General features: G+C 40.0%; 103 protein-coding genes and 1 other annotated feature. Of the genes, 29 read left to right on the forward strand and 74 right to left on the reverse strand.

Going from position 1 to position 102,066, the window contains the following annotated elements; genetic code table 11:
- Positions 1–435 precede the first annotated feature (435 nt).
- The 8 genes from FC32_RS00720 to FC32_RS00755 form a co-directional block, all read right to left on the reverse strand.
- The gene (locus tag FC32_RS00720; protein WP_025087059.1) at positions 436–816 is read right to left on the reverse strand and encodes a DUF956 family protein; all 381 of its coding nucleotides are present in this window, start codon (positions 814–816) and stop codon (positions 436–438) included.
- A 133-nt stretch (positions 817–949) separates the two neighbouring features.
- The gene (locus FC32_RS00725) at positions 950–1,867 is read right to left on the reverse strand and encodes a PTS system mannose/fructose/sorbose family transporter subunit IID (protein ID WP_025087058.1); all 918 of its coding nucleotides are present in this window, start codon (positions 1,865–1,867) and stop codon (positions 950–952) included.
- Positions 1,868–1,881: 14 nt separating this feature from the next.
- A complete protein-coding gene (locus FC32_RS00730) occupies positions 1,882–2,691 on the reverse strand; it encodes a PTS mannose/fructose/sorbose transporter subunit IIC (RefSeq protein WP_025087057.1) in 810 nt (269 codons plus the stop codon).
- A 40-nt stretch (positions 2,692–2,731) separates the two neighbouring features.
- On the reverse strand, positions 2,732–3,724 hold the full coding sequence (locus FC32_RS00735) for a mannose/fructose/sorbose PTS transporter subunit IIA (RefSeq protein WP_025087056.1): 993 nt from the start codon (positions 3,722–3,724) through the stop codon (positions 2,732–2,734).
- Positions 3,725–3,770: 46 nt separating this feature from the next.
- Positions 3,771–4,277: a PTS sugar transporter subunit IIB gene (locus FC32_RS00740; RefSeq protein WP_025087055.1), complete on the reverse strand. Its 507-nt coding sequence runs from the start codon at positions 4,275–4,277 to the stop codon at positions 3,771–3,773.
- Positions 4,268–4,684 carry a PTS sugar transporter subunit IIA gene (locus tag FC32_RS00745; RefSeq protein WP_025087054.1) on the reverse strand — a complete coding sequence of 139 codons (417 nt, stop codon included), beginning with the start codon at positions 4,682–4,684 and terminating at the stop codon, positions 4,268–4,270. The genes FC32_RS00740 and FC32_RS00745 overlap by 10 nt, the downstream gene beginning before the upstream one ends.
- Before the next feature lie 156 nt (positions 4,685–4,840).
- Positions 4,841–7,606 carry a sigma-54-dependent transcriptional regulator gene (locus FC32_RS00750; protein WP_056957203.1) on the reverse strand — a complete coding sequence of 922 codons (2,766 nt, stop codon included), beginning with the start codon at positions 7,604–7,606 and terminating at the stop codon, positions 4,841–4,843.
- A gap of 123 nt (positions 7,607–7,729) precedes the next feature.
- The gene (locus FC32_RS00755; RefSeq protein ID WP_025087053.1) at positions 7,730–8,161 is read right to left on the reverse strand and encodes an Hsp20/alpha crystallin family protein; all 432 of its coding nucleotides are present in this window, start codon (positions 8,159–8,161) and stop codon (positions 7,730–7,732) included.
- Between the two features lie 157 nt (positions 8,162–8,318).
- On the opposite strand from FC32_RS00755, the gene FC32_RS00760 reads away from it, so the two are divergent.
- Positions 8,319–8,918: a nitroreductase family protein gene (locus FC32_RS00760; protein WP_025087052.1), complete on the forward strand. Its 600-nt coding sequence runs from the start codon at positions 8,319–8,321 to the stop codon at positions 8,916–8,918.
- 70 nt (positions 8,919–8,988) lie between these two features.
- Here the strand turns inward: FC32_RS00760 and rbsU are convergent, their stop codons facing one another.
- The 7 genes from rbsU to FC32_RS00795 form a co-directional block, all read right to left on the reverse strand.
- Complete coding sequence (gene rbsU, locus FC32_RS00765) at positions 8,989–9,876, reverse strand: ribose/proton symporter RbsU (RefSeq protein WP_056957189.1); 888 nt, start codon at positions 9,874–9,876, stop codon at positions 8,989–8,991.
- A gap of 21 nt (positions 9,877–9,897) precedes the next feature.
- Positions 9,898–10,293, reverse strand: a complete 396-nt coding sequence (rbsD, locus tag FC32_RS00770; RefSeq protein ID WP_025087051.1) for a D-ribose pyranase — start codon at positions 10,291–10,293, stop codon at positions 9,898–9,900.
- An 11-nt stretch (positions 10,294–10,304) separates the two neighbouring features.
- Complete coding sequence (gene rbsK, locus FC32_RS00775; protein ID WP_025087050.1) at positions 10,305–11,210, reverse strand: ribokinase; 906 nt, start codon at positions 11,208–11,210, stop codon at positions 10,305–10,307.
- An 817-nt stretch (positions 11,211–12,027) separates the two neighbouring features.
- Complete coding sequence (locus FC32_RS00780) at positions 12,028–13,101, reverse strand: ABC transporter substrate-binding protein (protein WP_025087049.1); 1,074 nt, start codon at positions 13,099–13,101, stop codon at positions 12,028–12,030.
- The gene (locus tag FC32_RS00785; protein WP_025087048.1) at positions 13,098–13,928 is read right to left on the reverse strand and encodes an ABC transporter permease; all 831 of its coding nucleotides are present in this window, start codon (positions 13,926–13,928) and stop codon (positions 13,098–13,100) included. The genes FC32_RS00780 and FC32_RS00785 overlap by 4 nt, the downstream gene beginning before the upstream one ends.
- The gene (locus FC32_RS00790; RefSeq protein ID WP_025087047.1) at positions 13,929–14,735 is read right to left on the reverse strand and encodes an ABC transporter permease; all 807 of its coding nucleotides are present in this window, start codon (positions 14,733–14,735) and stop codon (positions 13,929–13,931) included.
- A gap of 9 nt (positions 14,736–14,744) precedes the next feature.
- Positions 14,745–15,833: an ABC transporter ATP-binding protein gene (locus tag FC32_RS00795; RefSeq protein ID WP_025087046.1), complete on the reverse strand. Its 1,089-nt coding sequence runs from the start codon at positions 15,831–15,833 to the stop codon at positions 14,745–14,747.
- 156 nt (positions 15,834–15,989) lie between these two features.
- Between FC32_RS00795 and FC32_RS00800 the strand changes: the two genes are divergently transcribed.
- Positions 15,990–16,679 (forward strand): YoaK family protein, encoded by a 690-nt coding sequence (locus FC32_RS00800; RefSeq protein WP_025087045.1) that lies wholly within the window; start codon positions 15,990–15,992, stop codon positions 16,677–16,679.
- A gap of 48 nt (positions 16,680–16,727) precedes the next feature.
- On the opposite strand, the gene FC32_RS00805 is transcribed toward FC32_RS00800, so the two are convergent.
- The 3 genes from FC32_RS00805 to FC32_RS00815 form a co-directional block, all read right to left on the reverse strand.
- On the reverse strand, positions 16,728–17,291 hold the full coding sequence (locus tag FC32_RS00805; protein ID WP_025087044.1) for a peroxiredoxin: 564 nt from the start codon (positions 17,289–17,291) through the stop codon (positions 16,728–16,730).
- Between the two features lie 126 nt (positions 17,292–17,417).
- Positions 17,418–18,305 (reverse strand): hypothetical protein, encoded by an 888-nt coding sequence (locus tag FC32_RS00810; RefSeq protein ID WP_025087043.1) that lies wholly within the window; start codon positions 18,303–18,305, stop codon positions 17,418–17,420.
- Between the two features lie 127 nt (positions 18,306–18,432).
- Entirely contained in the window at positions 18,433–19,008 is a 576-nt protein-coding gene (locus FC32_RS00815; protein ID WP_025087042.1) for a DJ-1 family glyoxalase III, read from the reverse strand.
- A 111-nt stretch (positions 19,009–19,119) separates the two neighbouring features.
- Here FC32_RS00815 and FC32_RS00820 point away from each other — a divergent pair, with 111 nt between their 5' ends.
- From FC32_RS00820 to FC32_RS00830, 3 genes are all read left to right on the forward strand, one after another.
- Positions 19,120–20,700: a cation:proton antiporter gene (locus tag FC32_RS00820; RefSeq protein ID WP_056957190.1), complete on the forward strand. Its 1,581-nt coding sequence runs from the start codon at positions 19,120–19,122 to the stop codon at positions 20,698–20,700.
- Between the two features lie 112 nt (positions 20,701–20,812).
- Entirely contained in the window at positions 20,813–21,499 is a 687-nt protein-coding gene (locus FC32_RS00825) for an FMN-dependent NADH-azoreductase (protein WP_025087041.1), read from the forward strand.
- Between the two features lie 18 nt (positions 21,500–21,517).
- Positions 21,518–22,015, forward strand: coding sequence for a MarR family winged helix-turn-helix transcriptional regulator (locus FC32_RS00830; RefSeq protein ID WP_025087040.1), 498 nt, complete (start codon positions 21,518–21,520; stop codon positions 22,013–22,015).
- A gap of 31 nt (positions 22,016–22,046) precedes the next feature.
- On the opposite strand, the gene FC32_RS00835 is transcribed toward FC32_RS00830, so the two are convergent.
- The 3 genes from FC32_RS00835 to FC32_RS00845 form a co-directional block, all read right to left on the reverse strand.
- Positions 22,047–22,661 carry a LysE/ArgO family amino acid transporter gene (locus FC32_RS00835; RefSeq protein ID WP_025087039.1) on the reverse strand — a complete coding sequence of 205 codons (615 nt, stop codon included), beginning with the start codon at positions 22,659–22,661 and terminating at the stop codon, positions 22,047–22,049.
- A 194-nt stretch (positions 22,662–22,855) separates the two neighbouring features.
- A complete protein-coding gene (pgmB, locus tag FC32_RS00840) occupies positions 22,856–23,521 on the reverse strand; it encodes a beta-phosphoglucomutase (protein ID WP_025087038.1) in 666 nt (221 codons plus the stop codon).
- Between the two features lie 13 nt (positions 23,522–23,534).
- On the reverse strand, positions 23,535–25,793 hold the full coding sequence (locus FC32_RS00845) for a glycoside hydrolase family 65 protein (protein ID WP_025087037.1): 2,259 nt from the start codon (positions 25,791–25,793) through the stop codon (positions 23,535–23,537).
- A gap of 204 nt (positions 25,794–25,997) precedes the next feature.
- Between FC32_RS00845 and FC32_RS00850 the strand changes: the two genes are divergently transcribed.
- Positions 25,998–26,600 (forward strand): MarR family winged helix-turn-helix transcriptional regulator, encoded by a 603-nt coding sequence (locus FC32_RS00850; protein ID WP_025087036.1) that lies wholly within the window; start codon positions 25,998–26,000, stop codon positions 26,598–26,600.
- Positions 26,601–26,603: 3 nt separating this feature from the next.
- The gene (locus tag FC32_RS00855) at positions 26,604–28,379 is read left to right on the forward strand and encodes an ABC transporter ATP-binding protein (protein ID WP_056957191.1); all 1,776 of its coding nucleotides are present in this window, start codon (positions 26,604–26,606) and stop codon (positions 28,377–28,379) included.
- Between the two features lie 261 nt (positions 28,380–28,640).
- On the opposite strand, the gene FC32_RS00860 is transcribed toward FC32_RS00855, so the two are convergent.
- Complete coding sequence (locus FC32_RS00860) at positions 28,641–28,946, reverse strand: bacteriocin immunity family protein (protein WP_025087035.1); 306 nt, start codon at positions 28,944–28,946, stop codon at positions 28,641–28,643.
- A 31-nt stretch (positions 28,947–28,977) separates the two neighbouring features.
- Complete coding sequence (locus FC32_RS00865; RefSeq protein WP_025087034.1) at positions 28,978–29,994, reverse strand: LacI family DNA-binding transcriptional regulator; 1,017 nt, start codon at positions 29,992–29,994, stop codon at positions 28,978–28,980.
- 104 nt (positions 29,995–30,098) lie between these two features.
- Between FC32_RS00865 and FC32_RS00870 the strand changes: the two genes are divergently transcribed.
- On the forward strand, positions 30,099–30,542 hold the full coding sequence (locus FC32_RS00870) for an ASCH domain-containing protein (RefSeq protein WP_056957192.1): 444 nt from the start codon (positions 30,099–30,101) through the stop codon (positions 30,540–30,542).
- Positions 30,543–30,580: 38 nt separating this feature from the next.
- Here FC32_RS00870 and FC32_RS00875 read toward each other — a convergent pair whose 3' ends face one another.
- Positions 30,581–32,437 carry a heavy metal translocating P-type ATPase gene (locus FC32_RS00875; protein WP_056957193.1) on the reverse strand — a complete coding sequence of 619 codons (1,857 nt, stop codon included), beginning with the start codon at positions 32,435–32,437 and terminating at the stop codon, positions 30,581–30,583.
- A 201-nt stretch (positions 32,438–32,638) separates the two neighbouring features.
- On the opposite strand from FC32_RS00875, the gene brnQ (FC32_RS00880) reads away from it, so the two are divergent.
- Positions 32,639–33,991, forward strand: coding sequence for a branched-chain amino acid transport system II carrier protein (gene brnQ, locus FC32_RS00880; protein WP_025087033.1), 1,353 nt, complete (start codon positions 32,639–32,641; stop codon positions 33,989–33,991).
- 42 nt (positions 33,992–34,033) lie between these two features.
- On the opposite strand, the gene FC32_RS00885 is transcribed toward brnQ (FC32_RS00880), so the two are convergent.
- The 4 genes from FC32_RS00885 to FC32_RS00900 all read right to left on the reverse strand — a co-directional run bounded on the left by FC32_RS00885 (position 34,034) and on the right by FC32_RS00900 (position 40,100).
- Complete coding sequence (locus FC32_RS00885; protein WP_025087032.1) at positions 34,034–35,560, reverse strand: ABC transporter permease/substrate-binding protein; 1,527 nt, start codon at positions 35,558–35,560, stop codon at positions 34,034–34,036.
- Positions 35,560–36,486, reverse strand: a complete 927-nt coding sequence (locus FC32_RS00890) for an ATP-binding cassette domain-containing protein (RefSeq protein WP_025087031.1) — start codon at positions 36,484–36,486, stop codon at positions 35,560–35,562. Before FC32_RS00890 ends, FC32_RS00885 begins: the two co-directional genes overlap by 1 nt.
- 100 nt (positions 36,487–36,586) lie before the next feature.
- Positions 36,587–38,362: an ABC transporter ATP-binding protein gene (locus tag FC32_RS00895; RefSeq protein WP_056957194.1), complete on the reverse strand. Its 1,776-nt coding sequence runs from the start codon at positions 38,360–38,362 to the stop codon at positions 36,587–36,589.
- The gene (locus tag FC32_RS00900; protein ID WP_025087030.1) at positions 38,355–40,100 is read right to left on the reverse strand and encodes an ABC transporter ATP-binding protein; all 1,746 of its coding nucleotides are present in this window, start codon (positions 40,098–40,100) and stop codon (positions 38,355–38,357) included. The genes FC32_RS00895 and FC32_RS00900 overlap by 8 nt, the downstream gene beginning before the upstream one ends.
- 159 nt (positions 40,101–40,259) lie before the next feature.
- Between FC32_RS00900 and FC32_RS00905 the strand changes: the two genes are divergently transcribed.
- Complete coding sequence (locus tag FC32_RS00905) at positions 40,260–40,568, forward strand: ArsR/SmtB family transcription factor (protein ID WP_025087029.1); 309 nt, start codon at positions 40,260–40,262, stop codon at positions 40,566–40,568.
- A gap of 31 nt (positions 40,569–40,599) precedes the next feature.
- On the opposite strand, the gene FC32_RS00910 is transcribed toward FC32_RS00905, so the two are convergent.
- The 3 genes from FC32_RS00910 to FC32_RS00920 form a co-directional block, all read right to left on the reverse strand.
- Positions 40,600–41,091 (reverse strand): antibiotic biosynthesis monooxygenase, encoded by a 492-nt coding sequence (locus tag FC32_RS00910; protein ID WP_025087028.1) that lies wholly within the window; start codon positions 41,089–41,091, stop codon positions 40,600–40,602.
- 81 nt (positions 41,092–41,172) lie between these two features.
- A complete protein-coding gene (locus FC32_RS00915) occupies positions 41,173–41,814 on the reverse strand; it encodes a DUF421 domain-containing protein (RefSeq protein WP_056957195.1) in 642 nt (213 codons plus the stop codon).
- 3 nt (positions 41,815–41,817) lie between these two features.
- Positions 41,818–42,267, reverse strand: a complete 450-nt coding sequence (locus FC32_RS00920) for a DUF3290 domain-containing protein (RefSeq protein WP_025087027.1) — start codon at positions 42,265–42,267, stop codon at positions 41,818–41,820.
- A gap of 272 nt (positions 42,268–42,539) precedes the next feature.
- Here FC32_RS00920 and FC32_RS00925 point away from each other — a divergent pair, with 272 nt between their 5' ends.
- Positions 42,540–42,644, forward strand: a complete 105-nt coding sequence (locus FC32_RS00925) for a putative holin-like toxin (protein WP_025087026.1) — start codon at positions 42,540–42,542, stop codon at positions 42,642–42,644.
- A gap of 264 nt (positions 42,645–42,908) precedes the next feature.
- Here FC32_RS00925 and FC32_RS00930 read toward each other — a convergent pair whose 3' ends face one another.
- The 11 genes from FC32_RS00930 to FC32_RS00980 all read right to left on the reverse strand — a co-directional run bounded on the left by FC32_RS00930 (position 42,909) and on the right by FC32_RS00980 (position 48,527).
- Entirely contained in the window at positions 42,909–43,334 is a 426-nt protein-coding gene (locus FC32_RS00930; protein WP_025087025.1) for a MerR family transcriptional regulator, read from the reverse strand.
- A 1-nt stretch (position 43,335) separates the two neighbouring features.
- Positions 43,336–43,620, reverse strand: a complete 285-nt coding sequence (locus FC32_RS00935) for a MerR family transcriptional regulator (protein WP_025087024.1) — start codon at positions 43,618–43,620, stop codon at positions 43,336–43,338.
- Positions 43,621–43,816: 196 nt separating this feature from the next.
- A complete protein-coding gene (locus FC32_RS00940; RefSeq protein ID WP_025087023.1) occupies positions 43,817–44,077 on the reverse strand; it encodes a PspC domain-containing protein in 261 nt (86 codons plus the stop codon).
- Positions 44,078–44,101: 24 nt separating this feature from the next.
- Positions 44,102–45,073: a DUF4097 family beta strand repeat-containing protein gene (locus FC32_RS00945; protein ID WP_025087022.1), complete on the reverse strand. Its 972-nt coding sequence runs from the start codon at positions 45,071–45,073 to the stop codon at positions 44,102–44,104.
- Entirely contained in the window at positions 45,057–45,698 is a 642-nt protein-coding gene (locus FC32_RS00950) for a DUF1700 domain-containing protein (protein ID WP_025087021.1), read from the reverse strand. Before FC32_RS00950 ends, FC32_RS00945 begins: the two co-directional genes overlap by 17 nt.
- On the reverse strand, positions 45,691–46,044 hold the full coding sequence (locus tag FC32_RS00955; protein WP_025087020.1) for a PadR family transcriptional regulator: 354 nt from the start codon (positions 46,042–46,044) through the stop codon (positions 45,691–45,693). Before FC32_RS00955 ends, FC32_RS00950 begins: the two co-directional genes overlap by 8 nt.
- Positions 46,045–46,414: 370 nt before the next feature.
- Positions 46,415–46,858 (reverse strand): DUF3021 domain-containing protein, encoded by a 444-nt coding sequence (locus tag FC32_RS00960; protein WP_025087019.1) that lies wholly within the window; start codon positions 46,856–46,858, stop codon positions 46,415–46,417.
- 16 nt (positions 46,859–46,874) lie between these two features.
- On the reverse strand, positions 46,875–47,285 hold the full coding sequence (locus tag FC32_RS00965) for a LytTR family DNA-binding domain-containing protein (RefSeq protein ID WP_051533643.1): 411 nt from the start codon (positions 47,283–47,285) through the stop codon (positions 46,875–46,877).
- A gap of 146 nt (positions 47,286–47,431) precedes the next feature.
- Positions 47,432–47,710, reverse strand: a complete 279-nt coding sequence (locus FC32_RS00970) for a hypothetical protein (protein ID WP_155891445.1) — start codon at positions 47,708–47,710, stop codon at positions 47,432–47,434.
- Positions 47,707–48,090 (reverse strand): SMU1112c/YaeR family gloxylase I-like metalloprotein, encoded by a 384-nt coding sequence (gene gloA2, locus FC32_RS00975; RefSeq protein WP_025087017.1) that lies wholly within the window; start codon positions 48,088–48,090, stop codon positions 47,707–47,709. Before gloA2 ends, FC32_RS00970 begins: the two co-directional genes overlap by 4 nt.
- A complete protein-coding gene (locus FC32_RS00980) occupies positions 48,087–48,527 on the reverse strand; it encodes a MerR family transcriptional regulator (protein WP_025087016.1) in 441 nt (146 codons plus the stop codon). The genes gloA2 and FC32_RS00980 overlap by 4 nt, the downstream gene beginning before the upstream one ends.
- A 154-nt stretch (positions 48,528–48,681) precedes the next feature.
- Here FC32_RS00980 and FC32_RS00985 point away from each other — a divergent pair, with 154 nt between their 5' ends.
- The 3 genes from FC32_RS00985 to FC32_RS00995 all read left to right on the forward strand — a co-directional run bounded on the left by FC32_RS00985 (position 48,682) and on the right by FC32_RS00995 (position 51,227).
- A complete protein-coding gene (locus FC32_RS00985; protein WP_056957196.1) occupies positions 48,682–50,160 on the forward strand; it encodes an MDR family MFS transporter in 1,479 nt (492 codons plus the stop codon).
- Positions 50,160–50,873 carry a DUF4811 domain-containing protein gene (locus FC32_RS00990; protein WP_025087015.1) on the forward strand — a complete coding sequence of 238 codons (714 nt, stop codon included), beginning with the start codon at positions 50,160–50,162 and terminating at the stop codon, positions 50,871–50,873. Before FC32_RS00985 ends, FC32_RS00990 begins: the two co-directional genes overlap by 1 nt.
- 108 nt (positions 50,874–50,981) lie before the next feature.
- Positions 50,982–51,227, forward strand: a complete 246-nt coding sequence (locus FC32_RS00995; protein WP_056957197.1) for a hypothetical protein — start codon at positions 50,982–50,984, stop codon at positions 51,225–51,227.
- A gap of 62 nt (positions 51,228–51,289) precedes the next feature.
- On the opposite strand, the gene FC32_RS01000 is transcribed toward FC32_RS00995, so the two are convergent.
- From FC32_RS01000 to jag, 3 genes are all read right to left on the reverse strand, one after another.
- On the reverse strand, positions 51,290–51,619 hold the full coding sequence (locus FC32_RS01000; protein WP_025087014.1) for a hypothetical protein: 330 nt from the start codon (positions 51,617–51,619) through the stop codon (positions 51,290–51,292).
- A 135-nt stretch (positions 51,620–51,754) separates the two neighbouring features.
- Entirely contained in the window at positions 51,755–52,225 is a 471-nt protein-coding gene (locus FC32_RS01005) for a MarR family winged helix-turn-helix transcriptional regulator (RefSeq protein ID WP_025087013.1), read from the reverse strand.
- 16 nt (positions 52,226–52,241) lie between these two features.
- Positions 52,242–52,946: an RNA-binding cell elongation regulator Jag/EloR gene (jag, locus tag FC32_RS01010; protein ID WP_025087012.1), complete on the reverse strand. Its 705-nt coding sequence runs from the start codon at positions 52,944–52,946 to the stop codon at positions 52,242–52,244.
- 239 nt (positions 52,947–53,185) lie between these two features.
- Here jag and FC32_RS01015 point away from each other — a divergent pair, with 239 nt between their 5' ends.
- The 3 genes from FC32_RS01015 (at position 53,186) to FC32_RS01025 (ending at position 56,577) form a co-directional block, all read left to right on the forward strand.
- Positions 53,186–54,037 (forward strand): aldo/keto reductase, encoded by an 852-nt coding sequence (locus tag FC32_RS01015; protein WP_025087011.1) that lies wholly within the window; start codon positions 53,186–53,188, stop codon positions 54,035–54,037.
- A 15-nt stretch (positions 54,038–54,052) separates the two neighbouring features.
- Positions 54,053–55,969, forward strand: coding sequence for a M13 family metallopeptidase (locus FC32_RS01020; RefSeq protein ID WP_056957198.1), 1,917 nt, complete (start codon positions 54,053–54,055; stop codon positions 55,967–55,969).
- A gap of 134 nt (positions 55,970–56,103) precedes the next feature.
- Positions 56,104–56,577, forward strand: coding sequence for a hypothetical protein (locus FC32_RS01025; protein ID WP_025087010.1), 474 nt, complete (start codon positions 56,104–56,106; stop codon positions 56,575–56,577).
- 17 nt (positions 56,578–56,594) lie between these two features.
- Here the strand turns inward: FC32_RS01025 and FC32_RS01030 are convergent, their stop codons facing one another.
- From FC32_RS01030 to FC32_RS01040, 3 genes are all read right to left on the reverse strand, one after another.
- Entirely contained in the window at positions 56,595–58,163 is a 1,569-nt protein-coding gene (locus FC32_RS01030; RefSeq protein ID WP_025087009.1) for a cation:proton antiporter, read from the reverse strand.
- 78 nt (positions 58,164–58,241) lie between these two features.
- Positions 58,242–58,715 (reverse strand): ECF transporter S component, encoded by a 474-nt coding sequence (locus tag FC32_RS01035; protein WP_025087008.1) that lies wholly within the window; start codon positions 58,713–58,715, stop codon positions 58,242–58,244.
- On the reverse strand, positions 58,715–59,560 hold the full coding sequence (locus FC32_RS01040) for a PfkB family carbohydrate kinase (RefSeq protein WP_235722488.1): 846 nt from the start codon (positions 59,558–59,560) through the stop codon (positions 58,715–58,717). The genes FC32_RS01035 and FC32_RS01040 overlap by 1 nt, the downstream gene beginning before the upstream one ends.
- Before the next feature lie 217 nt (positions 59,561–59,777).
- Between FC32_RS01040 and FC32_RS01045 the strand changes: the two genes are divergently transcribed.
- The gene (locus FC32_RS01045; protein ID WP_056957199.1) at positions 59,778–60,563 is read left to right on the forward strand and encodes a (S)-acetoin forming diacetyl reductase; all 786 of its coding nucleotides are present in this window, start codon (positions 59,778–59,780) and stop codon (positions 60,561–60,563) included.
- A 94-nt stretch (positions 60,564–60,657) separates the two neighbouring features.
- Here FC32_RS01045 and FC32_RS01050 read toward each other — a convergent pair whose 3' ends face one another.
- The 6 genes from FC32_RS01050 to FC32_RS01075 form a co-directional block, all read right to left on the reverse strand.
- The gene (locus tag FC32_RS01050) at positions 60,658–62,382 is read right to left on the reverse strand and encodes an ABC transporter substrate-binding protein (protein ID WP_025087004.1); all 1,725 of its coding nucleotides are present in this window, start codon (positions 62,380–62,382) and stop codon (positions 60,658–60,660) included.
- A 15-nt stretch (positions 62,383–62,397) separates the two neighbouring features.
- Positions 62,398–63,150, reverse strand: coding sequence for a peroxide stress protein YaaA (gene yaaA / locus FC32_RS01055; protein WP_025087003.1), 753 nt, complete (start codon positions 63,148–63,150; stop codon positions 62,398–62,400).
- A gap of 158 nt (positions 63,151–63,308) precedes the next feature.
- A complete protein-coding gene (locus tag FC32_RS01060) occupies positions 63,309–64,193 on the reverse strand; it encodes an ABC transporter permease (RefSeq protein ID WP_025087002.1) in 885 nt (294 codons plus the stop codon).
- A gap of 13 nt (positions 64,194–64,206) precedes the next feature.
- The gene (gene opp4B, locus FC32_RS01065) at positions 64,207–65,166 is read right to left on the reverse strand and encodes an oligopeptide ABC transporter permease (protein ID WP_025087001.1); all 960 of its coding nucleotides are present in this window, start codon (positions 65,164–65,166) and stop codon (positions 64,207–64,209) included.
- Between the two features lie 132 nt (positions 65,167–65,298).
- A complete protein-coding gene (locus tag FC32_RS01070; RefSeq protein ID WP_056957200.1) occupies positions 65,299–66,234 on the reverse strand; it encodes an ATP-binding cassette domain-containing protein in 936 nt (311 codons plus the stop codon).
- Between the two features lie 22 nt (positions 66,235–66,256).
- A complete protein-coding gene (locus FC32_RS01075; protein WP_035459705.1) occupies positions 66,257–67,237 on the reverse strand; it encodes an ABC transporter ATP-binding protein in 981 nt (326 codons plus the stop codon).
- Between the two features lie 326 nt (positions 67,238–67,563).
- Positions 67,564–67,824 (forward strand) — a binding site (T-box leader).
- A 107-nt stretch (positions 67,825–67,931) separates the two neighbouring features.
- Here FC32_RS01075 and brnQ (FC32_RS01080) point away from each other — a divergent pair.
- Positions 67,932–69,305 carry a branched-chain amino acid transport system II carrier protein gene (gene brnQ / locus FC32_RS01080; protein WP_025086999.1) on the forward strand — a complete coding sequence of 458 codons (1,374 nt, stop codon included), beginning with the start codon at positions 67,932–67,934 and terminating at the stop codon, positions 69,303–69,305.
- A 74-nt stretch (positions 69,306–69,379) separates the two neighbouring features.
- Here brnQ (FC32_RS01080) and FC32_RS01085 read toward each other — a convergent pair whose 3' ends face one another.
- Positions 69,380–69,841, reverse strand: a complete 462-nt coding sequence (locus FC32_RS01085; RefSeq protein ID WP_025086998.1) for a DUF441 domain-containing protein — start codon at positions 69,839–69,841, stop codon at positions 69,380–69,382.
- 153 nt (positions 69,842–69,994) lie between these two features.
- Between FC32_RS01085 and FC32_RS01090 the strand changes: the two genes are divergently transcribed.
- Together FC32_RS01090 and FC32_RS01095 are read left to right on the forward strand one after the other, a co-directional pair.
- Positions 69,995–70,408, forward strand: a complete 414-nt coding sequence (locus tag FC32_RS01090; protein WP_025086997.1) for a MarR family winged helix-turn-helix transcriptional regulator — start codon at positions 69,995–69,997, stop codon at positions 70,406–70,408.
- A 2-nt stretch (positions 70,409–70,410) separates the two neighbouring features.
- On the forward strand, positions 70,411–71,799 hold the full coding sequence (locus tag FC32_RS01095; RefSeq protein ID WP_025086996.1) for a DHA2 family efflux MFS transporter permease subunit: 1,389 nt from the start codon (positions 70,411–70,413) through the stop codon (positions 71,797–71,799).
- 46 nt (positions 71,800–71,845) lie between these two features.
- Here the strand turns inward: FC32_RS01095 and mnmG are convergent, their stop codons facing one another.
- The 6 genes from mnmG to FC32_RS01125 form a co-directional block, all read right to left on the reverse strand.
- Positions 71,846–73,756 carry a tRNA uridine-5-carboxymethylaminomethyl(34) synthesis enzyme MnmG gene (mnmG, locus tag FC32_RS01100; protein WP_056957201.1) on the reverse strand — a complete coding sequence of 637 codons (1,911 nt, stop codon included), beginning with the start codon at positions 73,754–73,756 and terminating at the stop codon, positions 71,846–71,848.
- A gap of 11 nt (positions 73,757–73,767) precedes the next feature.
- Positions 73,768–75,159 carry a tRNA uridine-5-carboxymethylaminomethyl(34) synthesis GTPase MnmE gene (mnmE, locus tag FC32_RS01105; protein WP_025086995.1) on the reverse strand — a complete coding sequence of 464 codons (1,392 nt, stop codon included), beginning with the start codon at positions 75,157–75,159 and terminating at the stop codon, positions 73,768–73,770.
- A 187-nt stretch (positions 75,160–75,346) separates the two neighbouring features.
- A complete protein-coding gene (gene add / locus FC32_RS01110; protein WP_025086994.1) occupies positions 75,347–76,360 on the reverse strand; it encodes an adenosine deaminase in 1,014 nt (337 codons plus the stop codon).
- Between the two features lie 119 nt (positions 76,361–76,479).
- The gene (locus FC32_RS01115) at positions 76,480–76,908 is read right to left on the reverse strand and encodes a helix-turn-helix domain-containing protein (protein ID WP_025086993.1); all 429 of its coding nucleotides are present in this window, start codon (positions 76,906–76,908) and stop codon (positions 76,480–76,482) included.
- Between the two features lie 72 nt (positions 76,909–76,980).
- Positions 76,981–77,541, reverse strand: a complete 561-nt coding sequence (locus FC32_RS01120; protein WP_025086992.1) for a histidine phosphatase family protein — start codon at positions 77,539–77,541, stop codon at positions 76,981–76,983.
- A gap of 169 nt (positions 77,542–77,710) precedes the next feature.
- A complete protein-coding gene (locus FC32_RS01125) occupies positions 77,711–79,495 on the reverse strand; it encodes a DUF2207 domain-containing protein (RefSeq protein WP_235804333.1) in 1,785 nt (594 codons plus the stop codon).
- A gap of 271 nt (positions 79,496–79,766) precedes the next feature.
- Here FC32_RS01125 and FC32_RS01130 point away from each other — a divergent pair, with 271 nt between their 5' ends.
- From FC32_RS01130 to FC32_RS01150, 5 genes are all read left to right on the forward strand, one after another.
- Entirely contained in the window at positions 79,767–80,933 is a 1,167-nt protein-coding gene (locus tag FC32_RS01130; protein ID WP_025086991.1) for an acyltransferase, read from the forward strand.
- Positions 80,930–82,453 (forward strand): AMP-binding protein, encoded by a 1,524-nt coding sequence (locus tag FC32_RS01135; RefSeq protein ID WP_025086990.1) that lies wholly within the window; start codon positions 80,930–80,932, stop codon positions 82,451–82,453. Before FC32_RS01130 ends, FC32_RS01135 begins: the two co-directional genes overlap by 4 nt.
- 6 nt (positions 82,454–82,459) lie before the next feature.
- Positions 82,460–83,431: an aliphatic sulfonate ABC transporter substrate-binding protein gene (locus FC32_RS01140; protein WP_025086989.1), complete on the forward strand. Its 972-nt coding sequence runs from the start codon at positions 82,460–82,462 to the stop codon at positions 83,429–83,431.
- Between the two features lie 20 nt (positions 83,432–83,451).
- Positions 83,452–84,219 carry an ABC transporter permease subunit gene (locus FC32_RS01145; RefSeq protein WP_025086988.1) on the forward strand — a complete coding sequence of 256 codons (768 nt, stop codon included), beginning with the start codon at positions 83,452–83,454 and terminating at the stop codon, positions 84,217–84,219.
- A gap of 70 nt (positions 84,220–84,289) precedes the next feature.
- Positions 84,290–85,006, forward strand: coding sequence for an ABC transporter ATP-binding protein (locus FC32_RS01150; protein ID WP_025086987.1), 717 nt, complete (start codon positions 84,290–84,292; stop codon positions 85,004–85,006).
- Between the two features lie 357 nt (positions 85,007–85,363).
- Here the strand turns inward: FC32_RS01150 and FC32_RS01155 are convergent, their stop codons facing one another.
- Positions 85,364–86,140: a LytR/AlgR family response regulator transcription factor gene (locus FC32_RS01155; RefSeq protein ID WP_025086986.1), complete on the reverse strand. Its 777-nt coding sequence runs from the start codon at positions 86,138–86,140 to the stop codon at positions 85,364–85,366.
- Positions 86,141–86,730: 590 nt separating this feature from the next.
- On the opposite strand from FC32_RS01155, the gene FC32_RS01160 reads away from it, so the two are divergent.
- Both FC32_RS01160 and FC32_RS01165 read left to right on the forward strand, forming a co-directional pair.
- Complete coding sequence (locus FC32_RS01160) at positions 86,731–86,931, forward strand: DUF1659 domain-containing protein (protein WP_025086985.1); 201 nt, start codon at positions 86,731–86,733, stop codon at positions 86,929–86,931.
- A gap of 19 nt (positions 86,932–86,950) precedes the next feature.
- Positions 86,951–87,187, forward strand: a complete 237-nt coding sequence (locus tag FC32_RS01165; protein WP_025086984.1) for a DUF2922 domain-containing protein — start codon at positions 86,951–86,953, stop codon at positions 87,185–87,187.
- 54 nt (positions 87,188–87,241) lie between these two features.
- Here FC32_RS01165 and FC32_RS10490 read toward each other — a convergent pair whose 3' ends face one another.
- Together FC32_RS10490 and FC32_RS01170 are read right to left on the reverse strand one after the other, a co-directional pair.
- Positions 87,242–87,388 (reverse strand): hypothetical protein, encoded by a 147-nt coding sequence (locus FC32_RS10490; RefSeq protein WP_155891443.1) that lies wholly within the window; start codon positions 87,386–87,388, stop codon positions 87,242–87,244.
- 119 nt (positions 87,389–87,507) lie between these two features.
- On the reverse strand, positions 87,508–88,593 hold the full coding sequence (locus tag FC32_RS01170) for a DHHA1 domain-containing protein (protein WP_025086983.1): 1,086 nt from the start codon (positions 88,591–88,593) through the stop codon (positions 87,508–87,510).
- Positions 88,594–88,719: 126 nt separating this feature from the next.
- Here FC32_RS01170 and FC32_RS01175 point away from each other — a divergent pair, with 126 nt between their 5' ends.
- The gene (locus tag FC32_RS01175) at positions 88,720–89,388 is read left to right on the forward strand and encodes a histidine phosphatase family protein (RefSeq protein WP_025086982.1); all 669 of its coding nucleotides are present in this window, start codon (positions 88,720–88,722) and stop codon (positions 89,386–89,388) included.
- Between the two features lie 43 nt (positions 89,389–89,431).
- Here FC32_RS01175 and FC32_RS01180 read toward each other — a convergent pair whose 3' ends face one another.
- The 10 genes from FC32_RS01180 to FC32_RS01220 form a co-directional block, all read right to left on the reverse strand.
- Positions 89,432–90,712 carry an NCS2 family permease gene (locus FC32_RS01180; protein ID WP_025086981.1) on the reverse strand — a complete coding sequence of 427 codons (1,281 nt, stop codon included), beginning with the start codon at positions 90,710–90,712 and terminating at the stop codon, positions 89,432–89,434.
- Positions 90,713–90,820: 108 nt separating this feature from the next.
- Positions 90,821–90,991 (reverse strand): hypothetical protein, encoded by a 171-nt coding sequence (locus FC32_RS10495; RefSeq protein ID WP_155891442.1) that lies wholly within the window; start codon positions 90,989–90,991, stop codon positions 90,821–90,823.
- A gap of 1 nt (position 90,992) precedes the next feature.
- The gene (gene gtfB / locus FC32_RS01185; RefSeq protein ID WP_025086980.1) at positions 90,993–92,315 is read right to left on the reverse strand and encodes an accessory Sec system glycosylation chaperone GtfB; all 1,323 of its coding nucleotides are present in this window, start codon (positions 92,313–92,315) and stop codon (positions 90,993–90,995) included.
- Positions 92,308–93,822 (reverse strand): accessory Sec system glycosyltransferase GtfA, encoded by a 1,515-nt coding sequence (gtfA, locus tag FC32_RS01190; RefSeq protein ID WP_025086979.1) that lies wholly within the window; start codon positions 93,820–93,822, stop codon positions 92,308–92,310. The genes gtfB and gtfA overlap by 8 nt, the downstream gene beginning before the upstream one ends.
- A 26-nt stretch (positions 93,823–93,848) precedes the next feature.
- On the reverse strand, positions 93,849–96,212 hold the full coding sequence (gene secA2, locus FC32_RS01195; protein WP_056957202.1) for an accessory Sec system translocase SecA2: 2,364 nt from the start codon (positions 96,210–96,212) through the stop codon (positions 93,849–93,851).
- Entirely contained in the window at positions 96,213–97,121 is a 909-nt protein-coding gene (asp3, locus tag FC32_RS01200; protein WP_025086978.1) for an accessory Sec system protein Asp3, read from the reverse strand.
- Complete coding sequence (gene asp2, locus FC32_RS01205) at positions 97,108–98,616, reverse strand: accessory Sec system protein Asp2 (RefSeq protein WP_025086977.1); 1,509 nt, start codon at positions 98,614–98,616, stop codon at positions 97,108–97,110. Before asp2 ends, asp3 begins: the two co-directional genes overlap by 14 nt.
- A gap of 8 nt (positions 98,617–98,624) precedes the next feature.
- Positions 98,625–100,169 carry an accessory Sec system protein Asp1 gene (gene asp1, locus FC32_RS01210; RefSeq protein WP_025086976.1) on the reverse strand — a complete coding sequence of 515 codons (1,545 nt, stop codon included), beginning with the start codon at positions 100,167–100,169 and terminating at the stop codon, positions 98,625–98,627.
- A 15-nt stretch (positions 100,170–100,184) separates the two neighbouring features.
- Positions 100,185–101,408, reverse strand: coding sequence for an accessory Sec system protein translocase subunit SecY2 (gene secY2 / locus FC32_RS01215; RefSeq protein ID WP_025086975.1), 1,224 nt, complete (start codon positions 101,406–101,408; stop codon positions 100,185–100,187).
- 175 nt (positions 101,409–101,583) lie between these two features.
- A partial coding sequence (locus FC32_RS01220) for a Rib/alpha-like domain-containing protein (RefSeq protein ID WP_156398993.1) occupies positions 101,584–102,066 on the reverse strand: 483 nt, incomplete at its 5' end.

Below are 102,066 nucleotides of genomic sequence, written 5' to 3' on the forward strand. Positions count from 1 at the left end.
AAGAGACCCTGCACATTTGCTTATCGAAACTTTGTTCAGTTTTCAAAGATCTACTTCGTTTGATAAGCTGTTACTTATCAAACCCAACCACTATATTGTAGCAATTTTAACTTTATCTGTCAAGAACTTTTTTGAAAATATTTTGAATAAAAATTCAAAGCCTTTCATCAAGTGACGACTTAATTAGTATATCAATTTAACAAATTAATGTCAACAGATAAAATTTATTTTTTGATTACTCAAACAAATTTACTAACTTGCTCAAGCAACGATATTAACTATACAGGTATTTAAAAGAAGAGTCAACAGTTATTTTAAATTTTTTTCGATTTTTTTGATATCCGAATTTTTATAATTCAAATGAAAGAATATACGTTTATTTTACCGAACAAAAAAGGTGATCTAGTAATTTAGATCACCTAATACCATAAGTTACTATTTATCCTTCTTTTTGAATAATCGTTTTAAGTTACGTCGCATTACTTGGAAAAAAGTCAACGAACGCACCATATGTTTAGGATCAACATATTTTTGCATAACACTCAAAAGCTTTTTTGAATCTTTAGCCGCAAAGGAGAAAGTACCATCTTTCTTAGTTTGAATTGCAAAACGTGGAATCCATCTGCCTTTAAACATCACAGATGCGATCACATACTCAACTTCATCCCACGGAATCTGAATATACTTATTAACATCTCTTTCATTAAAAAATTCAAAGCCCTTGTCTCCGATCATGATCTTGCCATAATCGGTCAGTCCCATATAAGATGTACCTTCCATTACAAGGTCGACTTTTGTATTAATTGATTGAACCATATCATTCCCTCGATCTTTACAATGTATTATCTATATTATATAGATAAATTCAGTTAGTTTGAACTAACAAATACTAGCCTATAAAAAAATGACCTAGTTTCACTTCCATGAAACAAGGCCATTTTCTTGCTTATTAAAGTAAGCCAACAACGTGTCCCAAAATACCAACGATAAAGATCGCAACGATAATGATAATTGGGGAAACTTTCTTCTTCAAGAGCCACATACATAAGAATGTAAGCAAGAGAGCTGCTAAACCTGGGATCAAGGAGTTCAAGTTATCTTGTAACGTTGTAACTTTTTCTGATGTTAAGGACAAGCCCTTATCATTGTAGTCGATCAACGCTTGTTTGATACCTTCAGCACCCTTAGGTAACTTATCCCATTCAATATAGGCACCTTCTTGGAGTTTAACGGTCGAAACCTTTGGCACGAAATTGATCGTTACCCATCGTTCGATCAAACCACCTAACACGAACATACCCATGATCGAAGCTAAACTTGTAACATATTGCAACATACCACCAGACATATCGTCTGTGATCTTAGAACCTGCGCTGTAGCCAAATTCTTGGGTGTACCACATGAATGCCCAACGGATCAAATTCCAAGCAACAAAGAAGATAATTGGTCCTAAGATATTACCACCCATTGCAAGGGAAGCACCTAAAGCACCTAACATTGGACGAAGAGTAAACCAAAAGACTGGGTCACCAACACCAGCTAAAGGTCCCATCATCCCGACCTTCACACCTTGGATCGCTGCGTCATCCACTTTTGTACCGTTAGCACGGTCTTCTTCTAAAGCAAGTGTTACCCCTAAAATAGGAGAAGCAACGTATGGGTGTGTGTTAAAGAATTCCAAGTGGCGCTTTAAAGCAGCCGCACGATCTTCTTTTGTTTTGTATAATTTCTTGATAGCTGGGATCATCGAGAAGCACCAACCACCATTTTGCATACGTTCGTAGTTCCATGAACCTTGAAGGAAAGTCGAACGCCATGCAACAGCTAAACGATCTTTTTTACTTAATTTAATTCTGCTTTCAGCCATTGTTTCTTTCCTCCTTATTCGTAATCATTTAAAATGTCGCCAAGTGGGTCACCTGTGTTGCTTGATCCACCGTTACCACCGCCGTTACCAGCGTTTTTCTTAAGTTCAAGGTAGATAAGACCAAAGGATACACCTAAAGCACCTAAAGCGATCAATGTTAAATCAGAAACTGCGGCAAGAACAAAACCGATAGCGAAGAATGGCCATACTTCACGAGTAGCCATCATGTTGATAACCATTGCATAACCAACGGCAACAACCATCCCACCACCGATAGTCATACCATCATTTAACCATGCTGGCATGGATTCCAAGAAACCACGCACTGCAGATGAAGGGATAACTAATAAAGCTGCTGCTGGGAGTGCAATACGTAAACCTTGCATGATGATCCCAACGATTTGCCAAAATTCGATCTTACGGAAGTTACCTTCTTCAGCAGCCGCATCCATGAAGTGCACGATCGGCACAGCAAGTGTACGAGCAAGCATTGTTAAGAACAAACCAGCCACAGCCAATGGGATTGCAACCGCAATGGCTGTACCTACACCTTTAACACCTTGGCCACCTTGGACCAAAATAATAGCAGATGCAACTGCGGCTAAAGCAGCATCAGGCGCAACTGCGGCCCCGATGTTAGCCCAACCTAAAGCGATCATTTGCAATGAACCGCCTAAAATAATTCCGGCTTCTAAGTTACCGGTCACTAAACCGATCAAAGTACATGCTACCAAAGGTTGATGGAATTGGAATTCATCCAAGATCCCACCCATACCTGCGAGAAAGGCAACAAGAACTACTAAAATCATTGATATAGCAGACATGTTATAATCCTCCTAATTCTATTTCTGTTTCAAAAATTCACTACATATTTAATTCTTGACGAGCTTTGTTAAGAATTGAATCCATATTTTCTGGTGAATCACTTGGAACTTTACGGACATCAAATTTAACGCCGTCTTTTTCCAATTTTTCGAATGTTTCGACATCGTCTTTATCCAAAGATAATACTTTGTTGACCGCAACTTTGCCAACAGAGTGTGCCATCGACCCAACATTTAATGTCTTGATGTCAACGCCACCTTCGATCGCCTTCAAAGCATCTTGTGGTGTTTCAAATAAGACCAAGGCCTTAGTATCGCCGAAACGAGGATCCTTTGCTACTTCAATCATTTTTTCGATCGGCACAACGTTTGCATGTACTCCAGGAGGAGCAGCCTCAATGATCATGTTCTTACGCAATTTATCATGCGCAACGTTATCTGAAACAACAATAATGCGGTCTGGGTTTGTTGATTTTGTCCAAGACGTAGCAACTTGCCCGTGTAATAAACGAGAATCGATCCGTGCCAAGACATATTTGATCTTGCCATCCCCTAAAACTGTGCCTGGAGGAATTGCTCCAGTAGGTTGAGCCTTAGCTTGTTTATCAGCTGCAGCTGCTTCTTTTTTAGGTTCGAGTGATTCAGGTTTGACGCGCACGCCATCTTTACCTGCACTTACTAAGTGTGCTGCGATCTCTTGTGCCTTTTCCATTGAAAAACGAGATGCATATGCTTCGATTACCATTGGCAAGTTCATCCCGGCAACGATCGCCCATTTATCTTTATGTTGTTCAACCAAATTGTTAGCTTGGTTGAAAGGTGTACCGCCCCAAAGATCGACTAAGAATAAAACTTCTTCTGGATCGTCAAAAGACTTGATAGCTTCTTCCATCTTAGCTCTGATATCATCAGGACCTTCGCTTGGCATTAAGGTAACATGTGCCACATTTTCTTGTTGGCCAAAAATCATTTCACCAGATTGGAAAATGCCATCTGCAAAGCTACCATGACTTGCTAAAATAATACCAACCATTATTACGCCTCCTATAATATTTTAAAACTAACATCTAAACTAACTACTACGACTGTTCTTCATTTACGAGACCCTTATCACATAATACTTTCCACAGATCACGTTTGGGATCACTTGATACCTTGCGATAATCTAGTTCGATCCCCCGCTTTTTTAGCCACGTTAACGCCACGATATCTTGTTCATTTACGGCGATCGTTTCAGTGATCATCTTGCGGGTCGCATCAAAGCTAAGTGACCCTAAATTGATACTAGAAACTTCAACTCCGCCAGAAACAAGCCGCATCGCATCGATCGGATTTTCCACTAAGATCAAAACCTTTAACTTGCTAAAACGTTCATCCCGTGAAAGGCGAATCATCTTAGCTAAAGTTAAAACATGAACTTTTAAGCCTGGTGGCGCTGCTTGAATCAGCAACGTTTTACGAATACTATCACTCGCAGCTTGATCACAAACGATCAAGATCCGCTCCACGTTTGCATTTTTCGCCCAGTCAGTTGCGACTTGACCATGCAACAGACGTGAATCAATGCGTAAAAGTTTTACATCCATTCGAGTGGCTCCAAATTTCGTACTGAATTGATCCCACTTTTACCGACTGCGATCAAATGATCAACGATCTCGGTCAAAGGTGCTTTACTTTCGCGTAAGGTATAGGCTTCGATGAGCATTGCTAAATTAACGCCACCGATCGCTGCAAAGCGTTTTTCATCTTTAGTGACAAAATCTTTTGTCGCTAATAGTGGATTGCCTCCATAAAGATCACATAAAAATATGATTCGATCATCAGCAGCAAATTTTTTTAAGTTAGTTTTGTATTTATCTTTTAAAGAGTTAATGTCTTCTGCTGGTTCAAAGGTTACGGCGACAACTTTTTCTTGTTGTCCAAAAATCAGATAAGAAGATTTAATAAGTTCTTTTGATAAATTTCCATGACTAGCAACGATCAAACCAAGCATCTTACTTCTCCCTTCAAAAAATATTTCCTTACACCTTATATATAGCAAATACCGTGCCAACTTTTGTGTATCGCCCTTAATTCCTTGATATTACTAGGAATTTTTTTAGATATAAAAATAGTGATACACATTTATTTGTGTATCACTATCTGAGTATCAACTTTTCAAGAGTTCTGTATCAAGTAATTTTGCAATGTAATACTCTTCTGCCGGAGCAATCGTTAAATCAAGTTTTTCTTTCAAATAATCATCCGCTGACTCAACGGCTCGTTTCCATACACTAGCAGTGTATTCCGCTTCTTGTTCAGCTGTCATTGTAACTGGTGCTCCTAATAAGACCCGCTCGATCACCCCACCTAAATGCATGATCAAGGCCAAGCGCCGCGAAGCACTCAAATGAAGGTCTGTTTCTGCCTCTAATAAATCACAGTATCCCCATAAGACGCCGATGATCTTTTTAGGATTGATAAAAGTATAGTATTGTTCTAAATACCTGATTGCCATGGCTTGATCGACTTCTGGCACTACTGGCTTAACTGACTTTTCAACATACCACGTTTTACTATTATCAAGTTGGGTGATCAATTGCTTCTTACCATGTTCACCTTTAAAGAGATCTTCTAATGAAATATACGGCACCCCTAGATTTGGATCGGCTATCCCTGTTGTGGCGATGACGCGGTAATTTTTAGCGATCTCGTCTAACTGATCTTTCAAACCTACCATTGAAACAGTCAAAACCGAAACGTCGTCCACCAACTCATCAGCCAAGATCTCATCCAAGATCTGTTTGATTTTTTGAGCGGTTCCTTTCCCCGTTGAGCATAATGCCAAGATCGCACGAGGCCTAACATCTTCTAATTCTTCACTAGGGTCTTCTGGTTTACGCGAATAGCCATTAAAATCACGCAATTCATTATAAACCAACTCAAGATCACTATCGATCAACGCCGTTTTGCGCGCAGCTTCTAAGACCATTGCCGTTGTGACCATGTCGATCGTTTTTACTTTGATATCAGTTTTTTCGGTGATCTTACCACTAAATGTTCCTAATGAACCCATATCTACCAATAATAAGACCCCATTGCCCCGATCAACTTGAACAACTTTTTTAATGATCTCATTTAAAGCTTCAGTTGGACTCATTTGTAAAGACATATCAAAAGCCGCTAAATTATCGACGCCTAAAAGTTCATTTACCACTTGGACCATTGATGTTGCCGTGTGGTTACCGTGAGCTGCTACGACCACCCCGACTTTACCGTGTTTCGGCACCGAATTAAGCGAGATCAAGAGAACCGCCAAATAATACACTTCTGATTCAGGCACAGAAAATTCATAATGTTCTTCTAACATGTCTCTGATTTTTTGCGCCAAAGTGAGATCTTCTGGGTAATCTTTGACCATCGTTACTAAATCATCGGAAACTTCTCGCATTGGTTTACCCGATTGAACACGCTTGATAAATGAGCTAAGATGCAAACTCATCGCATAAATGAAATTTTCCCCAATTGGATAACCACTTTCAGTATGGAGCATCTGCATGATATTTTTAGTCAACTGCAAAATATCTTGATCGACTAATTCATTTAGATTTTTTTCCGTGCGTGAGATCTTATTTTCACGGTAAAACGACTTCAAATGCACATTGATGTCGGTCATGATGAAATTATTGATCGCATCTTGGGCTAAACCTTCTTCTTTCAATAAAGCAGCCTTATTACCAATGATTTCATATAAATTATAGGGTAATTCATAACGATCACTATCAGATAAGATCTCAGCCGAGCCATTAGGTTGGATCGTCAAGACCGGCTCAAGTAGTTGTGATAACTTGCTTAAGCGCGCACGATCACTGGCTAAATGGGAAACTCCATCTTTGATATTTTGTGGTAATTGTTCAAAATCCAACTTGATTTGATCGACTTGATCAACACAGTTCAAAAATCCTTGGGCACAAACTAACTGAATATTTGACTTCAACTGCCCAACATTTCCGAAAGTAACACTACCTAAAAGAGCTTTGACTACATCTTCACTGACTAAAATATTTTTTTGGATTCGATTAGCTTCTAAGGTCAATAACCGCTTCAGTAAAGCTAATTGTTCCCGGACTGTCCGCGCTTCAAACTTCGGCATTTGGATCATGATCGGGATCCGACGTACAAAAGTTTTTAAAAGCGAACTTTCTGGATCTTCAGTAGTCGCACAGATCAAGCGGACGTTAGCATGATGAGCTTTAGCGATCTCACCTAATTTGTTATACGTCCCGTGATCCATAAAATAAAAGATCATTTCTTGGCCTTCTGGCGGAAGTCGGTGCACTTCATCTAGAAATAAGATCCCGCCATCAGCCTTTTGGATCAAACCATCACGGTCTTCTTGCGCACCGGTAAAAGCCCCTTTAACATATCCAAATAAATGAGACATCAGTAATTGAGGATTGTGGGCATAATCGGCACAGTTAAAGACGATCAAGTTTTCGTTTTCGATCACTCCTTGTTTTAAAGCGAACTGTTGCATTGCATTGGCAAAATACGTTTTCCCTGAACCAGTTGGCCCAGTGATCAAAACATTTAACCCATGTGGTGGATATAAAATAGCTGCTTTTGCTTGTTCGATCTGCGTTTTTAAACTATCCTTGCGCCCGATCATCGTCGTAAAAATATCAGTCTGCGGTTCGCTTGGGGGAAGTGTATCAACGATCTCTTCTTGGATCACAACTTCTTTTGGCGATACATCAAGTGCTTGATACTTTACTGGGCGACCAGCAATTTTGGTCAACTGCCCTTCACGAACCAAAATATTTAACTCTTTGCTCGTATTATTACGCAAAATTCCTAAAGCATCAGCAATTTCTTTGGTGGTAAGCGCTTTATCACTAGTAGAAACAAATTCTAAAATTCTTTCTTTGCGCGTCATATCTTCCTCATTTCTTTCTGTATTTACTTTTTTTAAGTGTATCATTTCTGTATCAAACAAAGCAAAGATTTACCCCTAAACAAAAAGAGAGCTCAATTGAGCCCTCTAGCTAAATTTATTCAATTATTGAATCTCGATCTTATGCTCTTTAGCACGCGCTTCTTTTAGCTTAGGTAGATCGATCTTTAACACACCGTCTTCGTACTTAGCAGTGATCTTATCGCGATCAATATCTGCAAACCGATACTTGCGACTAACTTGACCGTAAGTCCGTTCACTTGCTAACAAGTTACCTTGCTGATCACTTTGATCATTAAAGCTATCTCGTTTAGCGACCACCGTCAAAACCCCATCTTGGTAGTTGATCTGCATATTCTTTTTATCAACTCCAGGAAGATCGACATAGACTTGATACTCTTTTGGTGTTTCCGTTACATCAGAACGCATCTTTAGCTCTGAAGTGTCAAAGTTGAAAAATGAACGTCCTAAATTATTGAAAAACGCATCGTCACCATCTAAAAATCCATTAAAACGTTCCGATAATTCGTTTGCCATAAATAAGACTTCCTTTCATTTATTCACCTTCATTGTAGTCCTTTTTTATTAAGATTCAAGAGGTATTTCTTAAGATTTTACAAAACCCTTTCACTTATAAAAAGTAAGTGATATACTATGTAGCAAGCAATATAAACTAAAAAAGGAGTATATATTTATGGAAAATACTGTTATCAATGACTTAAAAAAACGTCGTTCAATTTATGCATTGGGCAAAAATGTTACCCAAACACCTGCTGAAATAAGCACTACGATCAAAGAGACGATCCGCCAATCTCCAACTGCTTTTAACTCACAAACAGTACGCGCTGCGATTTTATTTGGGGAAAATTCTGATAAAGTTTGGGATATCGTTGCCGAAACTTTAAAAGAAGTTGTTCCAGCGGAAAATTTTGCTGCTACTAAAGAAAAGATCGACTCATTTAAGGCAGGTTTTGGGACGATCTTATACTTTACCGACACTGCAACTGTTAAGCAATTAGAAAATGATTTCCCACTTTACGCTGAAAACTTTGGCTTTTGGGCTGAACAAGCACTTGGGGGTGCACAACAAGCCGTTTGGACTGCTTTAGCCGCAGAAAATGTTGGTGCTTCCTTACAACACTACAATCCATTGATCGACGAAAAAATCAAGGAAGCTTTCAACATCCCTGACAACTGGCTCTTGCGGGCACAAATGCCATTTGGTTCGATCGAAGCTCCTGCGGGTCAAAAGGAATTCATTCCTGACAGCGATCGTTTCTTGATTTTTGAATAAAATTTTACTAATTAGACGTTTAAAAGACCAAGCATTGCGCAATGCTTGGTCTTTTATTATCTGTATATTTTTAAATCATGACCGTTACTGCTGCAGCCCCTAAAATCAAGGCGAGCCCCAGTAAGGTTACGCCCATTTCTTTTCGGGTCTTTTTTTGGCCTAAAAACCAGATCCCTGTCAAGGTCGCTAAGACAACTGAAGTCTGAGAGAGAATAAAGCCAGTTGCTAAACCATTCATATCAGGTTGAGCCGAGATCAAGTAAGTCAAAGCTGCAAAAGCAAAGAAGAAACCTGAAAAGATTTGAACATAAGCGACTTTTTGCACAAAAGGCGAGTCTTTTTTATCTTTTAGCGTCACATAGATCCCATAGCCTACCGCAGCAAGGACCATCCCGATCGCTTGGGGTAAGAAAGCTTGCATCCCACTGATATTTGCCTGTTGCGGTGCTGCCGAATAAAGCCAATACCCAAGCTCACCACCCGCCAACAATAAAACTGCCTTAGTTAAGGCACGACTATTTTCAGGAGCTTTTTTCTCGCTCCAAACAGTCATCCATGCACCTAAAATAATGACCGCCAATGCTAGAAAACCAACGATCTTATTAGTCGTTGTTGGCCAATTACCAAGATAAAAGACACCCCACAACGAAGCACCTAAGAGTTGAAAGGCAGTCGTGATCGGCATTGCCTTAGATGAACCGATCAGCGTAAACGATTGAAAAGTAATGATCTGCGCGACTCCCCAACCGATCCCTGAGATCAAGGAGTAAAAAAGAGCTGCCCCAGTTGGTAAACTAATTCCTTTTACACTGGCTAAGACCACCGCAAAGATCAACGTTCCTAGCGTCGACCCTAAAATTTGATCAACTGGGCGTCCCCCGATCTTGGATGCGATCGTGGGATAAAGCCCCCAACCAATGAGTGGACCTAAGCCGATCAACAGTGCTGTTGTATTCAAATAATCACCTCATAAATAAAGCTAAAAAGTTACACCACTTTCTAAGATTATATTAGAATATGGCGTCATTTCACCAGTACGAATAAACGCATGACAAGTCTGTAAATTTTGTTTCATTTCTGCATGTGGGATAAAAACGAGCTCAGTTTTAGGAAAACGTTGCTTGATCTGGGCTAATTGTTTAGGATTTTTTAATTTGATCTCTTCAGCCAAATAGACCCGTTGAACTTGTAATTCACTTAAAACATTATCCAATACTTGTAAAAAGCTCGGGATCCCATTTTCAACAGCCAGATCAATTTTTTCCGTTGTTTTAGGTACTGGCATGCCAGCGTCACCAATACTTAAAGTATCAAAATGTCCCATTTGCGCGATCACGCGCGAAATATCCGAATTAATAACACGTGTTTTTTTCATTTCGCTCCACCTTATCCTAATTCATGGCGATATGGAATCGATGGTTGCGCCCCAAAACGTTGTACCGTTAGCGAAGAAGCTTTATTACCATATTCGATCGCTGCGACTAAATTGCTAAAATCAGGCTTTAAGCTAGTACTTAAAGCACCGATAAAGGTATCCCCCGCTGCCGTTGTATCGACCGCTTTGACTTTAAGCGCAGGCACGATCCCACTGTTACCATTATAACTATAAAATGCTCCTTTGCTACCGATCGTGATGATCACGACCGCGATCCCGAGCGCATGTAATTTAGCCGCTGCTTGTTGCATGCTAGCTTCATCAGTGATTTTGATCCCCGTTAAAATTTCTGTTTCAGTTTCATTAGGAATGATCACATCAGTATTTTTCAACAACTCAGCGGGAACATCTTGCATTGCTGGGGCTGGGTTTAAGATCGTCTTGACCCCATTTTCATGTGCCAAAGTAAAGGCCTGGATCGTACTGTTTAATTCACTTTCAAATTGCGCAATAATAAAATCACTTCGTTTGATCAAGTCAGCTTGGGTCAACACTTGAGTTGGCGTAATTTTTTGGTTAGCGCCAGCATGGATCATGATGCTATTTTCACCAGCTTCATCAACTACGATATAAGCTTGTCCTGTTGCTGTTTTGGCTAAAGTAGCGACCCCACTGAGATCGATCTTTTCATATGCTAGTAACTCTGCCATCGTCTTACCAGCGTCGTCATCCCCGACAGCGCCAATAAATGCCGTATCTGCCCCGGAACGTTTAGCCGCTACAGCTTGATTAGCACCCTTACCACCACCGGCAGAAAATACTTCCGACGCCCGGATCGTTTCACCTGGTCTAGCCATCTGCTTAACGCGGATCGTACGGTCTAAATTAATACTTCCGATTACTGTTACCCTATTCATTTTATCCACCTCATAATTGATTTGCCAATTAGGAATATCCCTAACAAAGATTTAAATCATTTAATATCTACACACCAAACGTAACACTTTTTTGTAAGCGTTTCAATAATTTTGAATCAATAAAAAAAGACTAGTTGATTCTTTGCGATCAGCCTAGTCTTCTTTTGATATTAGCCTTCCACAGCTAATATCGCACCGTATAATAGAAACTTAAGCATAACATGTACCCTGCATTTCGTCAATATTAGCTTAAATATTTAACCAATTCTTGGTAGCGTTTGCAAAAAATTTAAATTTATGATATAAAGTAAGTAAGGAGTTTGAAAATTCCCACAATTATGGCATTAGTCTGATTTCAACCAATTACTTTAATCTCTCGACTTCCTTATGCTATTAAAACACTATTGGTCAAGATGATACTTTTGTCACTAATTGCGCTCAACTATTGAGCTTGTAGCATCACAAGCTCAAAAATCAGATAAAGGATGTGGGCAAGATCACTCCTCAAGTAATGTTCGATAGCCACACACTCAGTTTTTTGATGATATCTTAGGAGCCACACGTGAACCTCCAAGATGATACGTTTGGGTTTTATTTACTGAGTGTGGGCTATTTTTTTGCAAAAAAAATAGAAAGTCCGCATAAACGAGCTTTCTATTTTTACCGAGGATATACACTGTGGTAATTTAAAGAGACTTTCTTCACATCCCCCAATGTCTTATTTAAATAAACATTATTATGGGTAGTTATCGCTAAGATACCTAGCCCTCACCGTTATTATACTCCAACTCAAAAACTCTTTAAAAAGATTTGCATTTTACTTCCGATACATTTTTAGCTCTAAAAATAGGTCATTATATTTCTCCAAATATTTAGAACCTAGATCTTCATAAATTTCCATTTGCTTAATTTGCGCTACTGTTGGATAAAAGGCGCGATTTGAAGTTATTGCTTTAGGTAGATACTTCATTGCACCCTGATTAGGCGTAGAATAACCGATATATTTAGTATTTTGGGCCGCATTTTTAGAATCTAACATAAAGTTGATAAAGGCATAAGCACCTTTTTTGTTTTTCGCGGTCTTAGGGATCACTAAATTATCAAACCACAAATTCGTACCACCTTCAGGGATCACATAATGCAAATGACTATTTTTGGCCATCATATCGGCTGCTTCACCTGAAAACGTCACCGCTACACTACTTTCTTCGTTTGCCATATAAGTTTTGATCTCATCAGAAACGATTGCTTTAGCATTTGGCGTTAATGCCTTTAATTTTTCATAGGCTTCATTTAACTGCGCATCACTTTTACTGTTTAAAGAATAACCTAAACTTGCCAGGCCGATCCCCATAAATTCACGTGCACCATCAATAAACATGATCTTATTTTTAAATTTAGCATCCCAAAGATCATTCCACGACTTAAATTCGCTCGCCTGATACGCTTTATCGTTATAAACGATCCCTAAAGTGCCCCAAAAATATGGCACAGAATACTTATTTTTCGGATCAAATGCCAAATTCATAAACTGTGGGGCAATATATTTCAAATTAGGTAACTTGCTGTGATCAAGGGGTAACAATAGTTTTTCTTTGCGCATCTTTTGGATCATATAATCACTAGGAACCGCAACATCATAAGACGTCCCACCTTGTCTGATTTTAGTCAGCATGGCTTCATTTGAATCAAAGGTCTCATAATTGACCTTATAACCAGTTTCTTTTTCAAATTTTGTGATCAATTTAGGATCAATATAATCGCCCCAATTGTAAATATTGACCACTTTGGCATCGGACATCCCTGATGATTTTTCCAGCCAAACGATCCCTAAAAATAACAAACAAATGATCAATACGATCTCGATCAACAATGACCGCAATTTTTTCATCGCAAGACACCCCGTTTCTTTTTCTTAGATCGACCTTGATTATCCTTACTGATGTAGTAGTAACCAACCACTAAAACAAGCGCAAATAAAAAGACTAAGGTACTAAGCGCATTGATCTCTAAACTGACCCCACGACGTGCCCGCGAATAGATTTCAACTGAAAGGGTCGTAAAACCATTCCCAGTCACAAAAAAAGTTACCGCAAAGTCGTCAAGCGAATAGGTAAACGCCATAAAATAACCGGCGATGATCCCCGGTGAAAGATACGGTAAAATAATATTTTTCAAGATCTGGCGTTCATTAGCCCCTAAATCATAGCCTGCCGTGATCATCGAATCATTCATTTCTTGTAATTTAGGCAAGATCATCAAAACAACGATCGGCACACTAAAACTGATGTGTGCCAACAAGACGGTCCAAAACCCTAGCGAAAAGCCACTAAATAACGTACCTAACGTAATAAACAAGATCAAAAAACTCGCCCCGATCGTTACGTCGGGCGATACGATCAAAATATTATTGAGCGAAAGAAGCGTGTTACGATGACTACGCCGTTTCAAATAATAGATAAATAATGCTCCAAAGATCCCGATAAAAGTCGCGATCAATGCCGAAAGAAACGCTAATAAGAAAGTATTTAATAAAATAATGACTAAGTGTGTATCTGAAAATAATTCGCTAAAATGGTGCAACGAAAAACCAGTAAAGCTATTCATCGTTTCGCCCGCATTAAACGAATAAAAAATCAGATAAAAAATCGGTAAATAAAGAAAAATAAACACACAGACCAAATAAATATTTGCCCAACTGAACTTACTTTTTTGCATCTACTTTTTGCCACCAACTTTCTTTTCACCCGTAAAGATCATGACTACGATCATCGCTAAGATCAACACGACCCCGATCGTAGCACCTTTCCCCCAATTTTGAGTCACCATAAAGTGTTCTTCAATCGCTGTCCCTAACGTGATCACGCGGTTACCCCCGATCAAACGCGTCAACATAAAGAGTGATAGTGAAGGGATAAAGACCGCTTGCACACCACTTTTGACCCCATTTAATGAGAGTGGAAAGACCACTTTAAAGAAGGTCTGCGTTGCACTAGCACCAAGATCTTTACTAGCTGCAATAAATGAAGCTGGTAATTCATCTAGCGCATTAAGCAACGGAATGATCATAAAAGGTAATTGAATATATACCGCTACGACCAAAAAACTAAAATCGGTGAACAATAATTGCTTAGGTAAGATCCCAAAAAAGCCTAAAAAGCTATTTAAACCACCATGCACGCCAAAGATCCCGATAAAGGCATAAGCTTTTAACAATAAATTGATCCAAGTTGGCAAAATGATCAATAACAGCCACAGATCTTTATGCTTTAATTTCGTCAAAAAATAAGCCGTCGGATAACTGATGACTAAGGTGATCACGGTGATCAATAAGGCGTACCACACTGAATTAAAGGTCATCAATAAATATTTACCCGAGCTAAAATATTCCGCATAATTAGCTAACGTGAAATGTCCATTTTGATCAAAAAAAGAATAGCCGACCACTAGTAAAACTGGTGCTAACACAAAAAATATCAGCCACATAAAATATGGCACTGCGAGTAAGGTATTATATTTTTTCATGACTGCCCCCTAATCGTCGTAGCTCTCTAAACGGGCATCAAACTCAGCTTCAGATTCATTAAAGCGCATTACATGAATATCTTCGGGATCAAAATCTAACCCGATCTCTCTGCCGACTTGCGCTTTTTTAGTGGAATGTACGATCCATTCGTTTTCCATTTCATCGTGACAGACGATTTCATAGTGAACCCCACGAAAGAGTTGTGTTTCAACTTTAACTTTTAGCTTGCCCGCTTCGATCGATGTTAAGTCTAGATCTTCAGGCCGAATCACCACTTCGACGGGTTCATTTGGGCGCATCCCTTCATCAACGCACTTAAACTCTTTACCCGCAAATTTCACTAAATTATCCTTGATCATGATGCCATCAACAATATTACTTTCACCAATAAAATCGGCTACATAATGATTGATCGGTTCATCGTAAATATCGACCGGTGTCCCACTTTGGACAATATTCCCGTTATTTAAAACAAAGATCTCATCGCTCATTGCCAAAGCTTCTTCTTGATCATGGGTCACAAAAATAAAGGTGATCCCCAAACGTTGCTGTAATTCACGTAATTCATATTGCATATTCAACCGCAGCTTATGATCAAGTGCTGATAAAGGTTCGTCTAATAACAAGATCTTAGGTTCATTGACGATCGCCCGAGCAATTGCTACCCGTTGTCTTTGCCCGCCTGACATTTCACTTATCCCACGCTTTTCATAACCGGCTAATTGAACTAGTCGCAAAGCTTCTTTAACTTTGACGGCGATTTCTTCTTTAGGTGTCTTTTTGATTTTTAACCCAAAAGCAATATTTTCAAAAACATTCATATGAGGAAAAAGCGCGTAATCTTGAAAAACTGTGTTTACTTGGCGCTTATTAGCCGGAACATTGTTGATCCGCTTTCCTTCAAAATAAATATCACCTGCAGTCGGCTCTGAAAAACCTGCGATCATGCGTAAGATCGTCGTTTTACCACAACCTGATGGTCCTAGTAAGGTATAAAATTTACCTTCTTCAATGTCAAAACTAACTTTTTTCAAAACGGGAACATCGTCATCATAGCTTTTGACCACGTTTCTAAAAGAAATAATTGGTTTTTTCACATTTTCCACCCCTTTACCAATAATAAAAAGTATCAAAATCCATTATACTAAACAATTCCCCGATTTAAAAAGACCTTCGGCTCACATTATAAAATGTATCTAACACCTAAACATAACCACCTGCGCTAAAGCATGCTAAAATGAAAGTAATTATAATTGTTTGGAAGTGATCTTATCAAAAACGAATGGCTCAAACAAAAATATGCCCAATCACTTTTGATCGGGCTGACCCTTGCCTTTTGCGGGGGCTATGTTGATGCATATACTTATATTTTACGGGAACATTCGCTAGTTGCCGGGCAAACTGGCAACATTATCTTTTTAGCTTACGATATCGCTAACCGTGGTTTAGTTCTTACTGAAACACGGTTCTTTACCTTTGTCTTTTTTGTTTTAGGCATTTATTTAGTCAGTTTTATCGCCAAAAAGAGTAGCTCGCCATACGTTAAACCCTTGACTCTTGTACCTTGTATCGTAACTTGCTTGATCGTTGGCTTTTTACCAGTCACGACCCCTGATTACTTAGTTGTCCCACCACTAGCCTTTTGTATGGGGATCCAAACGACATCATTTGGTAAGATCGACGGCTTGCCTTACAATAATTCCTTTCTGACTGGTAACATCAAAAAAGGCATGATCGCCTGGAATGGCTTTTTCTTTAGTCACAGCTTGGAAGAAAAGCATGCGGCTAAGCTGTATTTAGCGATCACGCTTGCCTTTGCTTTGGGGGCGTTGGTCTCAGCTGAACTTGAAAAGCTCTTTACGATCCACACAATCTGGTTGGTCACCTTGATTTTAGGTACAATATTGGCACGTTATCTCTATCTCTTAACAAGTAAAAAATAATTCTATATATAAAAAAAGCTGGGATAAACCCAGCTTTTATATCATTTTCTATAATTTACCAACCAAATCAGTACCTGGTTCTAACACGTCATCACCTGGTTGCCAACTAGCTGGGCAAACTTTATCACCGTGTGCGCGCACAAATTGTGCAGCTTGAAGCGTTCTGAAAATTTCAGCGGCATTACGTCCGATCCCCATGTTATTGATCGTATATGACTGGATCACTCCATCCGGATCGACCACAAAGGCAGCGCGATACGTTTGGCCCAAGTCTTCGTTTAATACATCAAATGCTTTAGCAAGCTTCCCTGCTGGATCAGCTAACATTGGATATTGAATCTTGCCGATCCCTTCAGAAGCTTCAGCCCAAGCAAAGTGCGCAAATTCTGTATCTTCTGAAACAGAGTAGATCTCAGCGCCTGCAGCCTTAAATTGAGAGTACTTTGCTTGCAAGTCTTCGAGCTCGGTCGGACAAACAAATGAAAAGTCGGCAGGGTAAAAGAAGAAGACACTCCATTTACCTAAAACGTCTTTTTTAGTTACGTCTTTTAATTCCCCTTGTTGATATGCCTTAACTGAAAAATCTTGAATTTCTTGTCCAATGTAATTCATTATCAAAACGCCTCTCTTTTGTATTTTTTCTTAAATTATACTCCACCTATTGCATTTGTCAAAACTTATGCATCAAGGTTTATTAAGATATTTTAGAATTTTTTTAAACTAAAATTTTAATGGATTTTATTGGAGGCTAGCTGCCATGACAACTAAATGTTCAAAGGTATCGGCACTAAATTGATAGACCACATTTCCCTCGTTCCAAGTCAAAGTTTGATTTTGAGTCCCGGATTTTTCAGTCGTTTCTAGGCGGGCACTACCACGATCAGATGGCGCTGGCAAACTATAACGTTCTAACAGTTTTACCACTGTTTTAGCAGCCGTAGTTGGATCTTCACCTGCAACCGGACTACCGTGCATCGTCAACGACCAATTACCTTCATTCCAGTGTAAATAGCGCTGACCAGCACCGTTTTCGACAGTGGCAATAATGTTATAACCCAGGTTTACTTTGGATAAATCTAAGTTACTTTGGTCGGTCGTATAGTCGATCTGCTCAATCGCTTCTTCTTTGGAAGTATATGTCTTTTTAGTCAACGTGGCATATGGTTTTAAACTTTGTAGGCTTTCATCGTTGACATCTTTTGCTTCCGTACTTAGATAATAATTAGTCGTGTAGTTATTAATGTCACCACTATAAGAAACGCTGACCTTGTTAGTGGTATCTTCAGCTCCCGAAAGTGTCACAACTAACGCACTATCACCGAGATTTTTGCGGATCACTCCAGCTGCATATTGGACCAGCTCATTATTGGTAACATCATCATCTGATTGTGTTTCACTTGAAGCAGTACTTGTATTTGCTGCACTTGAAGTACTTGCTTGCGAACTTGTACTTTCACTTGCACTACTGCTTGTTGCACTCGAACTAGTGGTAGCACTGCTTGATTTTGCGGTCGTTTGTGTGCTCTTAGTAGCTGATGAAGAATCATTTGAATTATTGCTATTCGTACAACCAGCTAAAACAGCCGTACAAAGTAACGCCAATGTTAATTTTGAAACCTTTTTCATGGTTATTTCCCCCTCAAAAAAATAATAATAATATTTATTGATATAATTCCTTCTTTAAGCATACCTTATTTAGGCTTTCAAACCAAATCAAAAAGCCAAGAAACTCGCATTTCTTGGCTTTTTTACCTTAACGACTTAGCATTAACATATTGTAAAGCATGCCGTCTTTTAATTTTTCTACATCAGCACCTAAGACTCGAGCGATCTCATAGGCATAACCCCAAGCTGTTGCTGGACCACGACTGGTGATCAAATGATTTTCTTCATCTACCACTACTAAAGCTTCGTCAAATTTACCATTTTTCACTTCATCTTTGATCCCAGCTTCCATCCCAGGATAAAGCGTATAGTTGCTGTTATCTAAGAGACCATACCGTGCAAAGGCAATTGGGGCAGCACACATGGCTGCATTCCACTTACCAGCTTTTTTTCGTGCTACCATGAATTGCTTCAATGTTTCATCATCGCGCAAGCTTTCTGCCCCAGGTAAGCCTCCTGGAAAAATAACAACGTCGTAATCAAGTAAACTTTGATCCATCACTTTATCACATGTTAATACGATATTATGATCACCATTAACGATCTTATCAACTAAACCGACCATATCACATTTGATCCCTGCCCGGCGCAAAACATCAACGCTTGATAAAGCTTCGACTTCTTCACAGCCAGGAGCGATCATTACTGCTGCAGTTTTTGTCATTTTTATGCCTCCTAATAGTTTCTAAGTCTATTTTAGTCCAAATTTGATTTAAGGGCTAATTTTTATGTTAAAATTGTGAAAAACATAAATTTATTAAGGGGGATTTTTATCATGTTAGCTACAACTTTCATTTTGATTCTTGCAGCTATCTTCAGTTTAGTTGTCTCAAAATACATTCCAAAAGTTTCAACTAACTATATTAGTATCTTGGTCGGAATCTTATGTGGCTTGATTCCAATCATCGGTAAGCACGTTGCCAGTTTTAATCCGGAGATCTTTATGATCTTACTTGTAGCACCATTGCTTTTTTATGAGGGCCAAGAAACACCGTTAAGCTTTGTGCGCCACCACATGCGAGAAATTTTTGGTGTTACCGTGATCATGGTATTGCTCAGTACTTTAGTTGCCGGTTTTTCCTTAACTTACGCCCTTGGTTTATCGTTACCAGCCGCTTTTGTGATGGCTGCGATCAGTACTCCGACCGATGCTACCGCAACTTCTTCGGTCTCAGAAGGGCTAAGACTTCCATCAAAGATCACCCGCATGCTGAAAATGGAATCACTTTTTAATGATGCATCCGGGATCGTGTTACTACAAGCGACTGCTCTTTGGCTCGTTAAAAACGAATTGAGCATCAGACACACGGTCAGTGAATTTTTCATTTCTGCGATCGGTGGTTTTTTCCTGGGCTTTTTTGTTTCAACCTTAATTATGCTCTTTCGCCAAAAAATGCTTCGGTTATTTGAGGACACCGTTTCTTTACAAACTTTGATCTATCTATTGACCCCATTTGCGATCTACTTTTTGGCCGAAGAAGCCAGCGTTTCTGGAATCTTAGCCGTTGTTGCAGCTGGCTTAGTCCATAATAGTGAAGAACGGGCGGCACTTTTTACGGATTCACGTCGAACATTTATTGCCCGGGAAACACAACGAATGTTTGCCGATTTATTAAATAGTCTAGTCTTTGTCATCTTTGGGATCACATCAGTTCGAATCATCAGTGAACAATTCAGTTGGCAAAACATCTCACTTTGGGGGTTAAGTGGGTTGGTGCTTTATCTCGCTAACCTTGTCGTTCGTTATGGTTATGCCCGCCTAGTCTTACACCAAGACAACTACAACGCTTGGGTATTTTCGCTAGGTGGTGTCCATGGTGCGGTAACTCTAGCTTTAGTCTTTACCTTACCTGGTCTAGGTGTGGCAAGTATGTCATTTAATTTGATTTTGATGGCTGAATTGACCTTGATCATTTTGAGTATGCTCGTGCCAACGATCCTGTTTCGGTTTATTTTACCGAAAAAATCCGCTTCGGCGACACGAAAAGAAACTATCGCTCAAATTAAAGATGAAATGATGGCAGCCGGAATTGCAGAAGTTAAAAAAATGCACTTACCTAAACGCTTTGAACATATCATGATCTATTATTTAAAAGATCAGTTAAGTGCTTCTCCGATGCAAGAGTTCATTATTCGTTGGAGTAAAATGGCGATCATTCCGCAAATTCGTAATGCGAAATTCCAACAAGCACAGTATATGATCTTTCGGCGCTTCTTTATGGCAGAGCGCGAATATCTCAATCGTGCCGTTGAAGAAAAGAAGATCTCGGCTGAAGATGCGTATTACATTTATGAAGAATCGTTGATCGCCGAAGCCGTTTTGATTGATCCATATACTAACGACGAGAAAAATTAGTGAAAAAATATCGTGCTCGATTTTTGCACGATATTTTTTTATTCTTATTTTTGTTGACAAACAACAAAAATAAGTTTATTATGTTGCTTATCAACAAAAAGGAGATTTTTTTATGCAAACATTATTAGTTATCAAAGCTCATCCCCAAACTGACACAAGTAACTCACTTGCTGTGGCAGATGAATTTATCAAAACTTACCAACAAACTCACCCAAAAGATCAAATCATCACTTATGATCTCTACGATCCTGAAGGTGTACCAGCCTTAAACGAACTCACCTTGAGTGCTTGGAAAAAGAAAAAAGTTGGCAAACCACTCTCAAAAGAAGAAGATCAGTTGCTATCCCGCCACCAAGCTTGGCTAAAAGACTTTATCCACGCTGATAAATACCTCTTCGTAAATCCGATGTATAATCATTTTCTTCCCGCTGAATTAAAGCAATATTTGGACTTAACTGCCGTAGCGCACAAAACTTTCAAATATACCTCCAACGGTTCAGTCGGATTATTACAAGGCAAAAAAGCCATGCATATCCAAGCTGCTGGTGACATCTATCACGAACAACCGCTCAAACGCACAGTTCGCTTTTTATGGCAAAAACTCACCAAAGGTTCAAGCAATATCAGCTGTCTTTTGACTGACTTAGGTAGCCTTTATTTGACCAACATGCTTAACTTCTACGGCGTCAAAGATATTTCCAGCATTTATGTTGAAGGTGCCGATAAATATCCTAAAAAACGCGCTGAAATTTTGGCGAATGCCCTAAAAAATGCTAAGATTGAGGCAGAAAAATTTTAAGCAAAGGACTATTTAGCCATGAGTGAACAACAAGCACAGACAATCATCACGAAATTTCAAAAACTTCAAGCAGAAAATAACTCGCAAACCGATGAACGCGCTTGGATCAGTGAACATTTAACTTCATCCCAGCTAAAAGAAATTGTTCCTAAAGTTTCTTTGATCGGGTTGCACATTTTATCGGCCCTTGAAGCAGGCGAAAAAAACGGGATCACCTTAGCCCAAGAACTCAACGTAACGCGCGGTGGAGTTTCACGGGCAGCTAGCAAACTAGAAGCTTTTGACCTGTTAGAAAAAAAGCAACGCAGTGATAATAAGAAAAATTTCTACTATGCACTCACACCTTTAGGCGCACAACTTGCCCAAGTTCACGACGAGATGCACGCTCATTTAGAACAAAAACTTTGTCAGTTGTTAGAAAATAATTACACTTCAGCTGAACAAGACGTGATCATTCGTTTTATTGAAGACGCTGGACAACTCAAAAAACACTTTGCCACATTAGACAAAAAATAAGGGTAGCCTGTTAAAAAGCTACCCTTATTTTTTAGCCGATCAATTGCTTGAAACCTTCGACAAATAAAAATATTCCGTATACCACTACGATCAAACCACTGATCAAATTGATCCATAATAGTAGTTTGTCAGGGATCTTATGGCGAAAAACATTAAACGCAGTCGTCATCCCCATATCCCAAATAAATGACGCACTGACCACGCCAATGATAAAGAAGATACTCTCGTAAACACTCAAGGTCCCACGACTAGCACCTAACATCATGGTTCCATCGATCAAGGCTTGTGGGTTAGCCCAACTCACCACGATCGCTGTCGTTAAAGCTTGACGAAAAGTGATCTGATTATCATCACTGGTCAAAGCACGTTGGTTAGCGGCCCGAATGATTTCCCAGCCAATATAAGCGGTCAAAACACCACCGACTAACATAATAAATAATTTCAACACTTCATTGTGGGTAATCAGTGCCCCGATGCCATAAAAAGCGGCTAAGCAAAATAACGCATCAAAAACCCAAACTAAAAAGGTATACAACCAAGCACGTGTTAATTTATAGGATAAACCATTATTAAACACATATACATTTTGCATCCCGATCGGTGCTACAAACGCAAACCCGATCAACAAACCTTGCCAATAAGCCACAAATAAACCCTCGCTCTCTTCTTATACTCTCTTTGTAGCATAACAAAAAAACGACAGTGCTACAAATCAGCCTGTCGATTTGAAACGTGTTCTCCTAAGCAACACTACTTCGATAACCTAAACAGACCCAATGCTTGACGCATCGGGCCTGTTTTTTAGTTATCTCAGCAGTGCTACCCGCTTAGGTTCGCACTCTAGTTATTTTCTTGCCAAGTTTTTTCGAATAACTCGTATGAGAAGTCCGCTGTCGTTGGTACGACCGCATCTGCTTGAGCTAATTCAGTTGCATCGCCCACGGCTACAGCTGTCATGCCAGCTGCTTTAACTGCGGCTACCCCAGAAACTGCATCTTCTACCCCAACACAGTCTGCTGGATCTAAGTCTACTGCCTTGGCACCAGCTAAAAAGATGTCTGGCGCTGGCTTACCGTTTGCAACTTTGCTTGGATCAGCAATTGCATCAAATTCGTTTAGTAAACCTAATTTTTCTAAAATTGCCGGCGCATTTTTAGATGCAGAAGCAATTGATAATTTGATCCCATGTTCCTTTAATTCAGCGATCAAACGCGTGATCCCTGGTAAAATATCATCCTTGGTCAAGGTTTCGATCGCAGTTAAATAATAACCGTTTTTCTTGTCCGCTAATGCTAAGATCTCTTCATCAGTGTAGTTATCACGTAAACCACCAAATTCTAAGATCTTAACTAATGAATCAGTCCGACTGATCCCTTTTAATTCAGATTCAAATTCAGCTGGTAAGATCAAACCAAATTGTTCTTTGGCCAATTGACTCCAAGCTTCAAAGTGAAACTTAGCTGTGTCAGTGATCACACCGTCTAAATCAAAAATTGCACCTTTCATTATTAAATCTCCTCTATTTAGCTGTTAATTCTACTTCTTCACCGTTTAACTTGATCTTCAAAGGTTCACCCTTGAGCAATTCGATCTTAGAACCAGTCTTATCAACCACGATGTTTAACAAACGTCCGCGGAAGTTGATTCTAAACTTGTAGCCATCCCATTCTTTTGGTAAGAATGGTGCAAATTCAAGTTCACCGTCAATGACACGCATGCCTGCAAAACCTTGCACGATCGCTAACCAAGAACCAGTCATTGAGGTGATGTGTAAGCCATCTTCCGTGTCATTGTTGTAGTTATCAAGGTCTAAACGAGCTGTCCGTGAATACATTTCAAATGCTTTGTCTTCTTTGTGAAGGTCAGCTGCCAAGATCGAGTGGATCGATGGTGAAAGACTTGATTCGTGCACTGTCAATGGTTCATAGAATTCAAAGTTCTTTTCTTTTTGTTCTGGTGTGAAATCTTCCACGAAGTAGTAGATCCCTTGTAAAACATCGGCTTGCTTGATGTATGGTGAACGTAAGATCTTATCCCACGACCAGTTTTGGTTCAATGGCAATTGACCTGCTGGCAAGTCTTTTACTGGCGTCAAATCTTTGTCTAGGAATGTGTCATGTTGCACAAAGATCCCTAATTCTTCATCGGCAGGCAAGTACATGTTGTCGGCAATTTCATGCCATTTCTTACGTTCTGCTTCGCCTAGATCAAGTTCAGCTAATTTATCAGCTGAAACTTTATCTGCAATTTCATTGGCATAGTTCAAGCACCATTTAGCCAACATGTTGGTGTACCAGTTGTTATTAACATTGTTTTCGTATTCGTTAGGACCTGTTACCCCGTGGATCATGTATTGACCTTTACGTTTGGAGTAATGAACACGGTCAGCCCAAAAACGTGCAATTCCCACTAAAACATCAAAGCCGTCGTGAGTTGCGTATTCTTCATCGCCAGTGTAACGCGTGTAGTTGTAGATCGCATAAGCAATCGTGCCGTTACGATGAATTTCTTCAAAGGTGATTTCCCATTCGTTATGGCATTCGATCCCGTTAAAGGTCACCATTGGATATAAAGCACCCTTCAAACCTTGTTGTTGGGCGTTGTGGTAAGCACCAGCTAATTGATCATGACGATATTTGAGCAAGTTTTGCGTGACAGATTCGTCAGCTAATGCCAAGTATAATGGCACAGCAAATGCTTCTGTATCCCAGTATGTTGCCCCACCGTATTTTTCACCAGTGAACCCTTTTGGCCCGATGTTTAAGCGCGCATCATCACCATAGTAGGTAGAGAAGAGTTGGAATAAGTTAAAGCGGATCCCTTGTTGTGATTCGGCATTACCTGCGATCTCAACGTCTGCTTTTTCCCAACGTTTTGCCCAACCTGCTGCTTGATCAGCTTTTAATTGGTCAAATGATTTAGCAGCTTGTTGTTCACTCAAAGCATGTGCTGCTTGATCAAGTTCTTCTTTTGTTTGGTAATCACGAGAAGTTACCACGATCACACGTTTTTCAAAATCAACACTTTGACCTGGAGCTAATTCACCTTTGAAGCTGTTAGTTACATGTTTTTCAGTTGTTTGAGCTGCCATTGGTGTCAAACTTGTCACATGATCAGCTAACATTTCTGTTGTGAATTGTGGTGTGTTGAAGTTATTTGGAATCGTTTGGGCTGTCAATGACATATCTGTTTCAGAGACATTTTGGGCTAAAACATTCCAGAATTTTTCATCGTAGTTGGCATCTTCGTTAAAGACATCAGCATCAATGTAAGAATCGATCTCGAGCGTTGCTGCTTTATCGCCCAAGTTTTCAACTGTGATTTTGGAAGCGTAAAGTTCTTTTTGAGTGACACTGACGAAGCGTTCGAAGTTCAAACGGAATTTTTGACCGTCTTTTTCAACGATATAGCTACGTGTCACGATGCCTTCTTTCATATCAAGGGCAAGTTCAAAATCAGAGAAGTTATCCTTAGCCAAGTCAACGGAAGAACCGTTTAACTTAATGTCAACTTTAGTGAAATCTACGGCATTGATAACTTTACCAAAGTATTCTGGGTAACCATTTTTCCACCAACCAACACGTGTCTTGTCTGGGTACCAAACGCCACCTAAGTAGATTCCTTTGTGGGTATCGCCGGAATAATTTTCTTCAAACATTCCCCGCATCCCCATGTATTCGTTACCAATACTTGTCATACTTTCTTGGAGACGTTTTTCTTCTGGTTTTAATTCGTGTGTGACTACTTTCCATGGATCGATCTCAAAAATTCTTTTCATTATCTGCTGACCACCTTTTTAATAATTTAAACGTTTTCATTTACAGTTTTATTATATATGCAACCGATTGCATTTGCAAGCAAAAAAATAATTTTTTACAGAAAATAGTTAGTTTTATATTTACAAAACTAACTAATCATGTTAAATTTATTTTGTTAGTTAATTGAGAAACTAAATAAATTATTTTGATAAAGGATGATACCAATGGATAAAACTACCCTATTAAATAAACTTTTACGTGTTACTCGTCAACCGTTTATGGTCTTTGCCAACTTAGAAAAACGCCCGGATAACACCCAAGAAACACTTAAGCTTTTAGCTAAAGAAACTGATGTCACCGCGGGACGGATCGCAGAATATTTAGATATCAAGCCCTCAAGTGTGACACAGATCATCAAAAAATTAGTACAAAAAGGTGCGGTGGAACGGATCAAATCAACGACCGATGCGCGGATCACTTTTGTTCAACTTACCGCTAAGGGGCAAGAAATGCTAACTACCCAAGGTTCGATCACGGGTGACTTGCAAGATGCGATTTTTAAAGGTTTCAGTGAAGAAGAGCTCGCAAATTTTGAAACTTATCTCGACCGCTTGGAACAAAACACCTCTAGTCCTGAATTTATGGCCCAAATTGATGAATTGTTCCACGACGAACGTACTTGGGAAAATTTTGGGCGCCAATCATCGGCACGTTTTATGAAGATGCGCGAACAAATGCAAAAACATCATTTTGAACACTTTAACGGGCCATTTCCCCATTCATTTGACCCTAGAAAAGACTTTAATGACCCACGAAAGGAACGATAATTTATGCCAGCTAGAACTGAGAACACTTTACCTCAATCGGGAGCAAAATTTTCACTTCGCAAATTTATGAGTTTGATCAAACAAACTAATCCGAAATACTTGCTGCTGTTTTTAGGGATCATTTTTTTGACAGGTTCTTCGGCGATCCAAGTCTATGTCCCTAAACTAGCCGCTAGTTTGGTCAATGATTTTCAAAAAGGGGTCGACTATGCCTTACTCATCAAAGTCGTGAGCTTATTTATCATTTCGGCTTTGATCTCGGCAATTGGTGGAACGATCCTGGGTATTTTTGGTGAAAATGTGATCCAAAATATGCGCAAAAAACTTTGGGAAAAACTAACGACTTTAAAAGTTACTTACTTTGATAGTGTCAAAGCTGGTGAATCTGCCAGTCGCTTAGTCAACGACACTAATCAAGTCAAACAATTACTCGCGGTCACCTTCCCCCAAACGATCGCTAGTCTGATCACCGTTATCGGCACCGTCTACATGATGATCTTAATGGACTGGCAAATGTCTTTAGCGATGCTTCTAGTTGTCCCGATCGTTGTACTTTTAATGATCCCGATCATGACTTTTGGCGCTAAAGTCGGGCGGATCCGTCAAGATGCTTTAAGTCGCTTTAACGGTATCGCAACCGAAACGTTAAGCGAAATTCGCCTCGTTAAAACTTCAAATGCCGAACCCCAAGCCAAGCAAAAAGCTGACCAAGAGATCGACCAATTATTTAACGTCGGCAAAAAAGAAGCAATCTTTGATGCCATTACCCAACCGATCATGATGATGATCTTTATGAGTATGATCTTTGGACTATTGGCTTATGGGATGCACCGCATTGCCATTGGTGTGATGAGTATCGGAACTTTGATGAGCTTTTTAATGTATTTATTCAACTTGATCGGAGCGATCCCAACAATCGCAACGCTTTTTTCAGAAATGGCAAAAGCCGCCGGTTCGACCCAACGTGTGCAAGATCTTTTGGATGAAACACCTGAAGACCTCGATTCTGGTGTCAAAGTTGATTTAACCGCTAAGAAGCTTCAAGTTTCACAAGTCGATTTTTCCTATGCCGATGCCCCAGATGAACCAGTTTTGCAAAATATCTCATTTGAAGCTAGTCCAAATGAAGTCATTGCCTTTGCTGGCCCATCAGGTGGTGGTAAATCAACTATTTTTAGCTTACTCGAACGATTTTATGAACCAACCAGTGGCACGATCAAATATGACAATCTCGCTTCACCTGAATTGAATCTAGCTGATTACCGTAGCCAAATCGGATACGTTTCACAAGATTCAGCGATCATGGCGGGAACGATCCGCGAAAACCTAACTTACGGCTTAACCGAAGACTTTAGCGATGAACGGCTTTGGGAAGTTTTAGAATTAGCCTATGCGAAAAAATTTGTCGCCGAAATGCCTGACCAACTCGACACTCAAGTCGGTGAACGAGGGGTAAAACTTTCGGGTGGTCAACGTCAACGTCTGGCGATCGCACGTGCCTTTTTACGTGACCCGAAAATCTTGATGTTAGATGAAGCCACGGCTAGTCTTGACTCTGAATCTGAAATGAAAGTGCAAGAAGCTTTGAGCAATCTGATGCAAGGACGCACAACACTCGTGATCGCCCACCGCTTAGCGACGATCGTTGACGCTGATCGGATCTACTTTGTTGAAAAAGGACAGATCACTGGTTCTGGTGCTCATGAACAACTGGTTAAAACGCACCCAACTTATGCTAAATATGTAAAAGAACAATTTAAACTTGAGCAAGTAGCTTAAGCACATAAAAAAGCAAGAAATCTTATTTTGAACACTAAGATTTCTTGCTTTTTTATCTTCTCGGAAAATCTTCAAAAAAACTATAGAATTGTGATTTATCTGCATAATTTGCCTTATATCCTACTATTTAGCCCTGCACTTTTTTGCCATTTTTCCATCCCCTAAAACGCCTAAATGTAGTTAATGTCCAACGTTTGATGCATATTCAATTCCGCATGTTCTAGCAATTATCGACCACCTAATTGATAGTTTTCTCTTTACTTAAAAAAGCATGCCGTACGAAGCTAAGCCACGAGCCCAATTAAGTTTTATCTGACCATAGTTCACAATTTTTTGATAAAATTCACTAACGTTTGGCGTTAACCCGACATGTTTAGAGATATTTTTTACTGCAATTTGCCTTAAATCACCAGACAAATCCAACAAAGCACTACTAAATTCGGTTCCTACTCCCAAACTATTTTTAAAATTGATAAATGCTTTTCGTTCGTTATCAGTAATACTACTGTCCAAAATGAAATTATAACTTTCACGCACAATTTCATTTTCAGTTATCTTTTCTTCCATGTATAATCCTCCCCGCTTAAGAAGGCTAAGGTTAAAATCTAGTTGAATCCCGTTCAATGATCTTATGTGGAACGATCACCCGGTTTAAATCTAGCTTGAACGTATCTTTATCCTTATTAATAACTAGGGCTGCGGCTTCAGTACCTAAAAAACGTGGGAAAATTTCCACCGAAGTTAAAGTTGGGCGTGCGATCTTAGCTAACCCCGAGTTGTTAAAGCCCATCATGGCGATTTTTGAAGGGTCCACCTCACAAAGATCCCATAAATACTGAATATCAAGTGCCAAAATATCATCGCACGCCAACACAGCGATCCGCCCACTTACCTTCTTTAACAGCTCACGTAACGCTTGGGCATTTTTGGCCTCATCGGCGACCCGATTGCTCAATTCCAACGGAAATTTTGGCAATTTGAACTCATTTAATGCCTGTTGGTAACCAAGATAACGCGCATTTTGTACACCTTCATCCAAATTGGTATACGCATAGATGACTGTTTCAAAGCCTTTTTCTAATAAATAGCGTGTCGCATCATATCCTGCTAGATGATTATCATTGTCGACATAACATGTTTGATCACGATCACTTTCCGGTGAGCCGATCACCACATATTGCGTTTGTTTTTGCTGTTTGATAAATTCTAAAACCGGATCATTAACTTGCGAATACACAAAAACAAAACGAGTAATATTGCCACGTTTGATCATCGTTTCTAAATTCTTGATCAATTCTTCGTCGGTCTGCCCCGAAGCTACCGCCACTAAATAATCATGTGCATTACAAATCGAAGCTAACCCCTGAATGATTTGAATAAAGAAAGGATTTTCCCCAACCGCTTCTTCGCGAGCTGGTAAAATGACCCCGATCGTATTTGATGATTGATTTGCTAAATTTTGAGCCGCAAAATTGGGCGAGTAATCAAGTTCTTGCATTGCATGCCGAACTTTACTCTTTGTTTCTTCGCTGATCAAAGAACTATCATGCATTGCTCGTGATGCCGTTGACGGCGAGACCCCTGCTAATTTTGCTACATCTTTAATTGTCGCCATGGCGCACCACCCTTTCATAAAAACGTTTGCATATAATTAAGTATATACTGTAAAATCATCCTATGGCAAGTCTTGTTTATTTTTTGATCAAGGGGGAAATGCGCATGAAAAGTAGCGAACTTTGGGAAAAATTTATTACTAAATATCCAGCTAAAGCACACTGTCCGCACGATGCTTGGGCCTTTGGTGCTCAACCAACAAAATTAGCCCAACTCGTCTGCCAAGGTAAAAAAACGGCGACGACCTCAGGTTATCTTTTCTATGAATTAGACAATGAAGCTTTGCCACAAGTTGGTGAATATAATATTATCTTAGATGAAAATGAACAAGCAGTTTGTATTACACAAACAACGAAGGTCTATCAAACGACTTTTGCAAAAGTTGATGCAAGACATGCCCGTTTAGAAGGCGAAGGTGATTTAAGCTTGGCGTATTGGCGTAAAGTCCACCAAGACTTTTTCACACAAGAATTAGCCGAGCTCGGCGAAGAATTTAGTCCCGAATTTGAAGTTATCTGTGAAGAATTTACGGTAGTCTATGTTGCTTAGACTAAAAATGAGCGTAGTTTTAGACCCACGCTCATTTTTTATTTTTGACGATAAAAGATCCGCAAAGTATTTAAAACTGCCAGTAGCGTCACCCCGACATCGGCAAAAACAGCTTCCCACATGGAAACATCACCAAAGGCACCTAAAATCAAAAAGATCAACTTGATCCCTAAAGCTAAACAAATATTTTGCCAGACGATCTGTTTGGTCTTTTGAGAGACCTTTAGCACACTTAAAATTGCCGCCGGATCATCAGTCATCAAGACTACATCAGCGGCTTCGATCGCTGCGTCTGAGCCTAGTGCTCCCATAGCGATCCCGACATCAGCACTCGTTAAAACTGGCGTATCATTTAACCCATCACCAACAAAACCAACTTTACCACTTGTTGTTTGTTGTAATTTTTGCACATATTCAAGCTTATCTTGCGGTAAAAGTTCTGCTTTAACTTCAGTGATCCCTAATTTATCTGCGACCAAGCGCGCACTTTGCTGGCGATCGCCGGTCAACATCACCGGTTTGATCTGCCGTGCTTTTAATTGTGCAATCGTCGCTTGTGAACTAGGCTTTAGCGCATCTTCGATCACCAGACATCCTAAATATTTGCCGTCATAAGCGACATAAACCAAACTTCCTGGGGTCTCTGGGATACTTTGGCTTAGTTTGATCTTTTCTTGTTGCAACAACTTAGCTTTGCCGACTAATAGCTCTTTTCCCTGATATGATGCTTTAACTCCCGCACCGATCACTTCTTTGACTTCACTGACTTCATTTCCAGTCAGATTTCCCGGGTAATATTCTACGATCGAGCGGGCAATCGGATGAGGTGAATGTTGTTCGGCTAAGGCTGCTAGCTTGATGACTTCAGCTTCAGTCGTATTTGCACTAGGGTAAACTTTGGCGACAACAAATTGCCCTAACGTCAACGTCCCAGTTTTATCGAAAACTAAGGTCTTGATCTTAGTCAACAGTTCTAAATAGTTACTCCCTTTCACCAAAACACCTTGCTTTGAAGCAGCACCGATCCCCCCAAAAAAGCCTAAGGGAATCGAAATAACTAAGGCACATGGACAAGAAATAACTAAAAAGACTAGTGCCCGATAAAACCAGGTCTCAAAGGGTTGCCCTAAAAGAAACGGTGGTACCAACGCTAATAACAATGCCAAACCGACCACGATCGGAGTATAAACTTGAGAGAATTTAGTGATAAATTTTTCAGTCGGCGCTTTTTGTTGGCTTGCATTTTCTACCAACTCTAAAATCTTGGCGACCGTTGATTCACCGTATTCTTTGGTGACTTTGATCACTAAAATACTATTTTGTACGATCGAGCCACTTAAGATCGCCGTATCTTTTTTAGATAAGCGCGGTTCAGATTCACCGGTCAAAGCGGCAGTATCTAGATAAGCTTCCCCCGAAACTACGATCCCATCAAGTGGGACCCGTTCGCCTGGTTTGACCACGATCATATCGGCAATTTTTACTTCTGCGGGCGAAACGCGCTTGGTTTTGCCCGTCTCAAGTTGTAAATTAGCGTACTCGGGGCGAATGTCTAGCAATTGCGTGATCGAACGCCGTGAACGTTCAACTGCGATATGCTCAAACAATTCACCGATCTTATAAAATAACATCACGGCAACTGCCTCGGGATATTGTTTAACTAAAAAGGCCCCAACTGTAGCGATCATCATCAAAAAATTCTCATCAAACCATTTGCCTTGAAATAAATGCTCAACTGCTTCTTTAATCACTGAAGCCCCAATAATAAGGTATGCCACTAAATAAATGATAAATTGCCCCAATTGTGGTACGTTGGGAACATGAGCTAAGATAAATAACAGCACCGTCAAAATGATCTGGGTAATTTGCTTTTTGTTTTCACGAATATTTTGCATCAAGCTCACCTCTTAAACTTATGAATATATGCTCATATTTTCAACTAAAGTCTAACACGCTCCCTAGTAAATTGCAACCTTTAAGTAAATTGACTTTTTTAACAAATTATTGTAGCTTAAAAGTTATAGACTATTAGAGTCCTTTCGGGCCACCTTGACCTGAAAGGACTTTTTTCACCAAAAAATACATGGGGGGAACTTATGAACGCCAAGAAATTAACTTTCAAACATTATCTCATCATTGGCTCGTTGATCTTTGGGATGCTTTTTGGTGCCGGTAACTTGATTTTTCCGGTCCACTTAGGTCAAATGGCGGGGGCAAACTGGCCTAGTGCTGCTTTAGGCTTTTTAGCATCAGGCGTGTTGTTGCCGGTTTTAGGACTTTTAGCGATCAGTATCACACGTTCACGGGGAATCTATGATCTCGCTAAACCGGTCGGCCATCATTATGCCTTGATCTTTTTGATCTTGATCTATGCAACGATCGGGCCATTTTTTGCCACTCCAAGAACGGCGACCGTACCGTTTACGATTGGTTTTGCACCGCACATTGCTAAAAGCCAACAATCTTTAGCACTTTTGATTTATTCGGCAGTTTTCTTTTTACTGGTATACTTTTTATCAAGTCGTGAAAGTAAGATCACCGATTTGATCGGAAAACTACTCAATCCAGTCTTTTTGATCATGTTGTTTGTGATTTTCTTTTTAGCCTTTAGTCATCCCTTGAGTAGCGCAAGTACCGCACCGATCAGTGCTGATTATGCAAGTGGTGCTTTAACTTCAGGTCTTTTACAAGGTTATAACACAATGGATGCTTTAGCTTCGATCGCATTTGGGATCACCGTCATCACCGCAGTCCAACAATTTGGGCTCAAAGATAAAAAAGAAGTCGCCCTTGCAACGGCTAAAGGTGGTTCTTTTGGGATCTTATCGATCGGGGTCATCTATGTTGCTTTGATCTTATTGGGTGCCCAAAGTATTTCGACTTTTGGTTTAGGTGAAAACGGGGGGATCACCTTAACTCAGATCGCACATCACTATATGGGTACTTTTGGAGATGCTTTGTTAGCAACTCTAACTACGATCACCTGTCTTTCCACTTCGATGGGGCTAGCGATCGCATGTTCTCAAGCTTTCCACCAACGTTTCAACAAAATCTCGTATAAAACGATGTTGGCACTTAACTGCTTGTTGTCATTTGCCTTTGCTAATTTAGGCTTAGATGCGATCATCGCTTGGTCATTACCAGTTTTGATGTTTTTATATCCCTTAGCGATCACGTTGATCTTGTTAGGTGTCTTTTCACCGTTCTTCAATAACTACGCTTTGGTGTATAAAACAACGACTTTCTTTACTTTGATCCCAGCTTTCTTTGATCTATTGAATAATTTACCTGAAAACTTCAAAGACGCTAACGTAATCCAAAGTTTGCTTAATTTTGCAAAAGCTTATTTCCCATTCTTTGAACTCGGCTTTGGCTGGGTCTGCTTTAGCCTTGTCGGTTTTGTTATCGGCATGATCGGTTATTTTGTTCACAAAAATAAGGCACAATAAAAAAATCAGCCCGTCTCGGCTAAAAGTTGAGACGGGCCTTTTTTAGTCTAATAATTTGTGTTTAACTAAATATTCATGGGCGACTTCACGGGCTTTTCTATGCTTAACACTTACTTCATAGTTCATGGCTTGCATTTCTTTAGTCGTAATCTTGCCAGCAAGTTTATTCAAACTCTTGACGATCTGCGGATTTTTCCTGGCAAAGCTTTCATTTAAGAGTGGTGCTCCTTGATATGGTGGAAAGAAATTCTGATCATCTTCCAAAACTACCAGATCATACTGTTTGATCTGGGGATCGGTCGTGTAGCCATCAACTAAATTGACCTTGCCATTAGCAATCGCCTGATAGCGCAAAGCTGGCTCCATGACCGAAACTTTACCAAAATCAAGCCCATACACTTGTTTTAACCCTAAATATCCATCTTCTTGGTTGGAGAAATCGGGATCAAAGCCAGCATGGACTGAACTATTGACCCGCGCAAGCTCACTTAATTTAGTAACATGATATTTTTGCGAAAATTGCTTAGTTACCGCAAGATCATAGCCATTTTGATACGCCATTGGCTTTAAATAAGTCATATTATACTGTTGAGCTAACCCAGTTTTAGCGAGCTGATAAGTCTTTTGCGGATCACTTGGTGTTTTTTGCGTGCGCTTTAATATGGCTTCGAGCACTGTCCCCGTAAATTCAGGGTAAATATCGATCTGCTCTTTTTGAAGCGCTTTAAACAAGAACGTTGTCCCACCAAAATTTGGCTTTAAAGTTACTTGTGCCTTAGGATCATCATGCTCGATCAATTCTTTATACATATTTATCAAAATTTCGGGTTCACTCCCTAATTTCCCAGCGATCACTACTTTTACTGGTTTAGGCTGAAATATTTCATACACTTTATAGCCACCAAATGACACGCCAAGTATTGCTAATAAGATCAGTGCACCCCAAGCTCGTTTTTTGGACTGGCTGAGATACTTTAACAGCCAACTACAACTAAATGCCAAGGCGGCTGACAAGATCCCCCCGATCAGCAAATAGGAGTTATTATTTTGCTGGATCCCCAACATGATATAATCTCCTAACCCACCTGCGCCGATAAAGGCAGCTAAAGTGGCGGTCCCAATGATCATGACTAACGCGATCCTGATCCCAGATAAGATCAACGGTAAGGCCAAGGGAAATTCCAGCCGTTGAAGTTGCTTTGTTTTGGATAAGCCAAAAGCTTGCGCCGCTTCTTTTAGCGTTGGATCAACATTTTTTAGCCCCGTATAAGTATTTTGATAAATTGGCATGATTGCATACAAAGTCAAGGTGATCACTGCAGGTAAGGTCCCGATCCCGACTAGGGGGATCAAGAGCCCTAAAAGCGCTAAGCTAGGGATCGTTTGAATGATCCCCGCAATTTGCAGACCACCTTCCCCTAAAACAGGTCGATCACGTAAAATGATCGCTAACGGAATTGCGATTACGACCGCAAGTACTAGTGAAATCAACGAGATCGTGATATGTTGCAATAAGGCTTGTAAAATTTCATATTTTTGTTCGTTCACCAGTTGCAAAAATTGGTGCATCACGTACTTCCCCCCTGTTCTTGGAAAAATTCTAGCAATTGTGTTTGTGAAAGTTGATACGTTTGTTCCTGATAGTTAAAAATAAGGGTCGTTTGTTGGGTCAATTGCGCCAATAATTGGTCAAAATCGGCGACCTTAGCCGCGGTTGGATCATACGTCAGAACCTGGGCTTTATTACAGACCGTTGCTAGATTCCAAAAACGGGGTCGTGCTGGTGCAAAAAATTCGCGGACAAAATCATTTGCTGGCGCTTCAATGATTTGCGTTGGGGTACCGATTTGTTGTACTTGTCCTTCGTGTAAAATTGCAATGCGATCGCCTAAGCGCATTGCTTCTTGCATATCATGGGTCACAAAAACGATCGTCGTTTGAAGTCTTTGATGTAACTCTAAGATCAAGTCTTGTGATTGGCGTCTTAAAACCGGATCTAGGGCACTAAATGATTCATCCATCAAAATCAGCTTAGGATCAGTCGCTAAGGCGCGAATGATCGCCACTCGTTGTTGTTGCCCACCTGAAAGTTCATCAGGCATACGTTTAGCAAATTTTTCTGGTTCTAGGTCTACACTGGCTAACAATTCTTTAGCACGTGCTTTTCGTTTGGCTTTAGGGACTCTGAGTTGTTCTAGTTGGATCGTAATATTTTCTTCGATGTTTAAATTGGGAAATAAACTGCTGACTTGGGGAACATAACCCATTTGGAGACGTAATTTTTGTTTATCATACGTTTTGATCTTTTTTCCTTCATAGTAAATATCACCTGCAGTTGGCAGTGTAAGTTGGTTTAGCATCCGCAGTAAAGTCGTTTTGCCACTCCCACTTGGTCCGACCAAAACAAAAAGTTCCCCTGTTTTGATCTCAAGGTCAATATTTTCTAAGACGACATTTTTACCATAGGTCATCCCCACGTTTTGATATTTGATCACTTTTTCACCCCCTATTTGCTAATAGTTTGCCGTAAAAGGCTCTAAAATACAATTAATTTGATTCAAAAAAGCCCAAGGAATTTTCCTTGAGCTTTTTGGCTTAATCTAGCACCATTTGGTTGGTATATAAATCGTGGTAAAAACCTTTTAATTTCAAAAGATCGGCATGACTACCACGTTCGATCACATGCCCGTCCCGCAAGACTGCGATCTCATCGGCATTAATGATCGTTTTTAAGCGGTGAGCGATCACAAAGCTAGTCCGCCCCTTTAATACGGCATCCATCGCTTTTTGGATCTTTTCTTCTGTTACCGTATCAACATTAGAAGTCGCTTCATCTAAAATCAAGAAATCTGGGTCAGAAAGTAGTGTCCGCGCAATACTTACCAGCTGCTTTTGGCCAGTCGAAAAGATCGATTGCTCATCGCTAACTTGTGTCTCATAACCATCTGGCAGGCTAACAATAAAATCATGGATCTGGGCTTGTTTTGCCGCATTGACCATCGCTTCATCACTTGCATCAGGTCGACCATATTTGATATTATCAGCGATCGTACCCGTAAAGAGTAAGGAATCTTGCAATACGATCCCGACTTTGGCACGTAATGACTCAAGTGTTAGCTTACGCACATCAACACCGTCAAACGTTACTGAGCCTGAATCCACATCATAAAAACGATTGAACAGATTCATCGTGGTCGTCTTACCTGAACCAGTTGGTCCTACTAAGGCTAACATCTGTCCTTTAGGTACCGAAAGATCGATCCCATGCAAGATCTCTTTACCCTTGTCATAGCTAAAATGGACTTGGTTTAACGCTACTTCTTCTTTTAGACCTGTTAAAACTTGGCCGTCAGGTACGGGATCTTCTTGCGCTTGCGCTTCGACCTTGGCTAAACGCCTTGCCCCGGTTAAAGCTAACTGGATCGAAGAATAAATCGAAGTCAATTGGGTTATCGGTTGGAAATATGTTTGTGAGTATTGCACAAACATCACGATCAGGCCCAAACCAGCTGCCGTATTGACCGCATCAGCCACGATCAACCAGATCCCCCCAACGATCACGATCGCTAGGTTTAAGAGCGATAAGCCTTGCATCAATGGAAATAACAGTCCCGAGTAAAATTGACCTTGAAACATCGTCTCTTTGACCCGTTGATTATATTTTTTAAAGCCTGCGATCGATTCTTGTTGCAAGCCATTGCTTAAAATAACTTGCTCACCGTTGATCTGTTCATTGATATAACCATTTAAATTAGCGATCTCATCTTGTTGAGCATCTAAGGAGCGCCGTGCTTTTGACATGATCACTAAAGCAATAATGAGCACAAATGGAGTTGACGCCATAGTGATCAAAGCTAGCTTTACATTGATCGACATCATCACGATGATCGTCCCAATAAATAACGCCCCTTGAGAGACTAATTCAAAGATCGCATTATTAAGTGCATTAAAGATGTTATCAATATCTGACGTAAATAAAGATAAGATCTTACCATCTTGGTGCGTATCAAAGTAACGGATCTTCATGCGTTGCAATTTAGCAAAGAGATTGCGACGCATATTGTTAGTTGCATCCGCATTAAATTTTGACATGATCATCCAGGCGATAAACTGAGCGATCACATTTAACAGAAAGTATATTGCCATCCATTTTAACGCAACATAGAAATTAGCCATGAAGCCCGCTGCACTGCTCGACCCTGACTGTGCGACGAATTTAGTCAATTCAGTCACGGCATTTCCCATATAGATCGGTGCAAGAACTTGGAAAAGTGTGGCTAATAAAGTCAACACGATCATCACTGTCATCTTGACCCAATATTGTTTCAAGTATTTCCAAAAATAGCTACATGCGATCTTAAAATCATTCATTTTCCAAGACCTCCCCCTCATCTAGAGCCTCTTTAGTGCGCTGGGTCGCATATATTTCCCGGTAAATATCGGAAGTTTCTAACAACTCGGCATGGCTCCCAACAGCAACTAATTTACCTTCATCTAACACTAAGATCTTATCCGCATCCATGACAGAAAAGATCTTTTCGGCAATCACAAAAATCGTCGTATCGGTCAGTTTTTGTTCTAACGCTTCTTTAACTTTCTTTTCCGAACGTGCATCTAACGCCGAGGTCGAATCATCTAAGATCAAGACTTTAGGCTTACCAACGACCCCACGTGCGATCGAGAGCCGTTGCTTTTGGCCCCCAGAGAAGTTAGCCGAACGTTCTTCAACTAGATGCTCATATTGGTCATCATAGCGCTCAACAAATTCGGCCGCCTGTGAGATCTCGGCTGCCCATTTGAAATCTTTAGTCGTGGCATCGCGCTTACCTTGGCGTAAATTATCCGCAATCGTCCCCGAAAAGAGGAGTGCTTTTTGTAAGACTAAAGCCACTGCTTGGCGCAATGATTTTTCATTGACTTTTCTTAAGTCGACCCCACCGACTTTGACACTGCCGGCAGTTGGATCATAAAGTCGCGTCATCAATTGTGCTAACGTTGATTTACCTGAGCCCGTTGAACCCACGATCCCGATCAATTCACCTTGCTTGGCGGTAAAACTAATATCTTGCAAAGTTTCGTTATCTGAACCAGGATAGGCAAACGAGACGTTTTTAAATTCAACGTCGCCACTCAACTCAACTTCAGGTGCATCTTTAGCGAAAACTAAATCAGGTTTAGTATCTAAGACTGCCTTGATCCGGCGTAAAGCTACCGTTCCACGTGCATACATCGCTAATGTCATCCCGCCAAAAGCTAACGTATAAAGCATCTGCATCAAATAACCGATATATGAGGTGATCGCTGCTAATTCACCCGGGTTATTTTCCACGTTTAACCCAACTAAATAAACAACTGCCGTGATCCCTAAATTACAAATCAGGAAAAAGGCTGGTAGTAAGCACGAAAAAACGTAACCGATCTTGATATTTAAATCGTTCATTTCGTCGGAAACTTCATTAAAACGTGTTTCTTCATTTTCTTGTTGATTAAAAGATTTAACGACGCGAATTCCTTGCATCGCTTCTTTAGCGATCATGTTACTTTTATCTAATTTCTTTTGGAAACGGCTAAACATCTTCCCTAACTGTGGGAAAGTCAAACCTAACGTTACGGCGACTGCTAAAAACATTAAGACTTGGAGCCACCAAAAACGCGGAATCGTGATGATCCCCATAATAAAGGCGCCAATAACCATGATTGGCACCCGTAAAACCTGCATAAACGTCATCATCACAACGTTTAAGACTTGGTTCATATCGTTTATCAACCGTACAACTAAGGTACTAGCCGAAAATTTTTCAATATTACTAAGCGAAAACGTTTGGATCTTGCGATATGTTTCTTCGCGCAGATCACTAGTTACACCTTGGGCTACTCGTGCAGCAAAATACACATTAGTGATCCCAGCCAACACCCCGACCACTGCTAAAGCAACTAAAACAATGCCATCATGAAACATTGCTTGGCGATCATTTTTTAGTAAGTTGTCCAAAATATACTGTAACACTCGCGGTTGCATCAAAGATGAGACAGCCACAATAATGATCGAGACTACCGCACCTACGATCGAGCCCCAATACCGCTTAAAGTGTGGTTTTAAGATCTGCATATTTACCCCCTATTTTTAACAGAATTCTGTTTCGTATGTAACAGTCTATCTGAAAATTAAATTAGATTCAAGCCAGAGTTTTTTATAAAAAAATAACGCCACAGATCGATTCTGTTATAATGAAGATAATGACTCTGGATAAGTAAATAAGGTGAAAATATGACTAAAGAAAACTTAAATCTTCCTTCCCGCGAAGAGACTCAAGCCAGCGTTCAGATCTTTAAGGCCTTTGGGAACGAAACGCGCTACAAGATCTTATACCTTTTATTTGAAAAACAACTAACCGTAAATGAGATCTCAGAAGCGATCGCCATGACCCAATCGGCAGTTTCACATCAATTAAAAATCTTACGCCAAACGGGATTAGTTTCCAGTAAACGTGACGGACAACATATGTATTATTCCCTTGCCGACCGCCATATTATCATGATTTTTAAACAAGTTAAAGAACATATCAGTGAAGACTAAAAAAAGCCCCGCCTTGAATGCGGGGCTTTTTTTAATTTGCACGATTATATAATTTATCAACTGGCGCTTGATTACCATCATGGCCAAATTGTGCCACTTTATTTTCTGGTGAATCGTTCCAAGCCAAGTAGTCAGCTTCGTCTTCCCAAACATTCATTAACAAGAATTGGAAATCTTTTTTCAACGAGATCAATAATTTACTTGTCTTTAAACCAGTTGGGCGCACAGCTGGGTTGACCCAAGAATCAACCACGGCGTTAAAGACTTTTTGTTGGTCGGTATCAAGCGTTACGTAGCGTAATTCTAACAGACCATCCCAGTCATCAGTGCCAATTTCTTTTAAAACACGGTAGTTCAAACCTGTTTCAAAGACCGAACCTTGATCAGAAATATCTACCAATAAGTATTCATTTTGTTTAGCGATCGCTTTATATAATAAGAAATCACGATCAGCATAGCGTTCTGAGATCGTGGCTAACATTTTTTCTGGACCTAAAGCAAAATTGATTTCATTTAATGCCATAATTCATCCTTCTTTCAGAATATTTACCTTATTTAGTATAGCACTACACTCCATTTAAAACTAACCAAAAATCTATCCTGCTCATTTCTTAGGGTAGCTGATAACGCGCAATTGTCCGCTAATATATTCCGCTAAGAAAATCTCACTAGCACTCGCAAAGCCCTTAAATTTTAATTGATTTTCCAACCATTCTTCATCATGTGAGGTCATTTCTAACACATCTAAATTAACGATCCCATCACTGATCAGTGGGTAGCGGATACTTTCTTTGTCGCCATATTCTAAGATCGTCAGTTGCCCATTTTGTTCCAAAACCGCCCGCTTGACCCGGGCTAATTCATAGATTCCATTCATCCGTAAACGAAACATTAATTCATCAGCCGTGACCCCACGACGTAAGCAATTTTCAACTTCGATCTGCCCATTTCTGATCAAAATGACTGGGCGCCCATCAACCAATGCTTTAGCCAAATGATTGTGATTTTTCAAAAATTGTAAGACCATCACTACTAAAGTCCACATTAACAACACCATCAAAAACTGAAAGACTGTGACAGATTCACTATAAATGATCCCACCGATGATTCCACCTAAAACATAATTTTGCACCTGATCTAAGGGGGTCACCGGAGCAAGATTACTTTTCCCTACTAGATTGATCTGTAAAATGATACACAACAAACCTAAAATAAACTTGATCAAAACAGTCATATAAAAATCCATGGATCATGCTCCTTTCTTCACCGTGATTTTTTTAGCGATCACATGAGTCCGCTCTAACGTATAACTACTCCTATCTGTACTAAGTGCGACACGATAGTATTTATTTTTGATTTTCACGATACTGCCATCAGTTAAAGTCGTCGAATTGATCGCAACATCAGCGACTTTGATCCCTTTTTCTCGTGCAACTGAACGCAAAAATGGCTCAACTTGGGCACTAGAAAGTGATTGTGATTTATGTTGCTCTAAAGTCGAATAATTGAGTCCAAATAAAAGAAGCATTAGCAGTACCATGATAATACTTAGGTCACGATACTTAGTTTCAAAGCGATTTTTTAGATATAACCACAATGCTACTACCAAAATGATCGCTCCCAGTCCCCCTAAGACATAAAGCAATATCTGGTTGACGTCACGGTGATTTTGCAGATACTGTAACGTGTAAAATGTCATTTCAACTACCTCACATAAATTTTGTTATTTAGATTTTAGCTAAATAATATATTACTTTTCTTGTATAAAAACGTAAAATCTGAAAAAAACAAAAAAGTACTCTGTGTCTTTAATTGTTACAGAGTACCTTGGTTGTTTTAGTTATTTTTCACTTTTTCATATGATATAATTATCCACGGAAGAGTTGAGCTGGTGACTTCTAGACTATAAGGACGTGATGCTTATGGTGTAAAAGCTGTAAAATCAGACTCTAATGGAAAGGAAGTCAACACGTGTCTGTTTCAGATGCGTTACAATTAATGCTAGCATTTGGCACTTTTGTGATCGTGCTAGTAGCATTAGTTGTTGAATTGATCAAAGCGATCAACAAAAAATAAACCATCCTTAACTTTGACCGAGTGGATGGTTTAAAGCAATATAGTTAAATCGTCTAGACGTCGCCGTCTTTAACGGTTCCGTGGAGACAGTGCTACAACACTGCCTCTTTTCTTTTATCATTGTAACACCATTTAAATGACATGCGCAAGAACCTACCTATGGTCAGTAGCGTAATTTGCGATTTATTCTAGGCTATTATCAATTACTCCAGCTATTCAGTTAGGTAAAAACTCTGTGACTTTAACTATCACAGAGTACCTTGGTTATTTTTCAGCAGGTTCTTGCTTGAGCATTTTTTCTTTGCGCATTTCGTAGTAATCCTCTTCTGCTAAAAAAGGAATTGTGTGAGTTTCGAAATTATCTAGTTTATAGCCTAAGTAACTGATCGTCTTGTCTAATTCATTGCGCTGCTGTAGTAAAGCATCATATTGTTCTTGTAATAACGCCTTTTGTGCTACACGATCGTTTTTTCTTGTGTGAAATAACGCCACAAACTCAATTAGTGATTCGACTGACATACCGGCCTTGCGCATCGCCTTAATAAAAAGCGCCCACTTGATCTCATTTTCGGTATAATCTCGATAACCGCTACTATTGCGTGGGACCGTGGGAATCAATCCGGTGTTTTCCCAATAACGTAATGTTTCTTTGGGAATAGCTAAACGCTCGCTTACTTCTTTAATATTCATCCTATTTTCCTCTAGTCATGCAGATTGTTGTTTTTCGATCATTGTATCCAATTTCTACTATCCGCTCAACTAAGCAATGATAACTAGCGGTTAATTTTGCCAGTTGCTCATTGAGTAGATCCTTACGCGCTGGTTTGGCCTTCTTACCTAATTTGACTAACTTAACATACTCAATTTGAAAATCTAAAGACACTTCCATCTCATTAAGAAGTTTAGCATATTTTAGCCATTCAAGGTCTTGGTGGCTAAAATTTCTGATTCCTTGCTGATCGCGTCCGACTGGCAAGATGATCCCGATTCGTTCCCAATACCTGACCGTATCGGGCGAAATACCTACTTTTGTTGCTCGCCACCCTAGTTATTTTGTTACCCTAAGTCCTACTAGTTTATCTTAAACATTCAAGTTCACTTGAAGGCAAACAAAAAGCGCATATAAAAAGCCCCCTTTGACTTTAAATCTCAAAGAGGACTTTTAGTAGTTACTATCTTTCTTTAAATTCGCCTTCGATGACCGAATCATCGTCACGACGACGGGAATTTTTAGTTGGTGCATCCGGCATGATCATTGCTGCAACGAAATACACGATCGAGCCTAAAATAACATTTCCTGGGAAAATGATCAGCAATAACCCGATAATCCGCGTGATCGTCTTATCCCAGCCAAAATATTCCGCAATTCCACCAAAAACACCACTAACAACTTTGTCACGTGATTTTGTTAACTCTTTTTTTGTTTTTGCCATTTGTATCTTTATCCTTTCAATTGATTATTTAACTGTATTATCTCCGTCAGTATTCGTTAAGGTCAACACATCTGCTTGATCAGTATTTTGTTCTAAGGTTCCACCGTTATTTTGAACTTGATCAAAGAGTGTATTAGTCCCATCCGTTGTTACGATGCGATAGCCTTGCACCGTTACGTTTGAAACATTGTTATCCCCATCTTTGTTTGTTACTTCATATTTGCCATGGAAGGTAACCCCATTTGCTGTGAAATCAGCATCGGTTAATTTAACACTTCCGTTAGTGATCGTGGTTCCATTCAAGAAATCAACGTCACCATCTTGATTTGAGGTAATTGCAATATCGGTCAATTCACCACCAGAAACACGTAAGTCACCACTGAAGTCTAAGGTACCATTGGAGAGCTTACTATCCTTGATAAATAGTTCATCACCTACGCCAAGGTTTAATTCAAGTTGGTCGACCGTTAAATTCTTAAAGGTTGCTGCATCGGCATAAGTATGTTTATCAGATGTCAATTCTGTGATATTTAAATCTGAAAGAACTAAGCTACGCACAAAGCCTTCTAAACTCAATTTATCCAACTTCACATTTTCTGGCACCGTGATCGTTATTTTTCCAACACGGCTTTCATAATTAGTGTAGTAAAAACCGACAGTGGAGTGATTACGCTTGCTTGGTGTGATCGTCAAGCTATCATTTGAAACACTAACTTTTGGTTCATATTTTGAGTTACCAGTATAAGTTACCTTATAACTTGAACCTTGTTTGATCTCAACATCATAAGCCGAGCCATCAGCATTATTGTTATCGAATTTGATCGTGGTAAAGTCAGTAGCTGAATAATTTTTCGTGATCTTCTTGCCCTTTTGAACGATTTGGGGCTTTAAGTTGACAAATTCAACCGCTCTTACCCCGTTAAAAACGGCTCCAACGATTGCAATGATCACCCCTAAGATAATGGTGATCCCGCCAGCTTTAAAGATCTTCTTCATCGGTTACATCCCCCTTTTTTTGGTCACCTTTTTTGACCACTTTTTCATACAAGTAGCGTGATAAATTACCGATCCCTTGTAAAATTACTCGTACAAGCCAGTATGCGATCGGAAAAGCAACTAACAATAGGCCTAAAACTAACAGACCTAAGCCTAAATAAAAGAGACCAACTGCCCAACTCGTAAAGAGCATCCCGATCCCAGTGTACAAAAGAACACCTAGTAAAACGACGCCCCCACATAAGAGTACCCCGGCAGCAAAGACCCCAGCGACCACAAGACAGATAACTGCGATCAAAACAGCGACTAGAACGCCACCTAATCCAAGGATAAATGGTGATGCCAGTAAAGCTAATAAAATCAACCAGATCATTTTCACGTTTGAAGCTGGTTTAGCTGTCCGTTGATTTTCAACTTCTTTTTCAGTTGAACGGATCGAATAGTCAGCTAAAACTTTACGGCTCAAGCTCTTAGGTGAACCTAAGCTTTCTTCGATCTGTTGTCTTGTTTCAAGCCCCGCGTCTTCGATGTATTCTGAGTAATACATAATTGCATCGGCGCGTTCTTCTGGCGTTAGGGGTTGTAAATATTCTTCTAATTCCGTTAAATATTTTTCCCTATCCATGTTGTCCCTCCTCAACTGTAACATCCTTTTTTCGTTTATCAGCTGCAGCAAAAACTGCATCTAGACTTTCTTTATAATCATTCCACATCTTCTTGATACGCTCAAGATGTTTTTCCCCGCTCTCAGTGATTTTATAGTAGCGACGATTTCTGCCGTGATATGGAGCATCATAAGTCGTCACAAATTCCTCTTTTTGTAGTCTTCGTAAAACGGGATACATTGTCGATTCCGAAATCGAAATTGCTTGTTGCATGTCTTGCGTTAGCGCATAACCGTAGTAATCTTGGCGCTCTAACAAGGCTAAAACCAAACCATCAAGCAGATCAGCAGTTACTTTGATTTCCATGCACCCTAGCCCACCTTTCTTTTTTCTCTGTTATATCTTAACTTCACTAATATTATATGTCGTATAATATAGAGTGTCAACTAGTATTGTAAAAAAAAATAGAAGTGCAACCAAAAGCGTTCAGCTCCGTACGGATAACGGGAAATATCGCTTGATGCGCTTTTAGCATCGAGCGATATTTTTTGTTATCCGCTAGGAACTGCTTTTGATTGCACGACACCACCCATATTCATCACGAGCGTTAGATAACGGGAAATATCCCTTGATGCGCTTTTTGCATCGAGGGGATCTCGCAGTTATACACTGGCGAACTACTTTTTAGAGCACAACATCACAAAAAAGCACCCACTATTATAGTGAGTGCCAACAACTATTTGATTTTTTGATTTATCTTGCGTACATCTAACCAAATCACTAAATAATTTAACAAATAGATCACTACATAAGTTAAAGTGTAAATCAGAAAAAAGCCAAAACTTGCGGCAGATGTGTGTGGAAACCACCCGGCTAGATAAGCAAGGGGGAAAAACAAGACTAAAGTTACTAAATAATGAGTCGCAGTCATCTTCAATAAACTCCAAGTTTCGCGCTCAAAAACCATTGAGGTAAGCGTAAAGACGATCCCCATTCCCCCCCATAAAATAACTGATACTAACATTGCTGACCACTCAGTTGCATATTGCGCCATAAACGCTGGGGTCGAGGGAACATAGCCACCGTTCGCCCAGAGTTTAGCAAAAACAAGTGAGATAATAACGCCCAGCGTGACTCCAATGCAAAAGCCACCAACACTTTTTTTAATGATCGTTTTCATATTCCTAACCTCGCTTTCAAATTTTTGATACAGCGCCTTGCCACAAAGGCTCTTGTCCATTAGTCAATTTCAAAATGACCGTTGCGTTAGCTGCAACTTCGAGATGGTCTAAATAATCAAGATTAACAAACTCACTGCGGCTGATTTTTACAAAATTGCGGGGTAAAAATTCCTCTAATTCATATAATTTCTTTTTCACCTGGTAAGTTTGCTTAGCAGTCTTGGCATATACCTTACTTTGCAAGCTTTCTATTAAATAGACCTCGTTTAATTCAAGTGGTTTGATAATATTGTCAATGTATCCCCATAATTGCGTTGTTGTTCCTAGATCTTGTACCACCCGTTGCAGTCGCTCTGTCATTTTATGAATATGAAATTCCGCCCATTCTTCAGGCAAATTAGGATCGATCTCAAATCTTGTCTTCATCCATTACACCCCCTCTTCACCTATCATTTTAGCAAAGAAAGCGGTTAAAATTATCCACTGGGCTTAAGCGGTCAAATTTCACAGCTAAAAGGTCTAACTGAACTGCTTACCGCACAAAAAAACGCCCCAACACTGGAGCGCTAACGTTAAAATTTGATCTGAATATATAATACGACCGCAGCAAATAGCCCCGTCGCAACAAAACAAAAACCACGACCTAATAATGGAGAAAAATCCTCTTTTTGAATCATCTCGTTGATCGGCTTTTCAAAACTATAACCAACCCACCACACTAACAAAATCAAGGCAAGTTGGTTGAATAACCCGATACTATTGAAGTAACAAACGATTCCAAAAACGATGATCACTTCTAGCACCGTCATCGGATATTGCTTTAGTTTAGCTAACATAATTTTCTCTCTCATTCATGTAATTCCAAGGGTAAGCCATCTGGATCAAAGAAAAAGGCCATCTTTTTACCATCAAAATCATCAACTCTGACATTTTCACATTTGACCCCTAGACTTTTTAAACGCGCGATCTCTTGGGCAACATCACGACATTTAAACGCCAAGTGCCGTAAGCCTCGTGCTTCACCAGTTTTTCCACTTACTCGTTTAGGGGCATTAGGTTTGATAAAAAGTTCTAATACCAACCCATCTTTGACCACATTTAATAAGATATCATCTTTTTCGGGGCGAAGATGCTCATCTCTGATTTTAAAACCTAATTTATTTACATAAAAATCAACTGCTTGCTCACGATCACTACAAATGATCGCAATATGATGAACTAATTGTGTCATTGTTCTTCTCCGATACATTCCAAATGTGTGCCTTGCTCATCAACGACACCGTAGACACGTTTACCGTTACAATCACCCAGATCAACTTTACCATATAAATGTTCTAAATCGGTGATCTCAACGCCTTGCATTGCTGAACGCAAGAAACGGTGCACGATTTTCATTTCTTTTTCGCGCAGATCTGACTTTTCAACCGCCTTTGCTAACGTATAGCCTTCATCAATAAAATGTTTGATCGAGCCTACTTTATATAGCATCTCCCAACTATACTTACGCACAGAATTTTTATCACCTGAAAGTGATCGAATGTAACCCCGCTCTTCCCAGTAGCGTAGTTGGCGTCCAGTCACTCCAGTTATCTTACACATATCGCCGATCCCAATGCGGATGTCTTGGAAAAAGTGTGGCTTATGCATCTTTGGTCTTGTCTCACTCATAAACATCTAACCCCCATATTTTTATCCTAATTTGATTGTAGTGTTTTTTACCAGTTTGTCAACTAGCTTGACATGTATGGTAATTAGGTTTATAGTTATCATCGCTACAAATGATTATTATTTAAGATAAAATTTAAAAAGGAGTGATTTTTCATTGGAAACTTCCACCAAACCGACCGATACTTACGGAAATTCCTATAACCGTAATCTTTTAGTTTTAGTTTTAATGGTCGGCTCTTTTTGTACTATTTTAAACAGTACCTTGATGAACACAGCCTTTCCAGCAATTATGAAAGATTTTTCAATCTCAACTGCCTCAGTACAATGGCTAACGACCGGCTTTATGATGGTCAATGGGGTCATGATCCCAATCTCTGCTTGGTTGATCAACCGTTTCAGTTCTAAAGTCATGTACTTGTGGGCCATGTCGACGTTTCTAATTGGGACGCTTGTGGCCTTTTTTGCTCCAAATTTTGGTTTCCTTTTAGCAGGACGTTTGATCCAAGGGCTAGGCGTGGGTGTTTCCATGCCACTTTTACAGACAATCATGCTCTCGATTTTTCCACCAGAAAAGCGTGGGGCTGCCATGGGGACCGTGGGACTAGTCGTGGGACTTGCACCTGCGCTTGGACCAACTCTTTCCGGTTGGATCGTTGATAACTGGGATTGGCGGATGCTCTTTTTGATGATGGTACCGATCGTAGTTACCGTGATCATCTTAGCCTTTTTCTTTATGAAAAGTGTTATTCCAAATACCGACCAAAAGATCGATCTGATCTCTGTGATCACTTCGACGATCGGTTTTGGTGCATTACTTTATGGATTCTCAACTGCAGGTAATGATGGCTGGACCGATATTTACGTGCTTTTATATCTCGCACTTGGTGTGATCTTTGTTGTTTTATTTGGATTACGTCAATTGAAAATGGACGAGCCATTTCTTGATATTCGTGTCTTTAAATACGGTGAATTTAGTTTAGCTGCCGTCTTAAGTGGGGTCGCTAACTTAGCCTTAGTTGGTTCAGAAATGGTCATCCCGCTTTACATCCAAAACATCCGCGGTGAATCAGCCTTTCATTCTGGTTTGATCTTATTGCCAGGGGCGTTAGCAATGGGTGTGATGTCACCGATCACTGGTCGTTTATTTGACCGCTATGGGGCTAAATTCATGGCGATTGCTGGGATGACAATGCTTACTTTAGGTTCGATCCCATTTCTTTTCATCACTAAAGAAACATCAATTTTGTTTGTCATTGTCTTTTATGCGATTCGGATGTTTGGGATCGCCGCCACAATGATGCCAGTCACGACTTCAGGGATGAACGTCTTACCATTTAACAAGATCTCCCACGGGACAGCGGTAAACAACACCTTTAGACAAGTGCTCAGCTCGATTGGGACTGCGATCTTGATCTCAGTATTAAGTTCAGTTACCAAAAATTCGATGCCATCAGCAACGATGCTCAAAGAAACTCCGCTCAAATATGCTGACCATGCTACAAATGCGGTCTTAAGCGGTTATCATGCAGCATTCTTTATCTCTGCTCTCTTTGCTGCCTTAGCTTTGATCTTTGCTTTCTTCTTAAAGAAAGGCAACAATGCACCCAAGACTTTAGTAAAGGAGGATAAATAATGAGTATCATCCTCTTAATTTTGGCCACGATCTGTTTCTTTTGCTTTACCGTTTTACCAATGATCAAACACCGTGTGATCTATGCGGTGATCAGCTTACTAGTGATGCTTACTTGTGGTAGTTTGATCATTTTAAACGATTCCTTTAACTTTGGGATGCAAGTTGAAACGACTAAAACCACTAAAAGTTTAGCCTCATCTGCATCTAAAGACCTAGATGTGTTGTTGTATCAACCACTTGGAACTAAAAATGAACGGGTCTATCTCTATAAGACCGATGCTGATGCTAAAAAACCAACGGCTACTAAGACTACCGATTCGGTCGCAAAATACACGACCAATGCTAAAAAAGCCACTTTGGTCATCACTGAAGAACGTTACGTTTATAAAAATAGCTGGACTAAAACATTTTTCGGGATCTTAAATAACAGTGGTCGCTTGAAAAAACGGACTTATAACTTCCAAATTCCAAATGGTTGGTATGTTTTAAGTACTAGCCAAGCTAAAGCATTGCAAAAACTTATTAAGCAACATAAAACGCAAATGCAACAAGACATTGCCCAAGTCATTCAAGCTGAATTAGCGACAGAATTGCAAAAAAATCCGACAATGTCTAGTTCTGAACGGGAAAGCTTAGTGAAGAAATTACAACAAAAAGCAACCAAAGAAACGCTTGATAAGTTAGTCGCAAAAGTTAAAGCTTCAAAATCTTAACTGAATTTTAAGTCATCCTTACAGACAAATTTAATTAATCGGTCTATAGTATAAGACAGTATTAAAAGTTAATACTCCTCCGTTCTTTAGAGAAAGGAACTATGTACTATGAATAAAGATGATATTGTTTCAGCCCAGGTGATCGACGTTAAAGCGCAAAAAATCACCGTTAAAACTGAAGAAAATGAAGTTATCGAAGTGTCGCGTCCAAAAAGCACGATGCGTGACACCTTGTTTTTAAAAACAATGACAGATATTTTAAAGAGTGGGCTGTGGATCCCAGTAAATAAAAAACTCAAACAACTTTTACGGTATGATTGGTTTGAAACACCGATCGAAAAATACTCGTTTTAGTGCTTAAAAAAGCGATACTAGTTCAATTATGGGCTAGTATCGCTTTTATTTTTTTGATAAATTTAGCCAAACCAAATATTTGCATATGCGATCCCGTCAACCCCTTTTTGAAAAGCTTGGCGCGTAAAAGTCGTTAATTCAGTGACGATTGCTTCTTGGCTACGAGTAAAGTGCGTTTTTTTAGCTAATGATAACCTTGAAAAATCTTTTTTCATTTGTGCGATCGCATCAGGCACCTGCTTATATTTTTCAGAAGTTTTAGTGGGAACGTTTATCTTATTGTAAGCGACTTGAACTGCCTTTTTAGCTTCTTGACTATCAAGTTCATCAGATAGTTTGGACAAAAACTCATTTATCTGTTGGATATTTTGAAGTTGGATTGCTTCTTTCATGCTCGTTTCCTCCATTCCCACTCGTTAAATCGCTTACATTATACATTTTTTTAACTTTCTTGGCTAATTTAACTTTTTTGATTTTGGCACAAAAAAATACCCGTTAAGTGTAACACTTCGCGGGTAAAGTAACAGCTAGAATTTAGGCGAGTCCACCAATAACTCGTTATTTTCCTCTAACTTTTGTGCAATGCTTTGGATAAAGCGCACAGCTTGTTGATAATCTTCCGTTGACATATTCATGTTTCTAAAGCAACTTGTCACTTGGCTTTTGATCTCGTCTTCCAACTCGAGAGCTTTATCCGTCAAAGTGATGTAAACTTTACGTCCATCTGCTTTAGTTTTTGTTCTGGTCACCCAGCCATCTTTTTCCATTCGTTTTAATAATGGCGTTAAAGTCCCTGTATCCAATTTCAAACGTTCACCTAAGTCACGAATGATCATCGCATCTTTTGTCTCCCATAAGACCAAAAGTGTGATGTATTGGGCATAAGTCAATTTATACTTTTTCAAAGCATCAGTATAAAAACGGTTATAAAAGCGTTGTGCGGTGTAGATCGAAAAACATAATTCGTCTTCTAAATGCTTGGGTGTGTGCTCTAGCATAGTCAAAATCCTCTCTTTAGTTCTTCCTTAATTTTCCAGCATCTGCAGGTTCCACAACAACCAACCGACGTGGTTCATTACCACTAGAGTAAGTCTTGACTTCTGAATTCTTAGCTAAAGCAGAATGGATGATCTTGCGTTCAAATGACGGCATTGGATCTAATTGTTGGCGCCTATGTTGGGTGATCGCATCACGTGCAACTTTATGTGCTAAAAATTGCAACGTCTCTTTTCTTCGTTCACGATACCCTGCTGCATCTAAAATCACTTGCATCTTCCTTTTGCTCTTCCTATCCAAATAATCTTGTGCCAGCAGTTGTAAAGCATTCAACGTTTTTCCATGACGTCCGATCAAGCTTCCTTCTTGCTTTGTTTCAAAATTATACGTCACGACTCGTCTCTCCACCTCGACGTCGATCGTTGTTTTGATTCCCATCTTTTGCGTGATATCTGCTAAGTAATAGCCTAACTCATGCAGATATTTCTCCAAATCTTCGACCTTTTGTTGGGTGGACGTAGGTCTTTTTTGGTCAGCAGATGCTTGTTTTTTAGTCGCTGGTCGTTTTAAAGTTATCTCCACTTCAGCTTTGCGCTTGCCTAAGCCAAAAAAGCCACGTCTTCCTTCGCTGATAACTTTTATGTTGACTTGCTCTTGAGTTTTATGTAATTCCTCCAAGCCAGCTCTGATCGCATTTTGTGTCGTTTTGCCCCAAAATTTCACAGCATTCCCCCCTCAAACAGAAAAGTAATCAACAAAAATAGCAGACATCTAGTCCGCAACTCACTAGTAGTATAGCATACTTATATTGCGTTTCACACAACATTTCATTAAAAAACGCTCTTATCTTAAAAAACATTCAAAATCGCCAAAATCACAACCACTTACAGCGGGTTATTTCGCCAACTATGCTATAATTTAAAGCGTACAAAATACATTTTATCAAGAGAGGATATGAGGATATGGGTTCAATGAATACGTATACGCTTGAAAATGGGGTCAAGATCCCGGTTTTAGGCTTTGGTACTTGGCAAACACCTGCCGGACAAACAGCCAAAGATGCAGTAAAAGCAGCACTTGATGCTGGATTTACACATATTGATACTGCTGAAATGTACGGCAATGAAGCAAGTATCGGCGAAGCCATCAAGGAAAGCGGTGTTGCGCGTGATGAACTTTTTATCACCAGCAAATTAGATAATCAAGCTCATTCATACGATCTTGCAACGGCTGCCTTGGAAAAATCACTCGCCGATCTTCAAACTGATCATTTAGATCTATTTTTGATCCATTGGCCTAATCCCAAGGCTTTCCGCGATGAAAATTGGGAAGAACATCTCCAAGATACATGGCGTGCCCTTGAAGATGCTTACAAGGCTGGTAAAGTGCGTGCAATCGGTGTTTCTAACTTTAAACCAAAGCACTTTGAAGTTTTAGCACAAACGCAAACAGTCAAACCAATGGTCAACCAAATTCGGATCTGCCCAGGGGATCTTGATCAAGAAACAATCGCCTACTGCCAAGCAAATAACATCTTATTAGAAGCTTACAGTCCATTTGGCACTGGTAAGATCTTTACCGATAAGACTTTAAATGCTTTGGCGGAAACATTAGACCAGTCAGTTGCTCAGATCTGCTTACGTTGGTCTTTACAACATGGCTTTTTACCACTACCAAAATCAGTTCATCCCGACCGGATCAAATCCAATACGGAAGTTTTTGATTTTGAATTGACCGAAAGTGAAATGCAACAAATCGATGACCTTACTGGGATCGCAGGTTATGCTACCGATCCAGATACGGCCGACTTTTAATAGGGGGCTTTTTAAATGGGGAAAAATACCACAGTTAATGAAGAATTACTAAAAGATGATCTCTACCAAGCAGTCAACGGTGAATGGCTCAAAACAGCAGTCATTCCAGCCGATAAAGCTACTACCGGTGGCTTTGCCGATCTGTCTGACAAGATCGAAGAAACTTTGATGGCTGATTTCCAAGCCATGCTTGATTTAAAAGTTACACCTGACACACCCGAAATGGCTGAATTTATCAAGTATTATCACTTGGCTTCAGACTTTACGACGCGGGACCAAGCAGGCTTTGAACCCGCCAAGAAGTATCTAGATCAGGTACTAGCTTTAAAGGATCTAAAACAGTGGCAAGAAAAGTTACCAGAACTCTTTTTAGCTGGCTATGACTCACCAGTAGTTCTTTATGTTTCTCCTGATATGAAAGATACGAAGCACTATGCTTTACACGCAGATGTGCCGTCACTTTTCTTACCAGACAAGACGTATTATACAAAAGACAACGAACAAGCACAGGCTTTATTGCAAGTATTGCAACAAATGCTAACGGAGCTCTTTAAAAAAGCTGGTTACGCTGATGACTTTAGTCAAAAAACGATCGCTCAAGCATTAGCCTACGATGCAAAACTGGCACCATTCCAAAAAGATAGTACCGAACGCGCTGATTATGTGAAATCATACAATAAATACAGTTTTAGCGACTTTGAAAAATTTAGTACTCACCTAGATTTTTCTCAAATCGTGACCGGACTTGTCGGTGAAGTGCCAGAAAAAGTCATCGTGACTGAACCTAAGTATTTTGAAGCCTTAGATCAATTAGTTAACCCGGAAAATTTTGCGGAGTTAAGAAGTTGGCTCTTTGTGAAGACTATGCTTGATCTAACTGGCTTTTTAAGCGATGAGATCCGCGTCTTAGGTGGGACATATTCCCGCGCACTGTCAGGCTCAAAAGAAGCGATGAAGCCCCAAAAGGCAGCTTATTATTTAGCTTCAAATCAATATAGCCAAGTCGTTGGTCTTTATTACGCCCATAAATATTTTGGTAAAAAAGCTAAGGCTGATGTTTATCAAATGGTCGAAAAAATGATCGCGGTCTATAAAAAACGGCTCCAAGAAAATACGTGGTTGAGCGAAAATACGCGCAAAAAAGCCATCGTAAAACTTGATGCTTTAGGGATCAATGTTGGTTATCCTGACAAATTAGATCCCCTTTATCAAAAATACAAAGTAGATCCTAAATTAAACTTAGTCGATAATGCCGTAAACTTCACTAAGATCGCGATGAAACGTCACTATGAACGATTACATGAAGAAGTTGATCGGACTCGGTGGGAAATGCCAGCCCACATGGTCAACGCTTACTATCATCCTTCATTTAACGTCATCGTCTTTCCAGCAGCGATCTTACAAGCACCATTTTATAGTTTGACACAATCATCAAGCGCAAACTATGGTGGGATCGGTGCTGTGATCGCCCACGAGATCTCCCATGCCTTTGATAACAACGGAGCTCAATTCGATGAACATGGTAATCTCTTTAACTGGTGGACCGAAGATGATTTGACCCATTTCCAAAACTTAGCCCAAGAGATGATCGCCCAATTTGATGGCTTAGAAACTACCGCTGGTCCAGTCAACGGTAAGCTAGTTGTCTCGGAAAATATCGCCGATGCAGGTGGTTTAAGTTGCGCCTTAGAAGCGGCTAAAAGTGAACCAGATGCTGATCTGCGCGAATTTTTCATCAACTGGGCGCGCATTTGGGGCTTAAAATCATCGCCAGAACGGGAAAAACTCTTATTGGCGATCGATGTCCATGCTCCTCATGTCTTGCGGGCTAACATTCAACCCCGAAATCTCGCTGATTTTTACACCGTCTTTGGGGTCAAACCCGGCGATGGGATGTATTTAGCGCCTGAAAAACGGATTCATATCTGGTAATCCAGAAATAAGCTAGTCGTCAAATACGACTAGCTTATTTTTTTACCTAATTTCAAAAATAATGCAAATGTTCATTTACAAAAATTGATCTCAGCGTTATTTTAAGAAAAACTCAACTAAAGGAGATGACCAAAATGTGGCATAAATTTGTGTTAACTGTCCGTTTTCTCTGGTATCTTGTGCTCAGTTGCTTAGTCTGTTTAGTCTTGACCTTTATTTTCAATGATTGGAGTTTATTTCCACAAAAATTTTATCATTTCCAGTGGTACCACCTTTATTTAGGGGGAACGCTACTTTGTTTACCTTTCTTTCGCTTACGTCATCCTCAGTTATTTAGTGCCGATGACGATTTCGTCTCTTACCGCCAAAAAGCACTTGATCATTATCATCAAGATAAAGCAAGCCACTATCGCGGTGGCCGTTGGACAACTAGTAATGTCCACACTGACCCGTTTGAATATACTTCTAACTACACACAATCCTATGATTCTTCCATCGGTGTTTCATATAGTTTTGCGAAAAGTCTTTTCATGAGCGCAATATTTCTTCTTTTTGCGCCTTTATTTTACCTCGGTCTTTATTTACGCACCCACAAAAAAAGCGGTTAGTCCACTTGGACTGACCGCTAATTCTCATTATCAGGATCTAAGACCATTGCTTCAGCTAAAGCAACTTCATTATATAACGCATATAATTCACTAGCATCCATATTTTCATCTTCTAATAGTTCGGCTAAATACTCACGTTCAATATAAAATGACCAAAGTAATGCCTGTTGTTCTAAAAAACGCTCAGTCTTATCAAAAGCCGGTCGCCGTGAAACATAAAACCATTGTTGCCAAAATTGACGTAAACTTGTTTCCGAATTTTGATCACGTAGGTCATAAATGACACTTTGCTTGACCTTATGTGGTAAATACATCTGCTCAACTTCACTGATCGCGCGATTGATCATTTCTTGCCGATATTTAGAAAGCATCCCACTATCACGTTCTTCTCGTGGCAAAATAAACCGGAAAAGTAAAGTCGGCACTGCCATACTCAACACGATCATCACCGATTCAGACATAATGACTAAATTAAACTGATTAGAACTCAAGCCTAAACCAGCGGCCATAAAAACTAGTGCCAACGTGACTGCTCCGTGGACTCCTCCTAGTGCAAAGATCAACGCACTTTTATGGCCACGTTTCAAGACTAATAAGGTATATAAATAGCGTACAAGTAAGTTAACACCGTATAAGATGATCCCAGCAATGATCCAGATCCAAGAAGAAAATGTCACATCTTCATCTAGAATTATCCTCATAAAGTTCAACCCTAAAATGATAAATACTGCATTATTAAGCAGTTCTTGTAATAAAACGTAGATCCCATTTCCCAAATAGATCTGATGCATATCACTAAAACGACTCCGTTGCGCCTCACTATTGTGCAATAAGCCCGCACATACAACTGCGATAATACCTGAAACATGAATCTCTTCGGCGAGGATATAGATCACAAATGGCAAGGCGACGGCTAACATGATCTGTGCATTGACCGCATTATCAAACGGCAAGCGTAGCATCGCTTGACGAAAAAAGATCGTAATAAATGCAACTACTGCACCAAATAAGGCGCCCCCGATCGCAGCGATCAAAAATTCGGTGATCGTCTTACTGTAGCTGATACGGCCATGTACCAACAACAAGACCGTTGCATTCAATAAGATGATCCCAGAAGCATCATTGAATAAAGCTTCTAGCTTCAACAGATTTTTTTCGCCTCGCGGTAATTTTAACCCTTCTGAAACTGACTCAGTCGCAGTAGCATCAGTAGGCGTACTGATCGCAGCCATTACGAGTGCTAACGGCAAACCGATCCCGGTAAAAAATGAAAGCGATAGTCCAGTCAAGATCATACTGATAAATACTAAGACGATCACGATCCCTAAGATCGTTTTTAATTTATGCCCGACCCGATTCAAATGCATCGCAAAACCTTCAAAAAATAGTAGTGGCGCGATGATCGTGACCATGAACAATTCTGGCTCGAATTCTGGTACCATATTATTGAAAAATGGGATACAAGCAATGATCATCCCGACTACCATGCTGATATAATTGCCCGAGATCTTTGGAAAAAACTGCGCAAGAATACTGGCCACTACCGAAGCAAAAAACAATAGCAACCAGCCACTTGATCCATGCATAATGATCCCCCTATCATTTTTCTTTTATCATAGCAAACAAAACGTTATCCTTACCAGAATAGCGCTCATCTTAGGAACTTAATACCTTATTGTTTTTAATTTTTCTGCTAAGAAAAAACCAACGGCTCCCCCAACAGCTCCTTGGATCATATTTGTCATGATCCCCAAAAGACCTGCTTGGATCCCATACAATAAGCTATCAGCAACAAAATAACCCCATACTAGCACGATCAAACCGAAAATATAGGCTAATAATTTAGAGCGTAACGAAGCTTGCGCTACTTTCCCGACGATCCCCCCTTGGGCAGCATGAATGACTAAAGAATATAGCATATATTGCGGATAACCACTTATCAGATCCAACAAAAAACCACTCAGCCCCCCAACAAGTGCGCCACTGCGAGCACCATAAAGCAAAGCAGCTAAAAAGATCCCTGCATCAGATAGATTGATATTTCCATGCGTAAACGCGAGGGGGATCAAAAAAACTCGTGCGATCACCACATTGACCGCTACGATCAATGCAAGTGTTACTAACTGTTTTAACTTCATCACTTAGCACTCCCCCTAGTTAATTTTGCTAATAGCGGCCCTAAAACAATGCCATGGGTGCGTTCGCTCGCTAACTGTGCAGTCTCTTTTAAAGCTTCATAAGTCAAGTGCGTCGCTTGCTTGATCGCTTGCTCAAATACTACTCCTTGCCGTAAAAATGAGGCAAATAAGGCCGAAAAAACATCACCACTACCATAAAAATGACCCGTTAACCTCGGAAATAAGCAAGTTGCTAATTTGCCATCAGCTAGCCAAACACATCCTTTTTTACCTGCTAACTCCACTCCTGTGATAACGACTTGACCCTCTTTTTTTAAATATGTTGCACAGCGCTTCAAAAGCGTGATCAATTCAGCTTCAGTTGGTGTTGGTGATAATGAGGTCTGGGTCAATAAACAAGCTTCGGTCAGATTAGGTGTTGCATAGTCTGCTACTTGAAGTAGCTTTTGTTGTAACCTTAGATGTCTGTCGTCTAAATTCGGATAAAATTTTCCCTCATCTGCAAAGGCAGGATCGATCACGACAAGCGCTAATTCGTTTTGTTTTAAGTAGGTATAAATGTCTTCTCCGATCTGAGGATCATCTAAATAACCAACTAGTGCAGCCGTGATTCTGATATTTTGGTCCTGCCAATGTCTAAAAACATTTTTTACCCAGAAACGACAGTCAAGTTTTACTGGCGTGCCGAAACCTTCACTTTGAGTGGAAAGTAAACTCGTGGGTAAGATCGCTACTGGGATCTGTTGAATTTCAAAAAGCGGGATCGCCACCGCTAAGGAAAGGTTGCCGATCGCTGAAAGATCTTGCGCAATAAGCATCTTTTCACTAAAATCTATGTGGCTCACTTCGTTTCCCCCTACCTGTTATTATTTACTATTAGTTAGTTACTAACTATAACTTTTTTAATTAAAATTGCAAGTGTTTGTGCTCTTAAATTGCTGAACATATCCTCTTTTAACAACTTACGATTCCAAAAGAAAACGTTTTCTTAAGCTGAAAAAAATGGTATACTGCAAGTGTGGGAGTAGCAACATTCAAATTATAAAAGGGGGACTTTTTATTATGACAAAAGTAGCACTTATTACTGGTGCAGCTCAAGGGATCGGACGTGCGATCGCACAACGCTTAGCCAATGATGGTTTTTCAGTTGCTGTCGCTGACCGTAACCTTGAAGCTGCAAAACAAACAGCTTTTGAACTTACGACTGACGGCAAACATGCGGTCGCAATGTATATCGATGTAGCCGACAGAGATAGCGTCTATGAGGCAGTCCAAAAAACATATAATGCTTTTGATGGTTTTGATGTTCTCGTTAATAATGCTGGAGTCGGACCGACGACTCCGATCGAAACGATCACCCCAGAACAATTTGATCAAGTTTACCACATCAATGTTGCTGGTGTCATCTGGGGGATCCAAGCCGCGCTTGAACAGTTTCGTAAGAAAAAAAGGATCAACAAGCAAATTATTGGCAAGATCATCAACGCCACCTCACAAGCCGGTGTCGTTGGTAACCCCAATTTATTACTCTATAGTGGTACTAAATTTGCGGTCCGGGGGATCACTCAAGTCGCAGCACGTGACTTGGCCAAAGAAGGGATCACGGTAAATGCTTTTGCACCTGGGATCGTTAAAACTCCGATGATGTATGATATTGCACATCGTGTTGGTGAAAATGCTGGTAAAGATGATGAATGGGGCATGCAGACCTTTGCTAAAGACATTGCCTTAGAACGCTTATCTGAACCAGAAGAAGTTGCAGCTGCGGTCGCCTTTTTAGCAAGTAAAGATTCAGATTATATCACTGGGCAGACTTTGATCGTTGATGGCGGGATGCAATTCCATTGAGCCATAATATTTCAGCGTAAATTTATCATCAACACCAGTAAAAAAAGCTCCCTAATACTTAGGGAGCTTTTTAGTGTGCACGTTTGCAACTAGTTTACTTGGTCAAGGAAACATTGGACCATACCCAATAACTTTTTTCTGGATCTAAAGTATAACCTTTTACTTTCTTAGATACCGGATAAGTATAATACTCAAAATCTCGGGGAACGACATAAGCTTCTTTATTCATGTAAGCTTGCCATTTATAGAATTGTTTAAGTTGATAATCCTGATCAAAGGCTTTTTCTGAGCTCAATGAATCGATCAAAGCTGTATTTTCTTTAGTGGTAAAATGAGCAAAATTATAAGGTGAACTAGTTGCATAACTTTTAGCTTCATGCGTTGGGGCGCCGGTGATATCCCAACCACTCATCCATAGATCCCAACCTTTACCGTCATTGAGCAATTCTTCGGTAAAAGTATTGAAATTTTGGATCCGGTCGTCTTTTAGTTTTACTTTGACACCGATCTTTTTCCACTGTTCCATGTAATTTCGTGCTACCAACGCATCACCATCATATAAGAACCGCAAGGTGAATTTTTTACCATCAGGCAACGTCCGATAACCATCTTTTTGCATTTTATAACCAGCTTTATCTAACAAATTATTAGCTTTTTTTAAGTTCAACGGATATCCTTTTTGGCGGTGGTCATTCCACTTACCTAAGGCATCTGGGATCAGCGTATTTCCACGATATCTTATGCCATGATAGAGTTTTTTATCGAGCTGTTCAGTATTCATCGCATATGCCATCGCTTGACGTAAGGTACGATCGCGAACAGGAGTCTTACGATCCATCACACTATTACCGTCTTTATCAGCATGACCAACTTTAAAGCCTAAATAAGTATAAGTAAGTGCTTTTTCACCTAAAACCTTGTAGTCTTTAAGATTTTTGATCTTATTATAGACCCCCGGTGATTCCTTTAATAAGATATCATATTTATGTGCTTTCAGAGCCGAAACAGCCTTATTAGTAGCAACTAATTCAACTGTGATCTTATCGAGCTTAGGTTTTGGTCCCCCATAGTATTTATTAGGTACCCATTCGATCGATTCACCTTTAACGATATTTTTCATTGTCCAAGGACCGTAAAAGAGCGGATGTTTTTGGACCTTATCACTTGAGGCTAACTGATCAAAAGGAACATCTTTTAAGTAATGATATGGTTCTACGACATCTACAATATAGCCTGAGCCAGAAAAATACATATCAGGTGTCATCTTTTTATAGTGCAAAACGACCGTTTTATTATCTTTTTCCTCAACACCAGAAATATGGTCCGCTTGACCGTTATGATATTCTTCCATTCCTTCGATATCTTTAACTTGATCGTTATAAGAAGCTGAATCTGTTTGCTTATTAGCGATAACTTCATACGTATACGTAAAGTCTTTAGCTTCTACTGGATGACCATCTGACCAATTAACATTTTTTCCGATTTTGACTGTCGCCGTTTTTTCTTTACGATCAAAAGAAACGTCAGCTAGACCACCTTTAACATAACGATAATTTTTATCGACCTTAAATAGATCTTGCCAACCAAAACCAGCTACGTCAGCTGTTGGTGAATCTGATTGCAATTCATTAGCAAAAACACCCTTAAATGCACTGTCACTCACATAGCCGACCCGTAAAGTCCCCCCTTTCAAGCTTTTTTTATGATTTGTATATGTTGTCGGAAAGCTTAGTGCCTGAACATCACTTACAAAAGTTGCACTCAAAACAACACTTGTAGTAAGTGCTACTAAACCTTTCATTAACCCTTTATTTTTCATATTTTTCCCTCTAATCTATTCTCTTTTAACAAAAATATATGTTGTATCATTTGAAAGTTCTGCCTCAAAACGATACCCTAATTCGTTAAAATTCTGTAACTGTATTAAATCCTCTACCTTTTTTTCTGCTAAATAACGTACAAATTGTCCCCGCGCTTGTTTAGCATGAGTTGCTTTTTGAACTAACTTTTGTCTTTTAGGATCATATTCTTTAAACTCACAGGTAATGAAAATATCGGTTGGCTCAAGATATTTAGTAATTACCTTAGCGTATTCCTTTGAAGCTAAATTAACTACTGGTTCTCCGGTCTTAAAAAGTTCATCGTATAGATCTTGCCCCCAAAAATGATATAGATCATGTGCCCCAGCAAAATCGATCTTAGCTCCCATCTCAAGACGATATTTGACGATCCCGTCAAATGGACGCAAGATCCCATACAAACCTGAAAGGATCCGCAAATTTTTAGCTAAATAATCTAAGTCTGGTCGTGTCAATAGATCCGGTGCCAATGAACTGTACTGTAAGCCCACATACGAGAATAAGGCTGGCGTAACTTGGTGAGTAAGCTTTGTGCTTTGTAATTCTTGATAATTACTCATAGCTAATTTTTCACTACATTGCCAAACTTCTTTTACTTGTTCATAAGAAAGTCCTTGTAACCAAGAAAAGAGCGTTTGCGCCTTAGACAAGAGAACTGGTTTTGTCTGGGCCGAAAAATCAGCCGTTGCATCATACATTTTTTTAGCGGGTGAAATAATTATCTTCAAAGTCTTCATTCCATTCTTTTTTACCCAAATTTTAACATATGCTGTTTCACATGAAACATTGGAAAACTTTTACCCGCTATTTAGCTATTTTCTAAAAATCAGTCCGTTACTTTTCCTCTCCCCATTTATGTTTTTACCCAATAAAAAAATATTTATTTTTAACCTAACCTTTGCCGAGCATCAAAAGCTCGCCGAATAACATTACCAACATAGCTGATCCCCACACAGATAAATAAGATCACTAACGCAGCTGGTAGCCAGACCCACGGTGCACCAGTAATAACTTCTGGGTCTTGCGCTAACCCGATCAATGTACCTAAACTCGGCACAGAATCAGGTAAGCCAAAACCTAAAAAGCTAAGTCCCACTTCGATCCCGATATTTGAAGTTAAATTCAAGATCAGATCAACGATGATCAGTGAACTCATATTTGGTAAGATCTCAAACAACATGATTTTCCACGAGCGCATCCCCGAAGTTACCGCAGCAAAAACATATTCTTTTTGAGCTTCCGCTAAAGTTTTAGACCGGATCAACCGAGCTGTTCCGACCCAAAGAAAAGACGAAACAATCAAAATAAAATCTAAAATACTGTAATTAGGTATGATCGAAACAAGGACAATGATCACCATGAGCATTGGTAAGATCATCATAAAATCTAAAAAGCGCATCATTACATTGTCAACGACTCCACCATAATATCCGGCGACCAACCCAAAAACGATCCCGATAACTTCAACGATACACGTAACTGCGATCCCAATGTTAAGTGAGTTTCTGACACCTAAGACAAGATATTGGAACACGTCTCTTCCCCCTGAATCAGTTCCCAATAAGTGTCCATCTTTTAGCGGTGCGCTATATCCATTTAAAAGGTCGATATGCATGACTTGTTTTTGATTTAAAGCCAACGCATAGCCATAGACAAGTAAAATAAGACCAACTAAAAAAAATAAGAAAAATGTCGCACCTTTGTCGTGTTTAAATTCTCGTAAAATCACGTTAAAATTTGTATCATTACGTACTTTTTTTGATTTTTTCACACGCGGTTCCCCCTCACTCTATCCGAACACGCGGATCAACGATACTTAAAATAATGTCTGAAAGTAACGATCCTATCAGCGTTAAGATTCCATAAAGTAAAACAAGTGCGGTGATCACTGAATAATCACGGTTCATGATCGAATCCATAAATAGTAGCCCCATGCCAGGATAATTAAAGATCTGCTCTACAAAGATCGAGCCCCCTAATAATCCTGTGATCGAATATCCTAAAAAAGCAGCGATCGGCAACAGTGAATTCCTAAAAATATGACGCTTAAAGATCTGTTTTTCTGGAACGCCCTTAGCACGTGCAGTTTTAACATAATCTTGATTTTTATTGTCGATCACTTCACTGCGTAAATATTGCACAACTGAGGTCACACTGATCAACGCCATTAAAATTGCCGGTAAGATCATGTGCTTGAGCCGACTTAATAAGTATGACAAACCACCTGTTACATCGACATCAACAGAGCCAGATGTTGGAAACCAGCCTAACTTGTAGCCAAATAACCACACACCCAATAAGTAAAAAACAAAAGCTGGGATCGCATAAGCTACAAAAGTATAAAACATGATGAAATTATCCAGTTTTGTATTTTCATAGCGTCCAGCGGTCAATCCTAATGGGATAGCCAATAAATAGCTTAATATCATCGTGATCAGCGACAGCCACAAGGTATTCCACATCCGTGAAGCGATCAAAGTACCGACTGGTGTTTTAAACTGATAACTGATCCCTAGATCTCCGTGAAACATTTTGACTATCCAGTGGTAGTACTGAATGTACCAAGGATCATAAACACCAGCTTTGATACGCAACTGCTCAATTTGGGCAGCTGACGTTTGTGGGGTGACCATTCCTGTAAATGGATCACCGGGCATTAATTTGGCTAAAATGAAGATCAAAATGCTCAATAAAATAATTTCCGGGATCATCACCAAGAGTCGCCGTAAAATCGTTTTCCACATATTGCTTTACTCACAATAGTTCACAAGAGTCCACCGCTTTTGCCTGATGAACAAGAAAGTTCTATCTTCCCCTTTCTTTGATTTTTTCAACTCCTATCCACTCTTGCACTTTAACTTTCTTGTGGATAATGGTCATTCTTTTTTTAAAGCTACCGCATGCGTTTTAGTGATTTGTTCTAACGGATATACATGTCCATTTTTATCGTAATAATCCTCTTTTAACGAATCATATTCACACTCTAACCGTTGGCGTTCATCGCGATGCTTTTTCCGCAATAAAACATTAGTCTGTGGGATCGCAGCTAATAGTCGTTTAGTGTAAATATGTAGGGGATCTTCATAAATATCATCACGTGTTCCTACTTCAACAAACCGTCCCTTATGCATGATCGCTAATCTGTCACACATATGATGTACGACACCTAGATCGTGTGAAATAAATAGATAAGCCACACCATATTTTTCCTGAATATCTTTCATGTAATTCAAAACTTGTGCTTGAACGGATAGATCCAAAGCTGAGACTGGCTCATCAGCAATGATCAATTTAGGTCTAGGTGCAACAGCACGGGCAACTCCGATCCGCTGCCGTTGTCCTCCAGAAAATTGATAAGGATATTTATATAGTGCTTCTTCATCCAGTCCTACCGTTTTCAATAATTCTACAACTCGCTTTTTTAGGGCCACACCTTTTAAATTTTCAAAGTTTTTAAGTGGTTCCCCGATAATATCGATAATTTTTTTCTTAGGATTTAGACTCGATAATGAATCTTGAAAGATCATTTGTACTTCTTTGTTATACTGCATCTTTTTACGGACATGCTTATCAGTCACATCCTTACCAGCATAAGTGATCGTACCTGACGTAGCTTCTAGTAATCCTACTAAAGTTTGACCGATCGTTGATTTTCCCGAACCAGACTCTCCGATCACGCCATAACTTTCTCCTGGTTTGATATCGAATGAAACACCATCAACCGCATAAACATAGTCATTTACATGCTTAAACATACCTGAACGCACCGGATAGTAGACACATAGATCTTTAACTTTAAGTAATTCCTCCATCATAGCCCATCTCCTCTCTTTTTCATTCTTGTGAGAATTTAAAATCTTTCCAACAAACACATCTCACATAATGTCCCTCAGCTACTTGATGCATTTGGGGCTCACTTTCATGCGGAAGCTTACTTAGCCATGACACCCGTTTAGAAAAGCGACAGCCACTATGCTCCATATTTTTTAATGAAGGTACCATCCCTTCGATCACGTATAATTTATCTCGTACTTTGTCTGCCTGTGGCATCGAACGTAAAAGCGAACGTGTATACGGATGTTTCGGCTCAGTAAAGAGCTGTTGAACGCTTCCTGATTCGACCACTTGACCAGCATACATCACCGCTACTCGATCGGCCATTTGGGCAACAACGCCCAAGTCATGGGTGATCAAAATGATCCCTGCATGATTTTCTCGTTGGATCTTCATCAAGAGATCCAAGATCTGTGCTTGGATCGTCACATCAAGCGCCGTTGTTGGTTCATCGGCAATGATCAAATCTGGTTTACATGCGATCGCAATGGCAATGATCACCCGTTGACGCATCCCACCAGAAAGCTCATGTGGATATTGCTTTGCAACACGTTTGGGATTTTGGATCCCTACTTGTGAAAGTAATTCCTGCACACGCAAATCTTTTTGCTCTTCGCTTAAGGTGGTGTGTAAAGTTAGACTTTCTTTGATCTGGTCAGCAACCCTCATCAATGGATTTAAAGCGGCTAATGGATCTTGGAAGATCATCCCGATCTTTTCTCCGCGGATCTGATCCATTTCCTGAGCACTCGTGCCGACTAATTCTTGATCACGATATTTGATACTTCCTGAGATCTTTGTTTGTTTTTCGTTGTAAAGTCCGATAATACTAGTCGCTAAAGTACTTTTACCACAGCCGGATTCCCCGACGATCGCTAAGATCTCATCTTCATTTACATTTAGGCAAACGTCATCAAGAGCATTATAGTAGTGCCCATCAACTTTAAAAGCAGCATTGACATTTTTCATTTCTAACAACATGCTCTTCCCTCCTAAAAATTGGTCAAGTGAATTTTTACCAATTTTATTTACTAAATTTATTTTTGTCAATGGTTATTTTACTAAACAAATTTACTTTAAAGCTAAATTTTCCCTAAAAGACGCTTGAACAAGAGATGCGTTTAAACCTTTGTCTACTAATATATTTACTAAATAATCACTACCTCATTTTAGCCTGAATATTAGAAAATGATTATCAATATTTCTCAATAATTTCATTTTCACGTCAAAAAATATTGAGATTTACTAAAAAAAGTAATTGACAATCTAAATAAAAGGTTGTAAATTTAGTTCAACAATAAATATCAGCGAACGCAGTGAGAAAGACAAGTAACTCTAAATGCGCCTAAAAGCGAGCTCCGTGTGGTGAAAGGGAGCAGGTCGACTTTAGAGTGAAAAATCACTTTCGAGCGTTGTGTCGAACGAAAGTTTTTTAGTAGATACTCTGGGTACACCCATTACAGTGTTAGCATATCGCCCTATTCTAGATCACGGGCCGTATGTGAAAGGTGAACGTAGCGAGGCGTTCATAAAACAAGGTGGTACCACGCTCGACAGGCGTCCTTGGACTAGCAATCTAGTCTAAGGGCGCTTTTTCTTTTAGTTCCGATATTTGCCGTGTAACTAAAGTAACTGATGACACTACATCGTGGCATCAAGAAAAGGAGCAAAAAATATGAATGACGGAAATAAAAAAATGACTTTCAAAGATTATGCTGTTGTTAGTTCATTACTTTTTGGGCTATTTTTCGGAGCTGGTAACTTGATTTTCCCACTCCATTTAGGACAATTAGCAGGTCACAATTGGGGGCCTGCAGCCCTAGGATTTTTAGTCACTGGGGTTCTCTTACCTTTACTCTCGGTCTTAGCGATCGCGATCACCCGTGCCAAGGGAGTCTATGATGTTGGACTTCCATTAGGGACAGGCTTTGCCTTAGTCTTTATGGTCTTGATCCATGCCACGATCGGTCCACTTTTTGGGACACCAAGAACTGCAACGGTCGCTTACTCTGTTGGATTAAAGCCATTTTTAGGAGCTAACAATAGTTGGGGGTTACTTTTATTTTCAGCCCTATTCTTTACCGCAGCCTTTGCTTTTTCCTACCGCGAAAATGATATCTTGGCTAACGTTGGGAAAGTCCTAAATCCACTCTTCCTCACTTTGCTTACCTTAGTCTTTCTCGTTGCTTTCGCTAATCCGCTTGGTTCGACGGCTACAGCACCAGTCACCGCAGCTTATTCGAATCTCTCAAATGCCTTGACCAACGGCTTTTTAGAAGGTTACAACACAATGGATGCCTTAGCTGGCCTTGCTTTTGGGGTCACCGTTGTTACAGCCATCCAACAAATGGGGCAAAAAGACCCGAAACATGTCTCATTAGTGACTGCTAAGTCTGGTTTCTTTTCTATGGGTGCCGTTGCCTTGATCTATTTACTTTTGATCTTGCTTGGTGCAATGTCACTGGGTCAATTTAAGTTATCTCCCGAAGGTGGCACGGCTTTTTCTCAAATCGTCACTGCTTATGCAGGCCCACTAGGACAAGCTGTTTTAGCTGCTCTTTTGACTGTAACTTGTTTAACGACCGCAGTTGGCTTAGTAGCAGCTTTTGCGCAAGACTTCCACAATCATTTTCCCAAAGTTAGCTACCATGTTTGGCTCTTTTTAAGTTGTTTCTCGTCATTTTTAACAGCTAACTTTGGACTTGAAACGATCATCGCCTGGTCAACTCCAATGTTGATGTTCTTATACCCACTCTCAATGGTCTTGATCTTGTTGTCAGTCTTTTCACCGCTCTTTAAACGTGATGGCGTTGTTTACTTAATGGTCGTTGTCTGCACCGTTGTTCCTGCATTCTTCGATATGGTCGTTGCCTTTCCCAAAGTTGTTAGCCAAAGTGCATTTGGGCTTAGCGTTGCTGGCTTACGCTCCTATCTTCCGTTAGCAAGCATCGGTATGTCTTGGGCAGTCCCAGCCTTGGTCGGCTTAGTGGTGGGCTTATTGCTCCACTTTGTTCGTCGTGGAAAATTACCAGAAATGGTCAGTGAATAACTTTTCCTACTATATAAATACGCAAAAAAAGTCAGCAGTTTTTTTCTGCTGACTTTTTTTCTACTATATTATTTTTATTTAAAACTCAAACCTAATAAACTGATGATCACAAAAGTCATCCCACTTGCAATCACGGGTCCAGCGGCGACACCACGCAAGAAAACGACTCCCAAGATCGTCCCAAAGACGAGTGCGACCGTGACTTGTGGCGTTGCAGCTAATTGATCGACCCCATAGCGTGATAAAATCGCCACTAAGATCCCACAACCAACTGCAATCCAGCCGGCCGGCATCTTAAAGGCATCAACCAAGTCTTTAAAAGTGATCTCGCCCGTTGCGATCGGAATCAAGATCGCCACCGAGATGACTGTAACGCCCCAATTGATCCCTTTATCTTGAATAAGCGGGAACCATTTTTCCGCTAATGGTGGCAATAATTTGATTACCATGACCACTAAAGTTGCAATGATCAAAGAGTTGTTTTTTCCAAAAAACGAGACTGCTAAGATCAGTAATAAAAATAACCATGTTTCCATTTATAATACCTCGATCCTTTTTTACATAATCAAATCATAACAAATTTTCCCGGGAAATATCACCCACCTTAACTTGACAAAATTAGGATAATTTTTTACACTAAATAATCATTAGTTAGCTAGCTAACAAATAATTTTAAGGGGGCCTTTTTCATGACTAAAACAACTGGCCGTGTCATTATTAATACTGCTAACCAATTGACTAAAAACTTTGGTAATTTCGCCAAAAAATACGGTCTAACTGGGACGCAGATGGAAATTATTGATTTTCTTGCCAGTAATGAAAAAGAAATATATTTCCAATATGATCTAGAACGTGAATTTAATATTCAACGCTCAACCGCTACGGTATTGTTACAACGCATGGAAAAGAAAGGCTTAATTGAGCGTCAACGTTATCCTGGAGATGCACGGCAAAAGGTAATAACGCTTAAGCCCAAAGCACAAAAACTAGTCCAAGAGTGTCAAAAATTTCTTGTAGCCGAAGAAAACGCGCTCCATCAACGTTTTTCAGCAACTGAAATTGATACCCTTAAACGAATTTTAGCTTTTTATATGGAGGAATAAATATGTCTCAGACTAAACTTTCACCCCGTATTTTCTTAGCAGTTTTAGCTGCTGGGATCATGTCATTTTGTGGGGTGACAGTCGAAACCGCGATGAACATCGCATTTCCTACGCTGATGCGCCAATTTTCTATCAATACATCTACCGTGCAATGGATGACAACGATCTACTTATTAGTGATCTCGATCGTTGTCCCCCTTTCAGCTTACTTAAATCGGTCTTTTACTACCCGTACGCTATTTCTTACGGCTAATCTATTTTTCTTGTTAGGGTTGTCGATCGATGCCTTTTCACCTAGCTTTACGTTTCTATTAGTGGGACGTGCGATTCAAGGTATTGGTACTGGGATCGCCTTACCATTGATGTTTAATATTATTTTTGAGCAAGTCCCACCACAAAAGATCGGGGTGATGGTCGGTTTTGCGATGCTTATTGTGGCGGTCGCTCCTGCTTTAGGCCCAACTTTTGGGGGCATCGTAGTTTCAACGCTTGGATGGCATTACATCTTTATCTTGAATTTACCGCTCGTGATCATTTCGCTTGGTTTGGGGATCTTTTCGATCAAATCAAGCCACAAACCTACTAAAGAAAAATTTGATATTATTAGTTTTCTCGCGATCATCGCTCTTTTTGCTGGGCTGATTTTAGGGATCAATAACTTAGCCCAACATCCCCTTTTATCCGTTTATGTTAGCTTTTCACTAATTATCGGACTTTGCGGTTTAGGTGTCTTGATCTACCGTTCAAATCAGCTTGAAAATCCACTGATCGACCTTACTTTATTTACTAATTATCGCTTCACGGGACATATCGCTGCCTATTTCAGCTCTCAATTAATGCTTTTAGGTTTAGCATTTTTACTTCCTAACTATGTTCAATTGGTCAACGGTTCTAGCGCAACGATCGCTGGCTTATTAGTTTTACCTGGGGCCGTTTTAGGTGCGATCTTAGCACCACTTTCAGGACGGCTTTTAGATAAAGCAGGCGCACGTAAACCAATTTTACTTGGTGCGATCTTGTTTATCATTTCTATGATCTTGTACGTTGTTTACGCCTTAAATCTTTCAAACTTCTTAGTCGCCTTCTTCTATATCATCTTTATGTGCGGCTTAGGTGTTTCATTTGGTAACATTATGACCAGTGGCCAACAAGGGTTAAGTCGGAAACAACAAACAGATGCCAATGCTCTCTTTAATACGCTGCAACAATTTGCCGGTGCGATCGGGGTCACATTAGTTTCTTTGATCGTTGAACTTAGTCAAAGTAACAGTTCTGTTTCCTACGCTAAAGCAACGGCAATCGGAAGTCGCAATGGTTTTATCGTTTTATTGATCCTAGCAATAATTCAATTAGTGATCCTCTTTTTCGCAGTCAAACCCGTCGATAAATAAAAAAATCGTCTTCAGCTTAATAACTGGAGACGATTTTTTAGTGTAATTATTTAACTTTAGCGATCTTACCTTGTTCGATGTAGACAGCTAAAATGGAAAGATCAGCTGGATTGACCCCACTGATCCGACTAGCTTGCGCCAATGTTTCTGGGCGGATCTTAGACAATTTTTGCTTAGCTTCAGTTGCTAACCCTTCGATCGCTTCATAATCGATTTGATCAGGGATCTTCTTTTCTTCCATCCGTTTTAGTTTTTCAACTTTTTCATAGGCCTTTTTGATGTAGCCTTCATACTTGTATTGAATTTCGATCTGTTCGATCACATGACGATCAAGTGGGCCTGCTGGTGCTGGAATAAATTGCATCAAATCAGCATAGGTCACATATGGACGGCGTAAGAATTCACTTGCCAAGACCCCATCTTTTAACGGACGATCGCCATGGGCTTCAAGGTAAGCATCCACTTCTGGGCTTGGCTTGATGCGAATTTTTGAAAGCCGTTCTTTTTCTGCTTGGATCGCCGCTTTTTTCGCTTCAAATGCAGCTAAACGTTCATCCGAGATCAAGCCGAGCTCATAGCCTAATTCTGTTAAACGTAAATCAGCATTATCATGCCGTAAAATCAAGCGATATTCGGCACGACTCGTCAACAAACGGTAAGGTTCATTGGTGCCCTTAGTTACCAAATCATCGATCATGACCCCAATATAGGCATCGCTACGTTTTAAAACGATCTCTTCTTTGCCTAACGCATGCCGACCAGCATTGATCCCGGCGATCAAACCTTGCCCCGCAGCTTCTTCGTAACCTGAAGTCCCGTTAGTTTGACCCGCAGTATATAAACCTTTGATGAGTTTAGTTTCTAGCGTTGGCCGTAATTGATATGGTGAAACGATATCGTATTCGATCGCATATCCCGGGCGCATCATTTGCGCATTTTCCAAGCCAGGGATCGAATGGACCATTTGTTGTTGGACATCTTCTGGTAAAGAAGTCGATAACCCTTGAATATAGTATTCCGCTGTATCGCGTCCTTCTGGTTCGATGAACAATTGGTGGCGTGGTTTATCAGAAAAGCGCACGATCTTGTCTTCGATCGATGGACAATAACGTGGGCCGACCCCTTCGATCACGCCAGAAAACATTGGCGCACGATCTAAATTGTCACGAATGATCTTGTGTGTCATTTCTTGCGTGTAAGTCAACCAGCATGAAAGTTGTTGTTTCACATCTAAATAATCAGCATCGTCACTTTCATAGCTAAACAAATGTGGTTGTTCATCCCCTGGTTGTTCTTCTGTCTGATCATAATCGATCGTATTACCATCAACTCGTGGTGGGGTCCCAGTCTTGAACCGCTTGAGTTCAAAACCTAATTTTTCAAGGTTTTTCGACAATTCGACCGCTGCTTGCGTATTGTTAGGGCCTGAAGAATACATCAATTCACCGATGATGATCTTCCCTCTGGCTGCTGTCCCCGTTGTTAAAACGACCGCTTTGGCACCATAACAAGCACCCGTGTTAGTTACAACTCCTTTAACTTCACCATCTTCTATGATCAGATCATCCACGATCCCTTGACGCAAAGTCAAATGTGGTTGATTTTCCAAGGTGTGCTTCATTTCGATCGAATAACGACTCTTATCTGCTTGTGCCCGTAAAGCTCGCACGGCTGGGCCTTTACCCGTATTTAACATGCGCATTTGGACATAAGTCTTGTCGATATTTTTGCCCATTTCACCACCAAGGGCATCTACTTCACGCACCACGATCCCTTTAGCTGGGCCACCGATCGAAGGGTTACATGGCATAAAAGCCACCATTTCTAGATTGATCGTGATCAAAAGAGTTTCATTGCCCATCCGAGCTGAAGCTAGCGCAGCTTCACAGCCAGCATGACCTGCCCCAACAACGATCACATCATAATCTTTTGCTTTATAGCGTTCTCCAAATTGCATAAAATTCTCCTTTATTTCCCTAAACAGAATTGACTGAAGAGTTGATCTAATAATTCATCTTGATAGCTATCACCCGTGATCTCACCCAATAATTCCCACGCATTGGTCATATCGATTTGGACTAGATCAACTGGTAATTGTGCATCTAAGCCAGCTAAGACAGCCTCAAGTGAAGCTTTTGCCCGTTCTAACAAGGCAATGTGGCGCGCATTTGTTACCAAAATGTTAGTTTGGGAGTTTTCGATCCCACGATAGAAGAGTTGTGCGATATGTTCTTCTAATTCATCAACGCCTTCATTTTTTAAAACTGAGGTCTGTAATACTTCAGCTTGATCTACGTGTTGATAGAGTTCAGTTAAATCAAGTTGTTGTGGTAAATCTGTCTTATTTAAGACGATGATTCGCTTTTTATCTTGGGTCATTTCTAGCAACTCAAGGTCTTCTTTAGTCAACGGCTCACTAGCATTTAACAATAACATGACTAGATCCGCTTGAGTGATCGCTTTTTTCGAGCGTTCGACCCCAATTTTTTCGACCGTGTCGTCAGTCTCACGGATCCCCGCAGTATCGACAAGTTTTAAAGGTACGCCCCTAACATTGACGTATTCTTCGATCACATCTCTAGTCGTCCCGGCAATATCGGTCACGATCGCCTTATCTTCATGTAATAAATGGTTCAATAAACTTGATTTACCCACGTTAGGGCGTCCAACTAAAGCTGTCGCCAAACCTTCCCGCAAGATCTTTCCTTGTTTAGCTGTCACCAATAATTTTTGGATCTGCGCTTTAACATCTATTGCTTTTTCGCGGAGCATCTTTGAAGTCATTTCTTCGACATCATCATATTCAGGATAATCAATATTAACTTCAACTTGCGCTAAGACATCTAAGATCTCTTGGCGTAATTTAGTGATCAACTGGGATAAATTACCATCTAATTGATTTAACGCAGCTTTCATCGAACGATCTGTTTTTGCTCTGATCAGATCCATCACTGATTCTGCTTGAGCTAAATCGATTCTGCCGTGTAAAAAGGCACGCTTGGTAAATTCACCTGGTTCAGCTAAACGCGCCCCATTTGCTAAGAGCACTTGCAAGATCTTATTGGTTGGCACGATACCCCCATGACAGTTGATCTCGATCGTGTTTTCCCGGGTAAAGGTCTTGGGTGCTAACATCACTGAGACCATTACTTCGTCAATCACTTCATTAGTCTTAGGGTCGATAAAATGTCCGTAATTGATCGTATGACTAGCAGCCTTGGTCAAGTCTTTACCAGTAAAAACTTTCGCAGCGATCTGCACTGCATCGTCACCACTTAAACGTACGATCGAGATCGCTCCTTCGCCTGGTGGGGTCGCGATCGCTGCGATCGTATCAAATTCTGTCACTGTATTTGCCATGAGCTTCCTCCGTTTGTTAATTTTAAGCAGAAAAAAAGCGCCTACTCCACACAAAATAAACTTGTCCCACGACAAGTCTTTATGTGGATAAAGCACTTTGACTACTTTATCAATTAAGATAAGAATGATTATCTATAATATAATGTTAATCTGGTAAATTGTCAAACAAATGTTTTACGCGCACAACTTAATTTTGGGCTAAGTACGCATCTAGTTCCGCTAAATAAAATGCCTTTTGCTTTTGACTGATCCAAGATGCTTCAAACGAGTTTTTTGCCAACGCGACTACTTGTTCTTTAGTCAAATCGTATTTTTGTGCCAAAGCATAGTAGTTATCCCCGATATAACCACCAAAATATGCGGGGTCATCTGAATGAATGGAGATCTTTACCCCTTTTTCTAGTAATTCTAAGACTTCTTTTCCTTTCATGTCAGCGGCAATAAAGTCATTTGACAACGGACATGAGGTTAAGCCGATCTTGTTTTTAGCTGCAAAATCCACTAAATCAGGATCTTCAACAATATTTGTCCCATGATCGATCCGTTCAACGCCGATCACTTCCAACAATTCCCGAATATGCGCTAAAGAATTTACTTGATCAACGTCAGCATGAGCGGTGACATGTAACCCGTGCTCTTGTGCCGTACAAAATTGGTTGAAAAATTTCAGCGGCGGATTATTATGCTCATCGGAATCAAGCCCGACTCCGACAAATTTATCTTTATAAGGCAAAGCTTCTAAGAGCGTTTGGCGCGCCGATTCGCGGGATAAATCACGTAAAAAACACATGATCAAGCAGGCATCAATATTTAATGCTCGTGCATCCACAGTAGCCCGGAGTAGCCCAGTAATGACCGTCGAAAAAGCGATCCCCCGACTCGTGTGTGCTTGCGGATCAAAGAAGATCTCAGCGTGACGTACATTATTTTGAGCAGCTTTTTTCAAATATGCCATCGCTAGTTCGTAAAAATCATCTTCTTCGATCAAAACGTTCATTGCGGGATAATAGACAGCTAAAAAAGATGCAAGATCATCATATTTCAAAGATTCTTCGACTTCAGCAATCGTTTTTTGCCCGATCTCAATGTTATTTTTTTTAGCTAATTTCAACTTTAGTTCGGGTTCTAATGTCCCTTCAATATGGACATGTAATTCTGCTTTAGGTAAATTACGGGTGAATTCGCGGGTCACTTCTGTCATGTCAGCCTCCTAGATAATTCGGGTTTAAAAATATTATGTAATATAATATCATCAAAAAATTAAATGTCAACCTAAAAAAACCGAACAAAAAAGCAAGGCGTTTGACCTTGCTTTAAGTGTTATTCAAATTTAAATTTAATAAATTTACCACTGATGCGAGCTAACTGCAACAACTCTTCCATTGTGGGTAAAGCCTTACCTGCTTCGATCTCTTTTACACGTGCCAAACTCAAATTTGCCTGACAAGCAAATTGTTTTTCGTCTAAATTAAGCTCTACGCGTAATTTGTGTACATTAAATTGATAATCGATCCGTAAATTTTGGAGTTGATAGTGCTCTTTGGTCGCTCCGGATAATTGCGGTCGTTTTGACTCATTTAAAATTGCAGTTTTTGTTACTAATTGTTGCTTTTTTAGCTGAGCTTGTCTAAGCTTAGCTCGCCGTAAGATCGCATCGTGTTGCTTGCGCATCGTCATCAAAAACTCTGGCACCGTTTGGGCACGATATGGCGACAAAGGCCAGAATCGACTTGTTATTTGTTTTTCCAAAACGTCCCCCCTATTTTTTACTAAATTATAGCAAAAATTTCCCCGAGACATTTCAGAAATTTGGTAGTTTTACTAAACAGCCAATTCGATCTTTTCTAGTAACTTAAACGAATTATCTTCTTTATTGAAATCATATTTAAAGATACAACCATTTGGTACACTTGTAACTTCTTCGGTAGGACTCCAACGTTTTAAAAATTGCAAGCAAGCATTGGCATGGGTGACCGCTAAAACAGTTCTCCCACTTGATTTTTGCATGATCTCAGTACAGGTTTGCACCATGCGCTCTTGCACTGCTTGGTCGCTTTCACCACCATATTTTACAAAAAGTTCCCCGTAAGGACGCAAGTGTTGTAAATAATCGTGTTCGCCTTCCAAAATGCCAAAGTTTTGTTCTTTTAAGCCCTTAAGTCGCATATAAGGCAAGGTCGTTAAATGACGTAAAGTATCGCAACAACGCTCCGAAGCTGAACAATAAGCCGCTGATAAATCAACGTCTTTAAAATACTTGCTAGCATCTTTTGCTTGGGCGATCCCTTTTAAGGTCAAAGGTGAATCGCTCCAGCCTTCAATCTTGCCTAAACTGTTAAATAATGTCTGCCCATGGCGCATCAAATATAATGTTTGTTCCATTTATTTTCCCTCAATAATATTCTATTTTCTCCCCAACAAATATAGCGCTTTCTTTTTTGCCGAGAAAAACCAACTGCCAACCAAATCATTGTAGTGTTTTTTACTTAAAATATTACTAAAATAGCGCTAAGAATCCCTTAAGGTTCCTAGCGCTAAAACTGTATCTTATTTAAAAGGCACCACCTGTGCCACCGCCCCCACCACCGGAGCTACCGCCTGAAAAGCCACCAGATCCGCCAGTTGCCGAGGAATAAGTGCTTGCGTTCCCAAATGTGGTCGCAAAACTTTGGGTAAAACTAGTGTCCCATGCTCCCATAAAGTAAAGGGCATAATATGGTCCAAAGGCTACTTCTAACTCAGTGGTGTCAAACTGTGTTTCTAATGCTTTAATAACTTTTTTAGCTAAACCAAACGCTACAGCATATGGTAAGATCTGTTCCCATAAAACGATATCACCCACTTCACGGAGATCAACGCGCCCGACATCTTTTAGCATCGCCTTAAAGCAACGTAACTGATACACTTGAGCTTGACCTTTAGCCGTATAATTAGAGTGCGTTAGGAAGTATTTTCCACTCAAGATCGCGATCACGATCCCTAAGGCTAAACTAGTCCAACCGATCCAACCTCCGATCACAAAACCTAAGATACCTAAAGCAATTAGACTAAGAGCCATACCGCCTAAAACACTCCAGTTTAGCCGTTGATTTTTACGATCAAAGTAGCCCAACGCTGCCGTTTGGTCATAAATTTCTTGTGACCAAGCAGAAAATTTCTTTTCTAACTGTTTGGCATTTTTTTCGCGTTTACCGTGTTTTTTGAGCGCTGTCAAACTAAACTCTTGCCCATTACCTACTTTTTCAAACAAATAGCGTAATAGCGGTTCTTTTAACAAGGCTTTATCGCGTAATTTAAGAATATAATCATCGTTAACCTGGGTTATTTCTACCTTATTTTGCCCCGCCAACTCTAGGAAATAAACACTTAACTCTTGTGCGGTCGGGGGTGCGATTCTCAATAATGCCTTTGCTTTAAGGGGATCAGGTTCAGGGATTTCATAACTATGTTTTATCGGTGGGAATTTTTGCTTTTTATTTCCCGGGTTACGCACCAAAATTCCAATAAAACCTAGGGATAATAGACCAACTAGCCCACTGAAAATATTTTTAAGTAATCGACTTCTTTTTTCTTGTGCTTGCCGCTTTTGATTTGCTTCTTTGGCTAATTTAGCTTCAGCTTTTTGTACACTAGCCTTGATTTTTTTCGTTGAAACTTTAGGGTTATCCTTAGTCACACTCGTGGGAAACAGCATGTGCGTTTCAAGCATCGCATCCGTCGAAAGTTCGGGCAAGGTCATGGTGACTTGACCTTTTTGTTTGTCAACATTAGTTTGACCGGTCAAAGGTCCATGCGTCCAAGCCTGTAAACTGTTGATCGGTGCCGTGGGGAATTGGACCGTAACTTTTACATTACTCAAGGGTTCATCCCAGCCTTTACCCAAGATCTTCCAATTCAACTCAGCACTATCTTGATAATTAGTGATCAAGCCTGTTAACACATAATGGTAGGTGACGATCATATCATTATCACTGATCTGATGATAAACTTTTAAGTTTAAATTATCGCTTGTTTGGGTGAGCTGATACGTATTATTTGTCCCCGCAGAACTTTCTTGCAAGGTAATTTCTTGATCATCTTGCGTAATCGCCACACTCACATCGGTCACACTATCGACCTTTTGTAAGCTCTGGTCGTAAAAGACGCCATTAAAATCACCGTCAAATGAGTAAGTTATTTTTTGCGTGAAATCAAGTGCGCCATCGCTTCTAACTTGAGCGACCGCATCATAGTTAGTGATCTCATAACTACCATCTGCCAAGATCGTGCTTGGTTTTAGTAAAAAAATAAGGCCTAAACTAAGTAATAACAACATCCAATAAAAGCGCTTTTTCATTGATATCCCCCCTTTTTTAAAGATTCACTTTTAGTATACAGGGTCGTAATTTTACTGTCTATTTTTATAAAAAGTAAAACTGACAAAAATTCTTAAAAAAAGGTAAATATGAGTATGAATTTATTAATTGAGTTATATTTAGCACGTCATTCCCATATTATATTTAAATATATTCCTTGCCCGGGCAAAATAGACGAACTTTTTTTATGAAAGCTCACCTATTCATGAAAAAAACGAACGATATTGATTATCGTAAATAAAGGAGCTATTTATGGCAAAGAAGAAATATCTTTATGAAGTAGACCTGATGCGATGCTTTTTCATTTTCGGGGTCCTACTCAATCACACCACATCCCTTTTTTCCAGTGCATTAGGGCAAACATCCACTAGTAGCGGTAAATTTTTAGTTTCAACTCACTTGATGCTCCATTTTCCGCGCATGGGTTTTATGTTTGTCACCGGACTTGTTTTATTCTTGCAATATTACGATCGTCCTAACGTGAATTACTGGGAATTTTGGAAAAAAAGGTATAAGGGTTCGGGAATTCCTTACATATTTTTTAATGGGTTTTACATGCTCTGCGCTTTACTACTTGCAGGCACATTTTCCTTTGGTTTATGGGGAAAAGAATGGTTTTTAGCAATGATTCGGGGGGATCATTACTATCTTTACTATATTTTGGTGATCTTTCAACTGTATTTGATCTTTCCAGTTTTAGTCTGGATGTTTAAAAAGCTTGAAGATCATCACGAAGCGATCTTGCTTGTGAGCGCGATCTTGCAGGTCATCTTGTTGATCTATGCAAAATACATTTACCCTAATATCAGTCATCAAGGCTGGCCTTATTTTGCAGTCCACTACGGAAATCTCTTATTGACCTACCAATTTTATTTCATTGCTGGCGCTTATACTTGGATCCACTATGCCGATGTCCAAAAACTATTGTTACGTCATCAGAAACTGATCTTTATTACGACTATCATTTTATCGCTTGGCACATTAGCTTTATATCACTTTAACGTAGCCGTCTTACACCTACCACAACATAATGCTAATTTGATCCACCAACCGTATATGTTCTTTTATGCCGTTTTTGTGATCAGTTCGATCATCATCATCTGTCTAAAATACGCCGATAATCGCACTAAACCAACTTGGCGCTGGTTTAGCAGGCTCGTTGAAAAGGCAGCTAAAGTTTCCTTTGGGATCTACTTACTTCAAACGATCCCGCTGTTATTTTTAACTGGCATCTTAAATAGTCTCAAAACACAACTCAGTAGTAGTGTCTTATTGGCGCTACTACCTGTGGGCTATTTTTTTGTGCTCGGTATCTCATGGTTGATCGCGGAATTTTGCCTAAAAGTTCCCCCATTTGGCGCTTTGATCGGGCGCCCCAACCACCATCAATTGCTTAAACGAAAGGATCTGAAAGCATGACAAATTTAACGAAGGATCTCAAAGATAACTTAACTCAAAATAAAGACCGAAAATTTTTACGCGATATTCGCCTTGATCAATGGTTTGATGGTTCACAAGTTGAAGCCGACATCGCTTTATTCCAACAAGTCTTGCGCCAAGCAAATTTCGGCCGTGATGACGTGGTCTTAATGTCATTGGAAAATTCCGCGGGTTATATTCCGATCAACCAAGCCCTTTGGCGTTTAGGTATCACGGCTCACCCCGTTTCAGCTGAAACTCCAGCCAGTGAACTAAAAAGCGATCACGACCAAAATCATTATCAAGGGATCATCTTGACTAAAGAAAAAGCCCAAGCCTTTAGCTCTGACCCTAACTTGGAAATGGTTGCCCTTTCGCTCCAAACCTTACCGGAAATGGTTTTCTTTTACCAACGTGATCTTTCCGCTGGTCGTCCACAAGTTCCACTTGAATCGACTCTGGGCTGGATCTTAAATACGAGCGGAACCACTGGTAAGCCTAAACAAGTCGGGCTAAGCCATGAAATTATGTACAAAGCAGCTAACTATGATCTTACGAGTCATGAATTGACCCCTGACGATACCGTCTTGATCGTGATGCCCATGTTTCATATCAACGCTCAAGAGTTGATCATTAACGCTACGTTACTTTCAGGTGGAAAAATTGCCATCGCCCCCCGCTTTAGTGCACGTAACTTTTGGCGTTGGATCAAAGAAGTTGATGCTACTTGGTCTTCGATCGTCCCCACGATCGTCACGATCCTTTTGAAAAATGAAGCATCACGGCAAACCTTTGACCCCGATAATAAATTACGCTTTATCCGCTGTGCTTCAGCGATGCTTGCCCTAAACCGTCACGAAGAATTCGTCAAGACTTTCAAAGTTCCGATCCTTGAAGGCTACGGTATGACCGAGGCTTGCAGTCAATGTACTTTAAACCCACTAGATGCGATCAAACGAGGTTCGGTGGGTAAACCTTATCACACAGATGTTAAGATCATCGCGCCTGATGGTTCCTATACTTCTAAGCCCAATATCCAAGGAGAAATTGCCATCGCCGGTGACCATGTTATCACTAGTTATCTCGGAAATAACACTAAAGATTTTCATCATGGTTGGTTTCATACCGGTGATCTAGGCTATTTTGATGAAGATGGCTACTTGTGGTTGAATGGCCGCATCAAGCACGTCATTATCAACCGTGGGGGCGAAAAAGTCAGTCCGATCATCGTCGAAAATGCCTTAGCAGAGCTTGATTTTATCCAAAATGTGGCGGTCGTACCGACACCCGATGAGCTCTATGGTGAAGTTGTTACTGCTGCTGTTATTTTAGACGAAAAATTTAAAGCTGACCACCAAAAAGCTCGTACCTTGATCAATGAACATGCGCGCGCTACTTTACCTAAATATCGGCGTCCGGAAAAAATCTTTTTTGTTGATTCTTTCCCACTCAACCCGACACGCAAGATCATGCGAGAAGAATTATCCAAACAACTGCAAAAAATCGAAAAAGAGGGGTAGATTTCTTTGGCTAAATCACATCAACTCAGAAAAATATTTATCGTAGTCTTTTTGATCGGCTGGTTGTTCATTGCTTATTTTGGCTGGAAACAAACGACTGATACATCTTCCAAACTAACTACGATCACGATCGGTTATCAGGCTGGTGACGAATTTGACATCGCTAAAACACGTGGTGAATTTGCTAAAAAAATGAAAAAAGCAGGCTACAAAGTCAAATTCAAAGAATTCCAAAATGGTTCTGCCGAAATGCAAGCTTTAGCTACTGGCGCGATCGATTACGCTCGTACTGGTGACACGCCACCCGTAACAGCTTTAGCATCTGGAACTAACTTAACTTATGTTGGTGCTGGGGGCTCAAAAGAACAAGGAACTGGGATTTTAGTCAAGACCTCTTCTGGTATCAATTCATTAAGCGACTTAGCGGGTAAAAAGATCGCCTATACGCAAGGAACAAGTTCACAATATCTTTTATTAAAGGCTCTGCAAAAAGCAGGTCTTTCCACGAGTGATGTTGAACTTGTCAGCCTTGATCAAAGTGCGGCTGCCGTTGCCTATGAAAAAGGCAAGGTCGATGCTTGGGCTAACTGGGATCCACAAACTTCACGCTTGGAATTAAATGGTTCTAAGTTACTCGTTAACGGTTCAGATATCAGCGACAACAACCGTAGTTACTTAGTTGCTTCAACTAGCTTTGCTAAAAGTAATAAAAAAGTTAGCAAGTTGATCATCAAATATCTCAACCAAGATATGCAATGGGTCAACAAAAACCAAACTAAAGCAATCAAAATGATGGCTAAGAGCCTTAAATTAAGCACAAGCGTTGTCTCTAAAATGGTCAAACGCCGGACTTACTCCTTTGGTTACATGACCAAAACGGCGGTCCAAGAATCACAAGACATTGCCAACCTCTTTTATGAACAAGGCGTGATCAAAAAGAAAGTCAACGTCAAATCACATGTCCAATATTTGAAATAAGCAAAAAGGAAGGCTGTAATATGAAAAAAGCAAAAACTAATTTTTGGACTAAGGTCTATCCTTGGATCTTACCGGTCGCCATCATCGTGTTTTGGCAGATCGCAGTCCAAACTAAACTGATCAACTCCCAGTATGTTCCTGCACCGTCAGCGATCGTCGCTCAAGCGATCAAATCATGGCAAGCTGGGACCTTACAAAAAAATATCAGTATCTCACTGTATCGTGCTACGCTTGGTTTCATCTGGGGTGGTGGCCTAGGCTTTTTCTTTGGACTATTTTCCGGGATCTCAGCGTTATTTCGGGCAACATTTGATTCCACGATCCAAATGTTACGTAACATCCCTCACATGGCCTTGATCCCGTTGATCATCTTAGTTTTAGGGATCGATGAAAGTGCCAAGATCTTTTTAGTAGCAGTCGGAACATTTTTCCCGATCTACATCAATACTTATCACGGAATCTCTTCGGTCTCAGAAGACTTGCTAGAAATGGGGCGCTCTTATGACCTTACCAACTGGCAACTGTTTACTAAGATCATCTTCCCCGGAGCATTGCCAACGATCTTAATGGGCGTCCGGTATTCTTTGGGGACAATGTGGGTCTCCTTGATCGTAGCGGAAACTGTTTCAGCCGACTCCGGGATCGGCTACATGTCAACAAATGCCCAACAGTTTATGAATGTTAAGATCATTTATCTGTGCATCATTATCTATGCCTTGCTCGGAAAACTCTCTGACTTTATGGCTAAGCAATTAGAGATCATCAGTCTTGATTGGCAAAAAGCCTAAATTGACTGCTAACAACTCGAGAAGAAAGGTGCGCTAAAGAACCACTATTTTAGCGTATAAGGTGAAACATATGAATTTAGTGGAAGTTAAGCAAGTTAGTAAAGCTTACGGTAAAAACACCATTTTAGATACAGTTGATTTGAATATCCAAAAAGGGTCTTTTATCGCTCTTGTCGGCATGAGTGGTGGTGGTAAAAGTACTCTCATGCGTATGATCGCAGGGTTAGAAGAAGCTACTAGTGGTGTGATCGTTTTTAACGGCCACAAAGTTCGGGGCTTAAATAAAGAAGCCCGGATCATGTTCCAAGATGATCGCCTCTTGCCTTGGATGACTGTCATGGAAAATTTGACTTTTGCTAATAAATCGCCTGAAAAGCTCGCTAAAGCAAAAGAACTTCTAGAATTAACTGATCTGACCGAACATTACGATAAATACCCTACGGCACTTTCTGGGGGACAACGGCAACGGGTCGCTTTGGCGCGGGCTTTGATGTCAGAACCTAAACTACTCTTATTAGATGAACCTTTAGGCGCTTTAGATGCACTAACACGCCAAAAAATGCAAGATCTGATCTTAGACATTTGCCAAAAACAAGCGATCACTACGGTCTTAGTCACCCATGATATCGCAGAAGCGGTCCGCATGGCTGACAAGATCTACGTCATCAAAGACCAAGGGATCAGCGGGCGTTTTGACAACCCCAATTATACGGGAAGCGCCGATGAACAACGATTGCAACGCGATCATACCGAACAAAAAGTGCTAGATGTGATCTATGGTATTTAAGCAAAAAGTCTGGATGAAAATCCAGGCTTTTTGTTTTGGCATCAAAAAAGAGACCACATTGCTGTGATCTCTCCAAAAGGGTGTACAATTACTTATCTGACCGCTGTCAAATATCTATCAAATTCATAAAAAGGCTAATATAACGACAACTTCCAAAATGAGCAAAACACTGAGCGCAAAGCCACTGGCGAGGCGCGAATTGTTTTAGGATATTATATTTTGCCACTGCACTCACGTTTCAATGCCTGCCACATTTTAAAAGCCATAGCTCAATTACAAACTCCATCAAGCTATGCCATTATCATAACAGATATTTTTTTAAGATTCATTTTTTTCCTATGTTGCCCATTTTTGTTCCTATTTGTCAGAATTTGTAAAATCTTTTAGCAAATTCCTGATTTTATAATTAGTACGTGCAGGAAAATACTCGACATCTCCATTGCGAAACATGATCTTATGGTTTCTAAAATCGACCGACTTAACATTCCGAAGATTAATGATACAAGATTGCGAGATCCGTTTAAGCGTGGGATAACGGTCGAGTAAGTTTTGCAAGTTGCCGGTAATATCGACCGTATTATTTAACAAGTAAACACACAGGCGATGGGGTTTATGGTTATGCGTCGTTATATAGATCACATTATCAAGGTTCTCATAATACGTCTCACGTCCCACTTGATAGTTAAAAATGATCTGGGGCGACTGGTCGATCAAATCCAGTTTTTTTACCGCTAGTTCTAAGGTATCATTCAAACGTTTTTGCAGCGCATCATCACCGATCCGCTCGACCACGATACAATCTAATGCTGGAATGCGCCGAAAAAAGACATAATTTGCGCTGGTATTGAAGCGCGTAACAAAAATGATCTGCGCATTTTGATCGACTTTTAAGATCTGTTCTGCCACGTCCAACCCATTATTTTTTTCTAGTAATTCGATCTCTAAAATATAAATACCGTAAATTACCCCTTGTTTAGTCACAAAATCTAATAAATCATCACTACTGTTAAAACTCCCTCCTACTTCAAGTTTATTTTGGATCGTTTCTGCCTGGATCATGATCGCCACGTCCATCAAAACTGTAAACATTTTTTGAAAAGCTTTTTCTACCAATAGAAGAACGTTATATTTCAAAAAGTTCTCTGCTATATAAAATGTGGAATAACATAAAAACAGCTGCTGTTAGAAAGAAATATAGCTTTTCCTTTCTTAAATTCATTGACTAAAGATGTTTAGCCTATCTTATTATTTTCTCTTGCTACTATCTGCATCTTTAGCGCTAACCAACCAGAAACATTGGCGATAGTCGTGTAGTTTTTAGGTTAATGTTTCTCGTTACTTGGCCCTTGATACAGTTAACTCTCAGCTTTATTTAATCTCCCTCCACATTTTACCTTTCTAAGGGAATTATTTTCGCTGTTTTAAATAACGTCCCCCCTTATAAAATGTTTCCCTTCCAAATAACCTGCTTATTATCAAATATTATCAATAATTAGCGCATTTTGCCGTATTTTTCCCAAGTCAGCATTCTAGGTATCTTATTTTACATTAATGCTGCTGAGATAAAATTATTTTTCCGTCCGTAAACTCGTTTTAGCGCACTTTTCCCCCAAAATTTGCCAAAAATATTTTTTTGGGGGTAACAAATCGCAACTTCATTTCGTTACTAATAGTGTAAGCAGCGATCGTACCTTACAAAAAATAATCTTAAGGAGGTCATGAATATGACTGAAGTAAAATGGGATAAAAATGCTGTCCGCGTAGTATTGGAAAAGGCTGAAGGTGGCATGCGCCAACGTAGTTTCAATAACGTCTCACAAAATGTCTCCCCTGAACAACTTCAACGATTCGGCCAACTTATTGCCTTACTTACTGGTGAAAAGTTACGCACTGTAGTTGAAACTACCACAACACAATTAAATTAAAGAAAGGTTGGAACGCAACATGAAGAAATTAGATCTTGGCTTTCGTTCAGCAACTAAGGGCTCAATGCACCACTTGCAATTGAAATTCATCAATTCTGAACTTGACGACGCAACTGTCAAAAAGGCAATGCAAGAATTAGCTGCTTTAAAAATGTTTACCGATAAGAACGGGGATTTGGTCTATGGGATCCCTGTCAGTGCCACATACGTTGATACGACTGATAAAGTATTATTTAACGATGATGCTAAAAAATAGTCGCTGTGCTCAATAAATAAACGCGCCCACGTGTCTGCTCGTGGGCGCGTTTATTTATTCTGATCGACTCATTTTGGTATCAAACCCTGACCTCGTCTCATTACGGTGCGACCAGCTAGAAAATGCCAGTCCACCTAAAGCGGCTGCTAAACAAAGATAGACTAACGCAACTTTTACTTTATGTCGCTTTGTTTTTTCCATCATAAGCCTCTCTTTCTAATATATTTTTAGTATAACAACCTTTGTAAACGGATACAAACATAAGTGCCATTATCTGCTTACACAAAAAAAGATGACTCAACCAGTAGTCATCTTTTTTATTATTCACCAAATAAAGCAGCTAATTTCGCTGCCATTTCTGGATCAAGTTGATCGGCCAACGAAGCTTTTTCATTGCTGTTTTGTTTAGCGACATCCGCATTTAACGTCGCATGTTGGCGCATGGAATCGATCACTGCTTGTTCCGCAATCTTTAGTGGTTCGACGTCTAATTTGCCCCCAGCCGAATCGGCATGGCCACCACCGCCAAAATATTCAGCTGCAAATTTAGCAACATCTAAGCGACCATTTGAGCGCAAAGATACGCTGTGACCGTCAATTACTAACGCTGCATCAACGTCATAGCGCTTGAGCAAAGCATGAGCAATCTCTGATTTATAGTCACTTGCATAAACGACCCCAAAAGTGCGCCCTTCAAGTTCACATGTTTCCACATTTTTTAAATGTTTATCTAAATAGCGTTGTCTTCTGCCATTTAAGGTGCTCACCAACAATTCATTTGCTTGGCGGTAATCTTCCCAGCCCGTTGCAAAGACGCTCTCAACAAAGCTTTTTGACTTGCTTAACGGATAAAACCAAAAGAGTTGGTTTAATTCATCCGCAGCCGTGCGTTCTTCAGGTGACATCAACGGATCATTTTGCCAATCCCAGGTGTCATAAGCGCGGATCAATTCAACTAGTTCAGCGACTTTAGCTTGAATATCTTGGGGGACCTTGGAAAATTCTGGCTTTTGACTCAACCAGTCAAAAACTAAACTCACTGCACTCGGATTTTTCCCTTCATCTAGGGGCTTAATGCAGTTAGTCCGGTAACGAGCCCGCAATTCTTCTTCACTTTCATGATGGTCAAAGATCAACCAGTGGTTAGCAAAGCGCTGTTCTAATTGTTGGAAAGAATATTCGCTGTCGGGCGTCATATCCATAATGTATACATCTGTGAAGCGTGCGATATCTGGTTGCCTAAACCAATAGGACAACTCACGATCAAGATTTCCTGCCGAACAAGTCGTCAAATCAAACTCTACATCCTTAAAAAGATAAGGAGCTAACGTTGTAATTAAAACGGGTGCGCCAAAGCCATCGAGATCGTTATGCGAAAAAAGCTTAATATGTCGTGTTTTTTTCAATGGTTGCTTTCCTTTCTAATAATCCGCTCATTTTTCTACTCTCTCAATTATACCCATAACCTTGCTTTAAAAGCTAGTCTGTGCATGTTATTATTTAAGGTAATGAACATATTGTGAGGTATGAAAATGACATTTACTCTTTACATGGTCCGCCATGGTCAAACGATTTTAAACAGTTATAACCGTCTCCAAGGTTGGTGTGATTCACCATTGACAGAAAAAGGTGTCAATGATGCCAAAAATGCCGGCAAACATTTAGCCGACATCAAATTTGACAAAGCATATCACTCCGATACGACCCGCGCAATGCGCACTTGTCATTTTATTTTGGAAAATAACCACCACGCAGCTGACCTTACACCTAGTGAGATCAAAAATTTCCGCGAACAAAGCTTTGGTTATTTTGAAGGCAATGATGCCGCCCAAACTTGGCTGATGGTTGGTGCCTTGCATGGTTGCCGGACTTATAACGACATTTTAAGAAAATATAACCTGGGAAAAACACGCGATCTTTTACATGAGACTGACCCATTTAAAGACGCCGAAAATGATGAGCAATATTGGGCACGGCTCAATGCGGGATTTGATCATTTACGGCGCCACACTAAAGATGGCCAAGATGTGCTCTTAGTCAGTCACAGTATCACGATCAGAAGTATCGTTGATCATTTTGCTCCTGAGATCGGGGCAGGTTTGCTTGGTCCTAAAAATGGTGCCGTGACTAAATTGATTGTTTCAGATGACGATGTTAAAGTCGAATACTACAACCACTATTTAGATAGTGAAACATATTAACACAAAAGCCACTAACGAACGCTCGTTAGTGGCTTTTATTTGCTTATAAAAAGACAGCTTCACAGATCAATTGTAAAATAAATAAAATACTCAAGATCGCTAATAATGGTGTGACTGCTTGGCTCTTTTTAGCCGCGATCTTTACGAGTGGATAAGCCGCAAAACCAAATGCTAAACCAACCGAGATCGAACCAGTCAAAGGAATCAAGACGACGATCAAAAAGGCTGGGAACCATTCTGAAAAATCGTCAAAATTGATTGCTTTTAACTGTTGCATCATGATCGCTCCAGTGATAATAATTACCGGTGCGATCGCAGCTTGAGGCACATAACTCAAAAGTGGAATAAAAAATAGCGCTAATAAAAACATTCCGCCACTAACAAGTGACATCAAACCAGTTTTACCACCAGATTCGATCCCCGCAGCACTTTCCGCCGCTGCTACCGTAGGACTTGTGCCTAAAAAGCCTGAACAAAAAGTGGCAACTGAACTTGCTTCAAAGGTCTTTTTAAACTTGTCAGCTTCGGGCAACAATCCTTCCAAGATCCCCATTGATTCAAAGACTAAGATCATGGTCATCGAAAAGACTGCCAATAAAAATTTTAAGCTAAATAAGCTACTAAAATCACCTTGCGCTAAGATCTCCTTATATTGCCACAAATCAGCCAAACTGACCTTGGGCGGATCTTGTAACCCAATATTTAACACCGCTCCCAGTGCGCTTGTCACTATGATCGCAATCATAAAGCCCCCGGTCGTTTTCCGTAAATACAAGACTAGGGTCAAAGCTAAGCCAAACAAAGCTAGTAACGCTTCAGGTTTAGCCAGATCTCCCACTGCTAGTAAGGAACGACTGTCACCTTGCGTGATCAATTGTGCTTTTTCTAGTCCTAAAGTGACTAAAAACATCCCGATCCCAGCCGTGATCCCGATCTTTAATTCTTGGGGGATCGCTTGGGAGAGTTTTTCACTCACTTTGCTAAACGCTACGATCATATAGATCACACTACTGATGATCGAAATCGCGATCGCCTGTTGCCAATCAAGCTTCATCCCGATCACCAACGTATAGGTGAAAAAGGCATTGACTCCCATCCCTGGTGTGATGATGATCGGTGCATTAGCCCAGAGCCCCATGATCAAGCACCCTAATGCCGAAGAAAAAATCGTGGCAAAAACGCTTAATGCAGCCGGGATCTTTGCATCGGTCAAGATGATCGGATTAACGATAATGATATAAGAAATCGCAAAAAAACCTGTTAGACCAGCAATTATTTCTGTTTTACGCTGCTCTTTTGTTAAGCTTTTAAAGTTTGCTAACATCACTCTACCCCTCGTTTAATTTTTTACACATCGTTTTATTTTAACAAAATTACAACTAACAACCAAATCAAAAAAGTAGCATCAAAGTGACACTACTTTTGCAGATATTTAGAAATATCGAATGATCGAAAAAATCATAATCAGCAAAAAGATGACTGCCATAAAGATCATCGTCAGGCGTTGTTTAAGACTTTTTTGCTTGATTTTAGGAACTTCTTTTCTAACTTTCTCTAATCGTTTAGCGATATCTTGGTTCAAGGGATCTTTTGGGTCATTCATTTTACTTCACCTGCCCTAAAATTTCCTGATATTGTGCTACCGTTGCTTCTTTTGCTTGTTTAGCTTGCTTAGCCAAAAGTTCAGCTAAATACTTGCGCTCACTAGCTGCTCGTCTGAGCTTAGCTGCCATGGCTTTAGCCTCGCTTGGCCGATAAACATTTTCTTTAGCGACAAAGTTTGGATCATGCAAGGTATTTTCAAAACTCAAGATCAACATGTCATTTTCATAGGCTTGGCGGACCGCATTTTGCAATTCATTTTGATGATTGATATCCAAGTAAAAGTCTGCGCTTTGCCAAAGATCAGCGAGTTCTTTTTGCGACACATTCGGATAAAGTTCAATATTATCCGCCTGACCTAAATTCATCAAATGTTGTGACATTTCGGTGACCGCTGCGATCTTAAACTCAAAATCAGGCAACTCGTCAACTAAGGTGATAAATTGTTCTAATTGATCGCTGTTAGTCAAGATAAGCGCCGTTTTTTGGTGGTGATTAGCCCGTTTCTTGGCATAAATAAAACCAAGGTTGGCAAACATCTCCGTCTCTGGCACCAATTCTTTTGCCCGTGCATAAGTTTTTTCGTCTTGCATAACGATCTTTTTGACCCGTGGAAGTTCGCCATCTAAAATAAATTGCATATTTCCCGGGATATTATCGGTGAGCTCTTCTTGCCAAAAGACGACATCAGCACCAGTTTGCGGTAAGCGGGCCAAAACTAAGAGTGGGGTGCCCAAGGAATTGATAAAGATCTGTTGTAAGTCAAATTTGCGTTGTGCTAAATAATACAACGTAAAGTCGACTAAATTTTTGAAGTTTAACGTCTTGCCAGCTTGAGTCAATAAAATATCTTTGGTGACAAAATTTTCGACGATCACTTCATTTTGGGCCTCATCAAAATAAGTCCTAACGATCGGCGTTTGCGCTTTATCGTAGACTGTTTGGGCAAAGCGAACCCCTGCTCGGTCATAGTGATCGGTAAAATGAAGCTTGCCACTTGGATCTAACCAATCAACGCTTTTGATCAAGCGACGTTCTTTTGGTAAGGCATAATTGATCTTGGCTTTGGTCACACCATAAAAGCTGATAGAAGCTTCACTATTACTTCCATGGATCTCCCAATATTTAGGCAAGGTAAGCTCATTAAAATAACGTGCCCGTCCCTGATTGGTGCGCCCTGTAAAATACATATAAGGCGATTCACTGCCAAGGGGCAACCAGCCGTCATCAGCTAAAAAAACTGTTTGGTGCGCAAAGCCAGCTTGGTCAAGTGAGGTCATCAAATCACGCGTTTTTTGATCATTTTTATCAAATAAATTAATCATTTTTCAATTCCCCCAATAAATTTTGCCATTTTTGTTCCACTTCAGTTGTTAAATACCCTTTAGCTAAGTCATAAGAGACTTGATGAACTTCAGTTAAATCAGCTGTCGTAAAGAATTCAACGATCTTTTCTGCTAAGGAATCGATCAACAGTTTTTGCTCATTTGTATTTTTAAAATCTAACAAATAACCATTTTTTCCGTCAGCAATAAAAGTTTGGTTACCATAACGGACATTAAGCCCGATCATACCCAAACCAGATCCAACCGCCTCCATCAAAGTCAACCCAAAGCCTTCGCTAGTCGAACCAGAAAGATAGGCTTCATATTTAGGATAAATCGTTTTTAAGTCATGATGCCCCTTTAATTTGATGTAATCTTGGGCATTGTTGGCAGTGATCAAGTTGTTTAATAACGAGCGTTGCGAACCTTCACCATAGATATCAAACGACAATTCTGGCAATTGCTTTTTAGCTTTCACAACGGCTTGGATCAACCAATCGATATGCTTTTCTCCCGCCAAACGTGACGCGGTGATCAATGAATAAGGTTTGCGTTTTACGGTTGGTTGGCTAAGTTTAGCTAAACTTCCGACTGGGATCGCAACGATTTTTGGTTCTATCCCGCGATATTTCTTGAATTGAGCACTTAGGAGTTCTTTTTGTTTCTCCGTCGCAGTCACAAAAAAATCGATCTCGTCGGCATGATCAAATTGATACTCATAAAAATTATTCCACAAAATATAATCATCATCGGTGGAATTTTCACTGAAATGTTCCGCATGCACAACCACGCCTATTTTCGCCGGGCCATGTGCTACAAGTGCTGGTTGACCTACGACCGTGGCACGATCAATGATCAGCACGTCATCTTTGGTCAATTGCAATGATCTGATAAAGTATTCGATGAATTCCGCTTTAGAATAGCAGATTTTATCTTTGAACCGATACCAGGATTTATCTTGATCGACAAATTCTTCATAGGCGATGCCATCTTCGTTATAAAAACGACGTAAGTAAACGGTCGCCTTATTGTCAAAGGGAGCATAGTATTCCGTAAACAAGCGCGTATACGTAAAGTAATCTTTTCTGATCAAATATTTCCCAGAAACATACTCAACACGATCAACGATATCAGCAGTACCTTTTTTTAAATACGCCGTAGCATATTGATCATCTTTAGCAAAAAGTAACCGTACCGTGTGCTCATTGACTCGTTCAAGTTTACCTTGGCGCTTTTCAAAGTCTAAACTAGCTTTTAATTGATCTAAAGTATAACTTGAAGGCGCAATTTTAATATCGGTAAAGTATTGATAAAGCCAGATGATCTCTTCATCATCAAAGCCAATATTGGCAGTTAAGGTCTCAAGATTTTCACCTAAGATCAAATCGGTAAAAATAAATTTAGCCTCGATTCCTAAATTTTTAAAGACTTTAGCCCGATAAGCTTGGGCATATTCGACCCCACTACTTGCCCAACCTATCCCTTGATTAAAGCTATATACTGTCATCTTGCTTTTTCCTTTCTAATAAAATTTTATGCAAAATAAATGTCCAAACTACCATCTTTTTTCACCGTGATCGTACTCAACAATAGATTTTGTAAGGCTAAACGGCGCATGTTTTGGCGCATTACTTGGTATGCCTTTTGAGCTTCAAAGTGATATTCAAAAACTGGATTACGTTGGGATGATGTCCGTGCTAAAGTTAGATTTTTCAACTGTTCTAACGTATCAACTTCTTCGATCCAGCTCGTATCGATCGCTTTTAATAAGCATAAGCGATAAAAATCAGCTTTTTGTGCCGCCGTTTTTAAAAACTTATCTTTTTTGCGCAATTCATTTTGCGCGATTCCAAGTAATATCTCTTTTAACTTATCCGGCTGTGTGACATCAAGTTTTTTGCTTGAAATTTTAGCCGTATAACTCAGGTTATCAAAAATATATCGTTTGACCGCTTGAGCGTCCAAATCAGGCGTTTTTAGAAAAGCAACGATGTCTTTTTCGATCAGACCCATGATATCGTAAGAAAATTCACCTTTTTGAAAAATAAAGTCATTGCGTTGTTGATAGATCATCTCACGTTGCGTCTTAACACTTTCATCAAATGATAAGACTAAGCGACGTTGCGATTCACCACTCATTTCACTGACAACTTGGGCATTTTGTACGATGCGCCGATATCTAGCGCCCAAAGGACGATTCGGCGGATCATCCTTGTGCTTCCGCCAATATTTCTCGATTTTTTTACCACTATATTTTTGAACGATCTCATCTTCTAACGAGACAAAAAATTTACTAAAGCCCGGATCTCCCTGGCGTCCAGCCCGACCGCGCAATTGTAATTCCATGCGCTTGTTGAGCATTTTTTCGGTCCCGATCACCGCTAAGCCACCTAGCTTGGCCACACCTTCACCTAATTTGATATCAGTGCCACGTCCCGCCATCGAAGTCGCTACGGTCACACTGCCGTATTGGCCAGCTTCTTTGATGATCTGTGCTTCTTTGGCATCGTTATACGCATTCAACACGTTATGCGGGATCTTTTCAGCTAAAAGCAACTGCGAGTAGATTTCTGAGAGTTCAACTGAGCCAGTTGCTAACAAGATCGGTTGCCCAGTCGCATGTAATTTTTTGACTAATTCCATGGAAGCCCGCAGTTTTTCAGGTAAGGTCAGATAGACTTCATCAGGCTCATCAACTCGCTGAACAGGGTTATTAGTCGGAACTTGGAGAACTTTCATCTGATAAACATCGATCAATTCATCTTCTTGCGTCTTAGCTGTTCCCGACATTCCTGCAGTCTTTTTAAACAGCTTGAATAAATTTTGATAAGTGATCGAAGCCATCGCCCGCATGTTTGGCGTGATCTCAACGTGTTCTTTAGCTTCTAGTGCTTGGTGTTGGCCCCCTTGAAGCTTAGTCATTTCTAAGATCCGCCCATCTTGCCGGTCAAGCAAGCAAACTTTACCTGCGCGCACCACATATTCTTTTTCATTTTCAAACAACGTGTGGGCTTTTAAAGCCAATTCGATGTGTTTAACTAGTTCAGTGTGCTTACTGTCATAGAGATCTTCCACGGAAAAATAACGCTCTGCTTCATCGATCCCTGCGCTAGTTAGCCACACCCCTTCTCGTTTTTCATCTAAACTGTAGCCCTCATCTTCTTTAAGGGTTACAACAAAGTTATCAACTAATTCGTATAAATTGGACTGAACTCTAGGTGCACCTGAAATGATCAATGGGGTTTGCGCCGAATCTAATAAAATTGCATCGGCTTCATCAATGATCACGTAGTTAAAGTCAGGCATGAATTTTTTAGTCGCATTTTCCGCTAAGTTATCGATCAAATAGTCAAAACCTAAGACCGCATTGGTCGTGTACACAATGTCTTTTTGATAGATCGCCCGTTTTTCTTCTGGTTCGATCCGCCGTTCACCATCACTTACCCGACAGCCTAAACTTAAACCTAAAAATTCATAGAGTGGCTTCATTTCTTCAGCATCCCGACTGGCTAAATATTCATTTGGTGTCACCAAAATCGTGCTTTCACCACTCAAAGCATTCAAATATAAGGGCATGACCGCCGTTAAAGTCTTACCTTCCCCGGTTTTCATTTCAGCAATATTTCCCATATGCATGATGATTCCCCCAATGACTTGAACATCATAAGGATACATTTTCAGCACACGTTTAGCTGCTTCTCTGATCGTGGCAAATGCTTCAGGTAACAGGCTATCCAGGTCGTGAGTTTGGTGGTAACGTTCCTTAAATTCAGCTGTTTTTGCCTGTAGTTGGGCATCCGAAAGTTCTGCCATCGTAGGTGCTAAATGATTTATCTTATTTAATTGTCGGTGTATTTGTCGATAATCTTTCTGATCGACCAAATTTGATATTTTCATTTATTTGACCCTCAAAAAATCATAGTTTGCATTCTTTTCATACAACTTGGCTGCAAAATAATCTGCACTTTTCACATTTTGATGATAACTTTTTGCTGTTTTCAACTTTTCTTTGAGTGCAGAAATTTTTTCACTTGTACCTGTAAGCTCAACTAATTTTTCTAAAGCAACTTCAGCTGTATTGGGCACTAATACTTCACGCTCAAAGACCACGCCATAATAAGTCGCCACTAGCGCTGAAATCGGTCCACTTCCTACAAAGACAAGCTTATCTACCTGTTCATTTAGCTCGGTTAAACGTTTTTGTAATTCAGGCACTTGCGCAAAAGCGTGATAACCGTTAAGACTACTGATCAATAAACTATTTTTTAACATCTTAGGCTTAAACAGTCCGTGAAGTGACGGTTCCGCAAAAAAGACTGCCATTGCTTTTTGATCAGGGTCGTTTAGCTCAAACAAATAGTTATCAATAAATTCATCTTTTGCATGAGTCACGATCAAGCGCTCAAAGACAAATTCTTTGACCCCTGCATTGATCAACTCGATCTGATATTCATACGTTCCAGCTGGGACAATAAAAGTTCCCACGCACTCTTTGACAAATTCAGTCGTAATGATTTCACCAAAGCGATTCAAAAAGACTAATTTTAAGTAGGCTTTCTTTGCCGGAACTGTTGCTTCAAGCGTTAAGCAATAACGTTTACCTACTTCGAGTAGTGGTAATTTAGGGACGATCTTAGTCGCTTGATAGTTAACCTGGGAAAACCATTTAACGATCGTTTTTCCCGGACTCATCAATTCATTTTTAAACGAGACCCCTTTTGCAGTTTCTTTGATCACCGAACCAGGTAAATAAGTCTGATCTTCGCTTGGATTCCAAGTAATGATACTAGCTCTAAATTCTTTCATCTTCATCATCCTCAAACTGTTGCAAACTGGCTTCGTATTGCTGTAAATACCACCTAACGATCTTGCTTGATTCATCGTTATGACGACCGGTATAGCCGTGCCCGATGATCTTGCCTTCATCACTTGGTAAAACCTCAACTAAATCATGAAACGCCTGATCATCATAATCATCTTCGCGCATGTACGCTAGCGCTAGTTGGCTTTGAGCGAGCTTTGAATCCTTGAGTGTGGCTAACATTTGAGCGTTTAACGCTTTAGCTTGCTCACTTGAGACCTCTTTACGTAACTTCAACAATAGATCAAGGGAGGTATCAAATTCATTTGCCCGGTGTAACATGTTATTTTGGGCGATCGTCCCTAGATTTACCAATGGCTTACCAACGATCACCGCAGTGGGACCAACTTTACTGCCATAATACAATGCGCCAGTCGTTCCCATTGAAAGACCTGATAAGATCAAATCTTCTGGTTTAAAGCCTAATTTTTCTAGCGTCGTTTTTAAAATGAATTGAATTTGTTGTTCATACTGTTGGGAACCTAGATAAAAGCTGCCCCCTTCTAAACGTGGGTCTGCAAATAAGATAAAAGGTTTTCCCATCCGCTTCATCATGAAGTAACCTTCAAAACCAGTCCGTTGTTGATAACCCGCAAAATAAACATTTAATGGTGGGGTCAGGTCACCAGGTTCAAAATAATAAAATAATTCGTCTCGCTCAGCATCGGCATATCTTTGACCACCTAAGATCAAAGTACCATACTGATTACGACTCAAGCGCCAATTAATGTTGCCTAATTCCAAGTCACCTTTTCCTTTAGCCCATAAACTAAGCGACACGTAACCTTTTTGCTCACTCTTAATGATCACTGGTCGTTGTAAAGCATGTTCATCAAACTCATATTGCTTAAGTTCACCTGCACCAGTAATTACTTTAATGACCAATTTAACGGCAACATTAGCGCTCTTTTGATAGACAGGCCAAAATTCTAAATCATTTTCGGCGTTGATATCAAGGTTTCGGCGCCAAAAAACTAACGGCGTAAATTCTTTGCCAAAATTGCCTACAAGTTTTAGTTTATGGCGTCCAAGATAGGTTTTTTCTCCCGTAAAACTCTGATTGAGTGAAATTTGTTCCACCGCAATGTTTTCACCATATTGGCGTTTAAAGAAGTTTTTTTCGACATCTTTGACAGTTTGAGCTAAGTCGGCGAGCTTAAAATGCCACGGACAATATTTTTGTTCCAACTCAGGAATTTTAAGACCTTCAACTACAAAAACGCGATAAGCACTTAAATATTTCTTGAGTGGGGCTAATTGTTCTTCACTGAGATAAGATGTGAAAAACACCGCAGCAAAATCAAATTTTTCATCTTCATTATCGGCGTAAAAAGCGATCAATTCAGTAATTTTTGTTAGCTCACAGTACTTCCATTCAGTATCTGCACTCAATTGGGCCTGTAACCCTAAATTTTCATTTCCGATTTGAAGGATCTTCATCTTATCACCTACTTATCTGTGTCTTTGAGCCACTGTTCCCACTGATTTACTAACTTGCCCCCAGTTAGATCAGCAATTTTAGCAACCGCATGTGTCATGGCTTCATTCCAATGTTTAAGCCCGTCAGTATAATAAGCGATCGCTGACGTCAATTTTTTGACATCATTTTGGAGCTGTAAGCCATTTTTTTGATGTTCCACTAACGGATCGGCAGCTAAGGTTATCTGGGGGATCCCTGCACTGATTGCAGCAATCTGCGCATAAAGATTAGGTGGCGTCCCAAGATCGATCAAGATTCGTGTTTGATCCATCGTCTTAACGAGCGCATTTTCCGTATCCAAGTAGTTTAACGTAACTTTCCCCGTATACGTCATTTCTTCAAGCTCATTTTCCCCTTGTTCATCAAGCTCTCCGGGTAAAAGTACTTGCAGTTCTGGGGCCTTCTTTAAAATCTTTTCTTTTAAATTTTCAAGATCATAATCATTTCGGCGCAAGATTCCCACTTCTAACTCTAAGTCTTTTCGTTGTTCCACTAGTGTTAGTAGTTGTTCCAAAGCTGCTTTAAAAACTTTAGGTGTGACTTGATCCACTAAAAATAGTAATTTCACTTGGGCTAAGCGCTGACTATGCCCTAAACGCAACCGAGTATCAAACGGCGTAACTAACTTAATCTTTTCGGCTGGATAGGACTCTTTAAGCAATTCAGCCGTTTTTTTCGTATCTGCCACGACTAGGTCAACTTTTGCGAGCTGTTCAGTCGGGAGCGTTTCAGCTTGCTTGTTGCGTCCTGAAAAATACGACAATACGATCTTAGGTGTGGTCAATAACTCTAAGGTCAGCTTCGTCCGTCCCCCACCAGCCGCTAAAACAAATGTATCCTTTGGTGTAACGATTTTCAAAAATTCTAACAAACGTTCCGTCACCAAAGCTTGAATATTTTGATAATGTGCTTGGCGAAATTCAGCCTGAAAATTGGGAGTGACCGTGATCTCTTTTGTAACTAGATCTTCACTAAAACGCACTTCACCATTTAGATTCAAATACGCTTGTTTAACCGGCGCGTTATTTTTATAGTACATAATACTTGATAAGAAGCCCCGATCATCAAAAACATAAGTCTTTTTTAGTGCTTCATTTTCATAAAGAGTCACCTTTAAAATTTCGCCTAAATTTCCCAGCTCAATTTCAGCATATTTCATGCTGGCTTTAAAGGCAAAGATCTTAAAAGGCGTATAGTTAAATTCCACTTCAGCTGGAAAATTCAAGTCAGCTAAAGCGATGCGACGCATTCCGGTAACATTGATCGCTTGTAATTCATCAAAGATACTGAAATATTTCAAATTATCGATCTCTTGCCGGTGCAAAAAGGAACGTAAACTAGGCATATAACCGATGTTTAACAGTTTAACGTCTTGGTCAGCTTGCTGAAACATCTTGAGCTGATTGATCGCATCATCAAATTCTAGCCGGTTACTTTCCCAATACCATGGTTGCGCCACGTTGTAAAAGGGCCGATCAGGGTTCTTAAACCACGCAGGTACAAAATAATACATCTGTTTTGCCCCTTTCTATAAAAGTTTTTCATAACTACTTAAAGTATTGATCGCACGTATTTGTAAAATGATCGAGGTTATTATGCCGACCAAAATAATCGTCAAACCTGGCATTAGTACCACGGCAGCATATTCTGGCCAGATCACGCCTAGATATAACGGTAAACCCGCCACGATAACAGTAAACGTTGCACCGATAAAAGCAGTCGCATTTTGTTTTTGTTTTAAATACTTCTTTGTCTCTTTTCCTGGACGAATATTCGTGAAGTAATCACCATTTTTGCGTAAATTCTCCGCTAAATCAGTTACATCTAACATTACTTGCGCAAACAAGACGGCTAACGCAAATAAAATCACGTTATACAGTGTTACTCCAAAAAATGAAGTTGTTGTACTATTGTTCTCTAACCACCAAAAAACATTATTTTGCGGGTAGCTATCTGCCAAATATTGGAAAATAATTTGTGGCAGCAACAAAACTGTCAAACTAAACATAAACGCTAAACTCCCACCAGCATTTAACTTTAAAGGAATATAGGCACTTTTTTGCATATCAGCCGTGTTCATAATACGATTTACCGGCAAACGATATTCCGAGCGTTCAAAAATCAATGCAAGGGCGATCAGCCCCAAAACAATCACGCCAACGAGAATTGCTAAAACGATTCTCCCCCAAAGATCTTCAACCAAAATCATGCGGGTAATTTGAGCAACTGGGACACGATAAGAGCTGACCATCCCAAAGAGGATCACTAAACTAGGACCTCCTAGACCGTACACCGTGTTCACGCTAGCTAACCAAATCAAAAAGAACGCTCCAGCCACGATGAGTAAACACGTTTGAAAAACTTGGAATTGAGTAAATTCACTAAAATAATCTCGTAACATATAAGTCGTGCCGTACCCTTCGATCACCGCTATCAGTAAAATCAAAAGGTTGCGCCACCGATCACTTTTTTCTTTGGGCATTTGATCAATTCCACCCATTTTAGTTAATGTTAAAAGTTGCCAGAAGATCATTCCGGCCATCCAAGGCGCTAACCCTAAGGAAAAAATCGTTGGTGCGGTAAAATTCCCACCGGTAGCTAAACTTGTAATTTGCAAAAAACTTGCTTCTTTAAGTTGTTCAGTCACCTGGTAAATATCTGCATTGGGTAACGGAATATCTTTTCCAAAGCCATAAACAGCCAAAATGACTGCGCTAAAAAGAATCCTTCGAATAAGTGGTTTCCTGCTCATTTTTTCCCTCCTAATTTTACTCAAATTATTTTGGTTTTGCCCTACTTACATTATACATTTATCTCGTTTGAGAATAATAGATAAAGTCTTTTTGTATTTAAATTAATATGTAAAAGAGACTGTAGCCGTAGCCACAGTCTCTTTTGGATGATCAACAGATCACATATGTTAAGGCTTAGTTATTTTTGCGTTTTTTTTTGCCTTTAGCTACGATCAAGGCTGAACTTGCAAGTAATCCAAGACCTGCTAATCCAAGTGCATTGTTATTTGCATTACCCATTTGTGGCAATTCTTTACCTTCACTTGTATTACCAGTATTTGATGTTACCTTAACAACTGGTGCTTTAGTATCATCTGTCTTAGTTTGAGTTGGAGCAGTTGGTTTTTGTGTACCTGGTGTAGTTGGTGCTACATAGTCGTCATTTGTACCAACGATAACTCTTACTACTACGCGTTCGCTTGATCCATCTGGATACTTCACGATAACTATGCCTTCCTTGATACCTGGTGTTGAAGTATCTACTGGACTTTCCCATTCATACGTTGTGCCTGCTGGCATGTCTTCTTTATTCTTGATGCCATCGGAAGCTGATGGGTTACCGCCAACAGTTGTTGTCACATCTTGACCTTCTGGCGTGTACTTGTCTGCATCCGTTGT

This window comes from Ligilactobacillus apodemi DSM 16634 = JCM 16172, from assembly GCF_001434405.1.
GTDB lineage: Bacteria > Bacillota > Bacilli > Lactobacillales > Lactobacillaceae > Ligilactobacillus > Ligilactobacillus apodemi.

Excerpts from the sequence above, each read along its gene's own strand:
- FC32_RS00720 (WP_025087059.1), bottom strand. The coding sequence starts at position 816 with ATGGTTCAATCAATTAATACAAAAGTCGACCTTGTAATGGAAGGTACA.
- FC32_RS00725 (WP_025087058.1), bottom strand. The coding sequence starts at position 1,867 with ATGGCTGAAAGCAGAATTAAATTAAGTAAAAAAGATCGTTTAGCTGTT.
- FC32_RS00730 (WP_025087057.1), bottom strand. The coding sequence starts at position 2,691 with ATGTCTGCTATATCAATGATTTTAGTAGTTCTTGTTGCCTTTCTCGCA.
- FC32_RS00735 (WP_025087056.1), bottom strand. The coding sequence starts at position 3,724 with ATGGTTGGTATTATTTTAGCAAGTCATGGTAGCTTTGCAGATGGCATT.
- FC32_RS00740 (WP_025087055.1), bottom strand. The coding sequence starts at position 4,277 with ATGGATGTAAAACTTTTACGCATTGATTCACGTCTGTTGCATGGTCAA.
- FC32_RS00745 (WP_025087054.1), bottom strand. The coding sequence starts at position 4,684 with ATGCTTGGTTTGATCGTTGCTAGTCATGGAAATTTATCAAAAGAACTT.
- FC32_RS00750 (WP_056957203.1), bottom strand. The coding sequence starts at position 7,606 with ATGACGCGCAAAGAAAGAATTTTAGAATTTGTTTCTACTAGTGATAAA.
- FC32_RS00755 (WP_025087053.1), bottom strand. The coding sequence starts at position 8,161 with ATGGCAAACGAATTATCGGAACGTTTTAATGGATTTTTAGATGGTGAC.
- FC32_RS00760 (WP_025087052.1), top strand. The coding sequence starts at position 8,319 with ATGGAAAATACTGTTATCAATGACTTAAAAAAACGTCGTTCAATTTAT.
- rbsD (WP_025087051.1), bottom strand. The coding sequence starts at position 10,293 with ATGAAAAAAACACGTGTTATTAATTCGGATATTTCGCGCGTGATCGCG.
- rbsK (WP_025087050.1), bottom strand. The coding sequence starts at position 11,210 with ATGAATAGGGTAACAGTAATCGGAAGTATTAATTTAGACCGTACGATC.
- FC32_RS00780 (WP_025087049.1), bottom strand. The coding sequence starts at position 13,101 with ATGAAAAAATTGCGGTCATTGTTGATCGAGATCGTATTGATCATTTGT.
- FC32_RS00785 (WP_025087048.1), bottom strand. The coding sequence starts at position 13,928 with ATGCAAAAAAGTAAGTTCAGTTGGGCAAATATTTATTTGGTCTGTGTG.
- FC32_RS00790 (WP_025087047.1), bottom strand. The coding sequence starts at position 14,735 with ATGAAAAAATATAATACCTTACTCGCAGTGCCATATTTTATGTGGCTG.
- FC32_RS00805 (WP_025087044.1), bottom strand. The coding sequence starts at position 17,291 with ATGAATTACATTGGACAAGAAATTCAAGATTTTTCAGTTAAGGCATAT.
- FC32_RS00810 (WP_025087043.1), bottom strand. The coding sequence starts at position 18,305 with ATGAAAAAGGTTTCAAAATTAACATTGGCGTTACTTTGTACGGCTGTT.
- FC32_RS00815 (WP_025087042.1), bottom strand. The coding sequence starts at position 19,008 with ATGACAAAAACTGCAGCAGTAATGATCGCTCCTGGCTGTGAAGAAGTC.
- FC32_RS00820 (WP_056957190.1), top strand. The coding sequence starts at position 19,120 with ATGTTAGCTACAACTTTCATTTTGATTCTTGCAGCTATCTTCAGTTTA.
- FC32_RS00825 (WP_025087041.1), top strand. The coding sequence starts at position 20,813 with ATGCAAACATTATTAGTTATCAAAGCTCATCCCCAAACTGACACAAGT.
- FC32_RS00830 (WP_025087040.1), top strand. The coding sequence starts at position 21,518 with ATGAGTGAACAACAAGCACAGACAATCATCACGAAATTTCAAAAACTT.
- pgmB (WP_025087038.1), bottom strand. The coding sequence starts at position 23,521 with ATGAAAGGTGCAATTTTTGATTTAGACGGTGTGATCACTGACACAGCT.
- FC32_RS00845 (WP_025087037.1), bottom strand. The coding sequence starts at position 25,793 with ATGAAAAGAATTTTTGAGATCGATCCATGGAAAGTAGTCACACACGAA.
- FC32_RS00850 (WP_025087036.1), top strand. The coding sequence starts at position 25,998 with ATGGATAAAACTACCCTATTAAATAAACTTTTACGTGTTACTCGTCAA.
- FC32_RS00855 (WP_056957191.1), top strand. The coding sequence starts at position 26,604 with ATGCCAGCTAGAACTGAGAACACTTTACCTCAATCGGGAGCAAAATTT.
- FC32_RS00860 (WP_025087035.1), bottom strand. The coding sequence starts at position 28,946 with ATGGAAGAAAAGATAACTGAAAATGAAATTGTGCGTGAAAGTTATAAT.
- FC32_RS00865 (WP_025087034.1), bottom strand. The coding sequence starts at position 29,994 with ATGGCGACAATTAAAGATGTAGCAAAATTAGCAGGGGTCTCGCCGTCA.
- FC32_RS00870 (WP_056957192.1), top strand. The coding sequence starts at position 30,099 with ATGAAAAGTAGCGAACTTTGGGAAAAATTTATTACTAAATATCCAGCT.
- FC32_RS00875 (WP_056957193.1), bottom strand. The coding sequence starts at position 32,437 with ATGCAAAATATTCGTGAAAACAAAAAGCAAATTACCCAGATCATTTTG.
- brnQ (WP_025087033.1), top strand. The coding sequence starts at position 32,639 with ATGAACGCCAAGAAATTAACTTTCAAACATTATCTCATCATTGGCTCG.
- FC32_RS00885 (WP_025087032.1), bottom strand. The coding sequence starts at position 35,560 with ATGCACCAATTTTTGCAACTGGTGAACGAACAAAAATATGAAATTTTA.
- FC32_RS00895 (WP_056957194.1), bottom strand. The coding sequence starts at position 38,362 with ATGAATGATTTTAAGATCGCATGTAGCTATTTTTGGAAATACTTGAAA.
- FC32_RS00900 (WP_025087030.1), bottom strand. The coding sequence starts at position 40,100 with ATGCAGATCTTAAAACCACACTTTAAGCGGTATTGGGGCTCGATCGTA.
- FC32_RS00905 (WP_025087029.1), top strand. The coding sequence starts at position 40,260 with ATGACTAAAGAAAACTTAAATCTTCCTTCCCGCGAAGAGACTCAAGCC.
- FC32_RS00910 (WP_025087028.1), bottom strand. The coding sequence starts at position 41,091 with ATGGCATTAAATGAAATCAATTTTGCTTTAGGTCCAGAAAAAATGTTA.
- FC32_RS00915 (WP_056957195.1), bottom strand. The coding sequence starts at position 41,814 with ATGGATTTTTATATGACTGTTTTGATCAAGTTTATTTTAGGTTTGTTG.
- FC32_RS00920 (WP_025087027.1), bottom strand. The coding sequence starts at position 42,267 with ATGACATTTTACACGTTACAGTATCTGCAAAATCACCGTGACGTCAAC.
- FC32_RS00930 (WP_025087025.1), bottom strand. The coding sequence starts at position 43,334 with ATGAATATTAAAGAAGTAAGCGAGCGTTTAGCTATTCCCAAAGAAACA.
- FC32_RS00940 (WP_025087023.1), bottom strand. The coding sequence starts at position 44,077 with ATGGCAAAAACAAAAAAAGAGTTAACAAAATCACGTGACAAAGTTGTT.
- FC32_RS00945 (WP_025087022.1), bottom strand. The coding sequence starts at position 45,073 with ATGAAGAAGATCTTTAAAGCTGGCGGGATCACCATTATCTTAGGGGTG.
- FC32_RS00950 (WP_025087021.1), bottom strand. The coding sequence starts at position 45,698 with ATGGATAGGGAAAAATATTTAACGGAATTAGAAGAATATTTACAACCC.
- FC32_RS00955 (WP_025087020.1), bottom strand. The coding sequence starts at position 46,044 with ATGGAAATCAAAGTAACTGCTGATCTGCTTGATGGTTTGGTTTTAGCC.
- FC32_RS00960 (WP_025087019.1), bottom strand. The coding sequence starts at position 46,858 with ATGAAAACGATCATTAAAAAAAGTGTTGGTGGCTTTTGCATTGGAGTC.
- FC32_RS00965 (WP_051533643.1), bottom strand. The coding sequence starts at position 47,285 with ATGAAGACAAGATTTGAGATCGATCCTAATTTGCCTGAAGAATGGGCG.
- FC32_RS00970 (WP_155891445.1), bottom strand. The coding sequence starts at position 47,710 with ATGAGAGAGAAAATTATGTTAGCTAAACTAAAGCAATATCCGATGACG.
- gloA2 (WP_025087017.1), bottom strand. The coding sequence starts at position 48,090 with ATGACACAATTAGTTCATCATATTGCGATCATTTGTAGTGATCGTGAG.
- FC32_RS00980 (WP_025087016.1), bottom strand. The coding sequence starts at position 48,527 with ATGAGTGAGACAAGACCAAAGATGCATAAGCCACACTTTTTCCAAGAC.
- FC32_RS00990 (WP_025087015.1), top strand. The coding sequence starts at position 50,160 with ATGAGTATCATCCTCTTAATTTTGGCCACGATCTGTTTCTTTTGCTTT.
- FC32_RS00995 (WP_056957197.1), top strand. The coding sequence starts at position 50,982 with ATGAATAAAGATGATATTGTTTCAGCCCAGGTGATCGACGTTAAAGCG.
- FC32_RS01000 (WP_025087014.1), bottom strand. The coding sequence starts at position 51,619 with ATGAAAGAAGCAATCCAACTTCAAAATATCCAACAGATAAATGAGTTT.
- FC32_RS01005 (WP_025087013.1), bottom strand. The coding sequence starts at position 52,225 with ATGCTAGAGCACACACCCAAGCATTTAGAAGACGAATTATGTTTTTCG.
- FC32_RS01015 (WP_025087011.1), top strand. The coding sequence starts at position 53,186 with ATGGGTTCAATGAATACGTATACGCTTGAAAATGGGGTCAAGATCCCG.
- FC32_RS01020 (WP_056957198.1), top strand. The coding sequence starts at position 54,053 with ATGGGGAAAAATACCACAGTTAATGAAGAATTACTAAAAGATGATCTC.
- FC32_RS01025 (WP_025087010.1), top strand. The coding sequence starts at position 56,104 with ATGTGGCATAAATTTGTGTTAACTGTCCGTTTTCTCTGGTATCTTGTG.
- FC32_RS01030 (WP_025087009.1), bottom strand. The coding sequence starts at position 58,163 with ATGCATGGATCAAGTGGCTGGTTGCTATTGTTTTTTGCTTCGGTAGTG.
- FC32_RS01035 (WP_025087008.1), bottom strand. The coding sequence starts at position 58,715 with ATGAAGTTAAAACAGTTAGTAACACTTGCATTGATCGTAGCGGTCAAT.
- FC32_RS01045 (WP_056957199.1), top strand. The coding sequence starts at position 59,778 with ATGACAAAAGTAGCACTTATTACTGGTGCAGCTCAAGGGATCGGACGT.
- FC32_RS01050 (WP_025087004.1), bottom strand. The coding sequence starts at position 62,382 with ATGAAAAATAAAGGGTTAATGAAAGGTTTAGTAGCACTTACTACAAGT.
- opp4B (WP_025087001.1), bottom strand. The coding sequence starts at position 65,166 with ATGTGGAAAACGATTTTACGGCGACTCTTGGTGATGATCCCGGAAATT.
- FC32_RS01070 (WP_056957200.1), bottom strand. The coding sequence starts at position 66,234 with ATGGAGGAATTACTTAAAGTTAAAGATCTATGTGTCTACTATCCGGTG.
- FC32_RS01075 (WP_035459705.1), bottom strand. The coding sequence starts at position 67,237 with ATGTTGTTAGAAATGAAAAATGTCAATGCTGCTTTTAAAGTTGATGGG.
- brnQ (WP_025086999.1), top strand. The coding sequence starts at position 67,932 with ATGAATGACGGAAATAAAAAAATGACTTTCAAAGATTATGCTGTTGTT.
- FC32_RS01085 (WP_025086998.1), bottom strand. The coding sequence starts at position 69,841 with ATGGAAACATGGTTATTTTTATTACTGATCTTAGCAGTCTCGTTTTTT.
- FC32_RS01090 (WP_025086997.1), top strand. The coding sequence starts at position 69,995 with ATGACTAAAACAACTGGCCGTGTCATTATTAATACTGCTAACCAATTG.
- FC32_RS01095 (WP_025086996.1), top strand. The coding sequence starts at position 70,411 with ATGTCTCAGACTAAACTTTCACCCCGTATTTTCTTAGCAGTTTTAGCT.
- mnmG (WP_056957201.1), bottom strand. The coding sequence starts at position 73,756 with ATGCAATTTGGAGAACGCTATAAAGCAAAAGATTATGATGTGATCGTT.
- mnmE (WP_025086995.1), bottom strand. The coding sequence starts at position 75,159 with ATGGCAAATACAGTGACAGAATTTGATACGATCGCAGCGATCGCGACC.
- add (WP_025086994.1), bottom strand. The coding sequence starts at position 76,360 with ATGACAGAAGTGACCCGCGAATTCACCCGTAATTTACCTAAAGCAGAA.
- FC32_RS01120 (WP_025086992.1), bottom strand. The coding sequence starts at position 77,541 with ATGGAACAAACATTATATTTGATGCGCCATGGGCAGACATTATTTAAC.
- FC32_RS01125 (WP_235804333.1), bottom strand. The coding sequence starts at position 79,495 with ATGAAAAAGCGCTTTTATTGGATGTTGTTATTACTTAGTTTAGGCCTT.
- FC32_RS01130 (WP_025086991.1), top strand. The coding sequence starts at position 79,767 with ATGGCAAAGAAGAAATATCTTTATGAAGTAGACCTGATGCGATGCTTT.
- FC32_RS01135 (WP_025086990.1), top strand. The coding sequence starts at position 80,930 with ATGACAAATTTAACGAAGGATCTCAAAGATAACTTAACTCAAAATAAA.
- FC32_RS01145 (WP_025086988.1), top strand. The coding sequence starts at position 83,452 with ATGAAAAAAGCAAAAACTAATTTTTGGACTAAGGTCTATCCTTGGATC.
- FC32_RS01150 (WP_025086987.1), top strand. The coding sequence starts at position 84,290 with ATGAATTTAGTGGAAGTTAAGCAAGTTAGTAAAGCTTACGGTAAAAAC.
- FC32_RS01160 (WP_025086985.1), top strand. The coding sequence starts at position 86,731 with ATGACTGAAGTAAAATGGGATAAAAATGCTGTCCGCGTAGTATTGGAA.
- FC32_RS01165 (WP_025086984.1), top strand. The coding sequence starts at position 86,951 with ATGAAGAAATTAGATCTTGGCTTTCGTTCAGCAACTAAGGGCTCAATG.
- FC32_RS10490 (WP_155891443.1), bottom strand. The coding sequence starts at position 87,388 with ATGGAAAAAACAAAGCGACATAAAGTAAAAGTTGCGTTAGTCTATCTT.
- FC32_RS01175 (WP_025086982.1), top strand. The coding sequence starts at position 88,720 with ATGACATTTACTCTTTACATGGTCCGCCATGGTCAAACGATTTTAAAC.
- FC32_RS01180 (WP_025086981.1), bottom strand. The coding sequence starts at position 90,712 with ATGTTAGCAAACTTTAAAAGCTTAACAAAAGAGCAGCGTAAAACAGAA.
- FC32_RS10495 (WP_155891442.1), bottom strand. The coding sequence starts at position 90,991 with ATGAATGACCCAAAAGATCCCTTGAACCAAGATATCGCTAAACGATTA.
- gtfB (WP_025086980.1), bottom strand. The coding sequence starts at position 92,315 with ATGATTAATTTATTTGATAAAAATGATCAAAAAACGCGTGATTTGATG.
- gtfA (WP_025086979.1), bottom strand. The coding sequence starts at position 93,822 with ATGACAGTATATAGCTTTAATCAAGGGATAGGTTGGGCAAGTAGTGGG.
- secA2 (WP_056957202.1), bottom strand. The coding sequence starts at position 96,212 with ATGAAAATATCAAATTTGGTCGATCAGAAAGATTATCGACAAATACAC.
- asp3 (WP_025086978.1), bottom strand. The coding sequence starts at position 97,121 with ATGAAAGAATTTAGAGCTAGTATCATTACTTGGAATCCAAGCGAAGAT.
- asp2 (WP_025086977.1), bottom strand. The coding sequence starts at position 98,616 with ATGAAGATCCTTCAAATCGGAAATGAAAATTTAGGGTTACAGGCCCAA.
- asp1 (WP_025086976.1), bottom strand. The coding sequence starts at position 100,169 with ATGTATTATTTTGTACCTGCGTGGTTTAAGAACCCTGATCGGCCCTTT.
- secY2 (WP_025086975.1), bottom strand. The coding sequence starts at position 101,408 with ATGAGCAGGAAACCACTTATTCGAAGGATTCTTTTTAGCGCAGTCATT.